Consider the following 115,343-nt stretch of genomic DNA (forward strand, 5'->3'; position numbering starts at 1 on the left):
ATCTGTTTCAGAAATAAACGAAGATACTTACCAGCTTTCAGCAACTAAAACTGGAACATATTATATTGTGGTGACTGGTCACAACCTTACAGGTAAAATAAAAGCAAACTGGAAAGTACAATAAGAGGGAGCAGTGCCTATCAGCACTGCTCCCTCCAAATTTCGACATAGAATGGATTCCATATTAATTTACACCTTGTACAAATACACGTTTTAATTGTTTGCGGAAACGAACTCCTAACGTAATTGCTACAATTACAATCACTCCGAAGATAATTTTCCCGATGTGTTGTCCCAGCATTCCAAAGATATCATGTAAGTTTCCACCTAACCAATAACCACCGATTAAGAAGAAAGATACCCATAATAGAGCGCCAGCGTAAATCGTTATTGCAAAGCGACGGAACGGTAAATTGATAATTCCTGCAAAGTATCCAGTAAAGTGACGTACGCCTGGAATAAAGAAGCCGATAAAAATAAGGAAATATCCATATTTATCAAACCACATTCTCGTTAAATCAATCTTTCTTTGTGTTAAAAACACATACTTCCCATATTTCTGTACAAAGGGCATACCAAGTTTATTCCCTAAAAAGTATTGAATCGTCATCCCAACACTCGTTCCAATAAATGATAAGATAATTAAAAGTGGTAATTGTAATTCTCCTATCTGTGCCAAATAACCCGCATACGCTAACGTTGGCTCTCCTGGAAACGGAAGTGCAATATATTCTAACAGCAACCCTACAAGTACAACATAATAGCCGTATTGCTGAAATAATTCATGAACCCATTCCATGTCGATCTCTCCTTTTCTTTTTGATCTACATACAGCATCAATCACGTACAAACTGTTACTGTAATTGTATAAAAATTTTGTCGAAATAACTATCGTAATAGCTTACATTTAGATTACATTTTTGTAAGGAGAATACTAAAATAACCAATTCTATGAAATTCTCGACAAAACCCTTCCAATATCTATTATATATTTTAAAAAATCTTCATTTTTCCTCCCTATATACAATAAAATAACGTTTTTCGTGCATTTTCGCACTGAGAATTTTTTCTAACTTTTCTCTAACTTCACTTTATAAAGTGACACTTCCAACAGTGAGAGTTTTCTTCATCACCACTGATGGAAAGCCCTCACCAATCGGGCTTTTACGGGCAGTTATCCCCCACCTACATAGAATACATTTCTAGCTAAAAACTCAGACATCTCAAAAACCATATTAAACTCATTTCTTCTTCATATTAACTTCATGTTGATAATGTAGAATTATAGCGGAATTTGTTGATAATTTTAATAAGTTCTTTCTAATCAAATTTATGGATTAGGAAAGAACTTATTATAAAACAAAATAATACTCAGGAGAACATCATGAAAAAATTATTATTTACTATTTTTATACTAAGTTTATGTGCAATAGTTCCTTATGAAAAAACAGAAGCAGCTACTCCTGCATCGCAGCAAAAACTAATTGTCAACACAACTACTAATAAGATGGATTTCTATCAAAATGGAACTTTTATTAGAAGTTTTTCTGTCGCTACAGGAAAAGCTGCTACACCAACTCCACTTGGATCATTTATTATTGTAAACAAAATTAAAAATCGTCCGTACTATACAAGACATATTAAGGGCGGCGACCCACGTAACCCACTTGGTGATCGTTGGATGGGATTAAACATGGTAGGAACTTGGGGAACAACATACGCGGTTCATGGAACAAATAACAACCAAGCTATCGGAAAAAATACAACCCTTGGGTGTATTCGTATGTTCAATGAAGATATCCATTGGTTATTTGATCGAATGGAAAAACAAGCGACTGTCATTGTAACGAAATAGTTTATATACATGAAAGAGAACATTTAGAACTTAGCCAAGACCTTTATATCTTGGCTTCTTTTTATTCCTCTATTCCCGGGCTGTAAAACCCCCACTGATTAAAGTTTCACTTTATTATTTTTGAGTAGTCAAATACTTACCTTGCATATATAATGTAACAGGAAATAAAAAATTTAAATATTTACAAAAACAAACATTTAAATATATTTTTGTTGATATCATGGCGTACAGTTCTTTCTTTTCCTCCATAAGAAAGAGCAGTATACATACAAGATGAAGCTTTCGTCAGTAATTTTTTCATTTCCAACTAAAGCAAACCGCTCTCATCAATCTATCTCAGTCAATCACAGAGCATTTTCGACTATTCAAGTTGAATCTATATTTGTAAACGTATACTTTAGGAAGTGATAATTTGAAGCGCATATTAGCAATTGAAGAACATTCAGATATGCAAAAACAAATCCAAACATTTTTAGTAGCGCATAATTATAAAATTGACATCGCAAGTTCTGGGACAGAAGGCATACTTAAGTTTCAAAAAAATTCGTATGATCTTATTCTACTTGATTCCACATTACCTGATATAGATGGCTATAGTACTTGCCAAATTATAAGAGGACAATCAAATATTCCTATTATAATGTTATCAGGATGTAACGATGAAAAGAATGAAATTAAAGCGTTTGAACTGGGGATAGATGATTATATAATAAAGCCATTTCACCATACTGTGTTCATAAAACGAATGGAGGCTGTTTTAAGAAGAGGACTTACATCCGAACCTGAAAAAAATATGGGAATCTTGCAGTTCAATGAGCTCATGCTGAATTTCCCAGCTTATACTGCTTATATAAATGGTGAGAAAGTCGAATTAACCACGAAAGAATTCGAAATTATTGCTATGCTTTTACAAAACCAAGGAACAGTATTATCAAGAAGTGATCTATTAGATAAAGTATGGGGCTATGAATATTATGGTGATGTGCGAGTTATCGATACACATATAAAAAACTTGCGTAAAAAATTAAATATACCTTATATTAAAACAGTAAAAGGTATTGGTTATAAACTAGATTCATAATACTTATTACATGTTTTTATTTTTAATCTGCTTTTATCTTATTTTATATTATGCTATTCACTGAAAATATGTACAAATAAGGAATCGAACTCATACCTTTTATAATTGCATACCCAAACTCACACACGATTGTGAGCGGCGGAATTTTGTAGAGTTTTCACTCTGTTTCGTTCGCCCGTTGTCTTAAACTAGACAACGGGCGTTTTTTATTTGTAAAAGGAGGATTTTTATGGAGAAATTTAAGTTTTCATTATTAGTTTTATTTGGCGCCTGTAGCTACGGCGTACTTTCTACAATTTTCAAACTCGGCTTTATGAATGGTTTTTCTGCGCATGAGCTATTAGGTGGACAATATGTATTTGGCTGGGTTGGACTTTTATTGCTCGTTCTTTTCTTCTCACGTCATAAAGTCCCGAAAAAACAAGCATTCTCCTTATTAGCTGTCGGAACAACAATGAGCATGACAGGGATTTTCTACGCAATTTCTGTAGAAGAATTACCTGCTTCCATCGCCGTTGTTCTACTCTTTCAATTTACATGGATTGGGGTAGTCATTGAAGCGATCGCTAACAAGACATTACCAAGCCGCGAAAAGGTAATATCGATTATTATTTTATTTGCCGGAACGTTATTTGCAGGTGGTGTATTTGAAGGACTTGGACAAAACTTCTCTACAAAAGGCATTATCTTCGGACTATTAGCCGCTGTCTCTTTTTCCTTTTATATTTTTGCAAGCGGACGCGTTGCTACAAATGTACCACCATATACAAAAAGCTTTCTGATGACAACAAGTGCTACGCTTATCGTTTGCTTAATCTTTCCTCCAACCTTCTTAACTGATGGTGCCTTACAGGCTGGATTATGGAAATATGCATTCTTCCTTGGATTCTTCGGAGTTGTTGTACCTGTCATTTGCTTCTCAATTGGTGTTCCAAAAGTAGGAACAGGACTTGGAACGATTTTAGGAGCTGCTGAATTACCAACAGCAATCATCGCTTCCATTACACTTGTTCATGAAGTCGTATCGCCACTGCAATGGCTTGGTATTGTTTGCATATTGCTTGGTATTTTCACACCACAAATTTTGACTGCACGGAAAGAGAAGAAACAGAACATAGAACGAAGCGCCTAAAAAAAGAGCACATCATGTGCTCTTTTTACCAGAGTGTTGGGAAACCCTTTAGGGTTTCCGACACTCTGGAATTTTTTTAATATTTTAGTGAATGAAAACAATAAAAAGTGATAGAAGCTAGAAAAATAGCCCTTCACCTGACCCTTTTTGGTCAGGTGAAGGGCTATTTTTTTCATGTTTTGGCAAGCTGCGGTGAGATAAGCCTGCATTTGGACAGACTTCAGCCCCCGGAACCGAGCGTATCGATAGCCATGTAGCTCTTTGGCATCCGCGAAGCTTCGTTCAATAGTAGAACAGCGTACCTTATATAGTTTTTTACCTGTACTTGTTAATTTGTTTTTTCGTGCAATATCTTTATACTCTTCCCAAATGTGATGTGTAATGACCTTCTGTTTTTGTTTCTCTGAGAAACATTTGTTACGCAACGGACAAACTGCGCAATCTGTTGGATTAGACTTATATTGGCGATATCCTTCTCGATCGGTTGTCGCATATTCTAAAATACATCCCATTGGACAGGCAAATACATCTGTTTCTTTTTCGTATTTAAATTGGCTTTTTGGTACGTCTTTATTTCTTTTTCCAAACCGGCGATACCCCATCACCATAAATATATTCTGTTCCGATAATTTTTTGCAGATATAACCTGTAAAGTAGCCAGCATCAAGTGCCACTGCTTCTATTTGAAATCCAAACTTATCAACTTGTGCTTGAAGTCGCTCTAAATACGGCTCGGAATCCGCTACATTTCCAGCCGTAATAAATGTATCTGTAATCACATTATATTTCGCATCCGTTGTACGATGATCTAAGAAATGAAAACCGTTCGGTTTTCCATCTCGCATTAAAAAGCCACTATCTGGATCTGTTGTACTTACACGTGTTTTTTTGATTGGGGTATCACGTTCCTTTCTTGGTTTTAATTCTTTTTTCCGTGTTTTTCCCTATCTTTTATAACTGCCGCTTCTAATTCTTCCATATATAATTTAGGGCGCTCTTTTTTTACTTTGTGTACAAATTTATTTTTATTTGCGTTTGCTTTCACATGAGTTGAATCTGTCATCAATGCGCGCCCACCCACCATACGATGTTCCATCGCTTGACGTACAATTTCATTAAAGATTTCTTCAAAAATATTTGTATGAATAAAACGAGTACGACGGTTCCAACTGATTGTGGAGTGTGGTCTGGGACTGAATCCGATAAAGAAAACCCTAAAAACCAACGATACGCAATATTAGTTTTAATCTCTTTTTCTAATTGACGTTCAGATCGAATACCATAAAAATAGCCAATAAACATCATTTTGAATAAGACGATAGGATGAATAGAAGGGCGACCATTGTTTTCACAATAATAAGGACGTAACTTTTCCTCGATAAAATCAAAATTAATAGTCGCTTCAATTGCACGAAGAAAATGATCTTGTGGAACTAACTCTTCAACAGAAACTGATACACGCTCATCGCGATGATTTTTCAATGCACCCATCATAATAAATCGCTCCTTTTCCTCTTTTTATCATTGTTGACAGATAAAAAAGGGTTCAGACACAAAAATAGGCTGTGGAGCAAACTTTCTCCACAGCCTGAAAAAAAGAGCACATCATGTGCTCTTTTTACTTTAATGCTACATATAACTTCCCTACCTCATCTTCAATTTGCTTCACATCGATTCTCTCAAACAACGGCTGCACATGACTGATTCGCTCTGGCAATACATGTTCACATTTCCAGCTTACACTCGTAATTGATAATATGTTCCGCACCCTTTCACTTTACATTCCTCCTTTTAAATATAAAAAAGCCCCACCCCTATCTTCTAAAAAGATAAGGGCGGGGCTGTATGAACAGTCGCGGTACCACCTTATTTCGTCAGCTATTCACATAACTAACCTCATCAAGTACGGAGCAATCATATGCTCTTATACTGTGGTTTTGATAACGAGAACCAACTCTCGTCGCCGCCTACTATTATCATTTGATAAGTTCAGGACGCAGCTCAAAGGCCATTGTTCAAATGAACATTCTTGCTTCTTCTCAGCTTCTGAAGCTCTCTGGAAAGAATGGTTTCATTCTACTTTTCCTTTTCAACGCTTTTCATATATAATACGTATTTTACGACTAAAATACAGAAAAATCAAACTTTAATTCGAAGAAAAAAGGAAATAAATAATTCTTTCCGAATATGTACATGTTCAAAGAAAGGAGTGAGTTCATTGAATCAACAACAGTTAAGCACAATTAATAAACAAGGCTGGAATGCTGCTGCCTATAAAGCATGGACGAATCGGCACGGTACTCCAAAGGAATATGCAAAGAAGCTCATACAAAATCCCGCCCATGAAGTAGCTTACTACTTACCTTATATTAAAAATATACAAGATAAACGTATCCTAAATTTACTTGGCCCCAAAGGAAATAAAGCTGTCGCATTCGCATTATTAGGGGCTGACGTAACTGTTGTGGATATTTCAGAAAGCAATGCTAGATATGCAAATGAGCTAGCCGATGCTGCGGAGGTATCTATTGAATATATCGTTTCAGATGTACTAGAAATATCTCCCTCCAAAACATTCGATATTGTTTTATTAGAACTAGGTGTACTTCATTATTTTTTAGATCTCAAACCACTTTTTAAATTGATCTCACAACTATTAATAGATGGTGGCACTTTCATACTCCGTGATTATCACCCGCTCTATACAAAGCTATTAGCGATAGATCATCCAATGTTTCAAGCAAATGGTGATTATTTCTATGAAGGGATTATTGAAAGTGACGTCGCTTATAGCATTCTACTTGATGAGACGCAACGAAAATCACTACCAAAAACAAAAATTCGCCGCTGGACACTAGGAGAAATTATTACAGAAATCGCCAAAGCAAACCTCCGTATTGAAGAGCTTACCGAGGAATGTGGTACACACCAGCGCTGGGTCTTTCCGTCTTCTGCACCAAAAGGAATTGAAGAACGTATCCCGGACTTTACACATTAATCGCTACAACATAAAGTGAAACTTTAATCAGTGATTATCCCACACCAATCAGGCTTTTACAGCCCGCAAATAGCGGAATAATGCAAAAAGGATCCCTTCACGGATAGGATCCTTTTTGCATGCTTAACGCATATAAGTTGAGGTTGGAGATTACCATAATTCTGTAGAATAGGACACAAGGTATTTCAACATTTTGTCTCTGACTTACGCAGTCAAAAGGGGTATGACCAACATAACGAAGAGTAATGTTTAGTTGATATTGATAATCGTTATCAACTAATTAGAATTATACATGATATGTTTTAAAAACACAATAGGAATTTCATATTTTTTATCCCCTATCATAACCTTTGCTTGTTATAGGTCACGTTATTGTTCACTACTTCTTCAAAATTGGTATCCATATTTCGCTTTTAAAGTTCGGCGAAGTTACATCTTTATTCTCGTTCCACAAGATTTCTGGTCCTTCTGCTTGCTCATAGTTTGAAGCTGGAAACCACTCGGAATAAATGCGTCCCCATACATCTTGCAACGTATCCGGAAACGGTCCGACCGCTTCGAATATGGCCCATGTTAAAGCAGGAACTTCAAGTTGTGTCAGATTAACCGGACACTCCTTAGTTGTTGCCACCCCTATATAATGATCAAGCTCCCCGTTTCCTTCCATTCGACCTTCAGAAAAATTCGTTGACGCACTAAGCAGCCCCAAAGGCTCGACATTAGAAAGATCCTTAAGTTTCTTTATCATTTCACTATCTAAACCCTTCCACATAGAGGCAATCTCCGGATTAACTCCATGGAAAATTAAAGGTACTCTTTTCTTGATGCCAATTATGTGAAATGCCTCTTTTTCTTCAATTCGATAGTTCATTTCATTTCCTCCTTTGATGGATAGTTGAAAGGTCATTCGTGGATAAGCCTTTAATAAATGTCCATTATTTCTGGCTGCTGACGGTGTTACACCATGCAAAGTTTGAAAAGCTCTTGCAAAAGAATCTGGTGAGTTGTATCCGTATTTTATAGCAACGTCAATGACCTTTATGCCGCTATCTTTAAGATCGAATGCTGCAAGAGTAAGACGTCTCCGGCGGATGTACTCCGACAATGAAATACCCGCAAGGAAAGAAAACATCCTTTTAAAATGATATTCGGAGCAAAAAGCCAGCCTTGCTACTTCTTTAAAATCAATATCGTTAGTAAGGTTTTTTTCAATATAGTTTAATGCTCCATTCATGTTTTCAAGCAAATCCATTTATATGACCTCCCTCTTTAGAAATAGAATAGCAGAAGTGAAATGTACCTATCCGACATTTCATGCACAATTATGTAGGATTTCTTAATAAGCTCCATAATATGAATATGGTAACTGAAAAGACTCCTATCAGCTAATTTATTTCATTCATTTAACTCTTTCCTTTCTTCCCACATACTTATAGCCAGTATAGGAAAGATTAAAAAAACACTGTGAGCTATTTCACTGCACCTTTATCTTATTTCCTTTATAATGAGAATGGATATCATTAATATTAGGAGTGTTGTGCATGTCGCAAGAATTAGAAGAGAAATTATATGCCAATTTAGAGGCTGTTATCGATCCTGAATTAGGTGTAGATATTATCAATCTTGGTTTAGTATACGATGTGACAGCAGATGAGAATAACAATGCTGTCATTACAATGACAATGACTTCTATCGGTTGTCCGATGGCGGGGCAAATCGTATCAGATGTTAAAAAAGTATTATCGACAAATGTACCGGAAGTAAATGAAATAGAGGTCAATGTGGTTTGGAATCCACCTTGGTCAAAAGAGCGTATGTCACGTATGGCGAAAATCGCTCTAGGTATCCGTGATTAAATAACAAAAAAGGCCTGACATTGGTATTACCCCCTTTAAGTAGACAGTGTAAAAAGACCATGTACATACATGGGTGTTACACTATTACTTGGAGGGGATTTTTCGTGGTTAAAAAAGGTACAACATTCAATACGTATTCAGATGGATTAAAACTATCAGCTGTTCAAAGTTATTTAAATGGAGAAGGCAGTTATCAAGCTATAGCTAAGCAATATAATATCAGGAGCTCTACACAACTTAAGGATTGGGTGAAAAAATATAAAGAATTGGGTGATATTACAGATACTCGTGGAAAAAATAGCGGAACTCAAGGTATTCCTAATCCTCTAAAAGGAAAACGTGTCCATTTTAACAGTGTGGAGGAAGAGAGAGACTACTACAAGGCACAGGTTGCATATTTAAAAAAGCGTTATCCAAATCTGTAAATGGAGGTGCACTGAGGCACAAGGAGCGATATCGTATCATTGAATCGTTAAAAATGAAATATCCGATCACTTGGCTTACTAAATTCGCAGGTGTACATCGAGCGGGTTATTATAAATGGATCCGTGCGAAAACAGCTAAAAATGTACGATCAGAAGCGGATCAACAATTAAAAAAAGTGATACAATCTATCCACCTGAAGTACAAACAATACGGCTATCCACGTATGAAAATAGCTTTACAGGAGGAAGGTTTCTTTGTAAATCATAAAAAGGTTTATCGATTAATGAGTGAGCTCAACATTCAATCTATTATTCGTAAGAAGCGACGCTTCTTTAAAGGGAATTATTCGAATACTTTTCCGAATGTTTTAAACCGTGAATTTAAAAATCGAAAACAAAATGAAGCGCTCGTTACAGATATTACGTATTTACGAATCCAAGATGGATTTCGCTATCTTTCTGTCGTGCAAGACATTTATAATAATGAAATTGTTTCTTGGAAAATCTCTAGACGCAATGACAATGAACTCGTATTAGATACGCTTGAAAATTTGGTACAAAAAAGAGATGTGCGTGGAACCATTCTTCATTCAGATCAAGGGTTCCAGTACACATCTCATGTCTACAACAAACGACTTTCAGATTTGGGTATCATCGGCAGCCACTCTCGCAAAGGAAACTGCCATGATAATGCCTGCATCGAGTCATTTTTCTCCCATTTTAAATCGGAGATGTTGTATTTACACCATTTTAAAACAGAAGAAGAAGTAGTACAAGCAATTGAGGAATATATCTACTTCTATAACTATAAACGATTCCAAAAACGACTCAACCACCGAGCTCCGATAGAATATCGAATCTTGATGGCTGCTTAGTCTTTTTTATAGCTGTCTACTTGACAGGGCTAACACCAACATTATCGATGTCAGGTCTTTTTTTATCTTATTTTACACCAACTGCGTCATAAGCTTTCGTTACAGCTTGTACTTCTTTAGAGTTTTTACCATATAAATCTTCTGCAGATTGAAGTGCCGCTTGGCGCATCATTTTAAAGTTAGAGTTTGCAGTTAAATATTTTGAAAGAGCACGGTAATAAATTTTCTCTGTCGCTTCACGGCCAACGCCAGTTACTTTCACACCGTAATGCTCCCCGCCCTCAGATACTAAATATGCCGCTTTATTATTGATACTACTGTTAATATGAACACCACCGTTATCAGCTGTTCCTGTATAACGTTTGTCGTAATGATCTGGATAGCCTTCAGTTGGTTTTAATGGGTTTGGAATAGATGCAGGATCACTTAATGAACGCAGTGAATCTCCATCCTTACCTGGTGTATAAATATCTTCTCCGAGCTCCCAATCATCACGATCTACCATCGCACCAAAAATATCCGATAGCGATTCGTTTAATGCACCAGATTCATCTTTATATACAAGGTTTGCTGTATGCTCTGTTACAGCATGTGTTAACTCATGGGCAATAACATCTAAGCCTGCAGATAGCGGAATGAATACTTCTCCGTCTCCATCTCCATACATCATTTGTACACCATTCCACGCGGCATTATTCCAATTTCCCCCTACGTGAACAGAAGAAATTAACTTCGCACCTTGATTATCAAAAGAATTACGGTTAAATACCTTTTTATAATAATCATATACTTTGCCTGCATTTACATGTGCATCAACAGCCGCTTTATCTTCAAAGAATTTTGATTTACTTTCTACTTCTTCACCTGTATATCCAAACCATTGTGAGAAGATATTAAACAAAAATTCATCCATATTTTTAGCATCAAACGTATGAACACCATTTCCACGTTTGCCATCAAATAAATTGAATGCTCCTGTTTTTTCATCTTGAGCAATTTCAAATGATTGCTTGTCTCCTAACACACCATATCCAAATCCAGTAATATGATCGATTGCATTATATTTCTCAATCACATTTCCATTTGTTGCATCAACAAAGTAATGCCAGTAACCTGGAGCTGGTTTTGAAACAGATGCTTTTACAAGGTATGCAAGATAATATTGTCCATCTTTTTCATATACATATAAATCTTTTTTCACACCATCATATTTATCCACTTTTCCAATTTCTTTCTCGATATCAGCTTTCGCAACATTGACCGCTTGCTCATCAGTAATGCTCGCTGCAGCCGGAATATTTTTATCTTCTAAATTCGGGATAACTTGTCCGAAGAATGCCTTTACATTATTGTCTTTATCAAGTGCAACTGTTTGATCTGATCCATACACAGGAATGTTATTATGTTTTTCTACTAACTTCACGTGTGTTGTACCTGATTCAGCATCCTTTTCTTCCCCTACAACATTAAAATGACTTTCTATATTTCCTCCTAGTTTAAACATGTCCTTCTTGCTCTCTAAATATTGAAATACTGTTTCTTTTTTATCTAATCCTTGCGGAGCTTTCCATTCCTCACCTATGTAAGCTGGTGTTTTAAATTCTTGGTGATATTGAATTTGTTGCTCTTCTGCCGCTTGTGTTTTTGTTGCTCCGAATGCTCCAAAACCTAAAGCGATAACGGATAAAGCTAATGCTGATGAAACGACTTGCTTTTTCAATCTAACACTCCCCATTCCCCAAAAATTTTTGACACTCTTATACATTTCGAGAAAAGGAAAATATATCCTATATAAAAAATTGAGAAATATTTTTCTTACAATTTCATCCAAAAAAGGAGCGTCACATTAGACGCTCCTTTTTCCTTTACTCATTATTGTTTCTTCATCTCAATCGCTAAATAATGAGATTTCTCTGTTGCTTGAATACGAATATCTTCTTCAACTACTTCTGCTGCATCGCGCATTACAAGTGTTTCACCATTTACAACGCCGCTTCCTTCAATTTGTACAAGATACACTTGACGCCCTTCTCTAACAGGGAAACTAATTTCTTTTCCAGCTTCTAATGATAGGGAATATAAATTCGCATCTTGATGAATTGCAATTGGTGCATCGCCATCAACTGGAGATACCATATGGAACCATGTATTTTCACGCTTGCTCCAATCAAACTTAAACTCACCGTAATTCGGCGTATGCCCCGCACGATCTGGTAAAATCCAAATTTGTAATAGACGTAATGTTTCATTTCCTAAATTATGTTCGCTATGAAATACCCCTGTACCAGCGCTCATATATTGTACATGTCCACGCTCAATTGTACCGCGGTTCCCCATGCTATCTTGATGCGTTAATTCACCATCCACAACGTAAGAAATAATCTCCATATCACGGTGCGGATGCATATCAAATCCTGTTTGCGCTGCTACTAAATCATCATTAATAACGCGAAGGGCTCCAAAGTGCATATTGTCTGGATTATAATAATCTGCGAATGAAAAATGAAAATGTGTATTTAGCCAACCGTGATTTGCTCTTCCCATATTTTTATGATCAATTTTTCTAAACATATCCTTCACCTCATATTATCTCGAATTTGAGATATTTATTAAAATTTTTATTGTAACTTTCGAAGTAATTCTAGCAATTGTTTTTGTTCATTGCGATTTAACTTACTAAATTGTTCTGCTTGAAACGTCTCCTGCGGTGGAACAACTTCTTCGTATAAAGCTCTTCCCTTTTCTGTTAACGAAAGATATTTCGTCGTACCTTCTTGCTCTCGTTTAACCAAACCAAGCTGCTCCAACTTATTTAAAAGCTGCGTGATATTTCCTTTTGTAACAAATAGCTTTTTCCCAAGCTCCTGCTGTGTTAATCGATCTTGTCCGCCAATTTGAGCTAAAACATCAAACTGTGCAGCAGATAAATCCCAATTTTTTAAGTGTTGATTTGTCTCACGAATGCTTCTGTTATAAAAGCGTGATAAACGGAACCATAATAACAATCCGAGTCTTTCTTCTGCTTTCATTCCATCACCTCGCTTATTTAATAAACTTAGTTTAGAATTAAACTTTATAATTGTCAACTACTTTATTTTAGTAAGTACAGAACGAAAAGATAGTGGCGTTACCACCACTATATCTTAGTTTATATTCCTTCGCATATATTCATTCATTTTACGTTCAGCGAATGCCCTGGCATCCCTTTCAATCCAACGTGCCTCATATACTTCTTTTTCTATATACAATACATTGTTTTCATGCTGCATAGAATGCCGAAATTCATGCAGTAAAGTTTTGAGCACTTGCTCATATTGCTCCCACATACAAACAAAAATCATTTGTCTTTCTTTATGATAAAAACCGTTTAAAGGAAATAAGAATTCTTCTTCTTCTTCTCCTAATTTTACGAGTACATCATTTGTATCACACGTATCGCAAAAAATAACTGGAATTTCGCGTTTCTCAATTAATGAAAATACATCATTCTTCACTCGCTGAATATCCCACGGAAACTCTGAGTCCAGTACATACCAATTCCCATCTTGCTGATACACGTTTTGAAACTGGAGTTCCATTGACCTCCATTCTCCTTTCTAAAATCCCTTTTCCTATACATATGCCACAATATGGTAAAAAATAAACACATATTGCAATACAACATTACATCTTGTTCAAAAAATGTTCAAAAATAATGCTTCTAAAAGGTTGTTTTATATCAATTACTAGATTATAATAATTATAAATTAATAAATGATACAAAATAATAACTCAAAAGGAGATTGATTATATGAACACACAAGTAATCGAAGTATTAAACAAACAGGTAGCAGACTGGAATGTATTATTTACAAAACTACACAACTTCCATTGGTATGTAAAAGGATCTCAATTCTTTACACTACATGAGAAATTTGAACAATTTTATACAGAAGCAGCTGGACACATCGATGAAATTGCAGAACGCATTTTAGCAATTGGCGGGAAACCAGTAGCAACAATGAAAGAATACTTAGAACTATCTTCTGTTCAAGAAGCGGCTTACGGAGAGACTGCAGAAGGGATGGTCGAAGCAATTATGAAAGACTACGAAATGATGCTAGGCGAACTGAAAAAAGGGATGAAAATCGCACAAGACGCTGACGACGAAACAACATCTGACTTACTACTTGGCATTTACACAGAACTAGAAAAACACGCTTGGATGCTACGTGCATTCTTAAATTAAAAGCGCAAGCGGCTCGTTTAGAACAGGAGGGCATTGGAACTCCTGATTCCGAGGCGCTCTTTGCCTCGAATGAAGGAGTGAAATGACTGACTGTTCTTGCCGCTGGAGCTGGATATCTCTAAAAGCGCAGATGGCTCGTTCAGCTCTGACTGGCTAAGGTTCTTTCGCATAGAAGGCGCTTTTTGCCTTCTTATGCGGAAGGTTCTTAGACACAAAGAGCTTGCCACCGGAGCTGGATACATTAAAAGCGCAAGCGGCTCGTTTAGAACAGGAGGGGGATGGAGCTTTTGACGTAGAGGTGTTCTTTGCCTCGCAGGAAAAAGCAAAAACAACTCTCTCACTAAAAACCCCCCAATCCATTTGGGGGTTTAATGCTTTACTGATATATTCCAATTCAATTTATGTTAAAATACAGGAAACAACTGTTTAATAGTTACATCTAAACTATAATTTTCCAATTTATCATTTAGGTATATAGAATATTCTAGTATTACCATCAAATGACGGGAGTGGTTCAGTTGAAAGACTATTTAATTCGAGTATTTTTCGCCTCATTAACTGTTGGAATCTCCTTAATAATAGCCAATATTTTCAACATGAATGTAGATGTAGAAAGCTATCCTTTCCTCATCTTTATAGCAATAATTGGCGGTTGGGGTGGTTGGTATTTGTATAAGAGAAGAAAGAAAAATACATATAAAGGCATTCCTAAATAAGAGGAATGCCCTTTTTATGTACGCCTTATTTTGTTTTTATTTCTTATAATGTAAACGATAGCATTTACGATGAATAGACCCGAACCCTATAAAGTGAAACTTTAATCAGTTGGGTTTTCTCCATCCCCCACTGATTATTAGCCCTCACTAATCGGGCTTTTACGGACAGTTTATCTCCCACCTAACTTCTTTGCTTTCGCCGAATTTTGAGATGGGAGTATTACTGCCCGCAAATAGCGGGATAAAAAACGCATGTCATTTTCCATCCAAAAATTCATGCGTTTTAGATGTAATTACTTATTCTTTGTATTACGATAACTGCTTCCACTTATTCCCCATTACAGGTCTTTTATAATCTTTCATTTTCTGAATCAATTCATCAGCAGTAGTTGCTGAAACAATTAACTCTTTATTAGATGGGTTCATAAACCCTTCTTCCGCTGCACGATCAACCATTTGCAGAATTGGACTATAAAAATCTTTAATATTTAATAACCCAACTGGCTTGTCATGAATCCCAATTTGTGACCAACATACAACTTCAAATAATTCTTCAAATGTTCCGTAGCCACCTGGTAACGCAATAAATGCATCCGCAAGCTCTCCCATTTTCGCTTTACGCTCATGCATTGTTTCCACTTCAATTAATTCCGTTAATCCTTCATGAACAATCTCTCCACGGAATAAACCACGTGGCATAACACCTGTTACACGTCCGCCTAAGCGTAACACTTCATTGGCTACTTCTCCCATTAAACCAACACATGAACCGCCGTATACTAATTCACAATTATTTTGAACAAGCACTTCTCCGAGCTTGATTGCTTGCTCCTTAAATTCAGGTCTCTCTCCTAGATTAGAACCTGCAAACACACAAATCTTTCTCATACCTACACCCCAAAACTATATATTGTTATGATACAATGAACATTGTACAACATATTGAGGGGATGAGAAAGAAATGAATATAGCTGAATTTCAAAGATGGGTCGAGGAATTTTACGAAAAACGAAGCTGGTCACAATATAACTCTTTTATTCGCTTAAATTTCTTAACGGAAGAAGTGGGCGAAGTTTCACGGGTTGTACGCGCGATTGAAATTGGACGTGATCGCCCAGATGAACAAACGAAACAAGCGGAAGAATTAAAAATGGAATTAAAAGAAGAACTTGGGGACGTACTTGCCAATCTCATTATTCTTTCCCAAAAATATGATTTAGACTTACAGGATATTATGGATGCACATGTAGAAAAACTAACTAAACGCTTTCAAGAAATTAAATGAGAATATTTATCAATTATGATATAATATTCCCGACAAGATACAAAGGAGGAAATTTATGTTATCTACCAAATTACACGATGCGCTTAATGACCAAATGAACTTCGAATTTTACTCTGCCCATGTTTACATGGCAATGGCTGCTTACTGCACAGCAGAAAGCTATGATGGATTTGCGAACTTTTTCCTTGTCCAAGCAGAAGAAGAGCGTTTCCACGCAATGAAACTTTATAATTACATAAATGACCGCGGAGAACGTGCTATTATTACTGGATTTAAAAATCCGAACAATGACTACGAGTCTGTTTTAAGTGCATTTGAAATCGCACTAGAGCATGAACGTGAAGTAACGAAGCGAATTTATAACTTATCCGATATCGCGTGGGATGAACGCGAACACGCGACAATCACTTTCTTAAAATGGTTCGTTGACGAACAAGTTGAAGAAGAAGCTTCTTTCGATAGCATCATCCAAAAACTAAAACGTATTACAAGTGATTCTAATGCTCTATTTATGTTAGATGCTGAATTAGAAAAGCGTACTTTTACTCCTCCTGCTGAGTAATATCCTTATCACCTTAACGAATTTGTTAAGGTGATTTTTAGTTTCCACTATTAATTCCCTTTCACCTTAACATTTATTTAAAATCACCTTAAATCTTCATTCATTCTGCATAGTACTACCATTATTAATGCTATTATTTTCAAGAAAAAGAAAATAAAAACAAGAGGAGACAAAACAATGAAACAGCGTATAGAAGCTATCGATGCAGTTCGTGGCTTTGCTTTATTTGGCATTTTGCTCGTTAATATGACGTTAATTCAATTTGGAATATTTAGCAGTGAGCACCCTATTTATGTGTTCGGAAAGCTTGATGAAGGAGCCAATTGGTTTATTCAATTTTTTGGTACGCACAACTTCGTTTCCCTATTCTCTTTTCTATTTGGACTTAGTATTATAATGCTGCAAAAGAGCATTCTCACAAAAGAAAAACGTTTCTTTCCAGTTTATATACGACGAATCATTATTTTACTAATCCTTGGTTATATCCACGGGATATTTATTTGGAGTGGAGATATTTTATTTGGATATGGGATTATAGGGATTTTCTTAATGTTGTTTATCAATCGAAAACCAAAAACATTACTTATTTGGGCCTTTATCTTACTAACATTTACTATGTTTCTTTCTTACCCTTTTGAGTCCAATGCAAATGCAGATGATTTTTCCTCTTACATTGGAAAAGAACAATCCGTCCACGAAACCGGGAGTTACATAGATCATATAAAGTTCCGCCTATACGAAAATCCATTCGAAGATATTGGAATCACTGGATTTTCCGGTGGATTCCTCCTGACCTTTTTGATGATCATTCTAATGACTCCACTATTCTTGCTAGGAATGTATGTCGGGAAAAAGGGATGGCTGTTTGAAATAGATAAACATGTATCTTCTCTCAAAAAGATTTGGCTCATCAGTGGTATTTTTTCTTTCACAGTAAAAATCTTAGCATTATTAACACAACAACCGATTCTCATTATGTTAAAAGATAGTGTTTCACCACTAGGCATGACTCTCTTTTATGGCAGCTCAATCATTCTATTATTTCATTACAAAAAAGCATCGCGCTTACTAGAGTATATGGCTAACATGGGTAAAATGTCGGTTAGTAACTATTTAGCACAAACTATCATTGCAACAACAATCTTTTATGCATATGGGCTTGGCTTGTATGGGAAAATCGGATACTTCTTTGGTATCGTGTTAACACTTTCAATTTACATCGTTCAACTATATGCTAGTACCCACTGGTTACAGAAATATCGTATGGGGCCAGTTGAATACGTATGGCGACTTGGCACCTATTTAAAAAGACCTGCTTTTAAACGTAAGTTAAAGAAAGTGAGTTAAACAAAAAAGCAATGAGCCCACTCGCTCATTGCTTTTTGTTTTTAAAGCATAACCCCAACGATAACCGCTGATAATATACTTACTAACGTTGCACCATATACAAGTTTTAATCCGAAAGAAGATACAACGTTCGCTTGTTTTCCATCGATACTCTTCGTTGCACCTGCGATAATCCCGATAGATGAGAAGTTTGCGAAAGATACAAGGAAGATTGATAAAATACCTACTGTACGATCTGATAAATCGCCAGCTACTTTTCCTAAATCAAGCATCGCAACAAATTCGTTCGTTACTAATTTTGTTGCCATAATTTGTCCTGCTTGCAGCATCTCTGATGTTGGAATACCCATAACAAATGCTAATGGTGAGAACACATATCCTAAAATGCTTTGGAACGTAATTCCGAAAATAGAATCAAACACACCGTTAATTGCTGTAATTAATGCTACGAAACCGATTAACATCGCCGCTACTGTTACTGCGATAGAGAATCCAAGCATAATATACTCGCCTAACATTTCGAAGAACGTTTGCTTCTTATCTTCTTGTAATTCTAAAATGTCCTCTTCTTCACTAATGTCATAAGGATTAATAATATGAACGATAATGAATCCACTAAATAAGTTTAATACAAGTGCTGTTACTACATATTTTGGATCAATCATTTTCATATAAGAACCGACGATTGACATCGATACCGTTGACATTGAAGACGCACAAAGTGTATATAAACGATTTTTTGGTAATTTACTTAATTGATCTTTTACTGTAATAAATACTTCACCTTGACCAACGATTGCTGCTGCTACTGCATTATATGATTCTAGTTTTCCTAAACCATTCACTTTACTTAATACGAAACCGACTGCTTTAATAATAATTGGTAAAATTTTAATGTGTTGCAGAATACCAATCAATACCGCTAAGAAAATAATTGGTAGTAATACTGTTAAGAAAAACGGTGCTTGTCCATCATTTGCTAAACCACCAAATACGAAGTTAACCCCTGCTTCTGCGTATTTTAAAATGGCACCAAAACCATCTGAAATTCCTTTTACTAACGCAAATCCAATATTTGTATTTAACAAGAAGTAAGCCAATGCTAATTGAATAACAAGCATAATTGCAATTGGTTTATATTTAATTTTCTTTCGATCTGAACTTACAAGGAAACCTAGTACAAATACAACAAGTAAACCGACTAGAAACATAACTAGTTTCATATGCGAATCCTCCACTTTCCATGAGTTATTGGTCGTCCAACGAATGACGTCTGACCATCGGTATTAAAAAATAGAATCCCTAAATACTATTTACTTTACAATGTACCCTAAAATCAGTAAGCGTTTACATAAATTGCAATTTATAATTAGTAGTCTCTTCTTCTCTACTCAATTTAAAGTATGAAACTGATACCACCACAAACAAAATTGTAAGCGTTATCTAACAGAAATGCAACATAATTTTTTCAATAAATCATATGTTAATTTCTCCCTCATAAACATTTCTGTCATTTGTATTCTGAAATATAAAAAGCAATGAGCACTTGCTCATTGCTCTTCACTTTATAACATTACACCAACAATGATCGCTGATAATATACTTACTAATGTTGCACCATATACAAGCTTTAATCCAAATGAGGAAACAACGTTTGATTGATTTTCATCAATCCCTTTCGTTGCTCCTGCGATAATTCCAATAGATGAGAAGTTCGCAAAGGATACAAGGAATACAGAAAGAACACCAACTGTACGATCTGATAAGCCTCCTCCTACTTTTGCAAGGTCAAGCATCGCAACAAACTCGTTTGATACTAATTTTGTCGCCATAATTTGTCCCGCTGTTACCATTTCTGATTGCGGGATTCCCATTACAAATGCAAGTGGTGAGAAAATATAACCTAATATAGCTTGGAATGTAATCCCGAAAATAGAATCAAACAGACTATTGATTGCTGTAATCAATGCTACGAAACCAAGTAACATCGCAGCTACGGTAACTGCAATTGTAAATCCAAGCATAATATATTCACTAAGCATTTCAAAGAACGATTGCTTTTGTTTGTTTTCTAATTTAAGTGTATCTTCTTCTTCAATAACGTCATATGGATTAATAATATGAATAATAATGAAGCCACTAAATAAATTTAATACAAGTGCCGTCACAACATATTTCGGCTCAATCATTTTCATATATGATCCAACAATCGACATTGATACTGTCGACATAGAAGATGCACAAAGTGTATATAAACGATGCTTCGGTATTTTGCTTAATTGATCTTTTACCGTAATAAATACTTCAGCTTGTCCAACGATTGCTGCCGCTACGGCATTATATGATTCTAGTTTTCCTAGACCATTCACTTTACTTAATAAGAAACCAACCGAACGAATAAATAACGGTAAAATTTTAAAATGCTGCAGAATTCCAATTAATACGGCAAAGAACACAATTGGTAATAACGCCGTCAAGAAGAATGAAACTTCCCCTTTATTAACGAGACCACCAAATACGAAAACGATTCCAGATTCCGCATATGTAAGAAGCGCTCCAAATCCATCAGAAATTCCTTTAACTAAAATATAACCAACTTGCGTATTTAATAGGAAATATGATAATGCCAACTGAATAACAAGCATAACCAAGATTGGTTTATACTTAATTCTCTTTCGATCCGCACTTATAAGAAAACCGAGTATAAATACAACGAGTAATCCTACAAGAAACATAACAAATTTCATAGATAAAATCCTCCATTTAAACCTTATTCAACACTCTAGAAAATTATTTAACGTTGAACGTCTGACCATATAAAATAAAAATAATCCGAACTTTCATCTAACACATAAAAATATATATGTATGGCTTAAAATCCGCCTTATCTCTTATTTGGAAAGACTTTATCCATTCTAACACAAATTCCAACTCACATCTTCATATTTCTAAAAAAATTACATTTTCTTATAAACTCCAAGTTAATGTTCGTCTTTTACCTCATCCCCCCTAATGTATCCTCATCAAAAAACGAGCATCAAGTTCGACTTGATGCTCGTTTCCCATTTCATTATACAGCTTTTTCTTTTTCTACCACTGGCTTGTCCCAGCACTCTGTATTTGTTAAACCTGGAATAGAATCTGCGTTGAAGACCGGATCTTTTCCTTGTTTCTTTTGCTTTACATAGTCTGCCAACGCAGCATATGCAAATCGACCAAGAAGTGTAATCGCAATTAAATTTGTGATTACCATTAGACCCATAAATAAGTCTGCCATATTCCATACGACTTGAAGCGTTGCAACAGAACCGAATAACACCATTCCAACTACCGCTACACGATAAATCATTAACCAAGTTTTGCTTTTCTTAATGAATTCAATATTTGTTTCACCATAATAATAGTTTCCTAGAAGTGAACTGAACGCAAATAAGAAAATAATAATCGCCAAGAAGCTACTTGCCCATGGACCAATTTGTGAACTTAATGCTCTTTGCGTTAATTCAATACCTTCTAAGTTTGTTGCCTTATATGCACCAGAACATAATACGATAAACGCTGTTGATGTACATACTAAAAATGTATCTACTAAAACTCCAATTGTTTGAATAAATCCTTGTTTAGCTGGATGCGTTACATCTGCTGTCGCAGCCGCATTCGGCGCACTACCCATACCTGCTTCATTCGCAAATAATCCGCGCTGAATACCATACTTCATCGCTGCTCCAATACCGCCACCTACAGCTGAATCTAAACCGAATGCACCTTTAAAGATTTCTGTGAAAACATCTGGTAGTAAATAGAAGTTTTTAATAACAACGAAAACAGCTACTCCAATATAAAGAATTGCCATTGGTGGAACAATCACTTCTGACATACGTGCAATACTTTTAACACCACCAAAAATAATAACTGCGATTAATACGGCTAATACAATCCCTACAATGTAACGCTCTAAACCGAAAGCATTTTTAAATGCTAGTGTAACTGTATTCGCCTGTACTGAGTTGAAAATTAAACCGTAACTAATTGTGATAAGAATAGAAAACCAAATTCCCATCCAACGTTTATTTAAACCTTTTTCCATATAATAAGCAGGACCACCACGGAATCCACTGCCATCTTTTATTTTATAAATTTGTGCAAGTGTACTTTCTACGAAACTTGAAGATGCCCCAATAATTGCGATTACCCACATCCAAAATACTGCACCGGGTCCCCCCATAGAAATCGCTAACGCTACACCAGCTAAGTTACCAATCCCAATGCGGGCTGCTGAACTCATACAGAAAGCTTGGAAAGAAGATACGCTCCCCTTTTTACGTGTCTTTCCAGTTAATCCGTCACTCATTAATCGTACCATTTCTCCTAAATGGCTAATTTGTACGAATTTCAATTTAAAAGAAAAATAAAGCCCTAGGCCTATTAACATTGCGATAAGAATATATGACCAAAGAATCGTATTCGTTGATGAAATGAACTGTTCTAAAATGTTCATACAATTAGTCCCCTCCCTTTTCTCTTCATAAATTGAATTATATTTAAAAAATATTCAAAAATCAACTTTTTTCGACAGGTTATTACTTCCAAATGTTAGGTTTTATAACACAACCTTGTTACTTGTTAAGAAATATGACTTGTTATTTTTAGAAACGTACATACTACTTGAAGAAATATTTTTTATAAACAAAGCGATTGACAAAAAACAAACCTGTAACTATAATGGTTACAAAAGGTGATGACAAACCTACTTAAAAGACATTCATTCATTTTTCAGATATACACTTATAACAATTATTTGGAGGGATTCCTTATGAAAATCGGAATTATCGGAGCAAGCGGAAAAGCTGGAAGTCGCATTTTAAAAGAGGCGTTAGATCGTGGACATGAAGTAACAGCAATCGTAAGAAGCGCAGCAAAAATTACAGAAGACAATGTAAAAGTTTTAGAAAAAGATGTTTTCGACCTGACTGCTAACGATCTTCAAGCATTTGATGTAGTTGTAAACGCATTTGGCGCTCCAGCTGGTCAAGAACACCTTCACGTAGATGCAGGAAACGTATTAATTGAAGCAATGAAAGGTGCACCTAATACAAAATTACTTGTTGTCGGTGGTGCTGGAAGCTTATTTGTGGATGAAGCAAAAACAACTCGTGTATTTGACACTCCAGGATTCCCGAAAGAATACCTTGCAACTGCTCAAAACCAAGGTAAAAACCTAGAAATCTTACAGCAAACAAACGATATCACTTGGACATTCATTAGCCCTTCTGCATTATTCGCATTAGGAAAACGCACTGGATCTTACAAAGCAGGTAAAGATCACCTTCTTGTTAACGCAAAAGGCGATAGCTATGTAAGTTATGAAGATTTCGCTGTAGCTGCACTTGATGAAATTGAAAACCCAAAACATGTGAACGAACGCTTTACAGTTGTTTCTGAAGCTGAATAATATAAGAGAAGACGCCTCTAATTAAGATGAGGCGCCTTTTTTATTTTCCTTCTTTTAAGGCAATTATGCCATTTGCAAATAAACCAAACACAAGTCCAATCCCGCAACCTAAAATAAGATGATTATACATAAAGAAAAGCTGGCATATGCCAGCTTTTCCGCAACTTGTACTATCTTTTATAAGGTGTAGAAGGCTTATTCGGTTTCTGCGGAGCTTCAGTCTTTTTCCAGCTTACCGCTAACTCTGGACTTGTTTTTTCCTCACTACGCTCTAATAAAACTACCGCATCTTGAATCGTTTCCGTTCCCTTATGTTCAATACCTTGTAATTTCGTTAAATTACCAGATACTTTAAAGCTAAATTCACCAGACGGCGTCTCTTTCGGAATTAACACGCGGAATTTTTCTCCTACATTAAACTCCGTTTTTGTTTCGCCTTTTTCATTCACAAACTTAACTCCTTGCGGCGCACCAGTTGCTTGCACTTTGTACGTTCCACTCTTTGCATTTGTTTCCACTGTATATAAACCTGTTTCGAAAAACTCATCTTTTAATACTGCTTCTTGTTTTTCCGACGGCGTAACGCTCATCGTGATTTCTTGTACTTCTTCACTGCTAGCCGCTTTCGCAACAATGTCTTTCGTTAATTTCTCTACATTTTTATTACGAAAATCTAAATCATCGATACTCACTTGTCCAAGTGCATTCCATACAGCGAGCTGCGTCGCATAATGCGCCTCTCTCCAATCAGATACACCTAATTCTTGTGGACTTTTTTGTGGGTAACCATTTAACAATACACGATACACACCAATATCTACCTTACCTATTTCAGGTAAATCTTGACCGCTTGGTGATTTCAAAAAAACATCTAAGCAGTAAGCTATTTTTCCATCTGCTGTTTTAATGAGTTCAGTTCGGATTGGTCTCTTTTTTGATTTACTATAACTCCAATCCATTTGATACTTCGTATGATCCATTACTTCTGCGGATGCTTTTTGGAGTGGGAATAATAAGTTCGCAAATACAAATAAAACACTCAAAAAAGCAACCAATAACTTATACGATTGTTTAATATTCATGTTTACAACCCCTTATAAAATAACAAATTTACTACTGTATAGTATCTAGTTAAAAGGTCTTTTTATGCATTACTTTCTCCTTTTTAAAACGCTATAAAAAACACGCGCAGGAATCCTCCTACGCGTGTTTCTATCATCATTTAGTTTTCTTACAATAATAATTTCGAACGTACTAATGCTCCTCGCACCTTAATTCCAACCCACGCCGCTAACGCAGCCTTTATCACACCTACAATCAAGAAAGGAACAAATCCTCCTAGGAAAGCCGCTTGCCATCCTAGTGATGCTACATACTTTAAAAATACAGTTCCAATCGTTAATGTCACGAGCATTCCTAAAATATTAGCGATTAACGAATTCAAAAATGTAAGCTTCGTCTTTTCAGTTAACAAACCAATTAAAAAAGCAGTTGGAATGAAGGCGAATAGGAAGCCACCTGTAGGCCCGAATAAAACAGAGAGACCACCACTGAATCCAGCATAAACAGGGATTCCAGTTGCACCAATCAAAACATATAATACTACAGATAAAGTCCCATAACGCGAACCTAAAATTGTAGCAGTAAGCCCAATCGCTAACGTCTGTCCTGTTATCGGAACAAGTGGCAGCGGGATGGTCACTTGAGCTAAAATCCCAATAATTGCAGCAAATAGCGCGGTAACAATTAACATACGAAAATGATTTGTACGATGATTACTCATAAGTGCTCCCCCTAAAAATTTCATATCATAAATTTAAGATATCCTATTTTATATAAGGAGTAAATATTTTGTTTGAATATTTAGTCTTCTAATAATAAAAAGAAGAGCACAAACTTTTTTTGCGCTCTTCTTTCTCAATCTATTTTAGAAATCAAAGTTATCCGGATCTGGACCAACGCGGTGATTTTCGTTTAACGCATCAATTTTCTCCATATCTTCTTTTGTTAATTCAAAGTTAAAGACATCTGCATTTGCAATAATACGGTGTTCTTTCGTTGATTTTGGAATTGTGATAACTCCATTTTGTAAGTCCCAACGTAAAATGACTTGCGCTGTTGTCTTACCGTACTTATCAGCAATTTCTTGTAATGTTTCGTTATCTAATAATTGACCTTGCATAAGTGGTGACCATGCCTCCATTTGAATACCTTGTTCTTTACAGAAAGCTTGTAATTCTTTTTGTGTCAAGCATGGGTGATATTCCACTTGGTTAATCATCGGCTTAATTTCTGCATCTTTCATTACATCTTGCAAGTGATGGATTTGGAAATTACTTACGCCAATTGCACGCACGCGCCCTTCTTTATAAAGTGTTTCTAACGCTCTCCACGTATCTTTATATTTCCCTTCTACAGGCCAGTGAACAAGATATAAATCTAAATAATCTAGTTCTAATTTTTTTAAACTCTCTTCATATGCAGCAATTGTTGTTTCATACCCTTGATCTGCATTCCAAACCTTTGAAGTAATAAATAGATCTTCTCTTGAAATACCCGCTGCTTTTATCCCTGCGCGAATACCTTCTCCTACAGCTTTCTCATTTCCATAAATCGCCGCTGTATCGATGCTGCGGTATCCTTCTTTAATCGCTGTTTTTACAGCCTCTACAAGCTCTGGTCCATCTTCTACTTTAAATACTCCTAAACCGAACCAAGGCATTTCTACACCATTATACAATACTGTTTTACTTTGTAAATTTTTCATTATACTCTTCTCTCCTTTATTTCACTTGATCTCTTTTTTCTAATGCCATACTCCAAGCTGTTAAAATAACAGCGCCTACTACCATAATGCCACCTACCCAGGCTGTATGAATTAACCCTAACGAGTTCGTTACAATACCACCTAAATAAGCACCAAGAGCAATTCCTGCGTTAAATGCAGCAATATTAATTGCTGAAGCAACATCAACAGCACTTGGAACAAAGCGCTCAGCCAATATAACTACATATACTTGTAGCCCCGGAACATTCATAAATGCGAATAGTCCCATAAAAATAATTGTGATTAACCCAGCTACCTTAAATGGTGCTGTAAATGTTAAAACAAATAATATAATCGCTTGAATAAAGAACATGTAAAATAGCGCTCGAATTGGATTATGGTTCGATAATTTTCCGCCAATCATATTCCCTATCGCAATTGCGATTCCATACACTAGTAAAATGATAGTAACTGTACTTGATTTAAATCCTGTTACCTCTTGTAATAGCGGTGATAAATACGTAAATGTTACGAATGTTCCACCGTATCCTAATGCAGTAATGATGAAAACAAGTAATAGTCTTCCATTCGTAATCAGTTTGAACTGATCACGAAATGATACAGACGTACCTTTTTTTAAATTAGACGGAATTAGCATACTGTTGGCGATTAAAGCAACGATTCCAATTACTACAATCACCATGAACGATGCTCTCCAGCCGAATTGTTGACCAATAAATGTTCCAATTGGTACACCTGTAATGGTCGCAACAGTTAAACCAGTAAACATAAAAGCAATCGCACTAGCACGTTTATTCTCTGGTACGAGTGCAGCCGCAATTGTAGATCCTATCGACATAAAAACGCCATGTGCAAAAGCAGATACAACCCTCGCGATAAGTAGGACACTAAAACTTGTTGCTACCGCCGCAATTCCATTACCAATAATGAAAATAATCATAATCCACATTAATAACGTCTTTCGCGACATACTAGCTGTTAACGACGTTAACACTGGAGCACCAAATGCTACTCCTAACGCATATAAAGAAACAGTTAAACCCGCTGTTGTAACAGAGACATGTAAATCCTCTGAAATAGATGGTAATAAACCGACGCTAATAAACTCGGTTGTACCAATCCCAAACGCACTAATTGCTAACGCTAATAAAGCAAACATACTTCTTCGATTCGTCTGAACTTCCGAAGATGATACTGTATATGAACTCAATTGAATTCCTCCTTATTACAAGAAATCCAATCATAATAGTGTGATAAAAAGGCCCTTTTATCTTCTAAAAAATATATTTAATACCTATAAACGCTATTATGAATGGTTTCATTCTTTTTTTGAAGAACGCACTTTAAAGTACTATAGATACCAAAAAGTAACATAGTCACTTTTTAGTACCGTACTACTCATTTGCCTCTTACATGTGCTATTATGAAACATATTTAACATGATAAAAAGTACGTACTTTAAAGTGCTATAGGTACTAAAAAGTAACATTTGTATTATTTAGCTTATTTTACTCAAAAGCTGAAATCTACATTTACCAAAGGAGGGTTTCATATGAAGAAATACAATATTCCTGTAGAGGCGACTTTAGAGGTTATCGGCGGAAAATGGAAGGTTGTTATCCTTTGTCACTTAACAAAAGGAACTAAGAGAACGAGTGAACTAAAACGTTTAATGCCTGGTATTACACAAAAAATGTTAACACAGCAATTACGTGAATTAGAAGAAGACGGGGTTATTCAAAGAAAGGTATACAATCAAGTCCCACCAAGAGTAGAATATTCTCTTACCGACTACGGTTGGTCTTTAGAGTCGATTCTTGACTCTCTTTGTACTTGGGGCGAATGCCATCTTGAAAAAAGCGGTAACACATCGATGCTAATTACAGAAGGTGAACAATAAGAAAAAAGGAAAAAACGAACATAAATTTGTTCATTTTTCCCTTTTTTTCTTTATATATATGTACATTTCCAACATAAACAAAATATTTTATGCGCTTTCATGCCTTGTCAGTACTAGGTTATAGGCTCAATATCAAATAATTAGGAATCATTTTTATGTTAACATAGGTGTATATAGTATATAATATAGGATATATATTATATACACTTTCCGATAAGGGATCTTTTCCATTATGCGGACAAGCCATGTATCGGACAGTTCATAAATAATAGGTAAGACGTTATGGTTTTAGATTTATGTTTTCAGCTTACTTGCTGTCATAAATTTAAAGGCATTTTATTGTGTTTTGTGAAACTTTGTATAAAGTTTCGTAAACGGTTCCTATCTTACCTATCAAAAATAAGAGTATTGCTATCGTAAAGGAGAATTGGAGATGCCAGAAACTATGACTCAAACAAAGCCAGAACAAGAAACTGTACAAATTTCTGCTAGCCAAGGACAACTTGATGTACTTGATCAGTTGTTAAAACCTGAGGTACAAGAATCATTAACAACACTAGTGGAACAGCTTCCAAAATTAACTGAGCTTGTTAACATTTTAACTAAGTCTTATGACTTCGCTCAAACTGTTGCTACTGATGAAGTATTAAAAAGCGACACTGTTGGTGCAATCCAAGAGCTTGTAGAACCTGTAAAAGATACAGTGAAAAGCATGGCTGCAACTGCTATCGAAGCTAAAGATCGTGCTGACGAAAGCAACGAAGTTATCGGCCTATTCGGTCTATTAAAATTACTAAAAGACCCACAAGCACAAAAAATGTTCCGCTTTGTAAATGCTTATCTTCAAATTAGTGCAGAACGTAACAATAAATAATTTAACTTATAACAACAATTAGTAAAGACGGGGGATATCATACTATGTCAAAACAAATTGTCATCTTAGGCGCTGGTTATGGCGGACTTCTTGCCGCTTTAAACGTACGTAAATATTACAGCAAATCAGAAGCACAAGTTACAGTGATCAACCAATACCCAACACACCAAATCATCACTGAACTACACCGCCTTGCAGCTGGTAACGTGTCCGAGCAAGCAATTGCAATGCCACTTACAAAGCTTTTCAAAGGTAAAGACATCGATCTTAAAATTGCAACAGTTGAGTCATTCTCAGTTGATAGCAAAGAAATTAAACTAGTTGGCGGCACTACTTTATCTTACGATGCACTTGTAGTTGCTTTAGGAAGTAAAACAGCTTACTTCGGTATTCCAGGACTAGAAGAAAACAGCATGGTATTAAAATCTGCTGCTGATGCAAACAAAATCTACAAACACGTTGAAGATCGTATTCGTGAATACGCTAAAACAAAAAATGAAGCTGATGCTACAATCTTAATCGGTGGTGGCGGATTAACTGGCGTTGAGCTAGTTGGTGAGCTTGCTGACATTATGCCTAAACTTGCAAAAAGCCATGGCGTAAATCCAAAAGAAATTAAACTTCTTCTTGTTGAAGCAGGTCCAAAAATTCTTCCGGTATTACCAGACCACTTAATCGAACGTGCAACTACTAGCTTAGAAGCACGCGGTGTTACATTCTTAACTGGTCTTCCTGTAACAAACGTTGCTGGCAATGAAATCGACTTAAAAGACGGTCAAAAAATCGTTGCTAACACATTCGTTTGGACAGGCGGCGTACAAGGTAACCCATTAATCGGTGAATCAGGTCTTGAAGTAAACCGTGGCCGTGCAACAGTTGATGCATACCTACAATCTACTTCTCACAAGAACGTATTCGTTGCTGGAGACAGCGCTGTTGTCTTCGCTCCAGACGGTCGCCCATACCCACCAACTGCACAAATCGCTTGGCAAATGGGTGAGTTAATTGGATACAACTTATACGCAGCACTAGAAGGCAAAGCATTCGAAGAGTTCGCACCTGTAAACTCTGGAACACTTGCTAGTCTAGGACGTAAAGATGCTGTTGCTACAATCGGAGCAAGCTCAACTCCACTTAAAGGTCTACCAGCATCATTAATGAAAGAAGCAAGTAACGTTCGTTACTTATCACACATTAAAGGATTATTCAGCTTAGCTTACTAATCCAAACACTAGCCCAAATCATGATTTGGGCTTTTTTATTTTTAAAAGCTTTCTTTTTAGATGGGAGAGCGCATCCAGCCATGCATAGGAGCGGTCAGGGCCTTTTTCTGCCTCATGCCATGTTTAAAACAAAAAGATACAATGAGCGCAAGGCTCCTTTTTTCTTCGTGGCAATGATTTATCTTTCAAGAAAACAAAGAAATTTATTTAGATTACTATGAGTAACTTTTTTATAAATATAAATTGAAGAACTGACATAAAAACTTTCCTTTTTGATGGAAGAGAGCATCCGCCACTCCTTCTATTCTTCGTAACAACGATTTATATATTATTTTTATTCGGCATAAAAGCCAGATAAACCTCTATAATAATCTTAATATACTGACTTTTTTATGACAAAATTGTGTACAAAAAAGAGTAGAAACAAGGAACACTCCTCGCTTCTACCCTACAGCAAACTTTATGCGCCTAATTTCACCAAACTGTAATTCTTTTTACCTTTACGGATAATAATAAATCTTCCATCGAATGAATTTTCCGCCGTAACATCTGTATTCACATCCGTTACTTTATCTCCATTCATCAAAATTGCTCCATTATTAATATCTTCGCGCGCTTGACGTCTAGAAGGTTCAATTCCTAAATCAACTAACCACTCAACGATATTTTTTGTTTCTTTTGAAGCATGGAAAGTTGGCATATCTTTAAAGCCTTGTTCAATTTCATCAGCAGTTAATAATTTAATATCCCCACTAAATAATGCCGCTGTAATTTTTAAAGCTTGTGAAAGCGCATGCTCACCATGAACAAATTTCGTCATTTCTTCAGCTAACACTTTTTGCGCTTCACGTTTATGAGGCTCTGTTTGAACTTTAACTGCTAATTCATCAATTCTTTCTTTCGTTAAGAACGTAAAGTATTTCAAGTATTTAACTACATCACGGTCATCTGTATTCACCCAGAACTGGTAAAATTCAAATGGCGTTGTTTTTTCAGGATCCAACCAAACTGCTCCGCCTGCACTTTTTCCAAACTTCGTACCATCTGATTTTAATAATAACGGAATTGTTAACCCAAATACTTTCGCTTCATGCCCTTCTAATTTACGAATTAAATCTAAACCGCTTGTAATATTTCCCCACTGGTCACTGCCACCAATCTGTAATTGGACACCTTCCTCTTTGTATAAGTGATGGAAATCCATCGCTTGCAAGATTTGGTATGTGAATTCCGTAAATGAAATCCCTGTATCTAAACGGCTTGCTACAATATCTTTTGCTAACATGCTATTTATACTAAAGTTTTTACCGTAGTCACGTAAAAACTCGATAATATTGATTTGATGTGTCCAATCATAGTTATTTACCATCTTTACTTCACTATTACCACCAAATTCAAATAACTTCTGCATTTGCGCTGTTAAAGCATCCACATTCTGTTGAACCTGCGCTAATGTTTGTAACTGACGCTCAGTTTGTCGACCACTTGGATCCCCAATTGTTCCTGTCGCTCCTCCAATTAAAATAACTGGATGATGTCCAGCTAATTGAAACCGTTTCATCATCATAAACGGAATTAAATGTCCAATATGCATACTATCACCAGTTGGATCGACGCCACAGTACAAGGAAATCTTTTTCTCTTCTACTAGCTTGCGTAATCCTTCTGCATCTGTTTGTTGATTAACGGCATCGCGCCATTCTAATTCATCAATAATGTTCATCTCTTTCCATCCCCTTTATTAAATTTCCTTTGCAAAAAAACAAAAAAGCCCCTATGTCTATACTAGACATAGGGACGATTATTAACCGTGTTACCACCCAGATTGCACAAATAGGGACAATTCCACTATTCATACCACTCTTAGCAATAATATCGATTGCTACTCCGCTTAGCATTACCTAAGATACTCCAGAGTGTAATTCACAAGTTTGTTTGTGCTAGGTTCCAGCAACCCCTAGCTTTCTCGATAACAGTGACAAACTGCTACTGGGCTCTTTCAACGTATTTGATATATTAAATTATAGCCATTATAGTGAATTGAAAACGCATTGTCAATTATCCCCAAAAAAATTCTAGAAATTATTCACATTCATCATTTATTGGTTAATTTAACACTCTATCCGAAAGCATTCTCCTTCCTCAAGCGTATGTAGGGCGATAGCCCAATGCTAGGTGGGAGATGAATTTCGTTTTGGCACAGCCAAAAGATCTCTGATAAACTAGACACATAAAGTTCTTTGATAACTTGATATATAAGGTTGCAGGAAGAAAATAAAGTGCGAAAACCAAGCCGTTCGGTTCCTGCATAAAATATCAACCGTAAAAAAGAACGTCCAAACGTTGGACATCTAGGGGTGGAATAACCCGAAGTAACACTCAGGGAGACGAAAGGTTACTTTCGTCGTGGAATTGAGAAGCCCCCACTTCAAAATCCGTTAGAATTTAAGTGGCGGTTAGTTCACATCTTCTCCAATAATCCTTACTTCTCTTTCTAACGTAACACCAAATTTCTCTTTAACCGTTTTTTGAACAAAATGAATTAAATCGATATAATCTTGCGCCGTTCCATTATCAACGTTTACCATGAATCCAGCATGTTTTGTTGAAACTTCCACACCGCCAATTCGCGTTCCTTGCAAATCAGAGTCTTGGATAAGCTTACCAGCAAAGTGGTTAGGTGGACGCTTGAAAACACTACCGCATGAAGGGTATTCTAATGGCTGCTTCGATTCTCTTTTATACGTTAGATCATCCATTTTGGCTTTAATCTCTGCATATTCACCTTTTGCAAGTTCAAATGTACCCTCAAGTATAATGTAATGATTATTAGCAAATGTACTTTTGCGATATCCAAAATCAAAGTCGTCTTTTGAAAGAGTAATTAGCTCTCCCTCTTTTGTCATGACAACCGCTTTTGTTAATACATATGCAACCTCACCGCCGTATGCACCTGCATTCATATATAAAGCTCCTCCAACAGATCCTGGGATGCCGCAGGCAAATTCAAGACCTGTTAAAGAATGCTCTAATGCGATTCTTGATACATCAATAATAGCTGCACCACTTTGAGCTACAATTGTTTGCTCATTCACAGTAACATCCGTGATATGAGTCAAGCTTAATGTAATTCCACGAATACCACCGTCTTTTATAATCACATTAGAGCCGTTTCCTAAAAACGTAATTGGAATGTTATGTTCATTTGCATACTGTACAACTTGTTGAATTTCAGTATAGGTAGTAGGCTGTACAAAAACATCTGCTTTCCCCCCTACTTTTATATGCGTATGATTCTTTAACATCTCATCTTGTTTTACATGTTCTTCTGGTAATACTGTACGTAAATATTTATATACTTCCTGCATATTCATTCTATGATTCCTCTATTTCTATTAATAATTAATGGCCTATCCTCTCAATAGTTCCAGCATTCTTAAAACCATTTCTCTTATTCTCTTCCATTCCGCTTACAAGTTCATTTACTACACTACATGTAATGCCATGCTGAAAATAAGTAGGTAATCGGCCACCACATAGATTACCTAAATAGTTTAGTAAGATAGCTTCCGTCTCTATCTTATCAAAAAATCGAGAAGAAAACTTTACCTTCAAAAATTTTCCGATATAACCAAGTTTAAGATAGAAAAGAAATTGTACCTAATTTCTTCCTTTACAAAACTCTATTATATCGCATGTCAATGTGAAAAAATATGTTTAAAGAAGGAACTTTTCAAACTGATAAGAATGTCTATGTTTTGTCATATCCAAAATAGACATTACAAAACTGTAAGGTCCTTGTAACATAAAGCAGAAGTAACTTATGAACAAGTAAAATCATATGAAGAAGTGCAAAAAGATGAGTTACCTGCAAAAGTGAAAGAGAAATTAGATGTAAAGTAAAAACAAAAGGATGCCTCCTTATATGTTAAGGACATCCTTTTTTTGATTATTTTAATTGAATTTTGACTGGCGGTAATGGTTTTTCAGGATGATATGGTGACATCTCTACTTCTAATACATATTTCTTTAAACTAAAATTCTTTACACCATATTCCCCATCTAACTGAAACGTTGCCTGGAATTGTAATTTCTCCTTATTCAATACCTTTACATCGCTCCCCTTTACAACATGACCAATTGGTGCAAATTCTTTATCCAAATATGAAGAATCCTTTAAATTCATAACTTCTCCGTAATTTATCAATTCGTCCATAGATTTATGTTTTGTATCGACATTTTGAAGTGTATATTGCACAATTAATCGCTGTTTTTTATGCTGAATTTTATTAACAAGCACCTTCAAATCACTACGAGTACTTTGTATTTCAAATGGTGTCTTTTTATTTAAGTCCTGAATAGATGGTTTTTCAGACAATCTCACATTTGGATGTAACGTAATAAATTCCGAACCCTCTGGAATCTTTCCAAAAATAGATCTTTCATCAGATTCTATCTGATTTCTGACCTTTTCTCTTCCAAATTCAATACCTGATGTTTTAAAATCAATTTCATTTCCTTTATCATCAGTTACTTTTTCAATTCTCGCTAAATCATTCTCCCCTATAAGCGGATAAATCGCTTTATAGTCGATTGCAAGTGATTCTTTTCCAACTGTAATCTTTTCAAAGTTAAATGTATGTTCTTTATCTTCACTACTTATTGATTGCTGAGGATGAATGATTTTATTTTCTAATTGTTGTACTGGAATATCAAATTTCCAAACCCCTTTTGTTTCCCCGATAGATGTAATGGTAATTGGTAATGTTGTATTTTGGGGAAGCTCTTTTTCTGGATAAACAATATGAATATTCCCAAACCACCCATCTTTAGTTACTCTTCCATCCCATGAAGCTGCACGCATCCATTTCGGACTTCCATCAACAAGCTTAAAGTCATAATAAAAATCCCTACCAGAATTATTTCTGATCACTACTTGATCTGGATTATCTACTTTAAATGTAACGCCAATTCTACCACCATCATAATACACACTATTCATTATTACGCTAATTCCATTGCTCACTGCTTGCTGATTTAATTCTGTTACAAGCTTACTTGCCGATAAATTTTGACCAATTGTATCATGAAAATGCGAATAAATTTTCCCGATAATTGGAACTTCCGCCAATACACGACTCATTTGCGGAAACACAAATCCAGAGCCTAGTACACCTATACATATTGAAGCTGCAGTTAACAAAGCAATTTTTCTTCTCTTATATATCTTTTTAACTGGCTTTTCTGTCTTTGCCCTAGCAATACCTTTTTGTATAGCCAGATTCAATTCTTGTTTCGGAACATCAACTTTATTTATTTCATCATTAAACCACTGCTTATCCAATTCTCATCACTCCCCCCTAATAATTTTTTTAGAGATTTTCTCGCTCGATGCAAATATGTCTTTACAGTTCCCTCTGGTACACTCATTTGCCAAGCAATTTGATTAATTGGAATATCATAATAATAATATAAAATGATTACTGTTTGATAATTTTCATCCAACCTTTGAATTGCTCCCTGCAAATCAATATGTTGCTCAATTTGATGTAGTTTGTTTGGCATCCCGCCATATGTATCTGCTTCTCTTCCGTCCTCTATCTTCTTCACTTTTTTCTTTTCACCTAATAGCTGATAGGCATTATGTATAAGAATACGTGTCAACCATGTCAAAAAGTAGCTTGGTTTCTTTAATTGCTCTATGGATAAGTACGCTTTATACACCGTCTCTTGCACAACGTCCAGTGCATCTTCTTTATTCTGTACATACAGATACGCAGTGCGGTACAACTGATCTTGATATAAACTAATGAGCTGTTCGAAAGCTGCATCGTCACCTTTTCTTGCTTTTTTGACTAATTTTATTTCATCCATCGTATCCCTCCTTTCACTTATTAGATAGACGAAAGTACAGTTTGGTTTCAAAAAATTTATTTTTATTCCATATAAAAAAGCACACCCAATGGAATGTGCTCTTTTTACACTTTACTTACCGTTTTCTTCTTTTTCCTTATCAAACCATAATAGTTCATCATCATTAACATCACCATTATAGTTGATCAGGATTTCTTCTCCTGCTTTTATATCCTTATAAGCATAGAAGTCAAATGTATGATTATCAAAGTTAATTTCATACGTTGCATTTGGCTTATACGCATGGTTAAATAGCATACCGTATCCTAAAAGGATTGCCGAATGATTTATTCCATACTCAAATGCGTAGTCAGCAAGTAGCGTTTTCTCTATAAATTGATGTTCCTCATTTGGATAAGAGATAACTGGCGCTTCATGTAGAAGCTCCCCTTTTTTTATATCACGTGTTGCAAATACTCCTCTATTAAATTCTCCATCGCTAAGTGTGGAAGTCTTGATTTCGATCATATTCGTCACCTATACATTTCTTTCTCTGAAGTATTTTGTCTCCTTAAGCTTGGCAGATAATGAGGAGAAAAGCAATTGGTTTTATTTTTCCTTTTTATATAATGCTTAAATTTCATCACTCTAAAGATTCATATATGACAACATACAATCGACAGAATTCCCTGAACAAAACCCTTACAAATAAGGAGGCAATACAATGATTCATATGCAGTCCAAAGCAAAAGAATTAAAAGAGAAGTTACAAATCTTGTTTTATCTCAATATTTTTATTAACGTACTTTTCCCTGATCCATTTTGTCCTACTACTCCCATATGTTCTCCTTTGTATAAATCAAAAGTAGCATTTTTATATAAAGTTTTATCTATAAAACAATGTGGAACATTTTCAACTTTAAGTAAACTCATTATGATTCCTCTTTTCCTAAAAATAAAAAAGCAGAGGGCTAGTGTCTTTTGACACTAGCCCTCTGCTTTTTGGTTTTATTGCATCTTAAGATGGATACTCATATTTGACTTTTTTACATTTCTATGCAATTGGTGTACCATTTGCAACAGGCTCATCCGGTTTTAACAGCACAACATCCCCCTCTTCTGGTACACCGCCTACTACTAATACTTCGGATTTAAAACCTGCGATACGTCTAGGGGGAAAGTTCACAACTGCGATTACTTGCCGGCCGATAAGTTGTTTTGGTTCATATCTTCGCGTAATTTGAGCTGAAGATTGTTTAAGACCCATCTCACCGAAATCAATTTTTAATTTTATAGCTGGTTTCCGCGCTTCTGGAAATGGTACAGCTTCTATTACAGTCCCAACACGAATATCTAATTTCATGAAATCCTCAATGCTTGCCACATTTATTACCTCCCGTTTTCACAATATCTATATTTACATTTTAAACACATACAATTATAGGTTTTTACTAGAAATCAGTAATTTTTAACCATATGTCATGTATTCGTGACATATGAAAAGTTACCTTTTCGATATTGACTTGGTGTGATTCCCTCATATTTTTGGAATAAACGTGTTAAGGAAGATTGGTGCTCTAATCCTACTTGAATTGCAATGTGTAAAATGGGTAAATTGGTATTTCGTAATAATTCTTTCGCTTTATTCAATCGCACTTCTTGTATATATGCTGACGGAGATTTTCCTGTTTCTTTTAGAAACCAATCTGAATAATAGGAACGATTATAATGCTCCAGTCGTGCAAGTTCCTGTACCGTTATATTTTCATGATAATGTTCGTGAATATATTTAATCGAATTAGGTTGTTGCTCTTGGAGTAAACAATGTGAGATATACGGATAGAGCTCTTTAAGCGCAGATCCTCCTTGTTCCATTTCATTCAGGATAAGATAACGAATTCCTTTCCACTGATTCGTGAATGGACAAGAAATCCCCCTATTTTGTAACTCACCCGCAGGAATCATGAAATAAGGAATATCCAGAACTAAAAATTCGTTACGCACAGAAGAATGAAAGGTATGATCACATTCAGGAGGAACAAAAAATAATGTTTGTTGGTCTATGAGAAGGTTTTGTACCCCAGTCTTTATAACAAGCTCTCCTTGAAGGGGTAAAATGAGCTGAGCATAACTATGGGAATGTGTATCTTTAGCAGCTTTATAAGTTCGGCGTTCCACTACAATCTCTTTACATATTTCCATTGCATTTTCTCCCTTTTAATATTTGGATTCATAATACCAAAAAAAGTAGTGCAAACCAATCTCTTGGTCTGCACTACTTCTTTATTTAATGTTTCTTCAAATCTCTCATATTAGATATATATAAAGCAATAACTAAAATAAGAATAGCTCCTGCATATAATAATGTTTCAAGTGGTTCCTCATGAGAAACGATAATTAATCGAATTAGCGCCGTAATTCCTATATAAATAAAATAACGTAACGGAAAGTGATAATTCGATTTGAAGTATTTAATAATTAATGCAATGAATTCAAAGTATAAAAAGTAAACAATAATACTTTCAACTAATTTATAAGACGTATATTTTTTTGTAGAAAATATGTATTGTATAAATGTAATCGTTTCATTAATTAAAAAGATAGATAGAACAATGGATAATATGATAAGAGCTATATTTAATATCCATTGTAAAACACTGGAAATAAATTCATCGACATTAAATGATCGCATTTTCTAGCACTCCTCTATAGGTGAATCATACTCATATATTATAGCAAAACTATTCACCACGAGACGTCATGTTGACCACATGTAAATTTGGCAACCATTTAAAGTTATGTGTATAGTTAACTTTATCCTAAGCGGTCTCCTTTTTTTACTTTTTGTTGCGGCTCTATAAGCACAACACCTTGTTCTGCATAAACCCCCATCACCAATACTTCTGAACTAAAATCAGCACCCCTCATTGGAGGGAAGTTCACAACACCTAATACTTGTTTACCAATAAGATCCGATAACTCATAACAATCGGTTATTTGCGCACTACTTTTTTAATCCCTATCTCATCACCAAAATCAACCCAAAGTTTATATGCAGGTTTTCTCGCTTTAGGGAATTCTTCCGCACGGATAATCTCTCCCACACGCATATCTAATTTTTGAAAATCCTCAAAAGTTGCCATATTTATTCCTCCTAAAAATTTATCATTTTACACACAATCATTTATTAACGAAGAAATTTTTAATTAATCCTGTTTTTCTCTAATAACTAATAGAACACCTGTCAGAATTAGGATAGAACCTATCCAAAACGTTGCACCTATCTTTTCTCCAAGAATAAGCCATCCAAGTAATGTTCCAACAACAGGTTGAAAGAAGAAAAATAATCCTCCACTTGAGGCATTAAGCATTTGTAATCCACGATTCCAAAGTAAAAACGCAACGGCTGTTGAGATAATACCTAAATATAAGAGTCCTCCCCAAATAGTTGGGCGAGTTAGTTGAGAGACATCAATTGCATGTAACCTTGGTAAAACAAAAGGAGTTAACACAATAAGAGCTACCAAGGTGGAATAAGTGGTTACCACAATTTGTGAATAATCACTCGGCAAACGTTTTACAAGAACAGACATAAGCGCCCATGTTAAAGCCGCAATAAGAAGAGAAATACCACCAAGCACACTTGACGTATTCAAGTCACCAATTCCGACAATGGTAACTACTCCAATTGTCGCTAAAAAAACAGATATCCCCTTTTTTAAAGTCAACCGTTCTTTAAGGATTAACCAAGCAAACAACACCATAAATGCTGGTGTTGAAGAAGTTATAACAGCTCCCATTTGTGCTGAAGATAGCATTGTACCCGTTTCTTGAGTAACAATTGAAATAGCATAACCAATAACTCCAATTGCTATGATTATTAAGAAATGACGTTTTTCGATTCGCCATTTTTGTTTTGTTACGAATCCGATAATAAGAAGTGCAACAATAGCTACTAAATAGCGCAACCATACAAGTTCCAATGGAGGAATGACCGATACTAATACTTTAACAACAACATACATACCGCCCCAAATACTGGAAGCTAGAATTAAATATAAAGAACCTAATAAGGTATTTTTCATTTTTTTACCCTCCGCTTTTTGTTTAGGTCTATAAAGCCCCTAACGGAGAGATGTAGTCACTTTCTCTCTATTAAGAGCGGAAAAGTGCTACTGGTACATCGTTTTCAAATAATGGAGCCAAATACATACTGATTCACCTCTATTTTTTATACTAAAATATTCTATAGTTTTTTATCCTACATGGGATATTAAGATTTATCAAGATAAAAAGACTCATTAAAAATTTCAAGTAATTTTTATTCAAACATTTTATAAAACAGAATGCTCGTTCAAAAAAGAAAAGAATCCAATTTGATTAAACCTTTTTTCAAAGCAACAGTTTCTTCTATATTTATTAAGTAAATTCCATACAAATAATTAGACATACTCTATTTTTTAAACCATAACTTTGCTAAAAACAAAAAGAACCATAAAGTTGCCGCTAAAGGAAGCATATCTTTGCCGTGGATTAATTATTAACCCATAAGCTTGCCGTGAATGCTGTTGGTTTGTAATAAAGTTTGATCAAAAGCATGCTACAAAAATTGATTTTTCAACAGAAGAAACCCAAACATTTTGAAAAAAGTTTGATCAAAATGTTTGGGTTATTTGTTGCTAGTGAATAATTTTTTATAAAAAGTTTAATCATTTTTCTACCTGTGTTTGCTCAACAATCGCGCCCGATTATTAAAGATCATTATTCAAATCTTATTGAAGAAAAGCACCCGTTACTTTAAGTGTAATATTTCACAAAGTTAGTAAAGAACAATAAATAAAAACACTCCTATGAGACACCACTATTTATGGTAATTTTTAGATGGTATACTAGAGGTAGATTACTCATCTAATAATGAAGGGAGGTTTACGCGTATGGAGGTAACATTTACAGTAAGCAAATGGGATGAAAATCCAGTCGATGACACTAGAAAAGGTTTCCCTATTAATATTGCCCATGTCGAATATGATATTGATGGTGAATTAAAAGGAAAAGCTTTTGTTGAATATTTATTATATTATTTAGATTCAAACGTAGATGATGGTCACTTGGCCACTTCTAAAATTTCTGGATTTCTGCATTTCGAAGGAACTTACAAGGGGAAACGGGGGACATTTACAGCCATAGAGCAAGGAATTTTTGATAAAGGAAATCTAGATTCTCCTGCAACAATCATCAAATCTACCGGTGACTTAAAAAGCCTAAAAGGGTCCTATAATTATAAGTTTACAGGTCAAACCAGTAAAATGATTCTACACTTTGAATTCTAACAAAATACCCTATAGTTTAGTAAAAAGGGCATCCCTTATAATACTAGGAATGCCCTTTTCGTCGAGCGTGCTTGTTCAACTATCCTGCCCCGTTTGTTGCATAAGAAAAAGAGGTGCCGCAGCACCTCCCACTTTTAAACTCTAGCCCCCTTTAGTGTAAGTACATCTTTTCACATTTAATCTAAATCAAACTCAAACTTAAAACCTGCAAGTTTAGCTTATCAAATACGTTTCATGAAGTCCTTTTTCGTTGGGCACATGAAACTGGCCATATTTTAAAGAATCCAGTTGCAACAATATATTATGTCTTCTAGTTTGAATACCCTCTTTTTAACTTTAGTAATGAAAATAAGCCAAACTATGCAACTCTGTATAAAAAGCTGCATAATATCGGCTCTAAGGATTTTATACGTTATAGAAGATTAGCTTTTCGTTACATTAACAGAGCCTTTCTAATTAAAAATTATAGGAAAAGTAAATGTAACGAAAGCTGCCCAAATTCCGTAGACCGGCAAATACTTAGTAACGGCATCTTGGATAGTTGAAGGTCCAGATTTGTTTTGTAGAAGACGTATATAGGAGAGCATAATCCAAATTAGATTTGCCCAGATAAGTATGTTTACACCTAAAACAGCAAGTCTATTAGGCGTAATCCCATAAGAAGAAAGTCTGAACACGATGGCTGACAAAGCCACACTGTCAATGATAAGCGCAAGAACAATTAAGGCAAAATTTATATAATCTGAAATGTTCTTTTTCTCGTCTGAGTCGCTCTCAGTAATGGAAAATATGGTAACGGCCAATACACCAAGGAGTATTCCGTTGAAGGCTATCAGGAAATTGCGGTCCAAGAATGGATTTTTTCCGACCCATATAACCGTTATAAGATAGACCAACAATGTGACCAGGACAAGAGGACTAAAAATTTTAGCTATATATGGTGTAATATTCTTAGCAAGTTTAAGATTCATTGATACCAGGTATGCAGCCACAATAGCGAGAGCGGCAGCACCAAATAAAACGACATTACTAAAATAGAAGTCTTTTATATCCAAGCCAACAAAGCTAAATAACTGCATGGTTAATGCTGCTAGTACCATTCCGCTAACTGCCATGCTGGCGTAGAGAATACAATATTCCAAATTAAATTTAATATAGGCTAATCTTGTACTGCCTTTTGAATATTCATTTCCTGTAAATGCAAGTCCTACCAATACCCATAAGAATATGGGAAGGTGTAAATAAGCAAGGATAATACTGTCTTTATAATTTAATGGCAGCATATTAAGATAAAACCCGGAAATTAGGAACAACGCTGCAAGGGAATAAATAACACTTTTTTTCGGAGTATTATTGTAAACAAAATAGCCAGCAATAAAGGGAATTATACCAAAAGCCAGGTTAATTGGAGCAATTGCTTCCTGTTCGACAAAATGGAAAATAATCCTGGTGCTTATCCCGGCCAGAATGGCTAAAATGCCCATGAATAAGAAACCTTTTTGAAGCAAGGAAGATTTTTCTGTATTTGCCGTCTCCTTGAAATGCAATCTTTCATACCAAACGCCAAGAACCTGAGAATCAGGATTTTGTTCCCATGCGTGTGAGAATGACTTTTTAAAAGTTTTCGGGTCTTTTCTATACATTCTCTCTAGCTCATGAGGGTTAGAAATATTTTCAATAATCAAATTGTTAATGTCCATAGTTATACCTCCCCTAATAATTGTTATATTAAGTCTCCTCAATATGTTTAACTGTCTTCGTCACTTTTGTATTCTAAAATATCTCCAGGCTGACATTCTAAAGCCTTACAAATTGCCTCTAAAGTGGATAGTCGAATCGCTTTTGCCTTTCCATTTTTCAATATAGAAAGGTTCGCCATTGTTATTCCAACCTTCTCCGAAAGTTCTGTTACGCTCATTTTCCTTTTTGCTAACATCACATCAATATTGATTATAATTGCCATTGTTATTCACCTCAGACCGTTAAATCATTTTCTGATTTGATATTAATTGCTTCTTGTAAAAGTTTTTGGAGAACAGCCGCAAAGACTGCGATAACCATCGAAGCAAAAGGAACAACCAATCCGACAAAGATAACTCCTGGTGCGTCGTCTACTTCCGCAAAGATATAGAAGAGCGGCCAAACTAGCACATGCAAAATACTGATTGTGATGGCACAGTATTTGATTATCTTTAAAGCTTTTACAGATAAATCGGAGAAAGCTTTATTTTTGTCAATATAGCGTAAGAGTTTGAAAGCCTGATACAAAGCAAAGTAAAAAGGTATCGCCGATGCATCAAAAGCGATGAAAACGAAATATTTTATAAAAGCAAACTCTGGAAGCAATTTTGCTGCAAGATTCGCCATCTCAGGCACCAAAAAGATGCACAGAGCAAGAACTGGGACTCCTAAAAGAATAACAGCTATTTTTAAAAATAACGTTGTTACTTTTTCCATAAAAAGCACCTCACTTATTTATTCTGATTTTGATTTTAATATATATTTTATCGTTTTACAATAAATTTTTATTAATTTGGATAAAATTTTTATTGCGGGTTTTTGTTTTAAGCAAAAATAAAAAGGGGGACATTCAGGCCGAATGAAATTAGATGATAAAAAGAAAAAAGTACAATTAAAATATAGAGAAAAAATTAAGCGACAAAGAGAAGATGATAAAAATTACACGAAACAAGCACTTATTATTGCAACCATCCTTGTGTTAATTTTTCTATCGATTATTTATTTTCACGATATTTTTTTCAAACCAGAACCAGACGATGGCTTTAGGATAGAAAAATGGCCAAAGCCAGAATAGAGAGCAACCTTACAGCTCTCCTTTTTTATTAAACTAAACTGCCAGTTAGCTTAAGTACGTTTCTTCACAATATTCTCTATATGCTTTAACAGAAATATCTAATTTTCTTATTAAGTGTTATTCCACAAAATGGCCCTTTAGTTGATTAACTTTATTGCTACTCAACAATTCCTTAATCCGCCTTTCAGTTCAGATTTTCTTTTCACTATAAAAACATCCTTTTAGATAAACAGATTCAAAGGGACAAAACATCGCGTCTTTTTTATAAACACTATGACTTTATTTAAAAGCGACATTAAAAATATTCTTCAAATCCTGGAAGCATAAGTTTGCCGCAAACAAAAAGAACCATAACCTTGCCAAAATGGCAAAGTTATGGTTCAAATCACACAAAATGTAACTTAAACTATATAATGGCCAATTATTAAATCATAAATTGGCCAATTATAAGCTTGTATTTAATAAATTTCATAACATATCTTAATTCTTATTAACCATATAATGTTCAAAAACCAATTATTTAACCATATAATGACCAAAATAAACAACAATTAGCCTTTTCAAGATTCTATACCATAATAAAATAAATCATTTAATTTTAATTTTGTCCGATAACTTAATAATAGAAGAGAGTTTAATGATAATCTATATTTTCCGCGTTCAATTTGCTGAAGCCTATTATTATCAATGTTTATTTGATAACAAAAACGCCTTCTATCTCCTTGAAAAAAATCCTGTATCCATTTATCTATAATGCCATATACTTGATTATTTTTAGGTATTTTTAGATTAGAAATTTTAATTACCATTTCTCCTAAGTTATCAGCAACCCATACATTCCATTCTTCTATATCCTTGTTAACAAATTTTAATTCTAAATTTTTATTGATACCAAGCCATTGATTACAAATTTGACAATATTCTATTGGTAGTTTTTCATGACGTGATGACTGAGAGGCTCTACATTCTACATTTGAACAAAACTGATGTAACTTTACATTATGCTGAGAACAAATATTTAATAAATTTATCCCCCATACTAATGGCTCATAACACTTTATTCCATTATTTTTCCATTCTTCTAAACAAATTGGACACCATTTTTTTTCACTTGTAAATAACTTTGAATAACTCATTACATTTTCCCATGGTAACATTGTCATGTTTTTTGGATTAGAAATTAATCCTAGTTCCTCCAGCGATTCTACAACGAGCCCCATCGTTTTACTCATACCATTCCTCAGTATCGGATAATACATAGGAGTTGGATGTATCAATTGATTAGGATGTAATTTAATTATATAAGAAACTAAAGCATGTAATGTTACATTATGAGCATTCGCTAACCTTCTTAAATAACTTACTAGCCCTTCTACCCTATCTGTTCCAATTCCTATAGGTTCCAAAGCATAAAACTCACTCCTTTTCGAAAATGAATAAGTAGCTTGTTTTTCTTCAAATATTTTAATATTATTCATCCTTCATTCCGCCTACTTTATCTCTTTTAGGATTTCTAATACCAACATTCTTTTTCTTCGAATTACCCTTTTGATTTACATTTTCATTATCAAGACCTAACTTTATCCTTACATCCAATATCTTATCTGAATTCTCTATGAAACACGCCTCTCCTTGTGAAAGTTCATCAACAAGTTTAGATACCTTATTTATAGAAAGAGCCGTATTTCTGAGATGTTGAATTTTTAATGACTTCTCATTATTTTCTAAAGCTAACCTCAACGCTCTTGTTAACCAATCCTTTAATATCCCTACACATCCTACTGTTCTTTCATATAAATAATCCCAATTTTCAAATAATGAAGATGATGTTTCTATAGGAAGATATTCAAAAAGACCTTTAATAACTCCTAAATAATTGATGAAATCTTGTTTGTTAGATATGTCATACCTAGGGAAATGTATGTCAAAGGTTCTTCTCGCTAGTTGCCCATTTAAATTTACAAAGTTCTTAAGTTCGTATGTACCAACTAGTAGTTGTGGAACTTTTGTTAGATTAGATAATGATTTAAGTGAATCTAGCTGATCCAAATACTTTCTTGCTGATGGCACTTTAGTAAAATGCTGAGCTTCATCCACAATAAACACTTGCGGTTTCCGATAATAAAAAGCATTTTCTAATGATCTTCTTAGCTCCGGAGAAGTTAAATAATGCCCCGGTCCCACTTTTATCTTTTCCCTCTTTTCTGGTTCGATATTATTTTTATATATAATTTTCTTTTCAATTAATGGCTCTTCCATAGCTCGCAGTACTCTTACATAAAAATCTTTCCAATTAAAAATACCACTATCAGGAGATATAAGTTCTATAGATACAAAAGGAAGAATAGACCTCTCCTTCTCTAATTCATCAAATAAGTTATTTATAATTTCTTTTTTTAATTCCTCTATAAGCGTTGATTTCCCAACACCTGATGGTCCCAAAACCATAATAATTTCATTACCAGAAGGTTTCTCTATCAATGATTTAAGTTCCGACATTACTTGATTCATTTTAGGATGGATTATCTTTACTCTTTTAAACTTATTTACTTTCTCTTCTAAAGTTTGTTTCCCTGTAGGTAACATATTTTCAACCAAATTCCCCACCCCTCTTCACTAATATTTTTAGTCTTCAATGACTTTGAAGTTTGGAATATTATTCACATCAATTTTTCTTGAATCAAAATTGGATTTTTGAGAAGCTATATTCTCTTCCAATCCAATTTCTTCAAAAGTAATACGAGATTTTCGGTTTTCTTTCTCTATTAAAGCTTGATTCATTACTTTCTCATGATTTTCAATTGTTGTTATAAAACTTGCTATGTGTTTCAAATTTACTCTTCCTTTAATATTTAATTTATATCTAATTTCTTCCGTAATGCATTGCAGCTGTTTATGTGTTTTCCCATCAAGAAGATAATGGTATTCTGATATGCATTTAATCCACCTCTTATTTACATATGCATATAAGATTCCAACGTTAAAAGGATCATACTTTAAATCAACCTTTGTTTTTTCCGTTTTTGGATTTTTAAACTCTTCATTCCAATACCAAACATTATTAAACACAACTCCTTTACCTGGCTGAACTAAACCTTTTCCTCTAGGCGTAGATGGCAGAGTTGATAAGATGAAAGTTTGATCATATGAAATAAAATTCATTTCTCTCTCTCCTCCTAATGCAATTCCTAGCTCAAACTGTTTTTCAGGTGTTGTTCCCAATCCAGCATGTATAGTATTTTCATAGTGCTCAATCCACTCATAAAACAAAGTATTTAACTTTTCTAACGTCCAGATTGCAGAATTTTTCGGATTTGTACTCTTGGTAACAACCCTTACCTCTTTTGTCAGCTGGGTATTTCCTTGCAAATTGTGTATGAAAGAAGAATTAGTTGTTCCAAATAAACGTTCTATAACACTTCCAAATCTAGCTTTAGCCGGTGGTCTTTTCTTTTTTATTATCCTATTTTGAGCACATAATACATCAAAATATAAGCTATGAAATTCTTTTCCACCATCGACTACAATGTTATGGGGTAATCGAAAATTTCTTCTTACACATTCTCGTAAAACCATCATAATTGAACGATGACTTGGTGGATCAAAAGTTATATAATGCGCTAAAATCCTCCTGCAATATGCGTCCATTAATAACGTAAGATATGGTCTACGAGTTATTCTTTCTTTTCCATCCATTAATACAAGCTCAATATCTAATTCTGTATGATCAATATGTGTAACTCCAAAAGGTCTATCACCATGTTTAGGAGTATGTATCTCTAAATACCAATGCTCCATTGGATACGCAGCTCTTTTACCTTTCCTACTTTTTACTGTTTCATAGTTTGAGTAGCTATTAACGTATTTCGTGAATGTTACATAACTAGGAATACTAAGATCTTTTCTCTTACATTTTTCTTCAAACAAACTATATATAGCTTTTACATTCAGCTGCTTAATGCTATGGTAGTGTTTCTCTATAACCTCTTTTATTAAATCTTGAACAACCTTATCAATTTTTGACATCCTATTTCCTCTATGTTTCTTTTGTGGTATCAAACCTAAAAAACCATTACCATATAATCTTTCAGCTTCTTCAAACGATTTTTCCCATCTTCTTATAGTTCTACCACTGTATTCAGTATTTTCAGCACCTTGATTATGAGCCTTCAACAACTCATATCGACCATACGCTTCTTCAATATCTTTTGGAGAAGCGCCTTCTAATAAAATTTGCTTATATTCCTGTTGTTCGTCTGCGCTATTACTCTGATCTAGAAATTGAATAGCGCCTCTCTCATTAAGGATTTTAAAATTTTTTTGAGAAACGTTAACTAAAACATCTTCTTCATCTACCAACGATATATTATTACTTCCGATATTTATAACGCAGTATATTTTTCCATCCCATATTAACCTAGTACCTTGTTTAAGACGAGTAGATGTTAACCTATATGCTTCTTCACTATTAGTATTTTCAGCAAAAGTCATTTCATATATCTTTGATAAATCTTTATTTAAAAACAAAGGAACCTCGTGATGTTCAATTAAAATATACTTGTATAAATCAACATAAATATGATTTTGAGCAATCATATTATAAATGTCATCTATAGTTAAAGTACTATAAGATTTCAAAATATCCTCAATTGTAATACCATATTTTGAAGATAGAATGTCTCGAATTAATTTTATTTTCTGTTCATCTATTTCTAGGCACTCTGATACATTTATGTAGTCCTCAAGTATTTGAATATTTCTAGAAAAACTCCAATTAATTTCTTTAGAGCTCTTTAAATAAAACTTCAAACCAAGTCTATTTGCAAATTTTTCTCCTGGTGGGCATCTCCAATTCCCTTCTAAATCTTTAACATATCTATTAGGAGATTGTTGACTTAATTTTAAAAGTTCTTCTTCTGTTTTCCACTCTTCCCATCCGGCCTCATTTTCTCTTATAACAAAAAAATCTGGAGTAGAATTAACCGAAACCTTACGATTATTCTTAGACAGATATTCCAAACAAACTGTATTAGGTTGGTCATAGTATTCTAAAACTGAAGAATCATATTCCATTTTATATATTGCATTTAACTCAACCTTATGGCTTTCAAATTGAATAGTCATCCCCATTTTTCTACTGGGATAAAAACCTGATACATTCCCTCTTCCGCTTTGTACCTTTCTACTAGGCGGGGAAGTTCTGATCTTATTAATTAAATCTTGTGCAGAGACAGACAATTCATTTTCCTTGCACCACTTAATAAATTCAACCTCTTGTAACATATATTCTCCCCTTCGGAATACTGAATTGTTTTTCTAATTCTAAACGCACTTGATAAAAATACTCTTTCATTGGACGATTTTTAAAAAGGAATGGTAAGTTTAATTCTTCCTCTAATAATTTTCTAGTAGGAAAAACGCCTTGTGAAAAATAGTTATAACAGACTTCTTGTATCTGCTCTTTTAAATTAGACAAATAAAGGGACTTTTCTTCAGTTTTTATTTGATAATTACGCTCTGAAATTCCCCTACACTCTTCTGGAAAATTAGTATAAAGAAATTTCGTACTACATTTTAAATCTTTAGCAATATCAATTATTGCCTTGACACCAGATTGCTCCTTTTCTATCCCACTCATATATGTAATAACTTCTTCGTTACTCAATTTGAATTTCTCCCTTTTTCCTACTGCTTTATTTATGCCACTAACTAATACCTTATTTATCTGTATCTTTGTATGTTCTGTATATAATACTTGAGCTGGAATATTTAAAGTGTAAGCAATGTCTAAAACCTTATTTAGCGGTGGAATAACTTCTTTATTTAGCCATCCCCATGCTGTTGTTTTAGGTACACCTATGTAATTAGCAAATTGTTTTATATTTCCATCAAAATCAAGGTGAAGAATAGAGGATAGATTTTCATACAACGTATAGATCCTAAATTTATTTTCTTTTCCTACAGCTTTTAAAATTTTTTCTACACTTTGAGAAATATAATAATCTTTGTGGTCTGTAAACTGGAGAGTATTGAGTGGTTTAAATAGTTGAGATTGACAGTAAGGACATATGCCAATTCTAATCTTTCTATGTAAAAACGGAATCAACTCATTGCAAGTCGGGCATTTTTCTTCTAAGTGGATTTTATGTTTTGTACATACATTGTAAGCTGTCAAACACCAAATTAACGGATAATATAAAGAATCCTTCTCCATTAATTCATTCAAACATTTAGGACACCAGGCTAAAGTCTTTCTTATTAAATTTCTAACAGAAAAAACCTCTTTAAACTTAGAGAGAGTTAACAAATTTAAATTTCCTGTTCCTGTAAGATACTCTAAAGTTGTTACCATGTCTTTTGCATTCTTTTCAATACCATTAATTGTCCTGGCACCATCATAAAAACGATTTCCTCCCCTATCTACACTATTTAACAAATATTTTTTCCCTAACACAGGAGCTATCTCATACGCTAATAAATCCCCTAAATACACAGTATGTGCGTCTGCTAGCCTAATAAGGTAACTCGATAGCGATTCTACAAATGGAGTATCTATTCCCTTTGGATATATCCCATATAATCGACTTCTTACCAAATTTTCAAACACTACCCCTTACCCTCCTTCACTTTATAATTAAGAATATTGACCAATTTCTGATAATTTAACCGTATAATGTAGATATATAATAATTTTCCATCGGAAATTCCGTAGTAATACTATAAATTCATATAAGTAATATTAGAATCTACCTATAGCCAAACATGCATAAAATTCTTTTTTGAGAAGGACTTTTAATCAAACCTTATTTTAATTTTGGAGTCTATTTGATAACAATCAAGCTATAATGCTATATCATTTGTGATATTCTTATAGAAAGGGCATCTTGACATATTTCTATTCATTGTACTAACAAATGTAAACAATAAAAAAATATTCTATTGGAAGGAGCAAATTAAATGTCTACCCACTCATTAAAACAAGCTAATATTAAAACAACTAGTAAGGCTCTAGGAATCTATCCTAAACATCCAAAAATGGATGAAGAGCTACACAAAACCATTGGAATTCAGCTATCTAGTGAACAGGCTATAGATTTGGCAACAAATTTACTCATTGGTGCAAAAAATTGGGATAAATTACGCTTAACTGCATTTAGAAAAGACAACTCAATAACAATTACTACTCAAAAATAGAGAAATATAAGGATTCCAAACGTCCCAAAAATATCTTTATTATTTCGCAACATAAAAATAGCACCTACTATAGGTGCTATTTTTAAAATGCTTTTATATCCTTATCATTATTGAAAAATTTTTAGGAGTAGCATCACATACTCATCATGCTAAATTGAGTATGTGATAGTTCAGTTAGACCTTTTGCTGCATTGCAAAAATTAATGTAAACTGCATAGTAATTTGTATACAAAATAAATTCTAAAACAGATTTTGAATTTATTACCAATCCAATTACTTTGTTCTTTATAGATGATTTGTTTCCTACGCTCTTTAAGTTACAAAATCTGTTTACACGGATGCCATTTTGAAGGTACTCATGCTAAATAAGAACCCTTTATATTAAGGTATTAGAATTTAATTAGAAAATGAAACTCTAATTTGTCTATTGTATATATTTTTCAATCTAATTACCTATATAAATTGATATTGTTTTTTCAAGCATCTCTATTTTTTACATTAGCGATAAAAAGTTAATAATATATCTTAATCTAATTTAAGTATGAACTAACTACAATCTCTTTACGTTTCCTCCCTCCCAACATCAGTCTAATTAAAGAGAATACTTATTTATTCAAAACTTAAAGCATATTTAAAACGGCATGTACAACGTTAACTTTCTCAATAGGAGTATAAGGAACAGGCAAAATTTTGACCTCGACGGCTTCTAAATTACCAACATTCCCAGTTACTTTTTCTAATTTAATAACATTTTCTTTAGGATCTTTCGCTTCCCAAATAGGGTAGTAAAGATTAATTATAGGTATATCCTTGTCTAAATAATTACGTAATATAGCTATACGATTATATTTTCTATTATCATCAGCTCTCCCAGTCGCAGAATAGTAATTATTTAGGGATTCATTATGTATAGAACGATGATATGGTCTTCCAGGTTCAATTGTATTTTTTTTAAACTCTATTATTGCTATTGGTCTCTCATTATTATCAAACAATAATAAATCAACGTCCCCTGGCCATGCAGCTTCATCTTCATCTGTATTAGACAAATAACATTCTAAGTTTGTTGATGCCACTTTGAGACCATATGTTTTCGAAACTTTAACTTTCCCTCCAGATAAACGTTGTATTTCACTTTTGATAGAACTCAAGTCCTGCTTTATCACATTTTCTATGTTTCCATTGGCACCAATATCTACGGTCACAAACTTCGCAGGGTATTTCGCCCAATCCCTCGAATCAATAAAAACTTGGTACCTAGCCTTAAAATTCAACGAATTCGCAAATTTACCATAGTTAACTAAAAATTCTTTTCCTTCACAGTCTTCTAAAGCAGTTTGTAATAACTGTATATCAGTACAAGGCCAAACGCTTTCGAATCTTTCAGCAAATTCAGCTCTATTAATGTTCCTCTTTACCCAAAACTCATTTGACAAAAAATTTGTCTGTCCCCAACTAATAAAAAAATCAAAATTCAAAGTAAAAAATGCCTTACCAAGATAATTATTAGAGAACCATTCAATTGGTTCTGTAGTATTTGCATGTGTTTTTGCACTCCTTCCGCTAGAACAATATGCAAGTTTAGGAATGTAAATCAAGATAACTCCCTCCTTTTTTTAATCATTACACAAAAAGTAATATTTTACAAAGGGTATATGAGATAACTTTAAAATCACTGGTATACAAAGAAGTAACCATCAAATAGTTTGAGGGTTACTTCTTTAAAAATGTAAGTTTATCTATCTGCTACTCCTTTTCCTCAAATACAAGAAATTCAAAACGCTCTTCCAATAAATCATCACAAAATACCTTCTTAGAAAAGTCCTTTTTAAATTCTTGTTTTAATTCGGGGGTATTGGAATAAAACTTTATACCATGTAGCTTTACATGTTCATTTTCACCTAACACTGTAATCTCCTGGCTACTAGAAATAGACATCAAGAAATCTTCTTTCCATTGATCCTGTATGCGTAAATTATCACCTTTAGGCTCTAAAAAAATCTGATACGTAAAATCGGCGTCTTTTAAATACAATAAAAAGTCTGGCATGAATCCTCGTGTTCCATTAAATTCAACTAACTTTACTTTTCTTTCATTTCTAATGAGATATACTTCTGAATACTTTTCTTTTAACTGATCCATATAATCAATTATAAAGTCAATCATACTACTTTCTAGCCCATTTACAATTGCTTGATCATATATATACCAATCGTGATCGCGCATGTTTCTTGGTTTAATCACCTGATTAACTTGGACTTTAGTATTAACTTTATTCATTTCTATAGCATAATCATCAATAAGTTTAGAAATTGCTACTCCTTCAAAAATTTTAGTTCCACGCTCTTTCTTATAGTTTGAACGAATTTTTCTCTCACATTCAGATAAAATCTTCTCTACTATAATCAACTTTTCTTTAGGTAAAAGATCTTTAACTGAAATACCTATAGGTAATGAAACATTAATTATTAAACTCCCTAAAAAATCTGGTCCTTCAATAAAATCACGTATACTTTTTATACTAGGAACAAATTCTTTCAGATTACTGAAATGATAAAATTTATTACGCTGTATTGCCTTTTGCAATAGTCTTTTATCTAACTCTAGCTGTTCTTCATGTTTCTTAACCCCAGATTTTGTCTCTTGGTCGGAGCCAAATTTTTTCTCCACAGCAGCATCATATTCTATTAAATGAACGCGATTTATTCCATAGTCATTCATTGATTTATAATCATTAGCTGTAGTGGGTACAACCTGATTGATATATACCTTTCCATCCTTGAAAAAATCTTTTTTCCGTATCCTTGGTTTGATTTTAGCCTCTAATCTTTCATATTGATCTTCTTTGAATTGAATTTCTGCTACTTCCAAGGATTTTTCAAGATTTTTAATATACGTACTTTCATTTATAGTGTGGTAATGTAAAGTCTCAATAACCCTCAAGTCGTTATCACTTAAATCGAATCTACGTTTATAAGAAAACTCTCCATCGTACTCAAAAGGATAATAACGAGCTCCACGACCAATTAATTGCGCTTCACTATCTGTAGTTGCTTTGGTTCCTGAAGCTCCTTCACTAATACGTACAATGTCAAATAGGTTTAAAACATCCCAACCTTCATTCAATTTTGCCACAGCAAAGATTGTACGAATAGGATTATTTAAATCTTCTAACGTATTAAGAAGTATAGCATTTTTATCTGAAATTAAAGACTGGTCATTTGCATTTATTGTAGTTTCTCTCGTGAAATCCCATTGTAAATCTTGAATAACCCGCTCCAAGTCCTGCATCTCATAATACTGATACATTTTACGCCATATACTATTTTCATTTTGGTAAATTGCAAGACCGTTCTTTATAACCTGCTTCATATAATCTACAGTTAAGTTATCTACCAGTGCTAAAAAGATATTATTGGCCTCTAATGAAACTGCAATTTTATTTGACTTAAATAAAATAATAGGTTTTAATTCAATTCCATTATTTCGAGCAATATACTTCCTATATTGGCTTAATAAAATTGCATTAAGCATCTTATTTGAGTCATCTTCATTGGAACGCAAAAGTACTACATTCTTTGAGTAACCATCGGTCATAAACCGTTTTAAATCATACTGATAAACAATCTTGTCACAGTACTTATTAAAAAGGCCATCATTTTCTAGGTTAATTGTTGCCGTAAATTCAACTAATCTGTTCAATGGGTTAAGTTCTAATAATTTATTCACAGTACTTTCCCACGTTCGCTCCGCGATTTCTTTTGTCGAAAGCTTCCGTTTATTACTTTTAGTTAACGTATTAATATGATGAGCTTCATCAGCTAAGAAGACCATTCTTATTTCTTCTAAAGCATCAAACGTTATTTTATTTTCTCCAGGATTAGTTAAATCCATATGAAGCTTCTGGATAGTTGTAAGTTTAAGGTAAATTGTATTCTCTGCTGGTATAACAGGAAATGTATCTACGATTTGGATAGTAACTGATTCTCCATCAATTACTATCCCAGCTTTATCAAATAAATACTTTGATGAAGCTGTATTAGTTAAATTATCATATGTCTTCTTTATAATCGCATCACTATTCACAAAGAAAATAAAATTTTGATATCCTTTTTCTTTAAATAAATACAGAATTGTCGATGCCAAGACCAGGGTTTTCCCTGATCCTGTTGCCATATGGAATAGTAAGTAATTAAAAGATATGTCTGCAGTATCAGAACGTTGTGTGTATATAAATTGCTGTAATGCTTGCTCTTGATATGGACGCATTTTATGCCTTAAATTATCACTAATATAATTAGGAATTTCAGGCGGAATCTCAAAAATATCATTAAAACGTTTTTCTATTCGCGAATGTAATATTTCATTAATCATTATACTTCGTCTCCACTATTACTATTATAGAAGGACTTATTAAACTTTTTGTCTACATCCAATATTTCGAATTCAGCGTCATCCATTTCCGAAAAATTAAGATATAACTGGTTGGCATCAAGAGATTGAATTATAATATCCTTCTTATGTTCTAAATCCAAATTCTGAAAATCAGTATTCTCATTGGTTAAACGATCAATTAAAACCTTGTAATCATAAAAAGCATAAGCATTAATTTTTTGCAAAACTTCTTGGAAATCTAACTCTGTTTTAACCTTTTGGACAAGCTTTATATATAGATGATTTAACTCTTGTAATTCCGCATAAATGAAACTGCCACCCCCCTGCCAATTCACTTCTTTTGAAATACCACCCTGTTCTCCTTCGAGAACCTTGCTTAAGCGAACTAAAGGCACATTCTTAATATAATCCATTTGTTCCACACCTATAAATTGTCTTCTCATTTTCATTGCCACAGCCTGTGTTGTACCAGATCCCATAAAGAAATCCAAAACAATATCATTTTCATCTGATCCAAGATGAATAATCTTTTTTAATAAACGTTCAGGTTTTGGTGTAGAAAATACTTCTTCTGTATTAAAAGCCTTAGTTTCTTCCCTTGCTTCATGATTATGACCGACTTCATCAAACCGCCAAATAGTCTTTGATGGGGTTCCCTGATTTTTTAGTTCACATAAAAATGTTTTTCTCGATGGTATAGCCGTCCCATCTATCCCAAACCAAATTTCATCATTTTCGTCCATTCTCTTTAAAGTTTCTTTCGAATACCTCGAAAACGTTCCTGCAGGCGGGGTGAATACTACACCATTCTTAAACTTATATGAAAAATTTGCACTATCTGTTGATCCACTTTTTGCATGAAGCGGTGTTGCCTTCCATACACCTTTTGGATGATTATCAGGATTTTTATAGGCACTATTCATTTCAGCTGTCCTTGGTAATGGATTTGGACGCCAAGTATCTTTATTTTTAGCAAAAACCAAAATATGGTCATGGTTATCTGACAACCACTTAGCATCATTTGAAATCGTATATTTTTTTTCCCAAACTACATTATTAATAAAGTTTTCTCTCCCAAAAATTTCATCGCAAAGAACTTTTAAATAATGTGATTCATCATCATCTATTGTTATCCAAATAGAACCATCCGGAGCAAGTAAATCTTTAGCTACCTCTAATCGGTTTTTCATAAATGTTAACCATGTAGAATGATTAAATTTATCATTATACTTAAAACTATCTCCGCCTGTGTTATAAGGTGGATCAATAAAAATTAATTTAACCTTCCCTACAAATCGCTCCTTTAAGGTGTGTAAAGCTATTAAGTTATTTCCCTTTATAATTAAATTATCTTTTTGGTTAAATGTTATTACGTCTTCTAGTCCATTTTCAGTATACCGTTTCACATTAGTAAAAACCTTAGGAGATAATAAGACATCTATTTCTTCTCTTGCCAAAACCTTATGATAGTAGTTCTCTCTTTTTCCCTTATCTTCTTTCTTCATTCCGCCTTCAAGAACACAGTCCTTATGAGGGAAATCTAAAACAACATCACTATTATACTTTAGATATTTTTCATTACTAGTTAAGCCAATTTCATTACTAAATTTGGTATAACTGTCTTCCCAATAATTTTTAAATCTTAACATACTGATAAACTCATTGACTTTAAAGATAGTTCCACCAGTTATCTTTACAGAATATGTTTGCCTAATTAAATCTTTTGAAAGTAAGCTCTCTATAAGATCTTGATTGTAAGCCCTTAAATCTTCAATTACTTTTGAGCTTACTAATACTCCTTCCTTCCAATATTGTGGAAATTCATTCAAAACATCCTTTACTTGTGTCATTAATGAAGTATTCATTTACCATGTCTCCTTAATTACTCTTTTCTTCTATTCCTATGTTCCATTAATTTTAGAAATATACTATTCAAATTAATAAGCAAGGACCTGATTTTCGAAATTAAATAATAAAAAACGAAATTCCCTTTAGCTCCTTATTTAAAAATAAATTTTTAAATTATATAAAATCCCGTATAGTAAAAAACATCAGGATACTTTTCCTTTTAAAATACACATATTAAATTTATTATATCACTACTAACCTCACAAGATATCCATAAAAACCTTATCTATACTACCCTTTTAGATTTTAATTCCCTGATGATAAATAACGTTCTATCGATATGATGAATTGATAAAGAATTTACCATTCTCCTACTATTTACTCTTATATAACTTCCTGGAATAATATTAATTTCCTCCTGATATAACAACTGAGATACTTAAATTAAATGCAAAGCCCGCTAAAACAAATCCAATCTTAATCATGCTCAACTTCACACAACATCATAAACTTCCAAACATCTCCACAAAATATATCCACTAGGGCTTTTTTAATTAAAGGATATATTGACCAAACACAAATAAACCATAAAGCGACCAACTTGGCCACTTTATGGTTTAATATACACAAAAAATAAAAAAACCACCAAATATGTATTGGTGGAGACGGTGGGAGTCGAACCCACGTCCAAAGATATTGGCACTTAAGCTTCTACGAGCATAGTCGATATATTGGCATTTCGCAAACTCTTCAGCCTATCGACAGGCTTCCAAGTTGCTAGTCTGATTGTTCTCTTCCTTCGTCCTCAGACGGCGAACTCCGGCGTAGTCCACTTAGTTTGAGTCCCTTACCCTACCACATGGACGATGGAGGGAGGAACCGCTAAGCTGTATTAAGCAGCTAAAGCGAAGTTGTTTTGTTGTTTGCCAGTTATTGGCTTTGACGTTTTAACGAGGCCGATCCCCTCGACTCGCAACTTAAGCTCAAACTACCCCTGTCGAATCCGTAACGTCCCCATATAAGAAATGGAGCATACGAAGTATATTCGTGATAGCTACTAATGAGCTGTTTTTCAATGTTCAACTGGCCTTACAAAAATTATTATATCATACGTTCGTCATTTTACAAATGTAAATTTCTGTATTACATCTTTTGACGATCACGGAACGCGCGTGCAATTTCACGTTTTGCTTCCTTCTCTTTTAAATCATGACGCTTATCATATTGTTTCTTACCTCTTGCTAAACCAAGTGCCATTTTCGCAAATCCATTTTTCAAATAAATTTTCACAGGTACAAGTGTATACCCTGTCTCTTTTGAATAACCGATTAGCTTTTGGATTTCCTTCTTATGAAGAAGTAATTTTCTTGTACGAAGTGGATCATGATTGAAACGATTCCCTTGCTCGTACGGACTAATATGCATATTATGTACCCAAACTTCACCATTATGTACACGTGCGAAAGCATCTTTTAAGTTTACGCGTCCAGCGCGAATAGACTTAATTTCCGTTCCTTGAAGGACAAGCCCTGCTTCGTATGTTTCGTCGATGAAATAATCATGAAATGCTTTTTTATTTTGTGCAATAACCTTACCGCTACCTTTTGGCATTGTATGTCCCTCCTCTATTTTTACTATTGTAACAAATGTTACTGAAAAGCGGAAGTGGCTCGCTCAGTATATAAGCAAAGCCACCCCTTTCTTACTTACGCTTCTTCTTTTTCTTCTTAAATCCTGGAACATTTTCAAAGAATGGCTTTTTCTTTTTACCATTTCCATCTTTTTGTCCTGGACGACCAGATGATCCTTTTCCTTGCCCACCACGTTCGTGTTTGCGTCCACTACCGCGTTCATTGCCACGTGCGCTACCACGCTCGTTATTAAGTTCACCGCGACCACTGCGTCTCTTTCTACCGCCTTTTGGCTGTTCAATAACAACTGGACGATCTTTGAATTTACGTCTTGGAGTACCTTTCATACCGACGATTTCAAAATCAATCGCGCGTTCATCTTTGTTTACATTAATAACGCGAATTGTAATTTCATCACCGATGCGGAAGACATTACCTGTACGTTCACCAATCATCGCAAAGTGCTGTTCATCATAACGGTAGTAATCATCCGTTAAATAACTAACGTGAACAAGGCCTTCAATTGTATTTGGAAGCTCTACGAATAAACCAAAATTTGTTACAGAGCTAATCATACCATCATACTCTTCACCAATCTTATCAAGCATATACTCTGCTTTTTTCAGCTCATCTGTTTCGCGTTCTGCTTCAACAGCGCGGCGTTCCATGTTAGAAGAATGCTCTGCGATCTCCGGTAACTTTTCACGCCATTTTGCTTGTGTTTCGTTATCGATTTTACCGTTAATGATATATTCACGAATTAATCGGTGAACAATCGTATCTGGATAACGACGAATTGGTGATGTGAAATGCGTATAGAATTCTGTTGATAGGCCGAAGTGACCTAGGCTATCTGCATCGTAACGAGCTTGTTTCATTGAACGAAGCATAACTGTTGAAATCACGACCTCTTCAGGTTGGCCTTGTACCATTTCAAGAATTTGTTGCAAGGCGCGAGGATGTACTTCATTCGCACGTCCTTTTACCGCATAACCGAAGTTTGTAACAAATTCGAAGAAACGCTCTAATTTGTCTTCTTTCGGATCTTCATGGACACGGTACATAAACGGTACGTTCATCCAGTGGAAATGTTCTGCTACTGTTTCGTTGGCAACAAGCATGAACTCTTCAATTAGCTTTTCTGAGACAGAACGATCACGCATGACAACATCTGTTGGTTTGCCTTCTTCATCTACTAACACTTTCGCTTCTTTAAAATCAAAGTCAATTGCCCCGCGTCTCATACGTTTTTCACGTAAGATTTGCGCTAGTTGAGCCATCTCCTTGAACATTGGTACAAGTGGCTCGTAACGTTCAATTAACTCCTCGTCTTCATCTTCTAAAATGCTTCTTACATCAGCGTACGTCATACGCTCTGTTGTTTTAATAACACTTTGGAAAATTTCATGGCTAACAACATCACCAAGAGGGTTAATTTCCATTTCACAAGATAGCGTTAAACGATCCACTTTCGGATTTAATGAACAAATTCCGTTAGATAGACGATGTGGAATCATCGGAATTACACGGTCAACAAGATACACACTCGTTGCTCTCTCCGCAGCCTCCACATCAATTGGAGATCCTTCATGGACATAATGACTGACATCCGCGATATGAACGCCAAGTTTATAGTTACCGTTCTCAAGTTTTGTTACTGTAACCGCATCATCTAAATCTTTCGCATCTGCACCGTCAATTGTAACGATCATTTGATCACGAAGGTCACGACGATTTTTTAAATCTTCTTCTGAAATCGTTTCTGGTACACTGTTGGCATGTTCCATTACATCTTCTGGGAACGCTAACGGTAAATGGTGTTTATGAATAACAGATAAGATATCTACACCTGGGTCATTTTTATGACCAAGAATTTGAATAACTTCCCCTTCCGCACTTAAACGATCCTGCGGATAGCTTGTAATTTTCACAACAACTTTATGCCCTTCTACCGCACCCATAGATGCACTTTTCGGAATAAAAATGTCACTTGTCCAGCGCTTATTATCTGGAAGTACAAAACCGAAATTTTTTGACTCTGTATATGTACCAACTAACTCCTTCGTACCACGTTCTACAATACGAATGATTGTACCTTCTTGGCGTGACCCACTAGATTGTGAACTAATACGCGCTAATACTGTATCGCCATGAAGTGCACCATTTAATTCTGTAGGTGGAATAAAAATATCGTCGTCCCCTGTTTTCTTCTCTTCTGGGACCACAAAAGCAAAACCACGTGCATGCCCAATTAATTTACCGCGCACTAAATTCATCTTTTCTGGAAGGCCATAGCGATTGCTACGTGTGCGAACAACAAGTCCTTTCTCTTCCATCATAACTAGTGCCTTTACAAAATCTTTAAAGCCAGCGGAATCCACAATACCAAAGGCCTCTTCTAATTCTTGTATCGTTAGCGGCTTATACGCTTCTTCTTTCATAAACAATAATAATTTATCAATATGTTCTTGAATGATTTCTTCCAAACAAAAATACCTCCTTTAAACCCTCATATTATCTAGTGTATCCGAAAGATGAGCGATGTATAAAGTGAAACTTCTATAAACACTCGTTTTTCACCATTTATTCTGCTACTTATGTGCAGTAAAATTCTCATCTTAAAAGTTTATTTCTATATAAATTCATTTTGATTCCCCATCATCTAAGTCACGACTTTAAAAATAAAAGAAGATCTCCACTCGCTTTCTCCTTCTGTTCTAACATGGCATGGGGCTAAACGCTTCTATCCATGGGCGGATCCTCTCTTCCCACCTAAAAAGAATGATTTTAATACCCCCATGAAAAAAAGAGGCAACTAGATCTTACCAATCTAGTTGCTCCAAGAAGTTATATACATCTTCGTGTAGCTCATCACGTTGTTTATCAAGCGTAATGACATGCGTAGAATCTTCATACCACTTAATATCCTTTAAAGTGGATTCTACACCGTTATAGATAATATTTGCACTGTCTGTATTAATCATTTCATCATGACGTGCTTGTACAACAAATGTTGGTGCATAAATCATGTCGATATTGTTTCGTACATCACGAATTAAGTCTTGTAATGCTTTTAACGTATTCATTGGTGTCTTTTTAAATTCCATCATTTCTTCTGCAATTTGCTCTGGTGATTTCTGCTCACGCTTTTTATATTCACGCGCATAAGCCAATATACCTTGGTACATAATTTCTTCGCTCTTAATGTACATTGGGGCACACATTGGAACAACACCTAAAATTGGCAGTGTGTAGGCAAGTTTTAATGAGAATACACCACCTAGTGATAATCCAACAGCCGCAATTTTCTCATATCCTTGATCTTTCAAGTGTTGATAAGCAGCCATAACATCTTTCCACCAGTCTTCAGGACCTGTATGAACAAGTTGCTCTGGTGGTACACCATGACCTTTATAAATTGGGGCGTGGCAAGTATAGCCTTTTTTCTCTAAAAAACGCCCAAGCATACGTACATCAGCTGAGTTCCCTGTGAATCCGTGTAATAATAAAACAGCGCGGTCTCCACCTTCAAATGTAAATGGTTTCGGAGATGCTAATTTCATCATCTTCTTCTCCTCTTTCTCTTCTGTAATCTAGTCGTATTGTTTCTACCCTTAGTTTACCATAGTTCTATTTCCATAATCTAATTAGAAACTTTTTTCGAATAATGAAATACAAATGAGCACAAAAAAAGAAGAACCATTAGCACGAATCCGCTAACGCTTCTTCTTTTTCCATATCTTTTAAAAGCAAAGCCTTTACTATAAGTTCAAGTACGTAACACCAATTGTTAGTGCGAAAAATAGTACAGCTAAAACCACAGTAATACGACTTAATACCGCTTCAATTCCGCGTGCTTTTTGCTTACCAAATAATTGTTCTGCACCGCCTGAAATGGCACCTGACAGGCCTGAGCTATTGCTAGACTGCATAAGTACTAAAACAATCATTAAAATCGATACAATAATAAGTAAAACTGATAATAACGTATGCACCTGGCGTACCTCCTACATAGATTCGGTTAGTTTAAATGTTAGCATAAATTCTATAGAAAAGCGAGAGCTGTTCCTATCGCTCTCGCTTTCATCTATTACATAAACATCATTGCAAATAACGGTCCAAGCAGACAAGTTAATATCGCTGTTAATGTCATTGTTACCGACCCAATAACACCTTCATGTTCATTGTTTTTCATCGCTCTCATTACCCCCATAATATGAGATGCACATCCAAAACCGATTCCTTTACCAACAGAGTTTGTAACGCGGCTCCATTTTAATAAAATTGGTCCTGTAATAGTCCCTGTAATCCCAGCTACAACAACGAATGCCGCTGTTAATGATGGAACACCGCCAACTTGCTCTGATACGCTCATTGCAACTGGCATTGTTACTGATTTTGGTAAAGAAGATAAGATTAAGCTTTTATCTGTTCCCATAAGTGTTGCAATCACTAAGTCACTTGCAATCGCAACTGTTGTTCCAACTAATACACCACCAGCAATCGGTACAACATATTTTTGCAGTACGTGACGCTGTTTATAAAGCGGAATTGCAAATGCTACAACACCTGGCCCAAGCAGTTTGGAAATCCAGCCGCCACCACTTTCCATGTATTGTTGATATGGTATATCCAGCACAAGTAATAAGACAATCATTAATGCTGTTGCTACAAGCATTGGAATGGTAAATGGCGTTGGCAATACTTTATAAATCTTTTTAGATAATTGATATAATAACACTGTAAGAATAACCCAACCAATTCCGATTAATATTTGGCTCATCGCGTTTCTTTTTCCTTTCTATTCGCAAGATATTGTCCTGTATGCCCTGCGACGATAATAATTAAAAATGTACTCGCTACAATCGTAATGAAAAGAGAAATTCCTTTACTCATAAAAAAAGCACCGTAATTCATTAAGCCAATCGTTGGCGGAATTAATAAAAACGGCATAATAGCAACGAGTGTTTCTGCTCCTAAATCAAACCATTTCACTGGAAGAACCTTAAGGCTTAGTAAAACAAGTAATAGAAACATCCCAATCAAACTTCCTGGAATTGGAATGTCCAACATTTCTTGCACCCATGTTCCAATCATGTAAAACACGTAAAGAGCTGCAACTTGGACAATAATCTTTGTAAACTTCATGTTCATCATCCCTCATGTTTATACGATCTTCTGTTTTCTATTCTTATCATAGTATAAATTGTAAAAACCTGCAATTTATCAACTTGACAACAAAAATGACATATGTTATACGCTTACACCCTTGATATGACTGCATTTTCGAGCGGAATTTATGTCAAAAACATTGACCTAATCCTAAAAGTTTTTATTTTCTGAATTTTAATGTTGTTATTTTGATAAAATAAACCTTCTATCAAAAAGATGTAAAGCTTATTGTCCTTGATTAAAACGATTCTATCCTTACCGGAATGACATATATTTCCAACTACACAGCACGAATATCATTTTCATTTTATTAAAGCTACGGGTGGTGAACATATGACCAAAAAGGTTTTGATTTTTGCTGATCCTGGCATTGATGATACAATCGCTCTCATACTCGCATACTTTGCAAAGGAAATCGAAATCGTTGGCATTGTTGCGGATTATGGAAATGTTCCCAAAAAAATGGCGGTGGAAAATACCTTGTTCCTCCAAAACAAGGTAGGAGATACAAATATTAAAATATTTAGTGGTGCTGAAAGACCTCTTACTAATGGTAGTGCTGATTTCTTTACTGATGTTCATGGTACACATGGATTAGGTCCTCTTGTACCGAATGAATCTCTTCCAGATGGACAATTAGAGAATTTTTTTGAAGTTATAAATGTTATTAAGAAGCATAAAGAGGAATTAATTATTGTAAGTTTAGGTCGCCTAACATCACTTGCAATCTTATGTATTTCATATGAAAATTTAATGAAACAAATCAAATCTTACTATGTAATGGGCGGTGCTTTTTTGCACCCGGGTAATGTAACCCCTGTATCTGAAGCAAACTTTTATGGTGATCCTGTCGCTGCCAATGTTGTATTGCGATCTATTCCTAACATGTCTATATATCCACTGAACGTTACACAATACTCTATCGTTACTCCTGAAATGGCCGAATACATTGATGCAAAAGGAAAAGCACCTCTCTTCAAACCTCTATTCAATCACTACTATTATGAGTACTATCAAAAAACATTGCCACAATTAAAAGGTTGTCCTTTTCATGACACTATGCCTATTATGGCACTTCTTGACGATTCCATGTTTACCTACTATGATAAATCACCCATTTGTGTCATGAGTGAATGGGTCGCTCGCGGACAAAGCATTGCGGGTTTCCGCTCATTGGCTGGTTCCAAACCTTTCATCAACTGGCCTTCGCAGCGAATTGCAATTGACTTTAATTATAACCAATTCTTTAAACACTTTATGACGATTATGACAGATGAGGAATTTTAATCAAAAAAACAGACCGTGATTTCTCACGGTCTGCCTTTATTTTCTACAATTATTTTTTTAGGTTGTAGAAAGATTTTAAACCATCGTAAACAGCGATTTCGCCTAGTTCGTCTTCGATGCGTAATAATTGGTTGTACTTAGCAATACGGTCAGTACGGCTCATAGAACCAGTTTTGATTTGGCCAGCGTTAGTTGCAACTGCGATGTCAGCGATTGTAGCATCTTCAGTTTCACCAGAACGGTGAGATACAACTGCTGTGTAACCAGCACGTTTAGCCATTTCGATTGCTTCGAAAGTCTCAGTTAAAGTACCAATTTGGTTAACTTTAATTAAGATTGAGTTAGAGATACCTTTTTCGATACCTTCAGCAAGTTTTTGAGTGTTAGTTACGAATAAGTCGTCACCAACTAATTGAACTTTTTTGCCAAGACGGTCAGTTAATAATTTGTGGCCATCCCAGTCGTTTTCGTCTAAACCATCTTCGATAGAGATGATAGGGAAGTCGTTGCAAAGACCTTCGTAGAAATCAACCATTTCTGCAGAAGTTAAGCTACGGCCTTCACCTGCAAGCTCATATTTACCAGTTTCTTTGTTGTAGAACTCAGAAGACGCAACGTCCATTCCTAAGAATACGTTCTCGCCAGCTTTGTAACCAGCTTTTTCGATAGCTTCGATGATTACTTCTAATGCTTCACGGTTAGAACCAAGGTTTGGAGCGAATCCACCTTCGTCACCTACTGCAGTGTTAAGACCTTTGTCATGTAATACAGCTTTTAATGCATGGAATACTTCAGCACCCATACGGATTGATTCTTTGAATGTTGGAGCACCAACTGGTAAAATCATGAACTCTTGGAAGTCAACGTTGTTATCAGCGTGAGAACCACCGTTGATGATGTTCATCATTGGAGTTGGTAATTGTTTTGCATTGAATCCACCAAGGTAACGGTATAATGGAAGACCTACGAAATCAGCTGCTGCGTGAGCTACTGCCATAGATACACCAAGGATAGCGTTAGCGCCTAATTTACCTTTGTTTGGAGTGCCATCTAATTCGATCATAGCACGGTCGATACCAGCTTGGTCAGTTACGTCGAAACCAACGATTTCTGGAGCGATAATTTCGTTTACGTTATCTACTGCTTTAAGAACACCTTTACCAAGGTAACGAGATTTGTCACCGTCACGTAATTCTACTGCTTCGTATTCACCAGTAGATGCACCACTTGGTACTAATGCGCGTCCGAATGCGCCACTTTCTGTGTAAACTTCTACTTCTACAGTTGGGTTACCACGAGAGTCTAGGACTTCGCGAGCATAAACATCAATAATTGTTGACATAATATTTTCTCTCCTTTTATATGTGCAATTTAATTATTTAATAATTGTTTTACCTGTCATTTCTTTCGGTTGTTCTACATTTAAGAGTGTAAGCATTGTTGGAGCGATATCTCCTAAAATACCGCCTTCACGAAGCTCAACATCATTTTTTGTAACGATGAAAGGAACCGGGTTCGTTGTGTGAGCTGTCATTGGTTGTCCGTCAGAAGTTAATTCCTGATCAGCATTACCATGGTCAGCAGTAATAAGTGCTACACCATCTTTTGCAAGAATCGCTTCTACAACTTTTCCTAAACATTCGTCAGTTGCTTCTACTGCTTTAATTGTTGGTTCCATCATCCCAGAATGGCCAACCATATCACAGTTTGCAAAGTTAAGAATGATAACATCATGTTTATCATTTTCGATTTCATTTACTAAAGCGTCGGTTACTTCGTAAATGCTCATTTCAGGTTTCAAGTCATATGTTGCAACCTTTGGTGAGTTAATTAAGATACGCTCTTCTCCTGGGAATTCAGCCTCACGACCACCGCTAAAGAAGAATGTAACGTGTGGATACTTTTCAGTTTCCGCGATGCGAAGTTGTTTTAATCCCGCTTGCGCAACAACTTCACCTAATGTGTTATCAAGGTTCATTGGCTTGAATGCCACGTAACCATCTACAGTTTCACTAAAGTGTGTCATACAAACAAATTCTGGAATGTGAGGTACTTTTTCACCACGATCGAACTCACGGAAGTCTTTGTTTGTAAATACACGTGCAATTTGAATTGCGCGGTCTGGACGGAAGTTATAGAAGATAACTGCATCATCATCATTGATTGTTGCAACTGGCGTTTCATCTTCATTAACAATTACAGACGGCAATACGAATTCATCATAGATACCATTCGCATATGAGTCTTCTACACACTCATGTGCTGATTTATAAGTAGGTCCTTCGCCATTCACCATAGCACGGTAACATTTTTCAACGCGATCCCAACGCTTGTCACGATCCATGGAGTAATAACGACCGGAGATAGTCGCGAATTGTCCTACTCCTGTTTCTTTGATTACTTCATTTGTTGCATCGATATAACCTTTTGCTGTTTGCGGTCCAACATCGCGGCCATCTAAGAATGCATGGATGTATACTTTCTCCACGCCTTCTTTTGCAGCTAAGCGAAGTAGTGCAAACATATGGTTCATGTGACTGTGCACACCACCATCAGAAAGTAAACCGAATAAATGAAGAGCTGTACCTTTTTCTTTTACGCTTTTAATTGCATTTTGGAATGTTTCGTTCTTATCGAACTCACCTTCACGAATTGCAACGTTCACACGTGTTAAGCTTTGATATACTACGCGGCCAGCACCAATGTTTAAGTGACCAACCTCAGAGTTACCCATTTGACCTTCTGGAAGACCTACCGCCTCACCACACGCTGTCAGCGTTGTGTGAGGGAACTTGTTCCAGTAACCGTCAAAATTAGGTTTCTTAGCTTGTGCTACAGCATTCCCGTAAGTTTCTTCACGTAGTCCGAAACCGTCAAGAATGATTAAAGCTGTTGGCTTTCTCATTTTACCGCCTCCAGAAGACCTAAGAAGGAAGCAGGCTCTAAGCTAGCACCGCCAACTAAAGCGCCGTCGATATCAGATTGTGCCATATACTCTTTAATGTTTTCTGGTTTTACGCTACCGCCGTATTGAATACGAACAGCTTCTGCAGCTGCTGGAGAAACAGCTTCTGCAACAACTTTACGGATGTGCGCACATACTTCGTTTGCATCTGCAGAAGAAGAAGATTTACCTGTACCGATAGCCCAAATTGGCTCATATGCGATAACAGTAGCTTTAACTTGCTCTTCTGTTAAACCTGCAAGTGCTTTTGTCACTTGACCTGCTACTAGATCAAATGTTTTTCCGCTTTCGCGCTCTTCTAAAGTTTCACCACAGCAAACGATTGGTGTTAAACCATGTTCAAATGCTGCAAGAGTCTTTTTGTTTACTGTTTCGTCTGTTTCAGCAAACATTTCACGACGCTCAGAGTGGCCAAGTACTACGTAGCCTACTTTTAAGTCGCTAAGTGCTACCGGGCTAATTTCGCCAGTGAATGCACCATTTTTTTCGAAGTGCATGTTTTGTGCACCTACTTGTAAGTCAGTTCCTTCAGTTGCTGTTACTAAGCGCTCTAAGAAAAGAGCTGGAGAGCAAACTACTGCATCAACAGCTGTAGCTGCTGGGATTTGACCTTTAACTTCCTCTACGAAGCTAACTGCTTCAGATAGAGTTTTATTCATTTTCCAGTTACCTGCGATAATTGGTTTACGCATGCTTTGCACCGTCCTTTTTCTTTGGCTGCTACTTATTTGTCGTTAAGACAAACTACACCTGGAAGCTCTTTACCTTCCATGAATTCTAATGACGCACCGCCGCCAGTAGAAATGTGGCTCATTTTATCAGCCATACCGAATTTTTCAACAGCTGCTGCAGAGTCACCACCGCCGATAACAGAGTATGTACCTTCTGCATCTGCTAATGCTTGTCCTACTGCTTTTGTACCTTGAGAGAATGGAGTCATTTCGAATACACCCATTGGTCCATTCCATACAACAAGCTTAGAGTTTTTAATTACATCTGCATAAATTTCACGTGTTTTTGGTCCGATATCCACGCCTTCCCAGTTTGAAGGGATAGAGTCGATACCAACGATTTTAGTTGTCGCAGTTTCAGAGAATTCCTCTGTGATTACAACATCAACTGGCATGTAGAAGTTTACGCCTTTTTCTTTTGCAAGTTGCATAAATTCTTTTGCTAGTTCAATCTTGTCATCTTCACATAGAGATAGACCAATTTCATGACCTAAAGCTTTAACGAATGTGTAAGCAAGGCCTCCACCGATGATTAAGTTATCTACTTTGTCTAATAGATGACGAATTACACCGATTTTATCTTTTACTTTCGCACCACCGATGATTGCTGTGAATGGACGATCTGGATTAGAAAGTGCTTTTCCTAGTACTTCTAATTCTTTTTCCATTAATAAGCCTGATACTGCTGGCAAGAAGTCTGCAATACCTGCAGTAGAAGCGTGAGCACGGTGAGCTGCACCGAATGCATCGTTTACGAAGATATCAGCAAGAGCTGCAAATTCTTTCGCAAGTTCTGCATCGTTCTTTTCTTCGCCCGCATAGAAACGCACATTTTCAAGAACTAATACGTCGCCTTCGTTCATTGCTGCAACCATTTCTTGTACAGCAGGTCCGAATGCTTCGTCTGCTTTTTTCACGTCTTTACCAAGAAGCTCGCCTAAACGTGCTGCTACTGGAGTAAGACGCATTTCTTCTACTACTTGACCTTTTGGACGACCTAAGTGGCTCGCTAAAATAACTTTCGCACCTTGCTCTACTAAATATTGAATTGTAGGAAGAGCTGCACGAATACGAGTCTCGTCTGTAATTTTGCCTTCTTTCATAGGTACGTTGAAGTCAACGCGGCAAAATACACGTTTACCCTTTAAATCTACGTCACGAATTGATTTTTTGTTCATTGGATTTCCCTCCGACTAGTTAGGATTGACAAAACCCATTCAAAAGCTTATCACATTTGCTTATAAAACGAAAGAAGGGAGAGGGAACAAACCCTCTCCCTCGTTTTGTCATTGATAACTTATAAAGAAGTTATGAATTAAAGACCTTTAGAAGTCATGTATGCTGCTAAGTCTACTACACGGTTAGAGTAACCAGTTTCGTTATCGTACCAAGAAAGTACTTTAACCATGTTACCTTCCATTACCATTGTAGATAATGCATCGATTGTAGAAGAGTTTGTGCATCCGTTATAGTCGATAGATACTAATGGCTCTTCGCTGTATCCAAGGATACCTTTTAATTCGCCTTCAGCAGCTGCTTTGAACGCTGCGTTTACTTCTTCAACTGTTACTTCTTTGTCAAGTTCAACAACTAAGTCAACAAGAGAAACGTTAGCAGTTGGAACACGTACTGCGCCACCGTTTAATTTACCTTTAAGTTCTGGTAATACTAATGCTACAGCTTTAGCTGCACCAGTAGATGTTGGAATCATGTTTTCAGCTGCTGCACGAGCACGACGTAAATCTTTGTGTGGTAAGTCTAAGATTTGTTGGTCGTTAGTGTAAGAGTGAATTGTTGTCATCATTCCGCGTTTTACGCCGAATTTTTCGTTTAATACTTTAGCGAATGGAGCTAAGCAGTTTGTAGTACAAGAAGCGTTAGATACTACGTTGTGGCTAGCTGCATCGTATTGTTCGTGGTTAACACCCATAACTACAGTGATATCTTCGTCAGAAGCTGGAGCAGAGATGATAACTTTTTTAACTGATCCACCTAAGTGTTTTTCAGCGTCTGCTTTTTTAGTGAAACGTCCAGTAGATTCTACTACGATTTCTACTCCGTAGTCGCTCCATGGTAATTGAGCTGGGTCACGCTCAGCGATAACTTTAATTTCTTTGCCGTTAACAACGATGCTGTTTTCGTTAGCAGATACTTCTGCATTTAAAGTTCCGTGAACTGTGTCATATTTTAAAAGGTGAGCTAAAGTTTTAGCATCTGTTAAGTCGTTGATTGCTACTACTTCTACCTCTGGGTTGTTAAGAGCTGCGCGGAATACGTTACGTCCGATACGTCCAAATCCATTAATACCAATTTTAGTCATTTGAATTTCCTCCTTGGGGGATTATATTAAAGGGTAATACCCTTTGTTAACTGTTTTGCTGCACCTTCATCTGTAATTAGAATGGAAGTGTGCCCTTGTTTAATTACAGCCTGTATTGCTTTTGCTTTTGAAGAACCTCCAGCAACTGCAACAACGTGAGATACATGATGTAAATCTTTTAGTTGCATGCCTACTGTTTGTACTTTATGAACGACATTACCTTGTTCATTGAAGTAATAACCGAAAGCTTCGCCTACTGCTTCGCTTGCTTTAATTTTCATCCAATCTGCTTCTGAAGTACTTCTGCGACGTGCCATCGTTAATGCATCACCAATTCCATGAATGACGATATTGGAAGATCGAATCAACTCAAGAACTTCTTTCACGGAAGGCTCTGTAACAATAGACGCATATGCTTCGCTGCTAACATGGTCTGGAACATACAATAAGCGGTAATTACTCATCGTATTCTGTGCCATTTTTGCACAAATAGTATTGGCCTCTAATTCGACACCTTCTCCAATTCCACCACGTGCTGGGACAAATAGCATATGTAAATCCTTGCAATCCAGTTGCATCATGTCCGCAACAGCAGCTAGCGTTGTTCCTCCAGCCACAGCAACGATATTATTCGCTGTCAAACGGTCTTTTATACAAGTTACACAAGCACGGCCCATCTCCAGTTTGACCCAAGGTGAATCATCACTATCACCAGGGACAACGAAAACTTCATCCAAGTCTAATGTTTCCTTAAGTTGTTTTTCTAAAACCTTTAACCCGGAAATTTCTTTCATAAAGTCTTCCAAAGCAAGAACCAAAGCTGTTCCTTCTTCTGTTAAAGTCATCCCAGAAGAAGCGACGTGAACTAAGTTTTGTTCTTTCAAAACTTGCACTTCACTTCGCAGTACTCGTTCTGTCATACCAAGACTTGCAGATAAGTTTCTTCTTCCAATCGGCTGCATGAGACGAATGTACTGAAGAATTTGCATTCTCGTTTGCATAACAGGTAGCAGATCGGGTAATAATTTTTTCGTATTCTGAATCCATGAGCGCATATCATTTCTCCTCACTACATTGGTTCATCACCTCCGTGGTCACTTTATGTCCCGTAGTGACATTTTGTGTCCCACATAGGTTAAAAAAATAATCCCTGCTACGTGTATTATTGTAACAGGAGATAGAAACTTATTCAACTCTTAACTGCATTCTTTATATAGTTTATTATGGCATCTTTGTGAATGACACCGCATTCCGCCTGTTTTCCGTCAATTTCCACGACGGGAATCATGATTTGATACCTCTCTAAAAGCTCTTCATTGTCATATATATCTATTTCCTCGATTTCAAAAGAATATACATGTTGTATCTCTTTCAAAACCTGCTTTGCTTTTACGCAAAGACCACATTCTGTTTTTGTATATAAAACAACTTTCATCTTCTTCACCTATCCAATTGTTTTTCTCAGAGAAGAAGCGGGAATATTCATTTGTTCTCGATATTTCGCAACTGTTCTACGAGAAATAACGATCTCATGCTCTTCTTCTAACAATTTTGAAATTTTTTGATCTGAAAGTGGTTTTTTCTTATTTTCTTGTTCTACAAGCGTTTGAATCAATTGCTTTACGCGCTTTGTAGAAACTGCTTCATCTTCTGTTGTAACCACTGCGTTACTAAAAAATGACTTCATTTCAAATAATCCGTGCGGCGTTTGCACATATTTATTACGTGTAGCACGGCTAATGGTAGACTCATGTACACTTAATTCTTCTGCTACTTCTTTTAAAGAAAGTGGTTTTAAATACTCCGGACCTTTCCAAAAGAAATCTCGTTGTTTTTGCATAATAATCTCCATTACTTGCAAAAGCGTTTGTTTCCGTTGCTTTAAACTGCGCATAATCCACTGTACATGCTGATACTTCTCAGATACATAGGAAGCAACTTCACTCTCACTATTATGAAGAAGTGCACTATACTCTGAATGAATTTCGATTCTTGGCATATTGCGTTCATTCATTTGTAAAACAAGGCGATCTCCATCTTTTTTTACAGCCATATCAGGAACAATATAAAGTGGTTTTTCAGAGCTAAACGCAAGCCCTGGTTTTGGCTGAAGCGATGTAATACAATCAACAGCTGATTGTAATTCCTCATTACTACATTTCATGACCTGGATAAGTTTCCGCCAATCTTTCTTAACAAAATAAGCGAAATATTCATCCACAATCACTTCTGAAAGTACATTCTTTTTTTGTAAGCGCTTCAACTGAAGTGATAGACATTCCTGAATATTACGCGCTCCCACCCCTGCTGGCTCTAATGACTGAACAAGCTTCATAGAACGTTCTACTACACCAATAGGTGCGGTCAGTAACTCTGCTAATTCTTCATTGGTTTCTTGTAAATAACCATTCTCATCCATGTTCATAATGATGAAAGAAGCTGTTTTCCGCTCCACTTCATCTATTTTGTAATACTGTATTTGATCCAATAAATGTTGCTGAATCGTCGTCGAATCCACGCTGTAAATTTCCATTTGATTGTCGACTTGTTTGCTTGCACTTTTACTTTTGCTTGAGCTCTTTTTCTTCTCCCTCTCAAAGCCATTTAACTCAATAAGGGGATTCTCCATCGATTGCTCATACAAAAACTCCGATAGTTCCTGCACATTATATTGGAGCATTGTAATCGCTTGTCTTAACTCTTGTGTCATGGCCAAACGTAAGCTTTGTTCTTGTAAAAGACTTGCCTTCAAACTAATCTCCCCCTTGTTTCTATTGTACAATAAGTTTATTAAAAGGAGAATCCTACATGGATACCCATTCCAAAATATTATTAATTTATATGTATTAATGACGTTTACATCTTACAACTGCAAAATGAATAATATTGAAAGAAAACAATAATTTATTACCATGTACTAATAGTAAATCTTATAATCAGATATAACAAGAGGGAAAATAAAAAGTCCTAACCTACAAATGTAAGTTAGGACTTTTTGACGCGCCCAGAGGGATTCGAACCCCCGACAGACGTGGTACCGGAAACCACCCATTAACTTTTACGTAAAATATCAGTAAAAACAAGGTATTTCCTTATATATAATATAGAAATAATCTTTTTAGACATGAACATACAACGTTATGTATGCTAATCTATTTCGATTATAAACGCTTCCTTACCTTTTTACAATAACGAGTACACATCGAATATTACACACTTCCACGTTTCACTTAATACGAACTTAGGAATTATTAGTTGAAATTACAATCGAACAACGGCTATAATGGGTGTATAAAATACGCCGTGTCCGCGAAACACGGTTTAGCTTTAAGTAGTGGTGCGAACACTGCTTAAACGAAGTCCCGTATGGCGATACAGGATAAAAGTCGGTTCCGTTAAGAAATGTGCGAATTCTTAACAGATGGAAGCGGCTTTTTTTATTTTCCATTCATATTAAATTGTTTTTATTTTAATTCCGCTGTTCAACAAAAATCAAGAAACATCGCATTTTCATATACTAGATTAATTCTTTAATCAATAAATTAGTAGCAAAAAAGCCCACTTTTCGTAGGCTTTCATAAATTACTCTGTCTTTTCAATAACTCCGGTTCCGTCACACGTCTCACATTTAAAAGTACCATCGTTGTACTTCTTATCAATTTGCATTACTGCTTCAAAGGCTGTAAATTGTCCACCATCATACATACGGTCAAAATCATCTTCGTACTTCATGTTAAGAATCTTACCCTCATAACATTTACGACACTTTTCTTTTTTCATAGTATCAATCCCTCCATCTTAATTATTCTTATATTACAATACAAATCATTTTAACTAACTACCACCAAAAAAGGAAATAAAGTGTACAATTGATTTTAAAGGCGTCAAAATCCTTATATAGCGTTTTTAAAAAAACACGAATCTTTAATCGAATAAAAACCAAAAACGTCATACAAAGGAATCTGAAGCGTCTTTTTTACGTTATATTGCTATTGAGTAATGAATTCCTTGTACGCCGTCAATGCAAGGACTCTTTCTTCGCTATTTTCCGCGTTTAACACTTCTAACGCTAACATATCTTCCTGCGTTACCCTTGGCACATGCATTTCCTTATCTAGTTCCATGCTAACAAGTTCTTGCACCGAATTAAACACGGTTGCTACTCTTTCTACAAGTTCCACTAGCAACGACCAATCATTTATTTCAAACATAGTTGTCATTGCATGAATCCCCTTCAAATCGACTACAAAAGTAGGACGCGATCCGAACGAGAATAGTCGTTTATTTTCGTCAGGTATATGCGAAGCGATAGTACTTGTTTTCCCTAATACTTCTAATAATCCCATAGTATCTTTTAAAGAGTACCAACATGTATTCTCAACACGTGCTACACGTACCCAATACGCACCTTTTACTTGTTCTATCAAGATATTTCCTAGTTTGTCTGCCTTGTGCATTTTTTGAATCGCCATTACAAATAACCCTCCGAATAGATAATTGTTGTTTTATGGGGTCTATTCGTCTAGAGAATTAAGTTTCGTGACACATAAATTGTGATTAATTTTAAAAAGCGTGCGGTCAACCCAATTAATTAATCTCATACCTATTAAGAAAATCCGTTAACGCCAAGGAAAGAACGTCACTTTCATTAAGCTTTAACTTGTTTGCAAAGGTATCTAGTCGGTGTCCTACAGACTTCTTTATCAATATTTTAGTACAAGACATATCCTCATCAGGCATACCTTTAATTTTGTTATATAGTTCGTCTCTACATTTGTTAGTTTTCTGGTCACTCATCTGTTTGTTAGCAAGATTTTTCAGCGTCAAAAGCTGTTCTACTGAAAATGTAATTTTATCCTTCGGTGAAACAAATTCAAATATAGATGAATCAAAGCATTTAGAGGTAATCCCCTTAAATACCCATCCTTCGCTTAATACATCATAAATGAATTCTAACTCTTCTAATGCGTTTTTCAGCCCATTCTCACAAACATTTATTTCCTCTGCTAGGGTTACCAGTGTGTCTCCACTATTCAACCGTTCTATCACTTCTTGTACCTTCAAAAGTAATACACTCCTTCGTACAGTATTAACAAGGCAAGTAAGCCATCTACCTAAAAAGTCTTCGCCATGCCTCGCTAAATTTCCTTGTGATTCAACTTTATAACGCATAATGCGACTTAAAAAATAGAAAAAAAACCTACCTGAAGACATGAGTGGGGCAATTACGAAGATTTTAATTACGAAAGTCGATTAATTTTTTGCTATAAAATTTTATTTAGCGTTTACCGACCTTCTCGTTTTCGGCTAAAAAATATAATATGTATTGTTAAAACGCCCTACAGACGAAAAGTAAGCCCCCCTCACCCATGGCGGGGATAAAATCAGAACATTCAAATTTATATGTACGAAATATTTAATGAATCATTGGTCTTGGTTCGTTGCCTTCAGGAAGGTACAAGATATTCAACGATATTTGTTAGAATATTTAACAAAATAACTAAAATAAAATAAATATTTATAAAAGGTTTTGATACAAAGTTATGAGACAAAAGAAACATTATTAAATCAATACTAAACTATTGTTAGTATCTTACTGGATTAGATGTATCATAAACGATGAGTATTGAGACACATATAATAGTATTAGATAATAACCATTCTAATGTAGGATAGGATAAGGGATATGATATAGCTATTGATATACGATAAGGCTATCGCATTACGATATAGATAATAGATGTAGATATTGTGGTAGGATAACGGATAAGATATCACGTAGGATATGAGATAGGATAAGTGATAGGGATTCGCTAGGGGTAACATAATAGAGTACGCAAGATAATAAGCCCCACTTAAATAAAGGCGGGCATAAAAAAAGAAGGGGGCTGAATAAACAGCACCCTTTTTAATTAACAGCCCTATTCAATTGTTACTCCCCGCTTAAGATCGCGTCGATGTCCGCCAGTAAATCAGACCCTACGCCTTCAGATTGAATGTTATTACTTACATTAACTTGTACGCCCTCTTGTTCTTTAAGCTTGCCTTGTGACTGCAATACTAACTTAATAGCATTAATGACAGCTTGTTCACTGTTACCGTGACGAACTAACCCCTTTAAATTGTGAGGAATCCGCACCATTTTATTGAATGTAAGTTTTTATAGAGAAACATACATTCATTTCGTTGATTTTATTGACTTCCCTTGAAAATAACGATATTCTATAAACACCTTAAAAAAACGTACATTCAAATCACTGATTTTACTATACATACGAAGGACGGATTTATGATGAATCAAATTAAGGACGTGCAACCTATTCGAAGCAAAGAACAAATTGAAGATATGAAGTGGGCGTTAAAACGTCATTGTTCAGAACGTGACTACATTATGTTTCTAATTGGAATTAATACGGGATTACGTGTAGGTGATTTATTAAAGCTAAAAACTAGCGACGTTAAAAAGAAAAAGAAGATTGTTATTCAAGAAGGCAAAACGAAGAAGCCCCGCACAATTAAGCTAGATAACATTTACAATGAAATACAAGCATACGCCAACACGGTGAATTCTGAATGGTTGTTCCCTTCTCGTAAAGGAGACAAGCCAATCACAACAACACAAGCATACAGACAACTAAATAAGGCGTCTGAAATGGCTGATATTACGGAAGGCGTCGGAACTCATACAATGCGTAAGACTTTCGGTTACTGGTTCTACAAACAGACAAAGGACGTTGCACAATTGCAAGCGATCTTAAACCATTCTCACCCGCAAATTACGCTTACTTACATTGGAATCACTGAAGAAGAAATTGAAGATAGTTTAAACCAATTCGTTTTATAAGAAGGACGCTAGGCGGCACGGCTGCCCCGCGTTCTTTTTTTGTACAATTACATTCTGCAATCTGACACCATTACTTACTAGAATATATTCCCAATCCCCTTTTTTCGAAGCTATTGATATAACGCATAAACCTAGTAATGACACGGGTTACCGTAGGATTCGTTCTCATTTGTTGTAATTATATTTAGTGCGTATTTGGGCGGTTACGTGGGTTTGCACACTCGTTTTAACGCGTCTATCACGTCCGTGCGTGTATTGTAATGTCCCAAGTAAATTGAGTTATTCATATAACGAAAAAAAAAGAAGCCCTACAACGCATTTTAACGTCATAGGGCTTTGCTGTGATACTTATTTGATTGTGCTTATTATTTAACCAATTGTTCCGCGTACTGTTGTGCTGAATAAGAAAGTGCCCCCGTAAGCAATGCGTCACGTGCTTCATTAACGGTAGGTTCAAACAACGCTTTGAAGTGATTCCCACGCTGACTCGTGCTGTCTAAATCAATAATACGATTACCACGGATATCTTCCCCACGGATTCCTAAACGTTCGTTAAGTTGACGATAATTTGATAATGTAGACGCACCTTGTTCAAATTCGTCGTGATACTGGACTAGCTTTTGTAAGTATGCTAACTTCAAACTCTTCAATTCTTCCTCTAGTTCCGCTTCTCTAGTACGAATACTATTTACAATAGATTGTGTTTCCTTTTGTACCTCTTCACAAAGTCCAGTTAAAGCGTTTTGTAATAACCCGTCAAAACCATGAAGCATCTTTACGACCTGTTGGCGTGTAACTAATAATGCATCAAGGTCGTTCTTCAATCGTGTGTTAATGCTGCCATCATTCATTACAGCTTGTTGGAAATCCCGTTCCACCTCACTTTGCATGTAACGGATATCCTCGTCCAGTTTCACCAGTTGGTTTTGTAACTCCAATCTCTTATTTTCATACTTCTCGATAATCTCATTTGCTTGTTCTAATATTGTTTTAATTTCCATAATTCCATGTCCCCCTATTGTTGTAGTAACGCATCAATTTGTGCGAACACGTCTGGCGTTACTTCGTTAGTAATGTTGATTTCTTGCTTCGCTTTTATTTCTTCATTTTTCAACTTGCCAGTGACCTGCATAAACAATTTTGCATGTTGGAACGAACCCTTATTTGCTTTATCAATCACGTTTTCCATTATCTCCTCAAACGCCTGGTCAATGAGTTTCTGACGCAATTCTTTTTCGATTTGACGACCTTCTTCACAATTTCTATACGTAAATAATGTGCGACGATTAATTCCAAGCGATTCGGCAATGCTAGAATAGCTTTCGTTATTTCTTTTACGATAAAATGCTTCTTGTACGAAATCCCTTTGTTGTGGTGTTAACTTCTTACTCATTGGTTACAATCCCCCCGTGTTTTTGGATTACATATAAGTTGATGACTAAAATCTCATCTAAACCAAGCCCCATGCTTTGTAACGCCCGTGTGATACGGAAATTCGATAATTGAGTTATGCTGCGACGACCTGTTTCGAACTTGTGAAGTAATGATTGTTTAACGCCGCTAATCTCGGCTAGTTCTCGGCAAGATACGCCTTTTAAACTTCTAAAGAAACGTATTGTTTTACCGTGTAACATGATGTCTAATGCTTTGTTGTTTTCCATGAAATGACCTCCGTGTGATATGTGAATTTTATTGTTTGAAATAGAAAAAGGACGCCGAATATCGACGCCCCGTTTTAAGCAGGAACACAACTTAATAGTTGTATCTGAATTGATTGACATAAGGAAAACAAGCCGTTAAGCTTTCCCTATTATATGTGTTAACTAATCGACCATTTAACAAGGAGAATTGGACAAATTGGGATATTTATTTTAAAAATAAAAAAGAGGGCTTTCGCCCCCCTTAGTCTTACGCGTATACAAAGTTCCCGCCCGCACGTTCCGCGAAACGTGTTCTTCGTTCAAGTTCATCAGCAATTTTCTTGATATCAGCTTCTTCGCGTACTACTAACCCATCCATGTTAATATTAATAACCGTCTGATTACCAGTAGAATCTGAACTTTTTTTATCGCCAATCATATCAGCGACCGCCGTCGCGAATGGTTTCATCTTGGATTTGTTAGATAACGGAACAACCGCTTCGTCGCCCGCTTCACCAATGATTGCGGGTGTTGTACCTGTTACAATACCGCCCGTTGCGAACATCTTCCAACCTAAATTGAATTGCGGAAGTGTAATGGATTGTCCGCCAACATTTGATGTGATCGGCGTTGCCGTGATTTCAGGAATCTTAGGTGGGTTAATCGTTGGCGAATTGATTGTCATTCCGCCAAGTGTTGTACTCATGCCGTTAAATTCACCAGTAACGTCACGGGTAATTCCCGCACTGTCAGAATTCAGGGTTTTAGCTAATTCTTGGAATTGACCGATAGCGGAATCCCTAGCGAAGTTGAATTGTAAATCTGTTTCAGTCGCTAATGTGCGGAAGTGTCCGATTGACCCGTCTGCTAAATCTTGTGCGGAAGCTTTCGTGTCGTTTGCCATGTCTTGATTAAGACCTTTGACTTTTTCAACCTTCGATTCTTCACTACGAACAATTCCGTCGAATTCTTCTTTTGCAATTCGAATTTTATCGTTCTTTTCTTTTTCCGATAAGATCGTACCATCACGAACGCCCTTTTCGATTGTCGCAAGCTTTTCTTGATATCCATCCTTAGCAATCTGAATGTTTCTAGTCTTCGTTTCTTCAGCGACCTTAATCAATTTACTTGCCGCGTCGACTTCTTTGTTGTGCATGTATGCATTGTATTGGTCTTTGATTGACGCTTTTTGAGATTCCGAAGCGTTCATATTGCTTAATGAAGAAGTGTAATAACTATCCATCAGCTGTTTCAACGTATTGTAGTGTTGTTGTGTCAAGCCGTTTTCATCGTTCATAGCAAGGTCAAGAACGCGTTTCGCTTGTGCATTCTTATCGTTTAACGATTGAATTTCGCCTTGGTGCTTTTCAGATAACGCATTTAAACGATTGTTCTTTTCCTCTTGTGACAGACTTGTTTGTGTATTTAAGTAGTCTTTTTGCATTTGCATTTCAATACCATGACGTTCTTGCAATTTAGTAACCGCATCGTTTTTCATTCCATCGAACTTCGCCGCCATGTCATCACGGGTTTGCTGTGTGATCGCGGAACTACTTGAATACATTTCCTGAAGTTTTAATTGACTTTCGGAATTCAATTTTGAGAAGCCTTCCGCTGACTTCATAATTCCTTCAGGTAATTCTTTATCAAACATATCCTTAACGGGCTTTCCTGATTCAGCCATTGAATTGTTTGCTTCATTGACGTTGTGGGCTAACTCTTTTGCCCCTTCGATTCCTTTTCCGATTAACTCCGTTAATGGTTCGAAGAAAGTCGAAGTTTCACGACCTAATTCTTTAAGGCTTCCGCCTAATGTGTTCTTAACAGCGTCGCCCGCTTTTGCCGTAGCCCCTTCGACTTCTCCAAGTTTCTGAATTGTTGGGTCAAGTGCAAGCATTACATCAGCTTCTAAATCTTCCCATTTTGTTCCGAACAGTGCTATGCCAAGCTGATTTTGTGTTACTTGGTTGTCTTGTGCTTTTAGGTCTTGTATAACCGCGGACATTACTTCTTTTGACGTCGCTTTACCTTCGTTAAACTTTTCCCACGTTGCTTTCGCGTTTCCGCCTAGTTGGTCGAATGCCTCCGCAACGCCTTTTGAACCGTCTTTAACACGGATGTTGAACTCTTTGACTGAATCGGCTACATAGTCGAGATTGAAAGCCCCTTGTTCAGCCCCCGAAATAAGTATGTTCATCATCTCATCAATGGAGAATCCAGCGTTTTGGAACAATGGCGAATATTCGCGAATCGTGTCGAGGAAGTCGTCTGAGTAGTCAAGTCCTTGTTGATAGCCGACCGTTAATGTATCGAAAGCTTTTGTACCAGTAACGCCGAATTCTTTCATTAAGCTGTTAGCCGCCCGCGTGGATTCGTTAACATCAACGCCGAATGTTTGGGCAAGGATTTCCCCGTTCTTCGTCATTTCTCCCAATTTTTCAACAGGGATTTCACGCATGTTCTTTTTAACGGTGATAAGGTCGCCCGAAACTTGTGTCATATTTTCGCCGAAGCCCTCACGCCAAACGTCCCTTGCTGAATCACGTAAATGTTCAGCTTCCGCTTTTGTCGTTCCTAAGCTTGCCTGAATTTTTGCTTGTGCGTTATCGTTATCAATCGCCATTTTACCCGCCGCGATACCAACGCCAGCAAACGCCACACCCGCCATCGCAAGAGGGCTTTTGGAGATAACCGCACCTAGACCGCCGAAAGAATTCGTTGCTTCGCCAATTCCTTGTGTCATGTTTGATAAACCGCTTGTAATACTTCCGAAGTCGAACCCTTTATTGACTTGGTTTTGTGTTTGGTGAATCTGATTATCTAATTGTGAATACGTACTTTTTAGGTCAAGAAGCTTTTGTTTGTGTTCCATAACTTCACGGGAATTTTCGCCGTAAGTAGTTTTCAAACGTTCTAACGCTTTTTCGTGTGCCTTAATAGTTCCGTCAAGGGTACTCATTACGCCGCGTTGCATTTCTAGTTTTCTAGCAAGCATTTCGACGCTGTTTTCGGCTTGTCCTGATTCTCTTGCCATTTGTTCGAATTCACGGTTCAATACATCTATTTTGATAGCCGTTAATCTTCGTAAATCTGTTCCAAGTTCATTAATCTTTTGTGCCGTGCCGTCCGCTGAATAAGAAGCTTTCAACATTTCCTTCTGTACTTCTTCGACCGCACCCGCAACTTGACGCATTCCTTGACTTGCGTTTCCAGTTTGTTGCAATGTTTGAGTGAAACGACGTGATTCGCTTGTCGCTTCGCTGAATCGTCTAGTTGTATCTGAAATAGACGATTGCATATTACTTAATGGACGTTGAACCGATTCACGGATTTCGTTACCCATTTGATTTAAATTTGAAGTTGTACGTTGTAAGCCGCTTTGTAATGTTTGCATTCCTCTGTTAAACGCCGTTAAGTCAATTGCAACGTCTACACTAATACTCCCCGCATTTGCCGACAAATTCAGTTCCTCCTTAGAATAAAAAAATAAAGCCCTGTAGGACTTTCCCACTATATAGCTAACTACGAGGAACTTTTACAAGAGGTTTCGGACAGATTGGGAAAATAAATTTAAAATAAAAAGAAAACCGCGATCCGTTCGCGAGGTAAGGAAGGGAATATGAAATTTACAGCAACAAAGCAGAAAAGTTTATCCTAATACTTCTTCTCTTAGTTTGTTAGAAGTAAGAATTATTCTTTATGTTTTTTAAACAAAACAAGGGGCGAAGCCCCAATGAGGACGTTAGTCCGAATTGTATCTTTTATCTTTAATAACGGTTTATCGCAAGATAAACAGACTCCGCCTTAACTTCGTATTTAGCTAACGCTAAATCAATTTTAATTAACGTTTATTTATTTCGTTTAACTCTCTCTATATAGTAGTCCCGTCTATCAGCCTTTTTAACAAGAAAAGAAATGTTACAATTATGTTAAGATTTTTTATACGCTTTCATTGTTGTTATATCAACGTTTAAAACTACATTCAAAAAACACGTTGTTCTTGTGGGATTTTTCGTCATTTTTAAGATTCTCAAGTAATCGTAATTTAATAATCCCGCACCCTTGGTCATGCTTAAAACTTGTGATTAACGGTATATCAAGGGTTTCCATCCTCTTCCCACTAGCTATCAAACACATATGCTGAAATCGTGTGCTTATTAATTAAAACTAACTATTTCCGCATATCTTCATTACCTTTCCTGATCGTGTCCATATCCTAAGTAATATACAAACGCGTAAGATTGCACAGCGTGGATATAAATTAGTCGAACTTGTATACTTCCCTATTCCTACGTCTTCAAGGGTAACAACATCTTGTAGTTCACCTTTTAATTGCTTTACCTCTTGTGATTTTAATGTTTTTACCCCATCAGAAAGGAGTTCTTCTCGAAATCGTACATATAGAACGTTCAAATGTCTCACGTCTACTTCGTAAAATTCCGCAACTTGTCGCGTTGTCATCATTTCCAATTTAGGTAACAACAATAAACCTTTCACCTTTTCCAATACGTCCACGCGATTCATATGTGATTCACGAATGTTAGATGTTAGCATCAATAACAAATGGTTCAGGATTTTTTACAATAATAGGGAACGTCCGCTGTGACCATTTAAAACTCATTAGGTAACAGTACCCTTCCCCTATCTATTCACGAATAGGTAACGGGTAGGGTTACTTATTAATTCAAAAATAGGTAACGGGCGGGGTGCTACTAAAAGAACTTAATCTTTTCTTTAAAAGAATATAATTAATTAAAGGGGAATCATATTCATGATTGAATTAGGATTTATAACAGCTTTAATTGTGGGTATAAACGAAATGGTGAAAAGATACGAATACATTCCAAAACGCTTTTTACCGTTATCGTCTGTATTACTTGGGATGTTAGCTATGTTTCTATCACACCAATACCCTATTTCTGAATCTATTTTTATAGGAATTGCAATTGGTTTATCAGCCAATGGATTGTTTGATATGTCGAAATTGGTTACAAAACGATAATAGAATAAACAAGAATTCACCCGCTAGACGTCATATTTTGATGTTTAGCGGGTTTTTTGTGATTTCTAGTATATTTGCATTCTGAAACTCTTAAAACGAAAGATAGACGCCTTAAAACGTAAATTCAATGATTTGCGAACACTAGCGTCAATAATAAAAAAGAACCCTGCTATTAAGCAGGATTCAAAATAGGGTAATGGTCGAAAAACGAGAACGCTAAACTCAAATTTAATGTAATGCAAGCACGATCTAACCGCAAATCAGTAAAATCCAATTATTCCTTAAGGAAAATCACAAAATGCACTCCATATAACCCTATTTAAGGGTATCAAAATCCCTTCTATATACAGATATGAATTTTCATTGTTTATTTATAAGGGATATTTTGCGTATTGATAATGGAGAAATAAATTTCTCTAGTACATATCGTTTTTTTCCAAAACACATTGACAGCATTTTTGTAAAGCATACTGTTGCCATGGATTTAGAAATGTGATTTCATAGTATTTGTACTACGAAGGACAAGGATGTATAACAAAACGCACCATGTCCAAAAAGAAAATTTATACATATATCGTGTGTCTTGTTTTGAAACGTAATATAATAGGGGAAGACATCAAGAAGTAACGCGAAATGCAACAAATTCTATTAATTTGAGTTGCTACTAGTTTGAACATGCTAGGGGAAGATTTCTCCATCGGAACACCTCTTGGAATTAATAGCCAACATCAGATATAATAGAAACATGAAAAAAGCCTTTCGTATTGGCGTACGAAAAGCTTCATAGAAAGTAGGTGAGTTTATGGACACAACTACAATCATTGCATTATGTGCAATTTTCAGTGTCATACTAGGCATAGTAACGTTGGCGACGACTATTCTAGTAGCTTTCATTAACTCAAAGAATTAATAATCTTATATTTTTATTTAAAGCGTCTCAGTGTTGGTAGCACTTGAGATGCTTTTTTCTTTGTAAAATAATTTATATTCAATGGGCATTCAATATAAATTATTACCTAAGTAATATCCGAAAACGGATAAAAATAATCATGGAAACCTTACTATGTTACTTATAAAAGAAACAATAGTCAACGTTTGGAATGAAAAACCTTTACGCACTCTCATTATACGGTCAACGCTTCCCTTTTTTCAAGCCCATGACTCAATAATTACACAATTACACAATTCCTCATTAAAGATAAAACCAATAGTTCTAACTTATATTAAGCACATCTATATTTTTTTACCTTCCCTTTTTTATATCACCGAGAAACACATTCTCTGACGAGATTAGTTGTACTACTAATAGTATTTAAATTGCTTTGAAAATAAAAAGAGAACATGGATTATCTCCACATTCCCTTTTCGAATTGCTATATATTCCAAAATTGTTTAATAGCTTCAATTATTACAGCAGAAACAGCTACATCAAAACTAACATGAAAATAAAATTCCGTTGTACCTGAATCTTTCTTCTTATAGAAGAATTTAAACATAAGTGTTCACCATCCATTCATCAAGGATATTCGATACAAATTAAAGATTCCCCTGATTTCCCAACCACTCTGCGAAAGTGGTTGTCTGCGAAAATGGTTGATGATTAAATGAACACTCATTCCTAGCACGTTTCCAAAACCCGTTGTATACGTAATAAGAACAAAATCTTCGTCACATTACACTATATAGTAATTACTCACGTACCTATATTATCTCAAATTCTCTTCAAACAAACAAGTGTTTCTATGAAATTTATTCCTTTAATTCCATTTTTTATTTTCTAATTTTCCTTTTCTAAATCCTTAATATTGTAGCTGATCACTGGTGATTCTTCCCCATCTTTCTCACGCCAACCTCTCCAAACTCGCTGATTATATCTATCTTTCCTTTTCTGTTCCCACTTCTTATTATTCTTTGATTTTCCTATTGTTGGTTTAGCCTTTTCCTGAAACTTTCCCCTAACCTTCTTAGCCTGGTCACTTTCCCTAACAATATTATTCATTGCCTCAAATTCTCTTTTTGCTTTTTCTTTCTCCTTATCAGCATTTTTAAGCTGTTTTTCTCTTTTTCGTTGTCTTTCCAATGCCATTTTCGCCTTATTCTTTTCTGCCTTCCGTTGTCGTCTAAGTTCCTTTAATTCCTCAGGTGGTAGTCCTCTATTATCCATAATTAGCAACCTCTTTTTTTATATTTTTATTGCTTTTTGTTTTTGACGCCCTTCATACTGGCGAATTTGTTAGGAAATTTGAATGTAGTTTTGGACATAGTAACCCCTGTCGAAAATTTACGAGGTTAATACGTCCACCCATTCGTACTGGCTTAGATGCCGAGGTCTCGAATTGAGATTGGTTGCATTGACGACCAAACGGTTATAGCTTATGAAACTACTATACCGTCCGTATATAGCTTATCGGCTTTGTATTACGCCGTACGATGCGTTTCTCACGCCCAACACCGTTCCCTTTCGGGTGATTCGCTATATAACCCGCATATCCTTGCAATAAAGCTTGTACAAGCATAGCCGTGAATCAGTGTCATGATCGCCGCTTACGAGTAACTTAATTAACTCCAGTCGTACAATCATGTCTTATTTTGAACCTCCGACACCTTTTACCGCTAACGTCTTATCTATCATCGTTATTAGGACATACGTCCCTTAGGCTTGTTTTATGCAAAGCTTGTGTCCTTTACTTCACTTACGTCAGACGGCTGAATGCAACGACAACCGTTATCCGAATGTATTTTTTGCGTTGGCTACATTAGACCCCGTTTATTGTAGGGTACACTTCACAGCGTTCCTTCGTGGGCACGGTATCCACGTTCGGAATTACCGCACACCAACACTTCTAATTACCTAAAAAAGACAATAAGAAACTAGACCTCTTGCATTATATTTTTTAAAAATTTATAATGGAGGTGCTGAATGTACGGAATATCCGTATTTAGTTTTGAATTTGAATTGTTTTGAGTCTCCAATTGCAGTTGGGGACTTTTTTCTTTTTTAAACTTCTAAATTGTCGTTATCACTAGCTTTCATGTACTGTTCAACTACGTGAGTATCTGAATAACTTAGATATACTTGTGTAGTCGATAAATCACTATGACCCAAAATAAGGCTTAACGTCCTTATATCTCCACCATTTTTCAAAAAGTTAACGGCAAAAGTATGACGTAAACTATGTGGTGAACACCTACATTCTTTTGTTAAACTTGCTTGCTTCCCGTAATAGTTCATTCTTTTACGTATATGGTCAGGGTTCAAAGGTTCACCAAACGAGTTAACGAATACAGATGTTCCCAACCCTTCAAAATACTCTCCTGTTTCTGTTACTAATTGTGCTAATTCATTTTGAACTTTTTTAGACATCGGAATTACTCGACTTTTTCGATTCTTGTTTTTTCTACCTGGTAATAAAATAACTCCATTATCAAAGTCAACGTCATCAATTTCTAAGGCATTAACTTCGTTAATACGCAAACCACACTTAAGCATTACTAACATAGCTACATAATCCCTATATCCCGCATAAGACGTCTTATCAACCATTGCAAATAGACGTTTTATTTGATTGTCAGTCAAAGTATAAATTTTTTGTTCGTCGACTTTTAATTTCCTAACGCCCATAACAGGGTTATTTTCGATAACCGTTTCTTTTTCTAAACGATTAAAGATCGCCCTGATAGCAGACAAACGAATATTAACCGTTACAGGTGATAACTTCCTAATTTTTAATAGATGATTCACATATTTCCTTATATCGTCTTTCGTAACGTCTGTAATAAGTTGGCGGTCAATAACATTAATGAACTCCGACCAAAACATTCTATAATCGCTTATAGTACGTTCTCTATATCCTTCTGACACGTAAATGTCCATAACACGTTCTAACGCCCTATTAACCGTAATAGAAGGCTTATAAAGGACGATATCTGTATCGATGTCACGACGCTTTCCAATAGCACGACGTTTAATTCTTTTCATAACGAAAAAACCCCCTGTACACGATTATTTCTAATCACATACAAGGGGTTTCCCTAATCTTACTACTATTTTTCTACGCGTTAGTAACGTTATTGAGTGACGCTTACTTAATAACATAGACCTTTCCGTTTCAGACTGGAACGTGTCATAATTACGCATAATACATGACGTTTATCCAAAAGGTTTCGCAAAGGAATATAGATACAGTAAGGCTTTCGCGGTATAAAACGCACCCAGAGGGATTCGAACCCCCGACAGACGTGGTACCGGAAACCACCGCTCTATCCAACTGAGCTATGGGCGCATGAACGATATACTCGTAATTATATCTTCTTATGCCAATGTACGCAACTACTATCATACAAAAAAGCTCCTCACCATTTCTTCAAAAATAAAGCTATATCTATATCTATTTTGATTTCCCAACATATAAGCCGCGGCTATGAAAACAAAAAGTGATCTCCACTCGTTTTCTCCCTTTGTTTTCACTCGGCATGGGGATAAAAAAGGCCCTGACCGTTTCTATGCATGGCCGGATCCTCTCTTCCTCCTAAAAAGAACGGTTTTATGTCGTTTTTTTCTATTTGTATTTATATATAAACCTAAATTTGGTAATTATATTTTCACCCCTATTCACAAATCATAACCTTTGAATTCATATTCTAAAGGAGGCTTCATTTAATGACTGTAATTACAAAATTAAAACAAACTGTTTCTGGATTAAAAAGTGCACAAGCAAGCTTAGAGGGCTTCGCTCTTGATACGGATAACCAACAAGCAAAGCAACTTTTCCAAACAGCTGCACAGCAAACACAATCCATTATTGATTCTTTAAACCCGCGTGTGGAAGAAGTTCAGCAAGAAGAGCCTCAATACGGACAACAATAAGTGAAAGTACTGTTTTATCTTATGGTACTCACTGTTTGAGAAACAGAAAAAGGATGATTCCATATCATCCTTTTTCACTCGAATTACATAAAGCAATAGAAATGGAATGATTGCGATGCGAAAATTTGGCACAATTACCGTGTTATTCGTGCTTCTACTAGGTTTCATAACAGGATGTAATAGTCATTTAGATAAAGAAGTGAAACAAGAAACACATAAAAAAACAGAGAAAAACAAGGAACCCAAGTTAACGAATGTAAGTATGGAAGAGTCTTTTAATCAATCTATATCACACGACGCGAAAAAAAAGATACTTGCTATGGAAGAAATACTAGAAGTCAGAGCTGTTAACTCGAACACAGATCTTTACTTAGCTGCCAAACCTGAACATCATGAAAGGTTTCAGTTAAAATCATTAAAAACAAAAATCAAAAAACGCTTGAAAGACGAAAATCCAACTTTCGATATTCATATAAGTACTGATCGAAAAATTTTTATGCTATTAGATAAACTGGAAAACAAAATTAAGAAAAAAGAAGCAGACAAAGAATACATTAAAAAACAATTCAAAACAATTCACTCAGAAATGAACTCTGATACTTAATTGTACGTTCTCTAAAGGAAAAGGAATGATTCACATGCCAAGTAAAGATAAAGATTTAACACCAATACAACAAGAATATAAAAAATTTGAGCAACAACGTGAACCGAAAAGGCCCGTTTTAAAAAATTGCATAAAAGCTTTTTTTGTAGGTGGTTTTATTTGTTTAATCGGTCAACTTATTTCCACCTTCTACATCACATACTTTGATTTTTCAGAGCGTTCAGCAGGAAACCCTACAGTAGCAACGCTGATTTTTATTTCTATGCTGCTTACGGGATTTGGCGTATATGATCGCCTCGCACAATTTGGAGGTGCTGGTACAGCCGTACCTGTTACCGGATTTGGAAATTCCGTTATATCCGCTTGTATTGAACATAAGACAGAAGGCTTTGTCCTTGGAGTAGGTGGCAACATGTTTAAATTAGCGGGATCTGTTATTTTATTTGGTGTATTTGCCGCTTTTGTTATCGGTCTTATTAAAACCATTCTCATCCAATGGGGAGGAATGTAAATGTTACAAGGACACCGAACGTGGGTATTTGAAAATAAACCAGTTATCATCTCAACAGGGGTTATCGGTGGACCATTTGAAGCAAAAGGCAAAATCCCTGAAGACTTTGACGCCCTTCATGAAGATTTATGGCTCGGACAAGATTCTTATGAAAAAGCACATAAGGTTTTATTTGAAGAAGCCTGCAGTCGCGCAACCGAAAAAGCAAAGCTCCGCAAAGAAGACATTCAATTCATTTTAGCAGGCGATCTTATTAACCAAATCACTCCCTCTAGCTTTGCTTGCCGTACACTCGGCGCTCCCTATATTGGATTATTTGGTGCTTGTTCTACTTCTATGGAAGGTCTTGCCCTCGGTGCAAGTATTGTAAATGCAAAAGGAGCAAAATATTTATTAACAGGTGCATCCAGTCACAATACTGCTGTTGAAAAACAATTTCGCTACCCTACTGAATATGGCGGACAAAAACCACCTACTGCTCAATGGACTGTCACAGGAGCTGGCGCTGCCCTTTTAAGCGATCAAGGAGAAGGTCCACGTGTTACATCTGCAACTATTGGACGAGTTATTGATATGGGCTTAACAGACCCATTTAACATGGGAGGTGCAATGGCTCCCGCTGCTGTCGATACAATAGAGGCTCATTTACGAGAAAGACAAATTGATGCATCCCACTATGACCTAATTGTAACCGGCGATCTTGGCCATGTTGGACGTGAAATCGCTTATGATTTACTGCATAAACATGGAACGAAAGTAACAAGTGAGCAGTTCCAAGATTGTGGGTTACTTATTTATAGGGAAGGTCAACCTGTATTAGCAGGAGCAAGCGGTCCAGGATGTTCAGCAACCGTTGTATATGGACATTTATTAAACCGAATGAAAAAAGGGGAGTTCAAAAGAATACTGGTCGTAGCTACTGGGGCACTGCTTTCCCCTCTTACATTCCAACAACAAGAATCAATTCCGTGCATTGCTCATGCAGTATCGATTGAAACTGGAGGTGTACAATAAATGATCTTTTTTTGGGCTTTTGTAATCGGCGGGTTGATTTGTGTAATTGGACAACTTCTGTTCGATGTCGGTAAACTTACGCCCGCTCACACAATGGCAACGCTCGTTGTTGCTGGTGCGATACTAGACGGGTTCGGTCTGTATGAGCCTTTAATTGATTTTGCAGGGGCTGGTGCAACAGTTCCGATTACAAGTTTTGGAAACGCCCTTGTTCATGGAGCTATGGCGGAAGCGGCCAAACATGGTATTGTCGGTGTAATAACAGGTATGTTTAAAGTCACAAGTGCTGGTATATCTGCAGCCATTATATTCGGATTTATCGGAGCATTACTATTTAAACCAAAAGGATAAGAGGTGTTTGTATGACTGTTATTGCTAGTGTAAAAACATGCCTTGCGAGTTTAAAAGGTGCGCAAGCAAGTTTAAGTACATTTTCACAAAATGCCGCTGAGGAAGAAGCAAAACGAGTCTTCCATGAATGTATGCTGGAAATGGATAGTGTAATTGCTGACCTTAACAATAGAATTTCAGTATTAGAACGAGAAGAACCTCAATATAAAGGATTTTAGGTAAAACAGGAGGGAATAAACTATGCCTCATGTATCAGATTGGCTGCTTGTCATTATACGCTCCTTCGCTCTCTTAGTTATTTTATTTTCAATGACAAAATTGCTTGGAAAAAGGCAAATTTCACAGCTTTCATTTTTCGAATATGTCGCAGGATTGACAATCGGAAACATCGCCGCTGAAGTTACAACAGGACTAGAGCGAAACTTTTGGCACGGTGTTTCTAGTATGCTTGTTTTTTCTCTTGTCCCATTTTTCGCAGGTATGGTTGCCTTAAAAAACAAGCGGCTCAGAAATTTCATTGAAGGAAAAGCGACTATTTTTATAAAAGATGGAAAAGTTCTTGAGGATAATTTAAAAAAAGAAAATTATACAATTGATGAATTACTAGAGCTGCTTAGAAAGAAGAATGCATTTAACATAGCAGATGTTGAATATGCTGTACTGGAGTCAGGCGGTGAACTAAATGTCTTGTTAAAAAGAGACAAACAGCCGCTTACTCCAAAAGATATCGGTTTACAAATAGCACCTGCCAAAGAAACACAGACGGTAATTATGGATGGAAACGTACTAGATGAACCACTTTCAGCCAGTGGTCATAATCGCGCCTGGCTTCACGCTGAATTAGAAAAAATCGGTGTCTTAATAGAAAATGTTTTTATTGGACAAGTTGACTCTTACGGACAACTCACTGTCGATATTTATGATGATAAAATTCAAATGCCGTCTCCTCAAGATAAGCCATTACTGTTGGCTTCCTTAAAAAAATGCCAAGCAGATCTTGAATTATTTTCTTTAGAAACACAATCAAAATCAGCAAGTCAAATGTATAGTAAAAATGCAAAACAACTCGAACATATTTTAAATAGAGTAACCTATCTTCTAAAAGAATAACACACAAAAGAACGCTTCTATGACAAAGGCGTTCTTTTGCTTTTTGCAAATAACATACTTCTCCTATTACGTTTAAATTTATATAATTCGGTTATGATGTTGAAGATACATAAGCAGGGAATTCCAAAAACATAGCGAATAAATCATGATACAACTACATATTTTTTTGATTTAAAGTGGTTTCGTTTGACCTTTATTGACCATAATTGTATTATAAGACTAAGAAAGCTTTCAAAGGAGGAAATAACAGATGAATTTAATTCCTACAGTAATTGAACAAACAAATCGTGGAGAACGCGCTTACGATATTTACTCTCGCCTATTAAAAGACCGCATCATTATGCTTGGTAGTGCAATTGATGACAACGTAGCAAACTCAATCGTTTCCCAGCTTTTATTCTTGGAATCTCAAGATCCAGAAAAAGATATTCACTTATACATTAACAGCCCTGGTGGTTCTATCACAGCCGGTATGGCAATTTACGATACAATGCAGTTTATTAAACCAAACGTATCAACAATTTGTATCGGTATGGCTGCATCTATGGGTGCTTTCCTACTTGCAGCAGGTGAAAAAGGAAAACGTTTCGCTCTTCCAAACAGTGAAGTAATGATTCACCAACCACTTGGTGGAGCACAAGGTCAAGCAACTGAAATCGAAATCGCTGCAAAACGTATCCTATTCCTGCGCGATAAACTAAACAAAATTCTTGCGGAACGCACAGGCCAATCACTAGAAGTCATCGAACGCGACACAGAACGCGACAACTTCATGACAGCAGAAAAAGCACTAGAATACGGCTTAATCGATAAAATCTTTACAAATCGTTAATATATTAAAAGCGGAAGCGGCTCGTTTAGAACAGGAGGGCGTTGGAACCCCTGATTCCGAGGCGCTTTTTGCCTCGAATGAAGGGGTGAAACGACCGACTATTCTAGCCGCTGGAGCTGGATATACTTAAAAGCGGAGGTGGCTCGTTTAGCTCTGACTGGCTAAGGTTCTTTCGCATAGAAGGTGCTTTTTACCTTCTTATGCGGAAGGTTCTTAGACACGAAGAGCTTGCCACCGGAGCTGGATATAACTAAAAGCGGAAGCGGCTCGTTCAGAATCGCTTCACAAAAAAAGCTATCGCATATGCGATAGTTTTTTTCTTATGGGGTAGCGGAAGCATCGAGGACACTCCCCTCACAAATTCATTTATATTAACGACATTTCTCCTACATAATTAACTCCACATCTTTAACCTAGTTCTAGCTACATTCGTATCATCTTATCTATCAACCCTGTAGCACATCCTGTAAATTACAAAAATAGCGAATGATGAAATTAACTCGTTATAAGTGATATATATCACCACATGAACGTTAAATAATTGATACTCTTAACCCAGATAAAATATTTAAACTTTATGGAGGTATTCATATGAAACATATTTTTACCGAAAATTCCGTTATTGGTGATATTGTTACACAATTTCCAAAGGCAAGTGACCTTTTCAAATCATATAGAATAGATTTTTGCTGTGGTGGTAATAGACCGATTATCGACGCTATTAATGAAAGAAATTTATCTGCAGAAGAAATTTTAACAAAGTTAAATACGCTCTATCACGAAACAAAACAATTAAACGAATCTGAAATTAATTGGAAAACAGCTTCTTATAGTGAATTAATTGATTATATTTTGAATAAACATCATCGCTATTTAAATGAAGAGTTACCGCTGTTAAGCCCATACGTAACAAAAGTGTTACGCGTTCATGGAGCAGGACAACCACATTTAGCTCAAATTCATAAGCTATTCCATGAATTAAAAACAGAATTAGAGCAACATTTAATTAAAGAAGAAACAGAAGATTTTCCTTTGATTTTAGCATTTGAACAAAATCCAACTGATGAAAATTATATGAAATTACGCAAAGTAGTAGATGAATTAGAAAATGAACACGACCACGCTGGTGATATCATTAAAGAACTTCGTAAAGTTACGAATGACTTTACTCCTCCAGTAGGTGCTTGTGGCACTTATCGTCTTGTCTATCAACGCCTTGAAGCTCTTGAATCTGATTTGTTCGAGCATATTCATTTGGAAAATAACGTTTTATTCCCGCGCGCAATTGCACAAGCTTAAATAAGAATTAAACAGGATAGTTGAAAAGAGGAATAACGACCTCTTTTCAATGAATCCTGTTTTATCCCGCATTAACGGGCAGTAAGACCCCCACCTCAAAATTCGGCAAAAGCAAAGAAGTTAAGTGTGGGATTAACTGTCCGTAAAAGCCCGATTGGTGAGGGCTAATAATCAGTGGGGGATGAAGAAAACCCCCACTGATTAAAGTTTCACTTTATCCATTACCAAACAGACACCTCCATTCACGAAAATCGTATACTTCCCTCTCTTCTCTCTTATGTTTCACAAACCTTACAAGTTCCAATTTTGTTTTGAAATTCGTCTCATTTTCAACCAAAAGTATGATTTTTATCACTGCTTCATTTTTCTATTTAGGATACATTAATAAGAAAAGTACTATCATTGGGATGATGTTAGGAGTGAGGAATATATGTCAGAAATAATAAAAAGACACTTACAGGGGGTTTCCCTCATGCCCATCAACTTAAGAGATTTTAATACCCCCAAGTATCCAAAAACGTTATTCTTTCTAAACAAGCTAGATTAGAAAGGATGACGTTTTCTTATGAACCTCTCGATTCAAGATGAACTACAACCGTTTGCGGAAGAGTTACAGCGATATATTACACCTGTATTTTTAGAAAAACTTGCAAGAGAAATCGGATTTATAAAGCGAAAACGTAAGTTTTCTGGCTCAGACTTAGCTACGATTTGTATTTGGATCAGTCAACGAGTAGCAAGTGATCCCTTAGTACGATTATGTAGTAGGCTTCATGCAGCCACTGGTACTTTACTCAGCCCTGAGGGCTTAAATAAGCGTTTAAACGCTAAAGCAGTTTTGTTTTTACAACATATTTTTTCTTTACTGTTACAACAAAAAATATGTGAACAAACGCAAATTTCTAACCATCTCTTCACTTATTTTGGACGAATCCGTATCCTAGATGCCACCGTATTTCAGGTGCCAAATGATTTAGATAATGTATATCCAGGCTCTGGAGGCTGTGCTCAAACAGCCGGAATCAAAATTCAATTAGAATATGATCTGCACAGTGGGGAATTTCTTAACTTTCAAGTTGGACCAGGAAAAAATAATGACAAAACATTTGGCACGGAGTGCTTAGATACCTTACGACCAGGAGATTTATGTATTCGTGATCTAGGTTATTTTTCATTGGAAGACTTAGACCAAATGGATCAACGAGGTACATACTATGTGTCTCGTTTAAAATTAAATACGAATGTATATATGAAAAATCCAAATCCAGAATACTTTAAAAACGGTGCTATTAAGAAGCAATCGGAATACATACAGATCGATGTGAAGCGGCTTCTAAACCAACTACAGCCAGGAGAAACATTTGAATTAAAACATGCTTATATCGGTGATAAACAACAACTATTTGCACGTGTTATTTTTAATCGATTAACAGAAAAGCAACTTCAAAAGCGGCAAGCGAAGATTGCGGAAAAAGAAAAGTCTAAAAATAGAGCGTACTCAGAGAAAAGTAAATTGGTAGCTGGATTAAACGTGTATGTGACGAATACACCTTGGGAATGGGTTCCGATGGAACAGGTACATGAATTATATACTTTACGTTGGCAAATAGAGATTGTCTTTAAAACGTGGAAATCACTCTTCAAGATAGACCATTATCGTAATGTAAAACAGGAACGATTAGAGTGCCAATTATATGGAAATCTAATCGCTATTTTCCTATGTTCCTCTACTATGTTTAAAATGCGTCAATTGCTTTTACAAAAGAAGAAAAGAGAATTAAGCGAATATAAAGCGATTGGGATGATCCAAGATCATCTATTTCTGTTATATCAAGCAATACAGCAAAACAACCAAGAGATAACAAAGATCCTAACCCGCCTGTTCAACCTTTTACAGAGGAATGGACGGAAATCCCACAGATATGAGAAGAAAACTGTCTTTGATATTATGGGTGTTGTCTATGAGTATAGTGGATTGAGAAAACAAAAGAAAGTTGCATAATTTTTTAAAAATGAAACCCGTTAGGGTTTATTCGGTGTGCTTACTTTTAAGGACATCAAATATTTTAAGAGTTTTTTAGTTCATATGAACAAAAGTTCATTTTGTTTCCGCTCTTAAGTTGATGGGCATGGGGGTTTCCCTCTTTAAAGAACTTTCAGAAGAAGAAATTCAACCAATTGTAGAAATTTCACGAATGCGAATGTATAAAGCAAGATCATTTGTATTTATGCAGGGTGATACACTTGACCGCGTATTTTTTATTCACTCCGGAAAAGTGAAAATTCAAAAAACAGATGCATCTGGAAAAGAACAAATTGTTTCTATACTTCAAGCCGGAGAAATGTTCCCTCACTCTGGTTTCTTCCGAAAAGGTACATTCCCTGCGCATGCTGAAATTCTTGAAGATGCCCAATTAATTGTCATTCCTATCGTTGATTTTGAGATGATTTTAATCAAATACCCTGAATTATGTATTAAATTATTTAGAGTTCTTGGAGAAAAAATCGTGGACCTTCAAAACAGATTGGAAGAACAAATTCTTCATGACACATATGCGCGAATTATTATGCTATTACTGCGCTTATGTAAGTCAAATGGTGTACGGATAGATGACAAATATAAAATAACGACTCATTTTACAAACCGTGAACTCGCAAACATGATTGGAACATCAAGAGAAACTATGAGCCGAACTATTACTTACTTAAGAAAAAATGAACTAATTGCTACGGATGAGGATGGTTATTTCCTTATCGATCTAAATAGGTTGGAAAATGAAATTATATAATCAGATACCAAACTGTCCTAAATCAATATTCTATTCGAAGTCATTCTCCTTTCATTAGTGATACTCCCATCAGCGGGGGGCTTTCATCCTCCACTGATGGCGAACCTTCATTACAGCCTTTTACAGGCTGTTTACTCTGCGCTATCTCCCTTTTTCTCTCTAAATTTTGAGATCGTAATCTCACCAACTGTGAATAACAAAATGAAAGCAAAAGTGACAAACTTGTTAAAAAGAATGAATGTGTGATTTGGCTCACAATTTTTTTCCTACCTTTATGTTACAGTGTAATTGATAATTACTATCATTTGTTTTTGAGGTGAGAATAATGAAAAAGTTAATTGATTTTCATCAAACTGTCTATGATATAACTACCCAATATCCCGAGATTATCCCTCTTTTAAAAGATCTCGGCTTTGAAAATATAACGAAACCTAATATGCTCCAAACAGCCGGCCGTATAATGACAATTCCAAACGGATGCCGAATGAAAGGAATTTCACTTCATACAGTAAAGGAAACTTTTAAAAATAATGGATTTCACATTAACGAGTAGAGGAGAATTCTTATGAGCGAAATCATTAATAACAGGGAACAAGAAAATATAAATAACTCTGAACGCCAAACAATCTTAAAGACTATTATTAAAGATCTTCATAACGGAAAAAACATTGAAGATGTAACAGCACAGTTTCAAGAAGCAATCGGAAATATTACCGTAGCAGAAATTTCAAAACTCGAACAGGCACTCATGGAGGAAGAAGGAATTCCTGTGGAAGAAGTACAACGCTTATGCTCCGTGCATACAGCTGTTTTCAAAGGATCCATCGAAGAAATCCATCAATCTAATAAGCAGGAAGAACAACCGGGTCATCCGATTCATACATTTAAAATGGAAAACAAAGAAATTGATCTACTAGTTAATTTCAAACTTCAATTACACTATGAACGTTTTGAGAAAGAAGATAGCGAAGAGAATATTTATAAACTAATAGAAGACTTAAATTTATTACTCGATGTTGATAAACATTATAGCCGTAAAGAAAATCTACTTTTCCCCTATTTAGAGAAATACGGTATTTACGGACCAACTCAAGTTATGTGGGGCGTTGATGACAGAATTCGTGATGCAATTAAAGAGGCAAAACAAAAATTAGTAAATTATAATCAAGATAAAAAATCAGCCTTAGATAGCATTTCTTTCGTCATTCACGACGTAAGTGAAATGATTTTTAAAGAAGAAAATATTTTATTTCCAATGGCCCTTCAAACTCTTACAGAAGATGAATGGCTAAAAATCGCTCATGAAAGTGATGAAATCGGCTACTGCTTAACGAGTCCTACAAGTACATGGAAACCCGAAAGAAATATGATCAAAGAAGAAGCCATATCTGAAGGGCTGATTCGTTTCGAAACAGGTATATTATCTTTAAAACAGTTAGAACTGATGTTAAATCACTTACCTGTTGATATTACATTCATTGATGAAAATGATGTTGTGCGCTACTTCTCTCATGGAAAAGAACGAATATTTGCCCGCACGAAAGCTGTCATTGGTCGAACAGTGCAAAACTGTCATCCTCCAAAAAGCGTTCATGTCGTTGAAAAACTCTTAGAAGATTTCAAATCTGGAAAAAAAGATTGTGAAGATTTTTGGATTCAATTTCAAGATAAATATGTATATATTCGCTACTTCGCAGTACGAAATGCAGATGGAAAATATATGGGTACTCTCGAATTTACCCAAAACATTCAACCGATTCGTGAACTTCAAGGAGAAAAACGGATTCTTTCATAATTTATATCAGCGACTCGATACTATACAAAAAAATTGCCCCACTTGAAAAAGCTATCGCTACATGCGATAGCTTTTTACTGTTTATTTTGTACATAGGCAGCCAGCGCTTCTAAAGCAGCTTCTGCATCTGAACCTTCTGTTATAATCGTTACGTTGCTGCCAGATCCAATCGCTAAGCTCATAATCCCCATTATGCTCTTCGCATTGACTGTTTTTCCATCTTTCTCAATGAAAATATCAGCATGAAAACGATTTGCCTCTTGTACAAACAACGCAGCCGGACGTGCTTGTAAGCCGTTTTTTAATGCAACCTCAACCTGTTTTTGAACCATAGCTCCATTTCCCCTTTACCGTTATTTTTTTGCTACCGGTTCCCCCGCGCGTAATTTCTCCGCAATTTCATCGATTTTACGCAAGCGATGATTGATACCTGATTTACTGATTTTCCCCCCAGATACCATCTCGCCTAATTCTTTCAATGTTACATCTTGATAACTAATACGTAATTGTGCAATCTCTCGCAATTTATCTGGCAAGACATCGAGTCCAACCGTTTCATCAATGTAACGAATATTTTCAATCTGTCTTAAAGCGGCACCAATCGTTTTATTTAAATTGGCTGTTTCGCAGTTCACTAAACGATTAACTGAATTACGCATATCACGAACAATACGAATATCCTCAAATCTTAACAATGCATTATGTGCACCGATAATGTTTAAAAACTCCGTAATTTTCTCCGCCTCTTTTAAATACGTAATGTACCCTTTACGCCTTTCCAGCGTCTTACTATTTAAATCAAATCCGTTCATCAGTTCACATATAGAATCATTATGTTCCTTGTATAACGAAAAGACCTCTAAATGATAAGATGATGTTTCTGGGTTATTTACTGAACCACCTGCTAAAAATGCACCTCTTAAATACGATCGTTTACAGCATTTCTTTTCAATCAATTCTTGTGAGATGTTACGAATAAATGAAAAGTCTTCTCTAACAATATGCAAATCCGCTAATATTTCACGGGATTTCTCAACAAGCCGAACGATATATACATTATTTTTCTTCAGTCGCATTTTTTTACGAACAAGCAATTCTACCGTCACGTCATATCCTTTTTTCAGCAATGTATAAATTCTTCTTGCGATTGCTGCATTTTCTGTTTGAATATCAATTGAAAGACGACGGTTTGAAAAAGAAAGTGATCCGTTCATTCGAAGCAATGCCGATAATTCAGCTTTCTCACAGCACTCCTTCATTTCAAGCTTCGTGAGCTCTTTCTTTGTTTCTGATGCAAATGACACAGCCCCACCTCCTTATACGATATTTTGGAACAAAAATCTTGTCCTATATGAATGAGTAGCGTTATCTCATACAGAGATAACGCATGCTTATAATAACGAATATAAAATAGAAGCTAATTTTAATGTATCGTGCCTTACAACTTGATCATCGTACTTTGCTAATTCATCTTGAATTAAGCGAATGTCACTTTCAGCAAAACGATCTTCATCAACCACAACAGGCTCAGACATCTCTTCTGCATACAGTTTACGTAATTCAACAGGAATATCATGATTATTTACAATCACAGTATCGATAAACGGTGTTCCAAGATGATCATGCAAAGCCTGCACATGATCAAATGCTGTATACCCCATCGTTTCTCCAGCTTGCGTCATAACATTACATACATATACTTTTTTCGCCTTTGCATTAAGAACAGCTTTACCGATTTTTTCCACGATTAAGTTCGGCAAAATACTTGTGTACAAACTGCCTGGACCGAAGACAAGTAAATCTGCCCGCTGAATTTCCGTCAATGTCTCATACAGCGGTTCTACATCACCCGGTGTTAAAAACACACGATTGATTTTTTTCCCGAAGTACGGAATTTTCGATTCGCCTGTTACAATTTGCCCATCTTCCAGTTCGGCATGAAGTACAACACTTTGATTGGCTGCTGGTAAAACACGTCCTCTCACATTTAACACTTTACTCGTTTCTGTAATGGCATGGAAAAAGTCTCCTGTAATCGAAGTCATACCAGCTAATAATAAATTACCTAATGCATGACCCGTTAAACCTTCTCCGGATGTAAAACGATGTTGAAATAAAGCTTCCACAAGCGGCTCCACATCTGATAACGCAACAAGTACGTTACGAATGTCGCCTGGTGGTGGAATTTCTAACTCATCACGTAATCTACCTGAACTGCCACCATCATCAGCTACTGTAACAACCGCTGTAATATCAACAGGATATTTCTTCAATCCTCGTAATAAAACAGATAGTCCAGTTCCTCCTCCCATGATGACAATTTTAGGTTTTCTCTCTTTTTTCATCCCTTAATGGCCCTTTCTCTTCTCCACATCACGATGAGATATATGAACGATATATTCTGGTTTCAAATGTTTTCCAAGGTATTCTGCAAGCGTCACAGAACGATGTTGTCCACCTGTACATCCAATCGCAATTACAAGCTGACTCTTGCCTTCTCTTTTATAATGAGGAAGCATGAAAGTAATAAGATCCGTCAGCTTTTCTAAAAATTTATGTGTCTCATTAAACTTGAGCACATATGACGAAACTTCTTCATCAAGTCCTGTTAACGGCTTCATCTGTGGAATATAATATGGATTTGGTAAAAAACGAACATCAAATACTAAATCTGCATCAATTGGAATGCCATACTTAAATCCAAATGACATCACATTTACACGAAATGCTTGCTCGTTTTCTGTTGAAAACAGATGAACAATTTTTTCGCGCAATTCTTTCGGTTTTAGCTCAGACGTATCAAGTACAATATTCGCTCTTGCTTTCATGTCTGTTAATAAATTACGCTCGGCCTCAATTCCTTTTAACGGAAGTCCTGTCGGCGCAAGTGGATGCGAACGTCTCGTTTCTTTGTAACGAGTTACAAGCGTGCTATCTTTCGCATCTAAAAATAAAATATGCGGAATAATCCAAGTGCGTTCTGATAAATCATCAAGTGCTCCCCATAAATGTTCGAAAAATTCGCGGCCACGTAAATCAATACCAAGCGCTACCTTGTTCATTTTCCCCTTCGAGTCTGCCATCAGTTCAACAAACTTTGGCAATAACATCGGCGGTAAGTTATCTACACAAAAGTATCCTAAATCTTCAAAACTTTGCAGAGCTACTGTTTTTCCTGCACCGGACATTCCTGTAATAATTACCATTTTAATATCATTATTCGCTGTCATTGTATCCCTCCTTGACGGTTTAGCTTGGATCCAATCGATATGAAAGTAATTCAAAGTCTGGTGTATATACAAACGTACCGTAGATTATTCCATTCCCTTTAATTAAATAATCAATAATGTGATAATCTCCCGGCGCCATTGCTAACTCATCAATTTTATCAAATGTATGCCAGCCAATGATGCCTTCTTCGCTTTCCAATTTGTTTTCTCCTGCAAAATCTGTCGCTAAAAAGGAGAACATCATCCATTCAGAAACAACTTTATCCCCTTCTTGGATGACAAAAGTGAAGACCCCCTTTAGTGCTGGGTTCTTTAAATAAATACCTGTTTCTTCACGATATTCGCGAACAACGGAATCTCTTACTGTTTCACCGCGTTCCATTTTCCCGCCCGGTGCAACCCACCAGTTCCGACGAGGCTTTTGTAATAGGAGAACTTCATTATCTTTAATTAACACACAGTTTGTTACCCTTTGCATGCTTCTTCACCTCAGCTACTTATGACAAATTTCTTCATCACATACTTATTTCATTATACTATCAAAAACAGTTTGTCACAATGAAGGAGACTAGCCCCATGAATAAGCTAATCACTACTAGATAAACAAATTTATTCTTCCAAATAATTATAAAAAAATTGTCTTTGCTCTCTTCCTAGGAATATAAAAAAATTCGCTTAACGAACTCAATCATTAAGAGGATTCTATTACATAAAATTATCTATTTTTTACTAAAATACGATACAATCACAAATCCTAATATAAACGTAATAATAGAACTTACAATCGACATGCCTCCTGTTGGAATCCCTAGGAACATCACGGCAATCGATCCGATAACAAGCCTGATAATGGCCGCAAGTAACCTCTCATAAATTCCTAGTACAACAGCAATTGTTCCACCGCTCACACCAGGAATTAAATCACTAACTCCCATACAAAAACCACGATATATTAAGCCATTCTGTATTATATAAACTCCTTATTTCTCATTGTCGCTTTCCCCGTAAATTCTAATATAACAATAAGGAATCTTGTAATCTAAAGAATTTTTGAAAAACATTTGACATTTTAGGAAGAAAATAAAAGAAGAAAGCTACCATCTATGATGGTAGCTTTCTTCTCTAAAAGGATTCATATCCTTATTTTTCTGTTACAGTTTTTAATTCTTCTAACAACTCTTCTACATAGTGTTGTGCACTTTGCGCTGCGATACTACCATCGCCAGTTGCTGTTACAATTTGACGAAGCATTTTTTCGCGAACATCACCAGCTGCGAAAATGCCAGGAACTTTTGTTTCCATACGTTCATTTGTTTCAATATAACCATTCTCATTTGTAATACCAAGCTCAGTAAATGGTTTTGATAATGGTAACATACCGATGTAAATGAATGCGCCATCTGTTTTGAACTCTTGCTCTTCACCAGTGTTTACATCTACAAGTGTTACACCACCAACTTTACCGTTTTCTTCGTTAATTTCTTTCACAGTATGGTTCCAAATGAAATCTACTTTTTCATTTTGGAATGCACGATCTTGTAAAATTTTCTGTGCGCGAAGAGCGTCACGACGGTGAACGATTGTTACTTTTGATGCGAAACGTGTTAAATACACACCTTCCTCAACAGCAGAGTCTCCTCCGCCAACAACAACAAGCTCTTTCCCTTTAAAGAATGCACCGTCACATACTGCACAGTATGACACACCGCGGCCGCCAAGTTCTTTTTCACCTGGTACACCGATTTTTTTATACTCCGCACCACTTGCAACGATAATCGCGCGTGTTTTATATTCTTTTTTACCAGCTACAACTGTTTTATATTCTTTGCCATCGATGACTTCTTTCACATCACCATATGCATATTCAGCACCAAATTTCTTCGCATGCTCGAACATTTTATTTGATAAATCAGGTCCTAAAATGGATTCATAACCTGGATAGTTTTCTACATCTTCTGTATTTGCCATTTGTCCACCCGGAATACCACGTTCAAGCATAAGCGTGCTTAAATTTGCACGAGACGTATACACTGCAGCTGTCATCCCAGCTGGCCCAGCACCAATAATAATGACATCATAAATTTTTTCTTCTGACACACTATTCACTCCTATTCATTCCTACCATAACTTACCCTCATTATACTGTTAGCATCTGTTTTTTCCCAATGATTTGCCTATGCGTGAGTACGCTTTACTGCTTGCACATATTTTCTCACAGTTGCCACAGATACATTATATATATTTCCAAGTTCGGCCTGTGTCATTTTATTTCTCTGCTGGTCACGCACAATATATTCGATTGCCGCAGACCAACCAAACACATTCGTAAATACCGCCCCAGATGTATATAAACGTATAAAAGTACAAAACCAAAAGTGCAAGCATTCTTCAATCAATTCATCATCTTTATTTGTATAGTTATATAAGGCATCCGCAATTCGAACACATTGTTCAAACGGTTGTAACTCACCCGGAATACTCTTATGACTACTCATTAAAAAGAAATACTTTGCCAGTTGTGAAACAATTGGGACACGATTTTTCGCCTGCGTCACATCAAAGAAAAAGCCAATCTTCTCAGGTGTTGTTAATTCATTCATTAAATACAGTGCTAACATTTGCTCTTCTAACGTTTCACTTTGCTGGAAAGATTTCCGCAATTCTTCAAACAAAACATTCTGTTCTTCATCAGCTAAATTTAATGCATTCCACGGCTCTTTCCCTTTTTTATCAGGGTGTAATTCTACAACAGATTGCCACATTTTTTCCGCTGTATGTTTATCTTCTATCATATAAGCAGAGTATGCAAACCAATAGTAAAAGCTGACATCACCTTCATAACCTTGTCGCTTTAATAACCTTAACCATTTATATGCTGATGCAAAGTGACCGATTGTTGCAAATGTTGTTCCTAACTTTAATCGATGCTCAAATGACATCGGATATACTGATTCTAGTTGCCCCGCTAACGCTTCTACTTGTTTATGCTCTCCAATTGAATATAGAAAAATAAGTGTATTACAAAGCGCATGCATATTACCTGGATTTTTCTCCAAAATCATCTCAGTTAACTTGAGTGCCTGATCTACATTTCCTGATTGAAAATGCGCAATTGCTAAGTTATTATAACCCGACCAAAATTCTGGATAATCTTTCGTTACAACTTCAAGCGTAGCAATCGCTTCCTCCAATTGTCCGTTACGAATATAGCGATTTGCTTGCTCCTGCATAACAATTAATTCATCTTCATCTTCAATACCTTCCGTATCAAGCGATTCTTCTTCCATAATCTCAAGTAATTCTAACGTATCTTCCACAAATTCTTTTTCTGTTGCTATCTCTAAATATCGCTCCGCATACTTCTTTGCTTGCTGAAACAAACCAAGATATGCGTAATTATTTGCTACAAAATAATAGCACTGTTCAATATCAGCGTTAGAACGAATGAGTTTCAAGAAAATTTGATTCGACTCTTGATACTCTCCCACCTCAGATAATACTGTCGCTAATTGACACAAAATAAACGGCTCTTTCTCACTTTGTGCCGCTCTTCGAAAATATTTAATTGCATCTTGTAATTTATGATTACGATAAGCTTTCATTCCTTTTTTATAAAAGAAATCAGCTAATTGATTAAAAGAGATAACCTGTCCGTTCTCCTTATACATCCGTTGATTTTTCCCCATATATCCTCCAGTTTTTTGTTTTCTTCGCTCATACATTTTTCTATTTATAAGTATAAACGATTCCGTAAAAAACAAAACAGTATATTATAATCAATTATTTCCTTTTTATTCATAAAAAGAGAAGGGAAATGTTACATTTTTAACATTGACCTTCTCCCCTCTGCCATTTCTTCCTTCGTATAAATGATACGCATTGGATTTCCACCTACAAAAGCACCGCTTGGTACATCACGGTGAACAAGCGTACCTGCAGAAACAATGGCACCGTCCCCAATCTCCACACCTGGCAATACAATTGAATTCGCTCCGATCATCACTTCATTCCCTATGATTACTTCTCCGAGGCGATATTCCTTAATTAAATATTCGTGAGCTAAAATCGTTGTGTTATAGCCAATTACTGAATTTGTCCCAACTGTAATCTTTTCTGGAAACATAATATCCGGCATAGCCATAAGTGCAAATGATGTTTGGTCTCCTACTTTCATTCGTAAAAATGTACGATACAGCCAATTTTTCATTGATAAAAATGGTGTATAGCGTGCAATTTGAATGACTATAAAATTTTTCATTACCTTCCAAAAGGATACTGTTTTATATACATTCCATAATGAGTTTGCCCCTGAAACAGGGTAGCGCGTTGTACGTCGCACTTCGCTTTCTCCCCTTATCCGCTATTCAGACAAAATAGATAACAAGTCGCTCATTTTATCTAATACATAATCTGGCTTATATGATTCTAAATACGCTCTACCTTTAATTGTCCATGCCACGGCTGCTGTTTTCGTACCTGCGTTTTGTCCACCTACAATATCATGGTGGTTATCGCCAACCATTAACGTTTCTTCTGGTTTTGCATTTAGTAGCTCGAGCGCCTTTTGAATTGGTTCTGGATGTGGTTTCACATGTTCCACATCATCAATTGTGACAACAACATCAAAGAACTCGTTTAATTTAGAAAGCTGTAAGCCCATTTCTACCGTTTGTCTTGCCTTCGTTGTGACAATTCCAATTTTGTAACCTTGCTTCTTTAGTTCTTGAACCGTTTCATAAACAGTTTCGTATTCTTCCACTAGTTCATCATGATGATCATGATTAAATTGACGGTAGCATGTAATCATCTCTTCTACCTTACTTGCATCGATTGAACTAAACGTCTCATGCAAAGACGGACCGATAAATGGCAATACATCTTCTCGCTTATACTGATTTGGATAGTACTTGTTTAACGTGTGTAAAAAAGAAGAAATAATAAGTTCATTTGTATTAATTAGTGTTCCATCTAAATCAAATAACACTGTATTTATTTTCATGTGCTTGATCCTTTCCTGCCTGAATATGAAAGAAGCAGCATCTCATACAAGATGCTACTTTTTTCTAGTTTTCTAAATATCTTTTATCAGCTTGCCCCATTTTACGTCTCACAATAATGAAAATGATTGAAATAATAACAAGCCCGATAGACATCACTTGTGCAATACGAAGCGGTCCTAACATTAAGCTATCTGTACGTAATCCTTCTACAAATAAACGTCCAACTGAATACCAAATTATATACGTAAAGAATAATTCACCACGGCGTAAATTCACTTTGCGTAGCAACAATAAAAGAATGACACCGGCAAAATTCCATAATGATTCATATAAGAACGTTGGATGATAATAAACACCATCAATATACATTTGATTCACAATGAACTGTGGTAAATGTAAGCCTTCTAAAAATTGTCTCGTTACTTCACCGCCATGAGCCTCTTGGTTCATAAAGTTTCCCCAGCGGCCAATTGCTTGTCCAAGTAGAATACTTGGTGCTGCGATATCAGCTAACTTCCAGAAGGAAACACCGCGTCTTTTCGCAAAGATAATTCCAGTAATAACTGCCCCGATTAAACCACCATGAATCGCCAAGCCACCTTGACGAATATTAATAATTTGACTCGGGTTTTGCATATAATAATCAAATTCAAAAATAACATAGTATGCTCTCGCACAAATAATAGCAATTGGTACCGCGATTAAAACAAGATCGACAAATGTATCTTTTTGAATGCCTAATCGTTCACCTTCGCGAGTAGCAAGCCAAAGTCCAAGCAAAACACCTGTACCAATAATAATCCCATACCAATAGACTGGGAATGGTCCAAGTTGAATTGCCACGCGATCAAGTTGTGGGACAGACCCTAACAACATATGTATGACCTCCTTCTTACAATTACTCCTGATTCCCTAGCTCAATTGCACTCATTAAGCGCTCAGAAAATTGTTGTGCTGCATTGACTCCCATTCGTTTTAATCTGAAGTTCATCGCTGCTACTTCAATAATAACAGCCAAGTTTCGACCAGGACGAACTGGAAGTGTAATCTTCGTAAGTTCTGTATCTATAATCTTCATTTTCTCTTCATCAAGACCTAGACGATCATAGTTTTTCTTTTGATCCCAAATCTCAAGACTAATTACAAGTGTAATACGCTTATAGTTTCGGACGGCACCTGCACCAAATAACGTCATTACGTTAATGATCCCTAAACCACGAATTTCTAATAAATGCTCAATCAAATCTGGAGAACTTCCTACTAATGTATCTTCATCTTCTTGACGGATTTCAACGCTATCATCCGCAACTAAACGATGACCACGTTTTACAAGTTCAAGTGCTGTCTCACTTTTCCCGACACCACTTTGACCTGTAATTAAAACACCGACTCCGTAAATATCCACTAACACACCGTGAACGGCAGTTGTTGGTGCTAACTTACTCTCTAAATAGTTTGTTAAACGACTTGATAATCTTGTCGTCGTTTGGGAAGAACGTAAAAGCGGTACGCCAGACTCACGCGATGCTTGCAATAATTCCTCTGGCACATCTTGACTACGCGTTACGATAATACAAGGTGTCTCTTCTGTACAAAGAACTTTCATTCTTTCTTGTTTTTGCTCACTTGTTAATGTCTCACAAAATGTAAGCTCCGTTTTTCCAAGAAGCTGGACGCGATCAGCTGGATAATATGTAAAAAAACCTGCCATTTCAATTCCAGGTCGCGATAAATCACTCGTATCAATCGGACGATGAATACCTTCTTCACCACTTACTAATTCCAATTGAAATTGTACAATTAAATCTTTTGTCCTTACTTTCGGCATATGTAAACCTCCACTCCGCTGCGGGTTCAGTCTCATTTGATGTAAATTTCCATTCTATCCGATATTGTACCATTTTTTTCTGCAAACAAGAAATGTGGTTTTTATTAAATAGAAAAAAACATTTCATGGAACTCATGAAATGTTTTTCCTTTTGTCATTTTTCTATTTCTTTTCAGATAATGGCTCTACAATTACTTTATCAATCAGCATATTAAAAATAGAAATACAGATTGCCGCAATAATTGCTACACCAAATCCTGATATGTTGAAAGCATCACCTAATAATGAATCTGTTATTTCAAGCGTAATTGCGTTAATTACAATTAAGAAGAAACCGAATGTTAAAACAGTAATTGGCAACGTAATTAAAATTAATAACGGTTTTACAAACACATTTAAAATCGATAAAATAATGCTCGCAATAATTGCCGTTTGTATATTTTCTATGTAAAATGCGTCTGGTGCAATTCCCTTTAGAAGACCTGATACAACAATTAACACGACGCTATTCACAAGAAGTGATAGAATCCATCTCATTTTCTTACACATCCTTTTGACATATATACTTAATCATACGCTAATGAATAATAAACGCCAAGTCCCAATGAAAACTAAAAAACTCCTATAACAGCTTATTCTTTCTTTTCTATTGGTATACCTGTCATCCTATCAGTCCATCTTGCAAGAAATATCAACTACATTAAATTAGCAAAATAAAAATAACCAATACTGAAGACATTGTTTGTAACAGGTATTTATGGACATGGATTTAAATTTGGCAGTGTTGTTGGACAGATTTTAAATGAATTGATTATTTCGGGTAAGAGCGAACAAGACATTTCTCCATTTTCAATCAAGCAATTTAAAAAGGCCCTATAGACGAAATTAAGCCATTATTTGTTCTACTAACGGGTGCTTGAGTTTAAAAAGAACCGTATATTTCATTCGTTTCTCTAAGTTCATTTAAATGCAAAATTCCCTGTCTTTTAGTCGAAAACAGGGAATTTTTTATATTCAAAGATTACCGTTAATGTGGGATAAAAAAATCGAGTGTAAAACTCATAATTTTTCACACTCGATTTACTATGTTTCTGTTCCGCACTATCAATCCAACTGCCAATACACTTATTACAACACTTCTACTTCTTCTATCTTCGCTTTCATCCGAGTTGTATCACGCTCTAAAATTCCTTTTAAATATTTCCCTGTATACGATCTCTCTTCTTTTACCACTTGCTCCGGTGTCCCTGAAGCAACGATTTGACCACCTTTGTCTCCACCTTCTGGTCCAAGATCAACAATGTAATCCGCTGTCTTAATCACATCTAAGTTGTGCTCAATCACAAGCACCGTTTCACCATTTTCAACAAGGCGTTGTAATACCTCTAAAAGACGCGCAATATCATGTGCATGTAAACCTGTAGTCGGTTCATCTAAAATATATAACGTACGTCCCGTAGAACGGCGATGTAATTCAGATGCTAATTTCACACGCTGCGCTTCACCGCCAGATAATGTAGTAGCAGGCTGCCCTAATTTCATATAGCCAAGCCCCACATCTACAAGCGTCTGTAGCTTCCGTTTAATTTTCGGGATATTAGCAAAGAACTCTACCCCATCATCAATTGTCATCTCTAACACTTCAGAAATGTTCTTATCTTTATATCTCACTTCTAATGTTTCACGATTATAACGTTTTCCGTGACACACTTCACACGGAACATATACATCTGGTAAGAAGTGCATCTCAATTTTAATAATTCCATCACCGCGGCAAGCTTCACAGCGCCCACCTTTTACGTTAAAGCTAAAGCGACCTTTTTGATAGCCACGTACCTTTGCTTCATTTGTTTGAGCAAACACATCTCGGATATCATCGAACACACCTGTGTATGTCGCTGGATTTGAACGAGGTGTACGTCCGATTGGCGATTGGTCAATATCAATAACTTTATCCAAATGCTCAAGACCTTTAATTTGTTTATGAGCCCCTGGCTTACTTTTTGCCTTATATAATTTCTGTGCTAACGATTTATATAAAACTTCATTCACCATCGTACTTTTTCCAGAACCAGATACACCGGTTACGGCTACAAACGTACCAAGCGGGAATGACATCTTCGCATTTTTTAAGTTATTTTCTTTTGCTCCGATTATTTCAACTTTACGCCCGTCCCCTTTACGTCTCTCAAGAGGAACCGGAATAAATTTCTTACCGCTTAAATATTGGCCTGTTAATGAATTGTCGTCATTCATCACTTCAGCTGGTGCACCTGCCGAAACAACTTGCCCGCCATGAATCCCGGCGCCAGGTCCAATATCAAGTAAATAATCTGCAGCCATCATTGTATCCTCATCGTGTTCCACAACAATTAACGTATTCCCTAAATCACGCATCTCCTGCAATGTGCGAATAAGGCGATCATTATCACGTTGATGTAAACCGATTGAAGGCTCATCTAGAATATACAGTACACCAGTAAGGCGAGAACCTATTTGCGTTGCAAGACGAATACGCTGCGCTTCACCGCCCGATAATGTCCCTGCTGCACGGCTTAGTGTTAAGTAATCTAACCCTACGTTAATTAAGAAGCCTACACGCTCTTGAATTTCTCGTAAGATTAAATGAGCAATTTTTTGTTGTTTTTCAGTCAGTTCAATCGTTGAGAAGAAATCATGAACCTCTTGAACAGAATACTTCGTTACATCCGATATTGTTTTCCCGCCAACAAAAACAGCTAAGCTTTCTGGTTTTAAGCGTCCGCCTTTACACTTCGGACACACTTGCTCCGCCATATACTTTTCCATTTGCTCACGAATATAATCAGAGCTCGTTTCACGGTAGCGACGTTCAATATTCGGAATAACTCCTTCAAATAGAATCTCACTTTCTTTCACTTGCCCAAAGTCATTCACATAACGGAAATACACCTTTTCTTCTCCGCTTCCGTACAGTACTTTATCAAACAAATCTTTCGGAATATCTTTAACAGACATATCCATATCAATACCATAATGATTGCACACCGATTGTAATAATTGCGGATAATACTGTGAACTTGTCGGTTCCCAAGGAGCAATTGCACCCCCATTTAATGATAAATCCCAGTTCGGAATAACAAGCTCTAAATCCACCTCTAGTTTCGAACCAAGTCCATCACAAGACGGACATGCTCCGAATGGACTATTGAAAGAGAACATCCGTGGCTCTAACTCACCGATTGAAAATCCACAATGCGGACAAGCATGGTGCTCACTAAATAATAGCTCTTCTTCTCCAATTACATCGATTAATACACGGCCACCACCAAGTTTGAGTGCACTTTCAAGAGAATCTGCAAGCCGGCTTGCAACTCCTTCTTTTACAACGATACGGTCAATTACAACTTCAATAGAATGCTTCTTGTTTTTATCTAATGTAATCTCTTCAGACACATCAAGCATTTCTCCATCAACCCGAACGCGAACATAGCCTTGTTTCTTGATATCTTCTAAAACTTTCACGTGTGCACCTTTACGTCCTGACACAATTGGTGCTAACACTTGTAATTTCGTACGCTCTGGATATTCGAGCACACGGTCTACCATTTGTTCTACAGTTTGTGATGTAATTTCAATTCCATGGTTTGGACAGATTGGTGTTCCAATTCGCGCAAATAATAGACGTAAATAATCATAAATCTCCGTTACTGTTCCAACTGTTGAACGCGGATTACGACTCGTCGTTTTTTGATCGATTGAAATCGCTGGAGACAAACCTTCAATTGTATCCACATCTGGTTTATCCATTTGTCCTAAGAACTGGCGCGCGTATGCGGATAAAGATTCTACGTATCTGCGCTGTCCTTCTGCATAAATCGTATCAAATGCTAATGATGATTTTCCTGAGCCAGACAATCCTGTCACAACAACTAGCTGATTTCTCGGAATGGTTACATCAATATTTTTTAAGTTATGCGCTCTCGCACCTTTTACAACGATAAAATCTTTGCTCACTATCTTCATCCTTCCGCTTTTAATTCTAGTAGTAAATCTCTTAGCTCAGCTGCACGTTCGAAGTCTAGCGCTTTTGCCGCTTCCTTCATTTGTGCTTCCATCTTCGCAATTGTTTTTTCACGTTCTTTCTTCGTCATTTTCTTAGTAGGCGTCGTTTCATATACTTCCGTCTCTTCTGCGGCTGTTGTTGCACGAATCACATCACGTACTTCTTTTTGAATTGTTTTCGGCGTAATACCGTGTTCTTCATTGTAAGCTTCTTGCTTTTGACGACGGCGTTTCGTCTCCTCAATTGCAATTCCCATCGATCTCGTTATGCGATCTGCGTACATGATTACATGACCGTTTTCATTACGTGCGGCACGGCCGATTGTTTGAATCAATGATCGCTCTGAACGTAAGAAACCTTCTTTATCAGCATCTAAAATAGCTACGAGGGATACTTCCGGAATATCAAGTCCTTCTCGCAATAAGTTAATACCGACAAGCACAT

The 115,343-nt window shown here is 35.9% G+C and carries 110 protein-coding genes, 1 tRNA gene, 1 other RNA gene, 5 pseudogenes and 2 other annotated features (2 of these 119 running past the window's edge); of the genes and pseudogenes, 35 read left to right on the forward strand and 82 right to left on the reverse strand.

Annotation, left to right across the window (positions count from 1 at the left end):
- Positions 1-124, forward strand: the 3' end of a protein-coding gene (locus tag Y7E_RS0121385; protein WP_017153288.1) for a hypothetical protein. The gene continues 653 nt to the left of window position 1, outside the view; the window shows 124 of its 777 coding nt (coding positions 654-777); its start codon lies beyond the left edge, outside the window; its stop codon occupies positions 122-124.
- A gap of 60 nt (positions 125-184) precedes the next feature.
- Here the strand turns inward: Y7E_RS0121385 and Y7E_RS0121390 are convergent, their stop codons facing one another.
- Complete coding sequence (locus tag Y7E_RS0121390; protein WP_017153289.1) at positions 185-799, reverse strand: DedA family protein; 615 nt, start codon at positions 797-799, stop codon at positions 185-187.
- Positions 800-1,384: 585 nt separating this feature from the next.
- Between Y7E_RS0121390 and Y7E_RS0121395 the strand changes: the two genes are divergently transcribed.
- The 3 genes from Y7E_RS0121395 to Y7E_RS0121405 all read left to right on the forward strand — a co-directional run bounded on the left by Y7E_RS0121395 (position 1,385) and on the right by Y7E_RS0121405 (position 4,068).
- A complete protein-coding gene (locus Y7E_RS0121395; RefSeq protein WP_017153290.1) occupies positions 1,385-1,855 on the forward strand; it encodes a L,D-transpeptidase in 471 nt (156 codons plus the stop codon).
- Between the two features lie 412 nt (positions 1,856-2,267).
- Positions 2,268-2,936, forward strand: a complete 669-nt coding sequence (locus Y7E_RS0121400) for a response regulator transcription factor (RefSeq protein WP_017153291.1) — start codon at positions 2,268-2,270, stop codon at positions 2,934-2,936.
- A gap of 229 nt (positions 2,937-3,165) precedes the next feature.
- Positions 3,166-4,068: an EamA family transporter gene (locus Y7E_RS0121405; protein WP_017153292.1), complete on the forward strand. Its 903-nt coding sequence runs from the start codon at positions 3,166-3,168 to the stop codon at positions 4,066-4,068.
- Here the strand turns inward: Y7E_RS0121405 and Y7E_RS32050 are convergent.
- Positions 4,065-5,562, reverse strand: a pseudogene (locus Y7E_RS32050) (IS1182 family transposase). The gene Y7E_RS0121405 and the pseudogene Y7E_RS32050 sit on opposite strands and share 4 nt — an antisense overlap.
- A gap of 124 nt (positions 5,563-5,686) precedes the next feature.
- A complete protein-coding gene (locus Y7E_RS33730) occupies positions 5,687-5,836 on the reverse strand; it encodes a hypothetical protein (RefSeq protein ID WP_017153295.1) in 150 nt (49 codons plus the stop codon).
- A 60-nt stretch (positions 5,837-5,896) separates the two neighbouring features.
- Positions 5,897-6,170: a binding site (T-box leader), on the reverse strand.
- A gap of 116 nt (positions 6,171-6,286) precedes the next feature.
- On the opposite strand from Y7E_RS33730, the pseudogene Y7E_RS30190 reads away from it, so the two are divergent.
- Positions 6,287-7,080 (forward strand): annotated as a pseudogene (locus Y7E_RS30190) (class I SAM-dependent methyltransferase).
- A 365-nt stretch (positions 7,081-7,445) separates the two neighbouring features.
- Here the strand turns inward: Y7E_RS30190 and Y7E_RS0121435 are convergent.
- Positions 7,446-8,318, reverse strand: coding sequence for an AraC family transcriptional regulator (locus Y7E_RS0121435; protein ID WP_017153296.1), 873 nt, complete (start codon positions 8,316-8,318; stop codon positions 7,446-7,448).
- A gap of 289 nt (positions 8,319-8,607) precedes the next feature.
- Between Y7E_RS0121435 and Y7E_RS0121440 the strand changes: the two genes are divergently transcribed.
- Together Y7E_RS0121440 and Y7E_RS33305 are read left to right on the forward strand one after the other, a co-directional pair.
- Complete coding sequence (locus tag Y7E_RS0121440; protein ID WP_017153297.1) at positions 8,608-8,922, forward strand: metal-sulfur cluster assembly factor; 315 nt, start codon at positions 8,608-8,610, stop codon at positions 8,920-8,922.
- Positions 8,923-9,026: 104 nt separating this feature from the next.
- Positions 9,027-10,222, forward strand: a protein-coding gene (locus Y7E_RS33305) for an IS3 family transposase (RefSeq protein ID WP_154652025.1) whose coding sequence is annotated in 2 segments (ribosomal slippage) — positions 9,027-9,333 and positions 9,333-10,222 — 1,197 coding nt in all. Because the reading frame shifts where the segments join, the coding sequence is not laid out codon by codon here.
- Between the two features lie 67 nt (positions 10,223-10,289).
- Here Y7E_RS33305 and Y7E_RS0121455 read toward each other — a convergent pair.
- From Y7E_RS0121455 to Y7E_RS0121470, 4 genes are all read right to left on the reverse strand, one after another.
- Positions 10,290-11,942, reverse strand: a complete 1,653-nt coding sequence (locus tag Y7E_RS0121455; RefSeq protein WP_017153298.1) for a M4 family metallopeptidase — start codon at positions 11,940-11,942, stop codon at positions 10,290-10,292.
- Positions 11,943-12,094: 152 nt separating this feature from the next.
- Entirely contained in the window at positions 12,095-12,793 is a 699-nt protein-coding gene (locus tag Y7E_RS0121460; RefSeq protein WP_017153299.1) for a pirin family protein, read from the reverse strand.
- A gap of 47 nt (positions 12,794-12,840) precedes the next feature.
- Positions 12,841-13,251 carry a MarR family winged helix-turn-helix transcriptional regulator gene (locus tag Y7E_RS0121465; protein WP_017153300.1) on the reverse strand — a complete coding sequence of 137 codons (411 nt, stop codon included), beginning with the start codon at positions 13,249-13,251 and terminating at the stop codon, positions 12,841-12,843.
- Positions 13,252-13,365: 114 nt separating this feature from the next.
- Complete coding sequence (locus tag Y7E_RS0121470) at positions 13,366-13,800, reverse strand: DUF3920 family protein (RefSeq protein ID WP_017153301.1); 435 nt, start codon at positions 13,798-13,800, stop codon at positions 13,366-13,368.
- A 212-nt stretch (positions 13,801-14,012) separates the two neighbouring features.
- Between Y7E_RS0121470 and Y7E_RS0121475 the strand changes: the two genes are divergently transcribed.
- Complete coding sequence (locus Y7E_RS0121475; RefSeq protein WP_017153302.1) at positions 14,013-14,450, forward strand: Dps family protein; 438 nt, start codon at positions 14,013-14,015, stop codon at positions 14,448-14,450.
- Between the two features lie 518 nt (positions 14,451-14,968).
- Entirely contained in the window at positions 14,969-15,166 is a 198-nt protein-coding gene (locus tag Y7E_RS0121485) for an LPXTG cell wall anchor domain-containing protein (protein WP_017153304.1), read from the forward strand.
- 309 nt (positions 15,167-15,475) lie between these two features.
- On the opposite strand, the gene Y7E_RS0121490 is transcribed toward Y7E_RS0121485, so the two are convergent.
- Complete coding sequence (locus Y7E_RS0121490) at positions 15,476-16,054, reverse strand: LOG family protein (RefSeq protein ID WP_017153305.1); 579 nt, start codon at positions 16,052-16,054, stop codon at positions 15,476-15,478.
- A gap of 73 nt (positions 16,055-16,127) precedes the next feature.
- On the opposite strand from Y7E_RS0121490, the gene Y7E_RS0121495 reads away from it, so the two are divergent.
- From Y7E_RS0121495 to Y7E_RS0121505, 3 genes are all read left to right on the forward strand, one after another.
- Entirely contained in the window at positions 16,128-16,451 is a 324-nt protein-coding gene (locus Y7E_RS0121495) for a MazG nucleotide pyrophosphohydrolase domain-containing protein (protein ID WP_017153306.1), read from the forward strand.
- Between the two features lie 55 nt (positions 16,452-16,506).
- The gene (locus tag Y7E_RS0121500; protein WP_017153307.1) at positions 16,507-17,013 is read left to right on the forward strand and encodes a ferritin; all 507 of its coding nucleotides are present in this window, start codon (positions 16,507-16,509) and stop codon (positions 17,011-17,013) included.
- Positions 17,014-17,190: 177 nt separating this feature from the next.
- A complete protein-coding gene (locus tag Y7E_RS0121505; protein WP_017153308.1) occupies positions 17,191-18,360 on the forward strand; it encodes a DUF418 domain-containing protein in 1,170 nt (389 codons plus the stop codon).
- Positions 18,361-18,401: 41 nt separating this feature from the next.
- Here Y7E_RS0121505 and Y7E_RS0121510 read toward each other — a convergent pair whose 3' ends face one another.
- The 3 genes from Y7E_RS0121510 to Y7E_RS0121520 form a co-directional block, all read right to left on the reverse strand.
- Complete coding sequence (locus tag Y7E_RS0121510) at positions 18,402-19,583, reverse strand: NupC/NupG family nucleoside CNT transporter (RefSeq protein ID WP_017153309.1); 1,182 nt, start codon at positions 19,581-19,583, stop codon at positions 18,402-18,404.
- 342 nt (positions 19,584-19,925) lie between these two features.
- Positions 19,926-21,107 (reverse strand): NupC/NupG family nucleoside CNT transporter, encoded by a 1,182-nt coding sequence (locus Y7E_RS0121515; protein WP_017153310.1) that lies wholly within the window; start codon positions 21,105-21,107, stop codon positions 19,926-19,928.
- 323 nt (positions 21,108-21,430) lie between these two features.
- Positions 21,431-22,858 (reverse strand): alanine/glycine:cation symporter family protein, encoded by a 1,428-nt coding sequence (locus Y7E_RS0121520; protein WP_017153311.1) that lies wholly within the window; start codon positions 22,856-22,858, stop codon positions 21,431-21,433.
- Between the two features lie 315 nt (positions 22,859-23,173).
- Between Y7E_RS0121520 and Y7E_RS0121525 the strand changes: the two genes are divergently transcribed.
- Positions 23,174-23,812: an NAD(P)-dependent oxidoreductase gene (locus Y7E_RS0121525; protein WP_017153312.1), complete on the forward strand. Its 639-nt coding sequence runs from the start codon at positions 23,174-23,176 to the stop codon at positions 23,810-23,812.
- A gap of 170 nt (positions 23,813-23,982) precedes the next feature.
- Here the strand turns inward: Y7E_RS0121525 and Y7E_RS0121530 are convergent, their stop codons facing one another.
- The 4 genes from Y7E_RS0121530 to Y7E_RS0121545 all read right to left on the reverse strand — a co-directional run bounded on the left by Y7E_RS0121530 (position 23,983) and on the right by Y7E_RS0121545 (position 27,759).
- A complete protein-coding gene (locus Y7E_RS0121530; RefSeq protein WP_017153313.1) occupies positions 23,983-24,894 on the reverse strand; it encodes a thioester domain-containing protein in 912 nt (303 codons plus the stop codon).
- A 149-nt stretch (positions 24,895-25,043) separates the two neighbouring features.
- Positions 25,044-25,595 (reverse strand): biotin transporter BioY, encoded by a 552-nt coding sequence (locus Y7E_RS0121535; RefSeq protein ID WP_017153314.1) that lies wholly within the window; start codon positions 25,593-25,595, stop codon positions 25,044-25,046.
- Between the two features lie 144 nt (positions 25,596-25,739).
- Entirely contained in the window at positions 25,740-26,579 is an 840-nt protein-coding gene (locus Y7E_RS0121540) for an aldo/keto reductase (protein WP_017153315.1), read from the reverse strand.
- A 16-nt stretch (positions 26,580-26,595) separates the two neighbouring features.
- Entirely contained in the window at positions 26,596-27,759 is a 1,164-nt protein-coding gene (locus Y7E_RS0121545) for an MFS transporter (protein WP_167321113.1), read from the reverse strand.
- A 393-nt stretch (positions 27,760-28,152) separates the two neighbouring features.
- On the opposite strand from Y7E_RS0121545, the gene Y7E_RS0121550 reads away from it, so the two are divergent.
- From Y7E_RS0121550 to Y7E_RS0121560, 3 genes are all read left to right on the forward strand, one after another.
- Positions 28,153-28,500, forward strand: coding sequence for a winged helix-turn-helix transcriptional regulator (locus Y7E_RS0121550; RefSeq protein ID WP_016121022.1), 348 nt, complete (start codon positions 28,153-28,155; stop codon positions 28,498-28,500).
- Positions 28,501-28,933: 433 nt separating this feature from the next.
- Entirely contained in the window at positions 28,934-29,374 is a 441-nt protein-coding gene (locus Y7E_RS0121555; protein ID WP_017153317.1) for a DUF1641 domain-containing protein, read from the forward strand.
- A 44-nt stretch (positions 29,375-29,418) separates the two neighbouring features.
- Entirely contained in the window at positions 29,419-30,597 is a 1,179-nt protein-coding gene (locus Y7E_RS0121560) for an NAD(P)/FAD-dependent oxidoreductase (RefSeq protein ID WP_017153318.1), read from the forward strand.
- A gap of 460 nt (positions 30,598-31,057) precedes the next feature.
- Here Y7E_RS0121560 and tyrS read toward each other — a convergent pair whose 3' ends face one another.
- The 12 genes and pseudogenes from tyrS to Y7E_RS0121630 form a co-directional block, all read right to left on the reverse strand.
- Positions 31,058-32,320 (reverse strand): tyrosine--tRNA ligase, encoded by a 1,263-nt coding sequence (gene tyrS / locus Y7E_RS0121575; RefSeq protein WP_017153321.1) that lies wholly within the window; start codon positions 32,318-32,320, stop codon positions 31,058-31,060.
- Positions 32,321-32,387: 67 nt separating this feature from the next.
- Positions 32,388-32,609: a binding site (T-box leader), on the reverse strand.
- Positions 32,610-33,053: 444 nt separating this feature from the next.
- Positions 33,054-33,971: a UDP-N-acetylmuramate dehydrogenase gene (murB, locus tag Y7E_RS0121585; RefSeq protein WP_017153323.1), complete on the reverse strand. Its 918-nt coding sequence runs from the start codon at positions 33,969-33,971 to the stop codon at positions 33,054-33,056.
- Positions 33,972-33,999: 28 nt separating this feature from the next.
- On the reverse strand, positions 34,000-34,212 hold the full coding sequence (locus Y7E_RS33310; protein WP_154652050.1) for a hypothetical protein: 213 nt from the start codon (positions 34,210-34,212) through the stop codon (positions 34,000-34,002).
- A gap of 334 nt (positions 34,213-34,546) precedes the next feature.
- Positions 34,547-35,941 (reverse strand): DUF4179 domain-containing protein, encoded by a 1,395-nt coding sequence (locus tag Y7E_RS0121590; protein WP_017153324.1) that lies wholly within the window; start codon positions 35,939-35,941, stop codon positions 34,547-34,549.
- Positions 35,911-36,471, reverse strand: a complete 561-nt coding sequence (locus tag Y7E_RS0121595) for a sigma-70 family RNA polymerase sigma factor (RefSeq protein WP_017153325.1) — start codon at positions 36,469-36,471, stop codon at positions 35,911-35,913. Before Y7E_RS0121595 ends, Y7E_RS0121590 begins: the two co-directional genes overlap by 31 nt.
- Before the next feature lie 111 nt (positions 36,472-36,582).
- Complete coding sequence (locus Y7E_RS0121600) at positions 36,583-36,978, reverse strand: SET domain-containing protein (protein WP_017153326.1); 396 nt, start codon at positions 36,976-36,978, stop codon at positions 36,583-36,585.
- Between the two features lie 258 nt (positions 36,979-37,236).
- Positions 37,237-37,383, reverse strand: a pseudogene (locus Y7E_RS32060) (ATP-binding cassette domain-containing protein); the annotation flags it as partial.
- 121 nt (positions 37,384-37,504) lie between these two features.
- Positions 37,505-37,834: a chaperone CsaA gene (csaA, locus tag Y7E_RS0121610; protein ID WP_017153328.1), complete on the reverse strand. Its 330-nt coding sequence runs from the start codon at positions 37,832-37,834 to the stop codon at positions 37,505-37,507.
- A gap of 95 nt (positions 37,835-37,929) precedes the next feature.
- Positions 37,930-38,652 (reverse strand): AraC family transcriptional regulator, encoded by a 723-nt coding sequence (locus Y7E_RS0121615; protein ID WP_017153329.1) that lies wholly within the window; start codon positions 38,650-38,652, stop codon positions 37,930-37,932.
- An 85-nt stretch (positions 38,653-38,737) separates the two neighbouring features.
- Positions 38,738-39,142 (reverse strand): phosphate-starvation-inducible protein PsiE, encoded by a 405-nt coding sequence (gene psiE, locus Y7E_RS0121620; protein ID WP_017153330.1) that lies wholly within the window; start codon positions 39,140-39,142, stop codon positions 38,738-38,740.
- 122 nt (positions 39,143-39,264) lie between these two features.
- Positions 39,265-39,593, reverse strand: a pseudogene (locus Y7E_RS30200) (tRNA-binding protein).
- A 63-nt stretch (positions 39,594-39,656) separates the two neighbouring features.
- Positions 39,657-40,535 (reverse strand): DMT family transporter, encoded by an 879-nt coding sequence (locus Y7E_RS0121630; protein ID WP_017153331.1) that lies wholly within the window; start codon positions 40,533-40,535, stop codon positions 39,657-39,659.
- An 849-nt stretch (positions 40,536-41,384) separates the two neighbouring features.
- Here Y7E_RS0121630 and Y7E_RS0121635 point away from each other — a divergent pair.
- Positions 41,385-41,780: a DUF3224 domain-containing protein gene (locus tag Y7E_RS0121635; protein ID WP_017153332.1), complete on the forward strand. Its 396-nt coding sequence runs from the start codon at positions 41,385-41,387 to the stop codon at positions 41,778-41,780.
- 452 nt (positions 41,781-42,232) lie between these two features.
- Here Y7E_RS0121635 and Y7E_RS0121640 read toward each other — a convergent pair whose 3' ends face one another.
- From Y7E_RS0121640 to Y7E_RS0121650, 3 genes are read right to left on the reverse strand one after another with little or no spacing between them, the layout of a single operon-like run.
- Positions 42,233-43,480, reverse strand: coding sequence for a DUF4153 domain-containing protein (locus Y7E_RS0121640; protein ID WP_017153333.1), 1,248 nt, complete (start codon positions 43,478-43,480; stop codon positions 42,233-42,235).
- Positions 43,481-43,527: 47 nt separating this feature from the next.
- Positions 43,528-43,743: a helix-turn-helix domain-containing protein gene (locus Y7E_RS0121645; RefSeq protein ID WP_017153334.1), complete on the reverse strand. Its 216-nt coding sequence runs from the start codon at positions 43,741-43,743 to the stop codon at positions 43,528-43,530.
- Between the two features lie 11 nt (positions 43,744-43,754).
- Positions 43,755-44,237 carry a DUF2975 domain-containing protein gene (locus Y7E_RS0121650; protein ID WP_017153335.1) on the reverse strand — a complete coding sequence of 161 codons (483 nt, stop codon included), beginning with the start codon at positions 44,235-44,237 and terminating at the stop codon, positions 43,755-43,757.
- Between the two features lie 142 nt (positions 44,238-44,379).
- Between Y7E_RS0121650 and Y7E_RS35090 the strand changes: the two genes are divergently transcribed.
- A complete protein-coding gene (locus Y7E_RS35090) occupies positions 44,380-44,595 on the forward strand; it encodes a hypothetical protein (RefSeq protein ID WP_017153336.1) in 216 nt (71 codons plus the stop codon).
- Between the two features lie 560 nt (positions 44,596-45,155).
- On the opposite strand, the gene Y7E_RS0121660 is transcribed toward Y7E_RS35090, so the two are convergent.
- Genes Y7E_RS0121660 through Y7E_RS0121675 form a run of 4 tightly spaced genes read right to left on the reverse strand, consistent with a single transcriptional unit; the run spans position 45,156 to position 51,202 of the window.
- Entirely contained in the window at positions 45,156-46,073 is a 918-nt protein-coding gene (locus Y7E_RS0121660; protein ID WP_017153337.1) for a TniQ family protein, read from the reverse strand.
- The gene (locus Y7E_RS0121665) at positions 46,066-47,193 is read right to left on the reverse strand and encodes an AAA family ATPase (RefSeq protein ID WP_017153338.1); all 1,128 of its coding nucleotides are present in this window, start codon (positions 47,191-47,193) and stop codon (positions 46,066-46,068) included. Before Y7E_RS0121665 ends, Y7E_RS0121660 begins: the two co-directional genes overlap by 8 nt.
- 27 nt (positions 47,194-47,220) lie before the next feature.
- On the reverse strand, positions 47,221-49,878 hold the full coding sequence (locus Y7E_RS0121670; RefSeq protein WP_017153339.1) for a Mu transposase C-terminal domain-containing protein: 2,658 nt from the start codon (positions 49,876-49,878) through the stop codon (positions 47,221-47,223).
- Positions 49,862-51,202, reverse strand: a complete 1,341-nt coding sequence (locus Y7E_RS0121675; RefSeq protein ID WP_017153340.1) for a TniQ family protein — start codon at positions 51,200-51,202, stop codon at positions 49,862-49,864. Before Y7E_RS0121675 ends, Y7E_RS0121670 begins: the two co-directional genes overlap by 17 nt.
- A gap of 350 nt (positions 51,203-51,552) precedes the next feature.
- Between Y7E_RS0121675 and Y7E_RS0121680 the strand changes: the two genes are divergently transcribed.
- A complete protein-coding gene (locus Y7E_RS0121680) occupies positions 51,553-51,789 on the forward strand; it encodes a hypothetical protein (RefSeq protein ID WP_017153341.1) in 237 nt (78 codons plus the stop codon).
- A 620-nt stretch (positions 51,790-52,409) separates the two neighbouring features.
- Here Y7E_RS0121680 and Y7E_RS0121685 read toward each other — a convergent pair.
- The 10 genes from Y7E_RS0121685 to Y7E_RS0121725 all read right to left on the reverse strand — a co-directional run bounded on the left by Y7E_RS0121685 (position 52,410) and on the right by Y7E_RS0121725 (position 64,811).
- Positions 52,410-53,387 (reverse strand): hypothetical protein, encoded by a 978-nt coding sequence (locus tag Y7E_RS0121685; protein WP_017153342.1) that lies wholly within the window; start codon positions 53,385-53,387, stop codon positions 52,410-52,412.
- 148 nt (positions 53,388-53,535) lie between these two features.
- Positions 53,536-56,163, reverse strand: a complete 2,628-nt coding sequence (locus Y7E_RS0121690; protein WP_017153343.1) for a DEAD/DEAH box helicase family protein — start codon at positions 56,161-56,163, stop codon at positions 53,536-53,538.
- The gene (locus Y7E_RS0121695) at positions 56,163-58,049 is read right to left on the reverse strand and encodes a site-specific DNA-methyltransferase (protein ID WP_017153344.1); all 1,887 of its coding nucleotides are present in this window, start codon (positions 58,047-58,049) and stop codon (positions 56,163-56,165) included. Before Y7E_RS0121695 ends, Y7E_RS0121690 begins: the two co-directional genes overlap by 1 nt.
- A 640-nt stretch (positions 58,050-58,689) precedes the next feature.
- Positions 58,690-59,048: a transfer-messenger RNA gene (ssrA, locus tag Y7E_RS31050) on the reverse strand.
- A 127-nt stretch (positions 59,049-59,175) separates the two neighbouring features.
- A complete protein-coding gene (gene smpB, locus Y7E_RS0121700) occupies positions 59,176-59,643 on the reverse strand; it encodes an SsrA-binding protein (protein ID WP_017153345.1) in 468 nt (155 codons plus the stop codon).
- Between the two features lie 91 nt (positions 59,644-59,734).
- The gene (gene rnr / locus Y7E_RS0121705; RefSeq protein ID WP_017153346.1) at positions 59,735-62,149 is read right to left on the reverse strand and encodes a ribonuclease R; all 2,415 of its coding nucleotides are present in this window, start codon (positions 62,147-62,149) and stop codon (positions 59,735-59,737) included.
- A 336-nt stretch (positions 62,150-62,485) separates the two neighbouring features.
- Positions 62,486-63,226 (reverse strand): alpha/beta hydrolase, encoded by a 741-nt coding sequence (locus tag Y7E_RS0121710; protein ID WP_154652058.1) that lies wholly within the window; start codon positions 63,224-63,226, stop codon positions 62,486-62,488.
- A 198-nt stretch (positions 63,227-63,424) separates the two neighbouring features.
- The gene (secG, locus tag Y7E_RS0121715) at positions 63,425-63,658 is read right to left on the reverse strand and encodes a preprotein translocase subunit SecG (RefSeq protein WP_017153348.1); all 234 of its coding nucleotides are present in this window, start codon (positions 63,656-63,658) and stop codon (positions 63,425-63,427) included.
- A gap of 95 nt (positions 63,659-63,753) precedes the next feature.
- Positions 63,754-64,446, reverse strand: coding sequence for an LrgB family protein (locus tag Y7E_RS0121720; RefSeq protein ID WP_017153349.1), 693 nt, complete (start codon positions 64,444-64,446; stop codon positions 63,754-63,756).
- The gene (locus Y7E_RS0121725; protein WP_017153350.1) at positions 64,443-64,811 is read right to left on the reverse strand and encodes a CidA/LrgA family holin-like protein; all 369 of its coding nucleotides are present in this window, start codon (positions 64,809-64,811) and stop codon (positions 64,443-64,445) included. The genes Y7E_RS0121720 and Y7E_RS0121725 overlap by 4 nt, the downstream gene beginning before the upstream one ends.
- Positions 64,812-65,168: 357 nt before the next feature.
- Here Y7E_RS0121725 and Y7E_RS0121730 point away from each other — a divergent pair, with 357 nt between their 5' ends.
- The gene (locus tag Y7E_RS0121730; RefSeq protein ID WP_017153351.1) at positions 65,169-66,122 is read left to right on the forward strand and encodes a nucleoside hydrolase; all 954 of its coding nucleotides are present in this window, start codon (positions 65,169-65,171) and stop codon (positions 66,120-66,122) included.
- 49 nt (positions 66,123-66,171) lie between these two features.
- Here the strand turns inward: Y7E_RS0121730 and eno are convergent, their stop codons facing one another.
- From eno to Y7E_RS34555, 12 genes are all read right to left on the reverse strand, one after another.
- Positions 66,172-67,464 (reverse strand): phosphopyruvate hydratase, encoded by a 1,293-nt coding sequence (eno, locus tag Y7E_RS0121735; protein ID WP_017153352.1) that lies wholly within the window; start codon positions 67,462-67,464, stop codon positions 66,172-66,174.
- Between the two features lie 33 nt (positions 67,465-67,497).
- Positions 67,498-69,027, reverse strand: coding sequence for a 2,3-bisphosphoglycerate-independent phosphoglycerate mutase (gene gpmI, locus Y7E_RS0121740; protein ID WP_017153353.1), 1,530 nt, complete (start codon positions 69,025-69,027; stop codon positions 67,498-67,500).
- Entirely contained in the window at positions 69,024-69,779 is a 756-nt protein-coding gene (tpiA, locus tag Y7E_RS0121745; RefSeq protein ID WP_017153354.1) for a triose-phosphate isomerase, read from the reverse strand. Before tpiA ends, gpmI begins: the two co-directional genes overlap by 4 nt.
- Before the next feature lie 32 nt (positions 69,780-69,811).
- Entirely contained in the window at positions 69,812-70,996 is a 1,185-nt protein-coding gene (locus tag Y7E_RS0121750) for a phosphoglycerate kinase (protein WP_017153355.1), read from the reverse strand.
- A 137-nt stretch (positions 70,997-71,133) separates the two neighbouring features.
- Positions 71,134-72,138 carry a type I glyceraldehyde-3-phosphate dehydrogenase gene (gap, locus tag Y7E_RS0121755; protein ID WP_017153356.1) on the reverse strand — a complete coding sequence of 335 codons (1,005 nt, stop codon included), beginning with the start codon at positions 72,136-72,138 and terminating at the stop codon, positions 71,134-71,136.
- Positions 72,139-72,164: 26 nt separating this feature from the next.
- Complete coding sequence (cggR, locus tag Y7E_RS0121760; protein WP_017153357.1) at positions 72,165-73,193, reverse strand: gapA transcriptional regulator CggR; 1,029 nt, start codon at positions 73,191-73,193, stop codon at positions 72,165-72,167.
- A 134-nt stretch (positions 73,194-73,327) separates the two neighbouring features.
- Positions 73,328-73,573 carry a glutaredoxin family protein gene (locus tag Y7E_RS0121765; protein WP_017153358.1) on the reverse strand — a complete coding sequence of 82 codons (246 nt, stop codon included), beginning with the start codon at positions 73,571-73,573 and terminating at the stop codon, positions 73,328-73,330.
- Positions 73,574-73,582: 9 nt separating this feature from the next.
- The gene (rpoN, locus tag Y7E_RS0121770; protein ID WP_017153359.1) at positions 73,583-74,890 is read right to left on the reverse strand and encodes an RNA polymerase factor sigma-54; all 1,308 of its coding nucleotides are present in this window, start codon (positions 74,888-74,890) and stop codon (positions 73,583-73,585) included.
- An 830-nt stretch (positions 74,891-75,720) separates the two neighbouring features.
- Entirely contained in the window at positions 75,721-75,870 is a 150-nt protein-coding gene (locus tag Y7E_RS0121775) for a hypothetical protein (RefSeq protein WP_154652051.1), read from the reverse strand.
- Positions 75,871-76,127: 257 nt separating this feature from the next.
- The gene (locus tag Y7E_RS0121780) at positions 76,128-76,610 is read right to left on the reverse strand and encodes a hypothetical protein (protein ID WP_017153361.1); all 483 of its coding nucleotides are present in this window, start codon (positions 76,608-76,610) and stop codon (positions 76,128-76,130) included.
- A gap of 115 nt (positions 76,611-76,725) precedes the next feature.
- Positions 76,726-77,202, reverse strand: a complete 477-nt coding sequence (locus Y7E_RS0121785; RefSeq protein ID WP_017153362.1) for a hypothetical protein — start codon at positions 77,200-77,202, stop codon at positions 76,726-76,728.
- Positions 77,203-78,070: 868 nt separating this feature from the next.
- Positions 78,071-78,277, reverse strand: coding sequence for a hypothetical protein (locus tag Y7E_RS34555; RefSeq protein WP_237741406.1), 207 nt, complete (start codon positions 78,275-78,277; stop codon positions 78,071-78,073).
- Positions 78,278-78,430: 153 nt separating this feature from the next.
- Here Y7E_RS34555 and Y7E_RS0121795 point away from each other — a divergent pair, with 153 nt between their 5' ends.
- Positions 78,431-78,982, forward strand: a complete 552-nt coding sequence (locus tag Y7E_RS0121795) for a tyrosine-type recombinase/integrase (RefSeq protein WP_026049302.1) — start codon at positions 78,431-78,433, stop codon at positions 78,980-78,982.
- A 365-nt stretch (positions 78,983-79,347) separates the two neighbouring features.
- Here the strand turns inward: Y7E_RS0121795 and Y7E_RS30210 are convergent, their stop codons facing one another.
- The 5 genes from Y7E_RS30210 to Y7E_RS30215 form a co-directional block, all read right to left on the reverse strand.
- A complete protein-coding gene (locus Y7E_RS30210; RefSeq protein WP_154652052.1) occupies positions 79,348-79,872 on the reverse strand; it encodes a hypothetical protein in 525 nt (174 codons plus the stop codon).
- Positions 79,873-79,997: 125 nt separating this feature from the next.
- On the reverse strand, positions 79,998-80,375 hold the full coding sequence (locus tag Y7E_RS0121805) for a phBC6A51 family helix-turn-helix protein (protein WP_017153366.1): 378 nt from the start codon (positions 80,373-80,375) through the stop codon (positions 79,998-80,000).
- Entirely contained in the window at positions 80,368-80,643 is a 276-nt protein-coding gene (locus Y7E_RS0121810; RefSeq protein WP_017153367.1) for a helix-turn-helix domain-containing protein, read from the reverse strand. The genes Y7E_RS0121805 and Y7E_RS0121810 overlap by 8 nt, the downstream gene beginning before the upstream one ends.
- A 247-nt stretch (positions 80,644-80,890) precedes the next feature.
- Positions 80,891-84,082 (reverse strand): phage tail tape measure protein, encoded by a 3,192-nt coding sequence (locus Y7E_RS0121815; protein ID WP_017153368.1) that lies wholly within the window; start codon positions 84,080-84,082, stop codon positions 80,891-80,893.
- 707 nt (positions 84,083-84,789) lie between these two features.
- Positions 84,790-85,176, reverse strand: coding sequence for a hypothetical protein (locus Y7E_RS30215; protein ID WP_237741407.1), 387 nt, complete (start codon positions 85,174-85,176; stop codon positions 84,790-84,792).
- A gap of 217 nt (positions 85,177-85,393) precedes the next feature.
- Here Y7E_RS30215 and Y7E_RS0121825 point away from each other — a divergent pair, with 217 nt between their 5' ends.
- Positions 85,394-85,624 carry a phage holin family protein gene (locus Y7E_RS0121825; RefSeq protein ID WP_017153370.1) on the forward strand — a complete coding sequence of 77 codons (231 nt, stop codon included), beginning with the start codon at positions 85,394-85,396 and terminating at the stop codon, positions 85,622-85,624.
- Between the two features lie 1,373 nt (positions 85,625-86,997).
- On the opposite strand, the gene Y7E_RS34820 is transcribed toward Y7E_RS0121825, so the two are convergent.
- From Y7E_RS34820 to Y7E_RS0121845, 5 genes are all read right to left on the reverse strand, one after another.
- Positions 86,998-87,120, reverse strand: a complete 123-nt coding sequence (locus tag Y7E_RS34820; protein ID WP_017153371.1) for a hypothetical protein — start codon at positions 87,118-87,120, stop codon at positions 86,998-87,000.
- 281 nt (positions 87,121-87,401) lie between these two features.
- Positions 87,402-87,788, reverse strand: a complete 387-nt coding sequence (locus Y7E_RS0121835; protein ID WP_017153372.1) for a hypothetical protein — start codon at positions 87,786-87,788, stop codon at positions 87,402-87,404.
- A gap of 220 nt (positions 87,789-88,008) precedes the next feature.
- Entirely contained in the window at positions 88,009-88,140 is a 132-nt protein-coding gene (locus Y7E_RS34825; protein ID WP_272942959.1) for a hypothetical protein, read from the reverse strand.
- Positions 88,141-88,622: 482 nt separating this feature from the next.
- Positions 88,623-89,603 (reverse strand): tyrosine-type recombinase/integrase, encoded by a 981-nt coding sequence (locus Y7E_RS0121840; protein WP_017153373.1) that lies wholly within the window; start codon positions 89,601-89,603, stop codon positions 88,623-88,625.
- A 228-nt stretch (positions 89,604-89,831) separates the two neighbouring features.
- Positions 89,832-89,907 (reverse strand) — tRNA-Arg (locus tag Y7E_RS0121845).
- Positions 89,908-90,284: 377 nt separating this feature from the next.
- Between Y7E_RS0121845 and Y7E_RS0121850 the strand changes: the two genes are divergently transcribed.
- The 13 genes from Y7E_RS0121850 to Y7E_RS0121910 all read left to right on the forward strand — a co-directional run bounded on the left by Y7E_RS0121850 (position 90,285) and on the right by Y7E_RS0121910 (position 100,796).
- Positions 90,285-90,491, forward strand: coding sequence for a DUF1657 domain-containing protein (locus Y7E_RS0121850; RefSeq protein ID WP_000216162.1), 207 nt, complete (start codon positions 90,285-90,287; stop codon positions 90,489-90,491).
- 115 nt (positions 90,492-90,606) lie between these two features.
- Complete coding sequence (locus Y7E_RS0121855; protein WP_017153374.1) at positions 90,607-91,095, forward strand: YhcN/YlaJ family sporulation lipoprotein; 489 nt, start codon at positions 90,607-90,609, stop codon at positions 91,093-91,095.
- Between the two features lie 34 nt (positions 91,096-91,129).
- Positions 91,130-91,606: a stage V sporulation protein AC gene (gene spoVAC, locus Y7E_RS0121860; protein WP_017153375.1), complete on the forward strand. Its 477-nt coding sequence runs from the start codon at positions 91,130-91,132 to the stop codon at positions 91,604-91,606.
- Entirely contained in the window at positions 91,607-92,620 is a 1,014-nt protein-coding gene (spoVAD, locus tag Y7E_RS0121865) for a stage V sporulation protein AD (RefSeq protein ID WP_017153376.1), read from the forward strand.
- Positions 92,621-92,971, forward strand: coding sequence for a stage V sporulation protein AE (gene spoVAE, locus Y7E_RS0121870; protein WP_017153377.1), 351 nt, complete (start codon positions 92,621-92,623; stop codon positions 92,969-92,971).
- Positions 92,972-92,982: 11 nt separating this feature from the next.
- A complete protein-coding gene (locus Y7E_RS0121875; protein ID WP_017153378.1) occupies positions 92,983-93,189 on the forward strand; it encodes a DUF1657 domain-containing protein in 207 nt (68 codons plus the stop codon).
- Positions 93,190-93,211: 22 nt separating this feature from the next.
- Complete coding sequence (locus Y7E_RS0121880; protein ID WP_017153379.1) at positions 93,212-94,081, forward strand: DUF421 domain-containing protein; 870 nt, start codon at positions 93,212-93,214, stop codon at positions 94,079-94,081.
- 250 nt (positions 94,082-94,331) lie between these two features.
- Positions 94,332-94,913 carry an ATP-dependent Clp endopeptidase proteolytic subunit ClpP gene (gene clpP / locus Y7E_RS0121885; RefSeq protein WP_017153380.1) on the forward strand — a complete coding sequence of 194 codons (582 nt, stop codon included), beginning with the start codon at positions 94,332-94,334 and terminating at the stop codon, positions 94,911-94,913.
- A gap of 591 nt (positions 94,914-95,504) precedes the next feature.
- Positions 95,505-96,212, forward strand: a complete 708-nt coding sequence (gene ric, locus Y7E_RS0121890; protein ID WP_017153381.1) for an iron-sulfur cluster repair di-iron protein — start codon at positions 95,505-95,507, stop codon at positions 96,210-96,212.
- 565 nt (positions 96,213-96,777) lie between these two features.
- Complete coding sequence (locus tag Y7E_RS0121895; RefSeq protein WP_017150272.1) at positions 96,778-98,214, forward strand: IS4 family transposase; 1,437 nt, start codon at positions 96,778-96,780, stop codon at positions 98,212-98,214.
- Between the two features lie 127 nt (positions 98,215-98,341).
- Complete coding sequence (locus tag Y7E_RS0121900; protein ID WP_017153382.1) at positions 98,342-99,001, forward strand: Crp/Fnr family transcriptional regulator; 660 nt, start codon at positions 98,342-98,344, stop codon at positions 98,999-99,001.
- Between the two features lie 325 nt (positions 99,002-99,326).
- On the forward strand, positions 99,327-99,554 hold the full coding sequence (locus tag Y7E_RS0121905) for a DUF1858 domain-containing protein (RefSeq protein WP_017153383.1): 228 nt from the start codon (positions 99,327-99,329) through the stop codon (positions 99,552-99,554).
- Positions 99,555-99,566: 12 nt separating this feature from the next.
- Positions 99,567-100,796 (forward strand): DUF438 domain-containing protein, encoded by a 1,230-nt coding sequence (locus tag Y7E_RS0121910; RefSeq protein ID WP_017153384.1) that lies wholly within the window; start codon positions 99,567-99,569, stop codon positions 100,794-100,796.
- 74 nt (positions 100,797-100,870) lie between these two features.
- Here the strand turns inward: Y7E_RS0121910 and Y7E_RS0121915 are convergent, their stop codons facing one another.
- The 15 genes and pseudogenes from Y7E_RS0121915 to uvrB form a co-directional block, all read right to left on the reverse strand.
- Complete coding sequence (locus Y7E_RS0121915) at positions 100,871-101,128, reverse strand: HPr family phosphocarrier protein (RefSeq protein WP_006096515.1); 258 nt, start codon at positions 101,126-101,128, stop codon at positions 100,871-100,873.
- 21 nt (positions 101,129-101,149) lie between these two features.
- Entirely contained in the window at positions 101,150-102,100 is a 951-nt protein-coding gene (gene whiA, locus Y7E_RS0121920) for a DNA-binding protein WhiA (RefSeq protein WP_017153385.1), read from the reverse strand.
- Between the two features lie 87 nt (positions 102,101-102,187).
- On the reverse strand, positions 102,188-103,141 hold the full coding sequence (locus tag Y7E_RS0121925; protein ID WP_017153386.1) for a gluconeogenesis factor YvcK family protein: 954 nt from the start codon (positions 103,139-103,141) through the stop codon (positions 102,188-102,190).
- A 3-nt stretch (positions 103,142-103,144) separates the two neighbouring features.
- The gene (gene rapZ / locus Y7E_RS0121930; protein WP_017153387.1) at positions 103,145-104,026 is read right to left on the reverse strand and encodes an RNase adapter RapZ; all 882 of its coding nucleotides are present in this window, start codon (positions 104,024-104,026) and stop codon (positions 103,145-103,147) included.
- 19 nt (positions 104,027-104,045) lie between these two features.
- Positions 104,046-104,504: an NUDIX hydrolase gene (locus Y7E_RS0121935; RefSeq protein ID WP_001190078.1), complete on the reverse strand. Its 459-nt coding sequence runs from the start codon at positions 104,502-104,504 to the stop codon at positions 104,046-104,048.
- 370 nt (positions 104,505-104,874) lie between these two features.
- Positions 104,875-104,961, reverse strand: a pseudogene (locus tag Y7E_RS35095) (undecaprenyl phosphate translocase family protein); the annotation flags it as partial.
- A gap of 205 nt (positions 104,962-105,166) precedes the next feature.
- Positions 105,167-106,123 carry a thioredoxin-disulfide reductase gene (trxB, locus tag Y7E_RS0121945; RefSeq protein WP_017153389.1) on the reverse strand — a complete coding sequence of 319 codons (957 nt, stop codon included), beginning with the start codon at positions 106,121-106,123 and terminating at the stop codon, positions 105,167-105,169.
- A gap of 77 nt (positions 106,124-106,200) precedes the next feature.
- The gene (locus Y7E_RS0121950) at positions 106,201-107,712 is read right to left on the reverse strand and encodes a tetratricopeptide repeat protein (RefSeq protein WP_017153390.1); all 1,512 of its coding nucleotides are present in this window, start codon (positions 107,710-107,712) and stop codon (positions 106,201-106,203) included.
- Between the two features lie 131 nt (positions 107,713-107,843).
- Complete coding sequence (locus Y7E_RS0121955; RefSeq protein WP_017153391.1) at positions 107,844-108,365, reverse strand: acyltransferase; 522 nt, start codon at positions 108,363-108,365, stop codon at positions 107,844-107,846.
- Positions 108,366-108,386: 21 nt separating this feature from the next.
- Positions 108,387-109,025, reverse strand: coding sequence for a pyrophosphatase PpaX (ppaX, locus tag Y7E_RS0121960; protein ID WP_017153392.1), 639 nt, complete (start codon positions 109,023-109,025; stop codon positions 108,387-108,389).
- Positions 109,026-109,089: 64 nt separating this feature from the next.
- Positions 109,090-109,902: a prolipoprotein diacylglyceryl transferase gene (gene lgt / locus Y7E_RS0121965; protein WP_017153393.1), complete on the reverse strand. Its 813-nt coding sequence runs from the start codon at positions 109,900-109,902 to the stop codon at positions 109,090-109,092.
- Positions 109,903-109,924: 22 nt separating this feature from the next.
- On the reverse strand, positions 109,925-110,854 hold the full coding sequence (hprK, locus tag Y7E_RS0121970; protein ID WP_017153394.1) for an HPr(Ser) kinase/phosphatase: 930 nt from the start codon (positions 110,852-110,854) through the stop codon (positions 109,925-109,927).
- A gap of 162 nt (positions 110,855-111,016) precedes the next feature.
- Positions 111,017-111,391, reverse strand: coding sequence for a phage holin family protein (locus Y7E_RS0121975; protein WP_017153395.1), 375 nt, complete (start codon positions 111,389-111,391; stop codon positions 111,017-111,019).
- A gap of 591 nt (positions 111,392-111,982) precedes the next feature.
- Positions 111,983-114,859, reverse strand: a complete 2,877-nt coding sequence (uvrA, locus tag Y7E_RS0121980; protein ID WP_034278943.1) for an excinuclease ABC subunit UvrA — start codon at positions 114,857-114,859, stop codon at positions 111,983-111,985.
- Positions 114,856-115,343, reverse strand: partial view of an excinuclease ABC subunit B gene (gene uvrB / locus Y7E_RS0121985; protein WP_017153397.1) — the 3' portion only. Its footprint extends 1,489 nt past the window's final position; only the last 488 of its 1,977 coding nucleotides appear in the window; its start codon lies off the right edge, out of view — the gene reads right to left on this strand; the stop codon is at positions 114,856-114,858. The genes uvrA and uvrB overlap by 4 nt, the downstream gene beginning before the upstream one ends.

This window comes from Bacillus bingmayongensis (assembly GCF_000299035.1).
GTDB lineage: Bacteria > Bacillota > Bacilli > Bacillales > Bacillaceae_G > Bacillus_A > Bacillus_A bingmayongensis.

What these genes read in the sequence shown, in the direction of transcription:
- Y7E_RS0121505 (WP_017153308.1), top strand. Translation starts at nt 17,191, where the DNA reads ATGAAACAGCGTATAGAAGCTATCGATGCAGTTCGTGGCTTTGCTTTA.
- Y7E_RS0121710 (WP_154652058.1), bottom strand. Translation starts at nt 63,226, where the DNA reads ATGAAATTAGCATCTCCGAAACCATTTACATTTGAAGGTGGAGACCGC.
- Y7E_RS0121810 (WP_017153367.1), bottom strand. Translation starts at nt 80,643, where the DNA reads ATGGAAAACAACAAAGCATTAGACATCATGTTACACGGTAAAACAATA.
- Y7E_RS0121690 (WP_017153343.1), bottom strand. Translation starts at nt 56,163, where the DNA reads ATGATTAATGAAATATTACATTCGCGAATAGAAAAACGTTTTAATGAT.
- Y7E_RS0121695 (WP_017153344.1), bottom strand. Translation starts at nt 58,049, where the DNA reads ATGAATACTTCATTAATGACACAAGTAAAGGATGTTTTGAATGAATTT.
- Y7E_RS0121465 (WP_017153300.1), bottom strand. Translation starts at nt 13,251, where the DNA reads ATGAAAGCAGAAGAAAGACTCGGATTGTTATTATGGTTCCGTTTATCA.
- Y7E_RS0121555 (WP_017153317.1), top strand. Translation starts at nt 28,934, where the DNA reads ATGCCAGAAACTATGACTCAAACAAAGCCAGAACAAGAAACTGTACAA.
- Y7E_RS0121670 (WP_017153339.1), bottom strand. Translation starts at nt 49,878, where the DNA reads ATGTTACAAGAGGTTGAATTTATTAAGTGGTGCAAGGAAAATGAATTG.
- Y7E_RS34825 (WP_272942959.1), bottom strand. Translation starts at nt 88,140, where the DNA reads ATGCTTGTACAAGCTTTATTGCAAGGATATGCGGGTTATATAGCGAAT.
- Y7E_RS0121435 (WP_017153296.1), bottom strand. Translation starts at nt 8,318, where the DNA reads ATGGATTTGCTTGAAAACATGAATGGAGCATTAAACTATATTGAAAAA.
- uvrA (WP_034278943.1), bottom strand. Translation starts at nt 114,859, where the DNA reads ATGAAGATAGTGAGCAAAGATTTTATCGTTGTAAAAGGTGCGAGAGCG.
- Y7E_RS0121515 (WP_017153310.1), bottom strand. Translation starts at nt 21,107, where the DNA reads ATGAAATTTGTTATGTTTCTTGTAGGATTACTCGTTGTATTTATACTC.
- murB (WP_017153323.1), bottom strand. Translation starts at nt 33,971, where the DNA reads ATGAATATGCAGGAAGTATATAAATATTTACGTACAGTATTACCAGAA.
- Y7E_RS0121875 (WP_017153378.1), top strand. Translation starts at nt 92,983, where the DNA reads ATGACTGTTATTGCTAGTGTAAAAACATGCCTTGCGAGTTTAAAAGGT.
- Y7E_RS0121805 (WP_017153366.1), bottom strand. Translation starts at nt 80,375, where the DNA reads ATGAGTAAGAAGTTAACACCACAACAAAGGGATTTCGTACAAGAAGCA.
- Y7E_RS0121725 (WP_017153350.1), bottom strand. Translation starts at nt 64,811, where the DNA reads ATGAAGTTTACAAAGATTATTGTCCAAGTTGCAGCTCTTTACGTGTTT.
- Y7E_RS0121905 (WP_017153383.1), top strand. Translation starts at nt 99,327, where the DNA reads ATGAAAAAGTTAATTGATTTTCATCAAACTGTCTATGATATAACTACC.
- Y7E_RS0121540 (WP_017153315.1), bottom strand. Translation starts at nt 26,579, where the DNA reads ATGAAAAATTTACAAAGTAAAACAGTATTGTATAATGGTGTAGAAATG.
- Y7E_RS0121935 (WP_001190078.1), bottom strand. Translation starts at nt 104,504, where the DNA reads ATGCAAAGGGTAACAAACTGTGTGTTAATTAAAGATAATGAAGTTCTC.
- Y7E_RS30210 (WP_154652052.1), bottom strand. Translation starts at nt 79,872, where the DNA reads ATGCAAAGTGAGGTGGAACGGGATTTCCAACAAGCTGTAATGAATGAT.
- tyrS (WP_017153321.1), bottom strand. Translation starts at nt 32,320, where the DNA reads ATGAACATTATTGATGAATTAGAATGGCGCGATGCCGTTAATCAACAA.
- Y7E_RS0121405 (WP_017153292.1), top strand. Translation starts at nt 3,166, where the DNA reads ATGGAGAAATTTAAGTTTTCATTATTAGTTTTATTTGGCGCCTGTAGC.
- Y7E_RS0121780 (WP_017153361.1), bottom strand. Translation starts at nt 76,610, where the DNA reads ATGGCGATTCAAAAAATGCACAAGGCAGACAAACTAGGAAATATCTTG.
- tpiA (WP_017153354.1), bottom strand. Translation starts at nt 69,779, where the DNA reads ATGCGTAAACCAATTATCGCAGGTAACTGGAAAATGAATAAAACTCTA.
- ric (WP_017153381.1), top strand. Translation starts at nt 95,505, where the DNA reads ATGAAACATATTTTTACCGAAAATTCCGTTATTGGTGATATTGTTACA.
- Y7E_RS0121630 (WP_017153331.1), bottom strand. Translation starts at nt 40,535, where the DNA reads ATGAAAAATACCTTATTAGGTTCTTTATATTTAATTCTAGCTTCCAGT.
- ppaX (WP_017153392.1), bottom strand. Translation starts at nt 109,025, where the DNA reads ATGAAAATAAATACAGTGTTATTTGATTTAGATGGAACACTAATTAAT.
- spoVAC (WP_017153375.1), top strand. Translation starts at nt 91,130, where the DNA reads ATGCCAAGTAAAGATAAAGATTTAACACCAATACAACAAGAATATAAA.
- Y7E_RS0121850 (WP_000216162.1), top strand. Translation starts at nt 90,285, where the DNA reads ATGACTGTAATTACAAAATTAAAACAAACTGTTTCTGGATTAAAAAGT.
- Y7E_RS0121595 (WP_017153325.1), bottom strand. Translation starts at nt 36,471, where the DNA reads ATGGATGAAATAAAATTAGTCAAAAAAGCAAGAAAAGGTGACGATGCA.
- Y7E_RS0121615 (WP_017153329.1), bottom strand. Translation starts at nt 38,652, where the DNA reads ATGGAAATATGTAAAGAGATTGTAGTGGAACGCCGAACTTATAAAGCT.
- Y7E_RS35090 (WP_017153336.1), top strand. Translation starts at nt 44,380, where the DNA reads ATGAAATTAGATGATAAAAAGAAAAAAGTACAATTAAAATATAGAGAA.
- Y7E_RS0121645 (WP_017153334.1), bottom strand. Translation starts at nt 43,743, where the DNA reads ATGGCAATTATAATCAATATTGATGTGATGTTAGCAAAAAGGAAAATG.
- Y7E_RS0121510 (WP_017153309.1), bottom strand. Translation starts at nt 19,583, where the DNA reads ATGAAACTAGTTATGTTTCTAGTCGGTTTACTTGTTGTATTTGTACTA.
- Y7E_RS0121765 (WP_017153358.1), bottom strand. Translation starts at nt 73,573, where the DNA reads ATGAAAGTTGTTTTATATACAAAAACAGAATGTGGTCTTTGCGTAAAA.
- smpB (WP_017153345.1), bottom strand. Translation starts at nt 59,643, where the DNA reads ATGCCAAAAGGTAGCGGTAAGGTTATTGCACAAAATAAAAAAGCATTT.
- Y7E_RS30215 (WP_237741407.1), bottom strand. Translation starts at nt 85,176, where the DNA reads ATGCTAACATCTAACATTCGTGAATCACATATGAATCGCGTGGACGTA.
- gap (WP_017153356.1), bottom strand. Translation starts at nt 72,138, where the DNA reads ATGACTAAAATTGGTATTAATGGATTTGGACGTATCGGACGTAACGTA.
- Y7E_RS0121490 (WP_017153305.1), bottom strand. Translation starts at nt 16,054, where the DNA reads ATGAGAAAGATTTGTGTGTTTGCAGGTTCTAATCTAGGAGAGAGACCT.
- spoVAD (WP_017153376.1), top strand. Translation starts at nt 91,607, where the DNA reads ATGTTACAAGGACACCGAACGTGGGTATTTGAAAATAAACCAGTTATC.
- cggR (WP_017153357.1), bottom strand. Translation starts at nt 73,193, where the DNA reads ATGCGCTCATGGATTCAGAATACGAAAAAATTATTACCCGATCTGCTA.
- Y7E_RS0121835 (WP_017153372.1), bottom strand. Translation starts at nt 87,788, where the DNA reads ATGGATAATAGAGGACTACCACCTGAGGAATTAAAGGAACTTAGACGA.
- Y7E_RS0121640 (WP_017153333.1), bottom strand. Translation starts at nt 43,480, where the DNA reads ATGGACATTAACAATTTGATTATTGAAAATATTTCTAACCCTCATGAG.
- Y7E_RS0121440 (WP_017153297.1), top strand. Translation starts at nt 8,608, where the DNA reads ATGTCGCAAGAATTAGAAGAGAAATTATATGCCAATTTAGAGGCTGTT.
- Y7E_RS0121915 (WP_006096515.1), bottom strand. Translation starts at nt 101,128, where the DNA reads ATGGTTCAAAAACAGGTTGAGGTTGCATTAAAAAACGGCTTACAAGCA.
- Y7E_RS0121475 (WP_017153302.1), top strand. Translation starts at nt 14,013, where the DNA reads ATGAACACACAAGTAATCGAAGTATTAAACAAACAGGTAGCAGACTGG.
- Y7E_RS0121535 (WP_017153314.1), bottom strand. Translation starts at nt 25,595, where the DNA reads ATGAGTAATCATCGTACAAATCATTTTCGTATGTTAATTGTTACCGCG.
- Y7E_RS0121775 (WP_154652051.1), bottom strand. Translation starts at nt 75,870, where the DNA reads ATGAAGTACGAAGATGATTTTGACCGTATGTATGATGGTGGACAATTT.
- Y7E_RS0121895 (WP_017150272.1), top strand. Translation starts at nt 96,778, where the DNA reads ATGAACCTCTCGATTCAAGATGAACTACAACCGTTTGCGGAAGAGTTA.
- Y7E_RS0121495 (WP_017153306.1), top strand. Translation starts at nt 16,128, where the DNA reads ATGAATATAGCTGAATTTCAAAGATGGGTCGAGGAATTTTACGAAAAA.
- Y7E_RS0121900 (WP_017153382.1), top strand. Translation starts at nt 98,342, where the DNA reads ATGGGGGTTTCCCTCTTTAAAGAACTTTCAGAAGAAGAAATTCAACCA.
- Y7E_RS0121840 (WP_017153373.1), bottom strand. Translation starts at nt 89,603, where the DNA reads ATGAAAAGAATTAAACGTCGTGCTATTGGAAAGCGTCGTGACATCGAT.
- Y7E_RS0121500 (WP_017153307.1), top strand. Translation starts at nt 16,507, where the DNA reads ATGTTATCTACCAAATTACACGATGCGCTTAATGACCAAATGAACTTC.
- Y7E_RS0121525 (WP_017153312.1), top strand. Translation starts at nt 23,174, where the DNA reads ATGAAAATCGGAATTATCGGAGCAAGCGGAAAAGCTGGAAGTCGCATT.
- Y7E_RS0121910 (WP_017153384.1), top strand. Translation starts at nt 99,567, where the DNA reads ATGAGCGAAATCATTAATAACAGGGAACAAGAAAATATAAATAACTCT.
- Y7E_RS34820 (WP_017153371.1), bottom strand. Translation starts at nt 87,120, where the DNA reads ATGTTTAAATTCTTCTATAAGAAGAAAGATTCAGGTACAACGGAATTT.
- Y7E_RS0121975 (WP_017153395.1), bottom strand. Translation starts at nt 111,391, where the DNA reads ATGAGATGGATTCTATCACTTCTTGTGAATAGCGTCGTGTTAATTGTT.
- clpP (WP_017153380.1), top strand. Translation starts at nt 94,332, where the DNA reads ATGAATTTAATTCCTACAGTAATTGAACAAACAAATCGTGGAGAACGC.
- spoVAE (WP_017153377.1), top strand. Translation starts at nt 92,621, where the DNA reads ATGATCTTTTTTTGGGCTTTTGTAATCGGCGGGTTGATTTGTGTAATT.
- Y7E_RS0121460 (WP_017153299.1), bottom strand. Translation starts at nt 12,793, where the DNA reads ATGTTTAGAAAAATTGATCATAAAAATATGGGAAGAGCAAATCACGGT.
- Y7E_RS0121680 (WP_017153341.1), top strand. Translation starts at nt 51,553, where the DNA reads ATGTCTACCCACTCATTAAAACAAGCTAATATTAAAACAACTAGTAAG.
- Y7E_RS0121635 (WP_017153332.1), top strand. Translation starts at nt 41,385, where the DNA reads ATGGAGGTAACATTTACAGTAAGCAAATGGGATGAAAATCCAGTCGAT.
- Y7E_RS0121825 (WP_017153370.1), top strand. Translation starts at nt 85,394, where the DNA reads ATGATTGAATTAGGATTTATAACAGCTTTAATTGTGGGTATAAACGAA.
- lgt (WP_017153393.1), bottom strand. Translation starts at nt 109,902, where the DNA reads ATGTTGTTAGGGTCTGTCCCACAACTTGATCGCGTGGCAATTCAACTT.
- Y7E_RS0121560 (WP_017153318.1), top strand. Translation starts at nt 29,419, where the DNA reads ATGTCAAAACAAATTGTCATCTTAGGCGCTGGTTATGGCGGACTTCTT.
- Y7E_RS0121660 (WP_017153337.1), bottom strand. Translation starts at nt 46,073, where the DNA reads ATGAATAATATTAAAATATTTGAAGAAAAACAAGCTACTTATTCATTT.
- Y7E_RS0121720 (WP_017153349.1), bottom strand. Translation starts at nt 64,446, where the DNA reads ATGAGCCAAATATTAATCGGAATTGGTTGGGTTATTCTTACAGTGTTA.
- hprK (WP_017153394.1), bottom strand. Translation starts at nt 110,854, where the DNA reads ATGCCGAAAGTAAGGACAAAAGATTTAATTGTACAATTTCAATTGGAA.
- Y7E_RS0121925 (WP_017153386.1), bottom strand. Translation starts at nt 103,141, where the DNA reads ATGAAAAAAGAGAGAAAACCTAAAATTGTCATCATGGGAGGAGGAACT.
- gpmI (WP_017153353.1), bottom strand. Translation starts at nt 69,027, where the DNA reads ATGAGAAAGCCAACAGCTTTAATCATTCTTGACGGTTTCGGACTACGT.
- eno (WP_017153352.1), bottom strand. Translation starts at nt 67,464, where the DNA reads ATGTCAACAATTATTGATGTTTATGCTCGCGAAGTCCTAGACTCTCGT.
- Y7E_RS0121855 (WP_017153374.1), top strand. Translation starts at nt 90,607, where the DNA reads ATGCGAAAATTTGGCACAATTACCGTGTTATTCGTGCTTCTACTAGGT.
- Y7E_RS0121730 (WP_017153351.1), top strand. Translation starts at nt 65,169, where the DNA reads ATGACCAAAAAGGTTTTGATTTTTGCTGATCCTGGCATTGATGATACA.
- Y7E_RS0121795 (WP_026049302.1), top strand. Translation starts at nt 78,431, where the DNA reads ATGAATCAAATTAAGGACGTGCAACCTATTCGAAGCAAAGAACAAATT.
- Y7E_RS0121650 (WP_017153335.1), bottom strand. Translation starts at nt 44,237, where the DNA reads ATGGAAAAAGTAACAACGTTATTTTTAAAAATAGCTGTTATTCTTTTA.
- Y7E_RS0121550 (WP_016121022.1), top strand. Translation starts at nt 28,153, where the DNA reads ATGAAGAAATACAATATTCCTGTAGAGGCGACTTTAGAGGTTATCGGC.
- Y7E_RS0121520 (WP_017153311.1), bottom strand. Translation starts at nt 22,858, where the DNA reads ATGAACATTTTAGAACAGTTCATTTCATCAACGAATACGATTCTTTGG.
- Y7E_RS0121880 (WP_017153379.1), top strand. Translation starts at nt 93,212, where the DNA reads ATGCCTCATGTATCAGATTGGCTGCTTGTCATTATACGCTCCTTCGCT.
- Y7E_RS0121470 (WP_017153301.1), bottom strand. Translation starts at nt 13,800, where the DNA reads ATGGAACTCCAGTTTCAAAACGTGTATCAGCAAGATGGGAATTGGTAT.
- rapZ (WP_017153387.1), bottom strand. Translation starts at nt 104,026, where the DNA reads ATGACAGCGAATAATGATATTAAAATGGTAATTATTACAGGAATGTCC.
- Y7E_RS0121395 (WP_017153290.1), top strand. Translation starts at nt 1,385, where the DNA reads ATGAAAAAATTATTATTTACTATTTTTATACTAAGTTTATGTGCAATA.
- Y7E_RS0121600 (WP_017153326.1), bottom strand. Translation starts at nt 36,978, where the DNA reads ATGATCGAAATCAAGACTTCCACACTTAGCGATGGAGAATTTAATAGA.
- Y7E_RS0121390 (WP_017153289.1), bottom strand. Translation starts at nt 799, where the DNA reads ATGGAATGGGTTCATGAATTATTTCAGCAATACGGCTATTATGTTGTA.
- Y7E_RS0121950 (WP_017153390.1), bottom strand. Translation starts at nt 107,712, where the DNA reads ATGGGGAAAAATCAACGGATGTATAAGGAGAACGGACAGGTTATCTCT.
- Y7E_RS0121530 (WP_017153313.1), bottom strand. Translation starts at nt 24,894, where the DNA reads ATGAATATTAAACAATCGTATAAGTTATTGGTTGCTTTTTTGAGTGTT.
- Y7E_RS0121545 (WP_167321113.1), bottom strand. Translation starts at nt 27,759, where the DNA reads ATGTTTGCTTTATTAGCGTTAGCAATTAGTGCGTTTGGGATTGGTACA.
- psiE (WP_017153330.1), bottom strand. Translation starts at nt 39,142, where the DNA reads ATGCGATCATTTAATGTCGATGAATTTATTTCCAGTGTTTTACAATGG.
- Y7E_RS0121750 (WP_017153355.1), bottom strand. Translation starts at nt 70,996, where the DNA reads ATGAACAAAAAATCAATTCGTGACGTAGATTTAAAGGGTAAACGTGTA.